Consider the following 114,229-nt stretch of genomic DNA (forward strand, 5'->3'; position numbering starts at 1 on the left):
GCGTCCTGCTCGGGGCGGCCGATGCCGCGCGTCGCGCAGCCGCGGTCGGTGAGCTCGCCCATGACCTCGCCGCTGAACGGGTCGTTCAGGCCGTCGTGCGTGAGCGAGTCGCCCATCGTCACGTCGCCGAACGCGAAGCCCGCGCGCGACCCCACGACGAGGTGCGGCGCGTTGGTCATGGACTCCTGGCCGCCCGCGACGACGACCGTCGCCTCGCCGGTACGGATGAGCCGTGCCGCGTCGATGATCGCCGTCAGCCCCGACAGGCACAGCTTGTTCACCGTCACGGTCGGCACGTCCCAGCCGATGCCCGCGTGGATCGCGGCCTGGCGGGCGGGTCCCTGCTTGGCGCCCGCCTGGACGACCTGACCGACGATCACCGTGTCGACCTGCTCGGGCGAGACCCCGGCCGCGGCGAGCGCACCGCGGATCGCGTGCGCGCCCAGGTCGGCGGCCGACAACGACGCGAGCGCGCCGCGGAACCGCGCGAACGGCGTGCGGGCCCCGTGCAGGAGGACGGGGGTGACCTCGTCCTCGGGGGTGACGGCTGCGCCGTCGGTCAGGGTGCTGGCGTCGTTGCTCATGGGATCCGTCCGGGAGTGCGGGGGAGGTGCCGAGGGAAGGGCCCGGCGCCGCGAGGAGGGGCGACGCGGCGCCGGGAGCGTGAGGGGCGCGCGCAGTGCGCGCGGCCCGGTCAGGCGAAGGCCGAGACGCCCGTGATGTCGCGACCGACGATGAGGGCCTGCACGGACTCCGTGCCCTCGTACGTGTGCAGGGCCTCGACGTCCGCGAAGTGCCGCGCGACGCGGTTGCGGAGCAGGATGCCGTTGCCGCCGAGCAGGTCCCGCGCGTTCGACGCGATCTCCCGGGCGCCGCGCGTGCACGTGTACTTCGCGAGCGACGCCTGCGGGCCCGTGAGCTCGCCCGCCTCGTCGAGCCGCGTCATCTGCGCGACGAGGAGCTGCATCTGCGTGAGCGTCGACAGCATCCGGGTGAGGCGCTCCTGGATCATCTGGTTCGCCGCGAGCGGGCGGCCGAACTGCACGCGCTGCGTCGCGTACGCGACAGCGGTCTCGTAGCACGCGACCGCGTGCCCGACGGCGGCCCACGCCACCCCGAGGCGCGTCGCGAACAGCACGCGCGAGGTGTCCTTGAAAGACCGCGCACCGGGAAGGGCGTTCTCGGCGGGGACGAAGACGTCGTCGAGCACGACGTGCGCCTGCCAGATCGCGCGCAGCGAGACCTTCCCGGTGATCGTCGTGCCGGTGTAGCCGGGGGAGTCCTGGGGGACGACGAAGCCGTGGACCTGGTTGTCGCCCTCCCCGCCCGCGCCGTCGACGAGCCGCGCCCACACGACCGTGATGTGCCCGGACGAGCCGTTGCCGATCCACTTCTTCTCGCCGTTCAGCACGTAGCCCTCGACACCGTCCCGGGTCTCGCGACGGGCGGTGGTCTCGAGCGAGACGGAGTCGGAGCCGTGGGTCGGCTCGGTGAGGGCGAACGCGCCGATGATCTCGCCGCGCGCCATGGGCTCCGCGTACCGCGCGCGCTGCTCGTCGGAGCCGAGCATCTGGATCGAGCGGAGCGCGAGCCCGCCCTGGACACCGCAGATCGTCGCGACCGATCCGTCGCCACGGGACATCTCCATCGCGGCGAGGCCGGCGCCCATGAGGCTGACGTGCTCGCGGCCCTCGACGTCGACGCCGTCGCGCAGGAGGTCGAGCTCACCGAGGCGCTTGACGAGGTCGAGCGGGACCTCGGCTCGCTCCCAGTACTCGTCGATGACGGGCAGCACCTCGTCCTGGACGAAGGCGCGCACGCGCTGCTGGTGCGCACGGTCGGCGTCGTCGGCGTCCGCGAACGCCCCGGCGTAGTCGACGTCGAGCGGCGTGGTGAGGTCGTAGGCGGGTTCGGTGACACCGGGCTTGATCGGCGTGGCGGGCATCGGTGCTCCTGGCTCGGACGGGCTGTCGGCCCGCCGGGAGGGTCCCCCTGCGCAGCCGCTCCCCTCCATCGTGCGCCGATACCCCGTCTCAGGTCAACCCGAGACGCAGTATCACGATGCTCCGGGCGCGGCAGCGCCCTTCGCGGCCGGCGCGGCGCTCTCGCGCAGTGCCGGGTCGCCGAGGAAGGCGCGGACGTCGGCGGCGACGTCGTCGGGCCGCTCCATCGCCGGGAAGTGCCCGCCGCGCGGTCGCTCGTTCCAGAACGGGAGCATGCCGTCGGGGTCGAGGATGCGCCGCATCAGCGGTTCGGTCCCGAACGCCGTCATGCCCTGCGGGCGGTCGTGGTGGCGTCCCCACGCGGCCGCCGAGTGCGCGGTCTCGTAGAGGAGGTTCGCGGCACCGTCGCCGGCCCGACCGAACCAGCTCACGCTCACGAGGGCGAGCAGGTCGTCGACGTCCACGGCCTCCTCGGGGAGGTCGTGCAACGGGTCGGTCCACTCGTGGAACTTCTCGACGATCCACGTGAGCTGCATCGCGGGTGAGTCCGTGAGCCCGTAGGCGACGCTCAGCGGGCGAGTCGCCTGGACCTGGAGGTTGCCGAAGTCCTCGGTGCGCGCCGCGACGAGGGCCTGGTGCCGCTCGGCCTCGGAGGGCGTCAGGTGGTCGGTCGGCGGCGTGTACGCCGTCGCGATCGCGCCGGGGTCGGTCGACACGAGGGACGCGACGACCCGGTCGCCCGCGTCGAGGCACAGCTGCTCGGCGACGCCCGCGCCGACGTCGCCGCCGAAGACCGCGTACCGCTCGTACCCGAGCGCCCGCACGACCCGGTCGAAGGCGTCCGCGGTGCGGACGATGTCCCAGCCGTGCGAGGTCAGCGGCGTCGAGAGGCCGTATCCCGGCATCGACGGCGCGACGACGTGGAAGGCGGGTGCGTCCCCGTCGGGCTCGGCGAGCAGCGGGGCGAGCCGCGCGAACTCCACGCACGACGTGGGATACCCGTGGCACAGGAGCAACGGGATCGCGTCCGCGCGGGTCGACCGCACGTGGAGCCCGTGGATCCGCTGGCCGTCCACGTCCGCGACGAACTGCGGCAGGCGGTTGAGCCGCGCCTCCTGCGCGCGCCAGTCGAACGTCGTGCGCCAGCGCTCCGCGAGCCGGCGCGCGTAGCCCACGGGCGTCCCGCGGTCCCACGTGTCCGTCAGCTCGGCGGGCCAGCGCGTGCGCGCCAGCCGCTCCCGGAGGTCGCCGACCTCCTCGGCGCTCACGGCGATCTCGTACGGTCGGACGTCCACGTCGGTACCCATGACAGGTCCTCCTCTGGGTGGTCGTGACCACCTCAGCGAACCGGGGGACAGGCGCGGTGTCTTGAACGGACGCGACACCCTGGCCGTCAGACCGGCTCGCCGCGCTCGCGCGACCGCCCCGGCGTGTGCCCGGTCAGACGCTTCAGGTCGCGCGTGAGGTGGGCCTGGTCCGCGTAGCCGAGCCGGTACGCGACGTCGGCGATCGAGCGGCCCTCCTGCAGCCTCGCGACCGCCTCGCGCGCCCGCTCGATCTGGCGCACGCGACGCGGGGCGATCCCGACGGCGCGCGCGAAGTGACGCTCGACCGTGCGGACCGAGCAGCGTGCCGCGCCGCCGTCGAGCGCCGCCTCGACGACGGCGTCGTGCCGCACGACGCCCGCGGCGCCCAGGGCGGCCACGAGGCGGTCGACGTCGGTCGCGCCGAGGCGGACCGACGGGAACGGCCACAGGTCCCCGGCGAGCAGGAAGGCGCCGGGCGACGGCATCGACAACCGGTCCGTGCGGTCCCGCCACGTCGCGACGGGCTCGTGGGCGAAGTACGTGCCGGACGAGAAGCGCACGCCGAGGTTGTGGTTCCCGGCGAGGTACGGGACGGGCGTCGGCTTCGAGGACGGTCCGGAGAGCAGGACGCGGCGGGTGTCCGCGTGGACGGTGAAGACGAGGTCCCACCGGGCGTCCGCGGACGCGACATAGGTCCCGTCGGTGAGGTCCACGGTGGCCCACACGACGTCGACGGCGGGGGAGGATGCGGCGCGCTCCTCGTAGAGGAAGCTCACGCCCGCAAGTCTAGGACGGGGGTGCGACGCCTCCCCGGCGTAGGGTCGCCGCATGGTGACGTGGGACGACGACGCCTCGGCGGGTGCCTGGATCGCGGAGCGGCTCGGGCCTTTCGGGCCGCGCGTCGACGGCACGGTCCCGAGGGGCTACGCGGCGTACGCGTGCGTCCCGTTCCCCGAGGCGCACGGGACTCTGCTGTACGCGACGGAGGACGGCAGCCCGGCGCCGCTCGACGTCCTGGTCGACGTGCTCGAACCGTTCACCGGCGTCCAGCCGGTGCACGCCGGGCTGTGGACGGGGTTCTCGTTCCTCTACGACCACGGCACCGACCCGCGCCACAGCTCGGGGATCGGGGTGCTCGTCGGCTGGGCGGAGGACGAGCCGCGGCCGAGCGAGGAGGAGATCGCCGCCGCGCAGGCCGAGGCGTGGGACCAGCTCGCCCCGACGCTCGTCGAACGACCGGTGGCGCCGATGCTCCTGCTCCCGCACCGCGAGCACCATCTGTGGACGGGCACGCTGGCCGACGTCGCGGCGTTCCGTCACCACGGCCAGGCACCGAGCCTGTGGTGGCCCGAGGACAGGTCCTGGTTCGTCGGGTCGGACGTCGATGCGTCCGCGGCCTACCTCGGCGGGAGCGACGCCCTCGTCGACGCGGTGTGCGCGGAGCCGACGCTCGGCGCGTACCGGGTCGCGCCGTCGGACACGATGCTGTTCGAGGACGACTGAGGCGTCGCTCGCGCCCGTGCGGTCAGGCGGGTGCGCCGGCGGCCAGCTGCTCGGCCGTCGCGCGCCGGTTGATCCGCCACCACACGAAGAACCCGACGAGCGTGAACGCGCCGTAGAACACGTACATGAACGCGGACGCGTAGTAGCCGGCGGACACGAGGAGCGGCACGCCGACGATGTCCACCGCGACCCAGATCAGCCAGAACTCGACCCAGCCCTTGGCCATGCCGTACGTCGCGAGGAGCGAGCCCATGAAGATCCAGGCGTCGGCCCACACCGGCTCGAACGAGCCGAGCGCGCGGAACACGGGAGTGAGCACGGCGGTGCCGACGAGGAGGGCGACCACGAGGGCGATCCGCTGCCGCGCCGTCGCCCACTGCGGGACGACGCTCACGCCGTGGCTGTCGGCGTCCGCGTCACCGAGACGCTGCTGCGTGCGGCGCCACTGCACCCACCCGTAGACGGAGACGATGACGAACATGACCTGGCGGCCGGCCTGGCCGAGCAGGTTCACGGGGTTGGGCGTCGCGAACACCGCGCCGAGGAACACCGTGAGCAGCAGCAGGTTGCCGACGATGCCCACCGGCCACGCCCACACCTTGCGCCGCATGCCGCCCAGCGCCGATGCCAGGCCGAACCCGTTGCCGACGATCTCGCGCCACAGCAGGTGCTGGTCGCCGATCGTGAGCTGCGCGTCGAACAGCGCCATCAGGTCCATCGCTCGTCCCTCGTCCTTCCCGGGCACGAGGCTCCGGGGTGAGGGCGGGCGGGGCGTCGTGGGACCCGTGCGGGCCGCCGACGCCGTCGCTCACCACGGCGAGGAGGACCTCCGCGGGTGCGGGCTCGTCGAGTGCTCGACGGACCCGTCCCCTCGGGGACGACCGCGCCGCACGTGCTTCCTCCCATCCGGACTGTCACCGTCGGTCCTGGAGTTCCACCAGGTCAACCGCGCATAGGGCGCGGGTCGCGGACTGTCACCGCCGGCTCGGAATTGCACCGACCCCGGAGCACGTTCGTGCGTACTGCGTTCTGCAACGGCCGATGCTACCCGGGCATTCCCCGCGCGCTCGTGCCCTGCGGGAAGACGGTCTCGAGATCGGCAGGTCGACGCGAGACCGGTCCGACGGCGCGAGATCGGTTCTCTGAACGACCGGTCTCGCGCCGTCCTACCGATCTCGCGATGGGGTCGGGATCAGGCGAGGGCGTCGCGGACCGCGCGGGCGACGTCGTCCGCGACGTCTGCTGCGCTCGCGCCGGCGTCCACGACCGTCACGACGACGCGGCGGCCGTCGGTCGTGCCGGTGCCGCGTGCCGGGGTGCCGGCGGTGTCGTCGGCGGTGAAGCGCCCGGCCGCGGCGCGGCGCAGCTCGGCGAACGCCTCCTCGAGCTGCGGGCGCAGGTCCTGCTCCGGGTTGCGGAGCCAGCGGCGCAGGAGCGCGTTGTGCACGGCGACCACGGACGCGGCGAACGCGATGGACGCGGTGGAGCGCCGCGCGTCGGGCGGCAGGGCGTCGCGCAGGTAGGCGGTGAACGCACGCTCGTAGCGGTGCGTGGTCACGAGCTCGCGGTCGCGGAGCGCGGGCACCTGCTGCAGCAGGCGGTGGCGCGCGAGCGACGTCTCGCGCTGGCCGACGTGGTGGTCGAACACGAGCCGGGCGGCGCGGCAGACCTCGAGGTACGGGTCGACGGCCGGGTCCGGGACGAGGTTCCCCGCGGCGTCGGGCACGGGCCGGGTCCCCGCGAGCATGACGACCACCTCGTCGAGGAGGAGCTCGTGATCCGCGAAGACCACGTCCTCCTTCGAGCGGAAACGGCGGAAGAAGGTGGCACGGCTGACCTGTGCGGCGTCGGCGATCTCCTCGACGGTGGTCTGCTCGTAGCCCTGGCGGGTGAAGAGCTCGATCGCTGCGTCGACGGCCTGGGCATGGGTGCGGCTGCGGACGTCGGTCATGGACGGGACGGTACACCGGTACCGGGTTCCCGCTCGGGGGAGCGTGCTGGTGGGGGACGCGGCCCGGTGGCACGCTGGCCCGGTGACCGAACCACCCCGCGTGCACTCGATCCACGTCGCGAAGGCCCGGCGGCTGCCCACCCGCACCGTCCCGGAGGTCGAGGCGGAGGAGGGACGCGGGCTCGTGGGCGACCGGTACCACGGCTCGAAGCACCGGCACGTGACCGTGCAGACGCTCGTGGACCTCGCTGCGGCGTCGGCGGAGCTCGGGCAGGAGATCGACCCCGGTCTCACGCGGCGCAACGTGACCCTCACGCACGGTGACCTGCCGACGAAGCCGGGGTCGTTCCTCACGCTGGGCGACGTCGAGCTGCAGGTCCTGCGCATCGCCGCGCCGTGCCGCCTGCTCGACGACTGGATCGCGCCCGGCGCCATGCGCTCGATGCATCGGCGAGGGGGCGTGGTGTGCCGGCTGCTGTCGTCCGGGACGATCCGCGTCGGCGACGAGGCCCGCTGGAGCGCCCCGGCCGACGCCGCGGGGTCGGGTCAGGGCACGAGGCGGTAGAACCGGAAGAACGCGAAGTCGTCGACGGGCAGCACCTCGACGTCCGAGTACCCCGCCTCGCGCGCGTACCGCCGCAGCGTCGCGGGCCGCATGACGGTCCCCGTCCCCGCCGACGGCTGCGTGGAGAGGCCGTCGGGCAGGCACACGAAGAGGCTGTAGCCGTACATGATCCGGTCGACGTCGTCGGCCGGGGCGCTGAACTCGTCGGCGACCGCCTCGTCCATGACGATCACGACGCCGTCGGGCCGTACCGCCCGGCGCACCGCGTCGAGCACCTCGACAGGGCGGGGCAGGTCGTGCACGCACTCGAACGCGAAGGCGGCGTCGAACGCCCGGTCGGCCGGCCCCTCGGACGTCGCGAGGAGGGCGAGCTCCGTCGCGTCGCCCAGGTGGAACGTGACGCGGTCACCGAGACCCGCTGCGTTCGCGGCAGCACGTGCCGCCGCGATCGACGGTCGGTCCACGTCGATCCCGTGCACGACGGCGCCCGGGTACGCCCGCGCGATCGCGAGCGTCGACCACCCGAACCCGCACCCGACGTCGACGACGCGCGCCCCCGGCCGCGACAGCACGTCGTCGACCTCCGGCAGGCTCGCGAGCACCGGTCCCAGCTCGCGCTCGAACCACGGCCGGTTGACGTCGGCCTGGGCCTCGCGCGCGTCGTCGCCGAGCTGGTCCCACGACACGCCGCCGCCCGAGCGGTAGGCGCCCAGCAGGTGCGGGAGCTGCGGCCCGATCGCCCCGAGGAACCGCGCGAGCGGCGCGGAGTACGCGAGCGACGTCGTGTCCGTGAGGACCTCGGCGTGCGCCTCGGGGAGGGCGTAGCGGCGCTCGCGGGCGACGTCCTGCGGGTCGGCGGTGAGCGCGGGCCCGGCGCCCGGGTCCTCGGCGGCGAGGATGCCGGACGCCGCCTGCTGCTCGAGCCACTCGCGTGCGTAGCGCTCGTGCGTGCCGGTCGCCTCGGCGAGGGCCGTGGAGGTCAGCGGGCCGGACGAGGCGAGCGCGCGGTACCAGCCGAGCCGGTCGCCGACGTGCACGGAGAGCACGTCGATCGCGCCGAGCGTCGCGGTGAACAGGCGCTCCGCGAAGGCGTCGACGGGCGACGCGTCGTCCGCCCCTCCGTCTGGATCCCCCTGCTGCACGCTCGTCCGCTCACCGGTCGTCACGACGGTCCCGTCCCACGTTGGCCGGGCGTACCGAGAGCGGCAGCGCCCGTCCCCCGACGGTAGACCCGTGAGAGGTCCCGCGTCGACGGGTCGAGCGGCTGAATCTCGACGGCCTTCCCGCCGAGTCTGCACGGACGCTGGTCCGCCCCTCGTCAGGCGGCTTAGGTTCGCCTATCCTGTGCTGCGTGACCCGGGACGAGACGCCGACCGGCGCGTCCCCGGACGTGCCGACGCTCGCCGTGCGCGACGTGAGCATCCGCCACCACGTCCACCACGACGACGTCGCGCCGGACCTGCCGGGCTCCGCCGACGACGCGCGGAACCACCCGGCGCCGACCCCGAGCGGCGTGACGTTCCAGGTCCGCGCGGGCGAGGCGGTCCTCCTCCTCGGGCCGTCGGGGTGCGGCAAGTCGACCCTTGCGCTCGCGACGAACGGGCTGGTGCCGCACGTGGTCGGCGCCGACCTGGAGGGTTCCGTCCGCGTGCGCGGCAGGTCGACCCAGGACCACGCCCCGCCCGAGCTGTCGCGCGACGTCGCGATGGTGTTCCAGGACCCCGACGCGCAGGTCGTGACGGGGACCGTGCTCGACGAGGTGTGCTTCGGCCCCGAGAACCTGCTGCTGGCGGTCGACGAGGTCCTCGCGCGGGCCGAGTCGGCGCTGCGCACCGTGGGCCTCTGGGACCGGCGCGCCCACGATCCGGCGACGCTCTCCGGCGGCGGCCGGCAGCGCCTCGCCGTCGCGTGCGCGCTCGCGCTCGGCTCTCCGCTCCTCGTGCTCGACGAGCCCACCGCGAACCTCGACCCGGTCGGCACCGAGGAGGTCTACGCCGTGCTGCGCGACGTCGTGGCGCGCGGAGACCGGGCCGTCCTGCTCGTGGAGCACGACCTCGACGCCGCGGTCTCGCTCGTCGACCGGGTCGTGGTGCTCGACGCCGCGGGGCGCCTCGTCCTCGACGGCCCGGCGCGCGACGTGCTCGCCGGCCACGCGGAGGAGCTCGCCGGGCTCGGTGTCTGGCTGCCCACCGCGACGCTCGTCGCACTGCGGCTGCGCGCGGCCGGCGTCCACCTCGACCCGGTCCCGCTCACGCCGGACGAGCTCGCGGCGGCGCTCGACGCGGTCCCCGTCCTGCCCGACCCGCGCCCGGCCGACCCTCGCCCGACCGGTACCGGGCCGACGGGCGCTGGGGACGGCGTCGGGCACGACCGCGACCGGACGGTGGAGGCACCCGGCGCCGCGGCCCCCGTGCTCGTCGTCGACGGCCTGACGTTCCGCCGCGGCCGCGGCCGCGGCCGCGCGGCGACGACCGTGCTCCGCGACGTGTCCCTGACCGTCGCGCCCGGCGAGCTCGTCGCCGTCGTGGGCGCGAACGGCGCGGGCAAGACGACGCTCGCCCAGCTCGCCGCGGGCGTGCTGCGGCCGCGTCGCGGCGCGCTCGACGGTCGCGTGACCGTCGCCGGACTCGACCCGACGTCCGCCGACCCCCGCGAGCTCGCGCAGCGTGTCGGGTTCGTCTTCCAGAACCCGGAGCACCAGATCGTCACGACCCGCGTCGACGACGAGCTCGCCCTGGGGCTGCGCGTGCGTGGCGTGCCGGAGGACGAGGTCACGCAGCGCGTCGACGACGTGCTGCGGCGCTTCGGCCTCGCCGACCTGCGCGACCGGCACCCCTTCCTCCTGTCCGGCGGGCAGAAGCGGCGGCTCTCCGTCGGGACCGCGATCGTGTGCCGTCCCGACGTCCTCGTGCTCGACGAGCCGACCTACGGGCAGGACCGCGAGCGGGCGGCCGAGCTGCTCGACCTGCTCACCGCGCTCCACCTCGACGGGACGGCGGTCGTCGTCGTGAGCCACGACATGCAGCTCGTCGCCGAGCACGCGACGCGCGTCGTCGCGCTCGCCGACGGTGCCGTGCTCGCCGACGGCCCGCCGTCCGACGTCCTCGCCGACGAGGACGTGCTGCGCGCCGCCGGTCTGCGCACACCGCCGCTCGCGCGCGCGACGCGGCACCTCGCGCACCCCGCGTGGCGGACCGTCACGCGCCTCGCGGACCTGCCTGCCGCGGACCTGACGGTCGCAGCCACGACCTCTGCGGGGGTCACGGCATGACGGCCGCCGCCGTGACGCGCCCGGCCGAGCCCGCGCGGCTCGGCACGTTCGCCGGTCCCGCGTGGGACCTGCGCTCGTACGACCCGCTCGTCACCGCCTTCGGCCCGCTGCCCGTCGTCGTCTACGTCTTCACGACGCGCGACGTGCTCACCCCGGCCCTCGTCGGGCTCGCCGCGCTCACGGTGATCCTCGTGATGGTCCGGCCGCCCGGCCGCGTCGTGGCGTCGCTCCTGGTCGGCCTCCCTGCGCTCGCCGCCGTCATGACGGTGTCGTTCGGCGTGCTCACCGACCCGCGCGACGTCGACGACACGACGCTGCTCCTGACGGTCGGTCCCTTCGAGCTGTGGTCTGGTGCGCTCGCCGTGGGGCTCGCAACGAGCCTGCGCACGTGCGCGCTGCTGCTCCTCGTGCTGATCGGCGGTCTGTCGACGACCGGGCAGGACGTCGTGCGCGCGATGGTCCAGCAGCTCCGCATGCCGTACCGCGTCGGCTACGCCGCGCTCGCGGCGCTGCGGTTCGTCCCGCGCTTCGGCCACGAGCTCGAGGTCATCCGCGCCGCCCACCGCGTGCGCGGCGTCGACCACGGCCGCGGGCCCCTCGCCGCCGCGCGGCGCCAGGTCGGCTACGCGGTGCCGCTGCTCGCGGGCGGGATCCGGCACGGCGAGCGCGTGTCGCTGGCCATGGAGGCGCGCGCCTTCGGGGCGCACCCCACGCGGACCGAGCGCGTCGTGGTGCCGTTCCGCGTGCGCGACGTCGTGTTCCTCCTCGCGACGTGGGGGCTCGCCGCCGCGGTCGCGCTCGTCGTCGTCCCCGCGCTCTCCGCCTGACCGCTCGACCGTCCGTCCACCACTCCTCGACACCCGGAGCCACGATGTCCTCCGCACCTCGCCGTCAGTCCCTGACCACGCGGTACCTCATGACCTGCGCCGCGATCGGCGCCGCGACGGGCGTGCTCCTCGTCCCGGCCAACTTCGTCGCGGCGGCGCTCTCCTCCACCGTCCCCGTGCTGTACTCCGCGATGCTCGGCCTGTGGATCGTCGGGCCCGTGCTCGCCCTCGCGCTCGTGCGCCGCCCGGGCGCGGTCGTGCTGACGATGCTCGTCGCCGGGGTGATCAGCTCGGCGTCGCCGCTCGGGGCGTCGTCGATCCTCACGTGCCTCATGGTCGGCGCGGCGCTCGAGGTCGCGTTCCTCGTGACGCTCTACCGCGTGTGGGCCCCGTGGCTCTTCTACGTGGCGACGTTCGTGTTCGCCGCGCTGTACACCTGGTCGGCGTTCGTCGCGTTCGACGCCGCGTCGATGGCGCCGGTCGTGCAGGTGCTCATCGTCGTGCTCATGATCGCGAGCTCGCTCGTCGGGACGTGGGCGGGCCTGCTGCTCGCGCGCCGTCTCGAGCGGGCGGGCGTGGCGCGCGGGCTCGCGCCGGCACGTCGTCCTGCGGCGACCGCGCCCGTCGTCGCGCCGGCCGAGGAGGGCTGACCGGAGCCGAGGAGGACGGGACCCGTCAGCCGCCGAGGAACGCGTTCATCGCGAGGACCGAGAACAGCACGGCCCCGGCGGCGACGGCGATCGCCACGACCCACCCGTTGGCGCGTTCGACGGGTGGCACGGCCGGCCGGGCGGGTTCGGGCGTGCGGCGGCCGCGGCGCGCGGTGAACCGCAGGCCGCGCGCGGCGGCGCGCGTGGGTGGGGTGGGCGGGGTCGTCGCGCGGGCTGGGGTCTGGCTCGTCACGGGTGCCTCCGGGATTCTCGGCGCCGCTACCCGACGCCGTACCCCAGTCTTCTCGGCCGGGCGCCCTCCGCGCGTCGCCCGTTCGGTGGATCCTGCCGGCCGCAGGTGTGCGACCTGCGGATGACCTCCCGGTCGGCTCGGTCAGCGCGGCGCGTTCTCCTGGTACCGCGGGCCGCGTCGGCCGCCGCGGGCCACACGCTGGAGGTAGCGCACCTCGCGCAGCGCGACCGCGGCGGCGAGGACGCACGGGATCCACGCCCACACCCGCCCCCGCAGGACGAGCCCCAGGCACAGGACGGCGACGACGACACCACCGAGCACCGTCGCGACGCTCGACCACCGGGTCCCGGTGCGGACCTGGTCGGCACGCTGCCACCAGCGGCGCAGCCGCTCACCGACGCCGCGGCTCCGCCCGTCCGCGGGCGGACGTCCGTCGGCCGCCGTCACGAGGGGTTCCGAGCGGGTCGGGCGAGGGCCACGCCCTCGATGCTGCGCAGGGCCATCCGGAGGGCGTCGGCCCGGGACACCTCGCCCTCGGCGGCCATCGACCAGGCGTTGAACAGGGTCCACCACAGGGTGCGCACGAGCCACGAGACGCTGAGCTGGTCGTCGACCACGCCGTCCGCCTGCCCCCGTCGCAAGAGCTCGCGGACCGGCTCCTCCGCCTCCTCGGCCTCGGCCCAGAACTCGGGCTCGCCGTCGGCCACCTCGTTGAACAGCACCATGTACCAGGGGCCGAGGTCGAAGTACTCGAACGCCAGCCGCCGCAGCGCCGCCGCAGGATCACCGACGTCGAGCCGTGCGGCGGTGATCGCCGCGCGCGTCCGCTCGACCGCCTCGGCGCCGATGGCCTCGACGAGGTCCGCGCGCTCGGGGAAGTAGCGGTGCAGCGTCGTCCGCCCGACGTGCGCCGCCTGGGCGACGTCGGCGAGCGAGGCCGACTTGTCTGCGCTGAGCACCGACGTGGCCGCCTCGAGGATCGCGCGTCGCGTGCGCGCGCGGGCGGCCGTCTCCGTGGTCTCCGGGACCGCGGAGCCCGTTCCGAGGGTGCCGCGGGTCCGGGTCCCGTCGCTCGTCCGTGCCGTCACGTGCCTCACCCTAGCGACCGAGCGGGTGGCACACACCTTGCCGACTGTGGAACATGCGTGTTCCACTGAGGATCACTCCGCTCCCGCACTCGTCCCCTCAATGCCGTCAACTACAGTTGACAGCAGATCGGATGTCAACCATGGTTGACGGTATGGCCACCACCGACACCGCCGGCCCCCTCGCGGGTCCCGGACGCGCCGCTCCCGAGACCGAGCCGAAGGGGCCTTTCCTCCCGCGCCTCAAGGTGCTCTGGGAGTTCGTCCGTCCGCACCGCCGGACCCTCGCGCTGGGCCTCGTCCTCGGGCTCGGGACCACCGCGGCGACCCTCGCCACACCGATGGTGACGAAGTGGGTGCTCGACACGCTCGGCACCGGGGCGTCGCTCACGCCGGCCGTCCTGACCCTCGTGGGGCTCCTCGTGGTGGGCCTCGTCCTCGGGCTCTGGCAGTGGGTGCTGCTCGGCACGCTCGCCGAGCGTGTCGTGCTCGACGCCCGGTCGTCGATGGTGCGCCGGTACTTCAGCGCGAAGATCGGCGCCCTCACCGGACGGCCCACCGGCGAGCTCGTCACCCGGGTCACCTCGGACACCGTGCTCCTGCGCGAGGCCGCGTCGTCGAGCCTCGTCAACCTCGTGAACTTCGCGGTGTCGCTCGTCGGGACGATCGTGCTCATGGGCGTCCTCGACATGGTCCTGCTCGGCACCACCCTCGCCGCGATCGTCGTCATCGGCGTGCTCGTCGGCGCGCTCATGCCGCGCATCGCCAAGGCCCAGGAGAAGGCGCAGGAGTCGCTCGGCAGCCTCGGCGGGACGCTCGAGGGTGGGCTCCGTGCCGTGCGGACCATCAAGGCGAGCCGCGCCGAGGGCCGCCAGGTCGACCGGGTGCTCGCCGACGCGCAGGAGTCCGCGCGGCACAGCGTCCGCGCCGTGCGGACCGAGGCCGTCGCGTGGACCATCGCGGGCGGCGGCATCCAGCTCGCGATCATCGTGGTCCTCGCCCTCGGTGCGTGGCGCGTCGACCAGGGACTCCTCGCCGTGTCGGGCCTCGTCGCGTTCCTGCTCTACGCGTTCCAGATCGTCGAGCCCGTCACCGGGCTGACGATGAACGTCACGCAGCTCCAGGCGGGCATCGCGGCTGCCGGCCGCATCCGCGAGGTCCAGGCGATCGAGGCCGAGGAGGACGAGCCGGGTGCGGCCGCGCACCGCGCGGCCACGCCGTCGCCCGTGCCCGCCGGCGCCGAGGCAGGCGAGGAGCGCGAGGCAGGCGCGGCGTCGGGCACGGAGGCGGTGCCCGACGACGTCCCGCGCCTCGCGCTGCGCGGCGTCACCGCGCGGTACCTGCCCGGCGGCGAGCCCGTCGTGCGCGACCTGGAGCTCGACGTGCCGCACCGCGGTCAGGTCGCGATCGTCGGGCCGTCGGGCGCGGGCAAGACGACGACGTTCTCGCTCCTGCTGCGGTTCCTCCAGCCCGAGTCGGGGCAGATCCTGCTCGACGGCGTCCCGTACGACGCGCTGACGTTCGACGACGTGCGCCGCCGGTTCGCGTACGTCGAGCAGGAGACGCCCGTGGTGCCGGGCACGATCCGCGAGAACCTGCAGCTCTCCGACCCGGAGGCGAGCGAGGACGCGATGTGGGACGCGCTCGAGAAGGTGCGGCTCGCCACGAAGGTCCGCTCGCTGGAGGACGGTCTCGACACGTCGCTCGTCGGCACGACCGTCTCCGGGGGCGAGCGCCAGCGCGTGGCCCTCGCACGCGCCGTCCTGCACGCGCCCGACGTCCTGCTCCTCGACGAGGCCACCGCCCAGGTCGACGGGCTCACCGAGGCCGCGGTGCACGCCGTGATCGAGGACCTCGCGCGCGACCGCGCCGTTGTGACCATCGCGCACCGGCTCTCGACCGTCATCGACGCGGACCTCATCCTCGTCATGGAGGCGGGTCGCGTCCGGGCGCGCGGCACGCACGCCGAGCTGCTCGCGACCGACGAGCTCTACCGCGAGCTCGTCGCCGCGCTGCGCATCGCGACCCAGGAGGCCCCCGCCGCCGCCTGAGCCCTGGTAGTACCTCGGTCCCGCGAGGTAGTACCCCGGTCCTGCGAGGTAGTACCCCGGTCATGGCTCCGGTCGTCGTCGGCGATGAGTTGGCCGGCCCGGCCCGGTCGGAGCAGCGTCAGGACGACGACGGCGGCCCGTGCGGGCCGCGGAGAGCGAGGGTGTGTCATGGGTCGTGTGACGTTCGACGTGGCGGTGTCGGTCGACGGGTTCTCGTCCCGCCCGGACCAGACCGCCGAGCACCCGTTCGGCGAGGGTGTGGACCTGCACGCGTGGATGTTCGAGACCGCGGACGAGAACGCCGAGGAGCTCGCGGCCATCCTGTCCGCCGGTGCCTACGTGATGGGTCGCAACATGTTCGGACCCGACCGTGGAGAGCCCGACCTCGACTGGTCGGGCTGGTGGGGGCCCGAGCCGCCGTACCACGCGCCGGTGTTCGTCCTGTCCCACCACGAGCGCGAGCCTCTCGTGATGGAGGGCGGCACGACGTTCACCTTCGTCACGGACGGCATCGAGTCGGCGCTGCGCCAGGCGCGCGAGGCAGCGGGGGAGAGGGACGTCTCGGTCACGGGCGGCGCTGCGACCATCAACCAGTTCCTCGCCGCCGGCCTCGTCGACGAGATCCGGCTGCACGTCGTGCCGCAGGTGCTCGGGCACGGCGACCGGGTGTTCGACGGCGTGCCGCCCCAGCAGCTCGAGATCGTGTCCGTGCGCGCCGCCTCGCGGGTCACGCACATGGTCTACCGGCCCGCCGGTCGGCTCGGCTGACCGCTCGCGGCGGCCGGACGACGTGCCGAACCCCGGGTCGTGGGGCACCACGGAGCCTGATCGACCCATCACCCGGGGTTCGGCGGGGCGGCCTCGTCACGCTGCGGCGAACGGCAGGAGGAGGGGTGCCGCGACGACCAGGGCGACGGCCGCACCGGCCGCCACCACCGCCCACCACGGGCTCGCGGCGCTGCGTCCCGCCTGCTCGCGCTGCCGCGTGAGGGTCGTCCACGACACGCCGTCGAACCACCGCTCGCTCGCCCCGCTCGTCGTGTCGGGGTACCAGCCGGCCGGTGGCTTGCGCACGTCGCCTCCTCGCGTCGCGATGCTCTCGGGACGTGTGTGTCCCGAAGGGGGCGGATCTTGCGGCGCGCCGACGCGTCGGAGTCGTCAGAGCGTGGCGACCTGCCGCGCGCCCTCGGTGGCGATGCGCTCGAAGACGGCCTGGTCGGCGGCGAACTGGGTTCCGGGGATCGGGCGGTGCAGCACGATCTCCGTGATGCCCGCCGCTGCGTACCCGGCCGCCGTCTCGACGAACGCGTCGACGGACTCCAGGGCGGGATCCGGGGTGAATCCCGTGAGCAGGATCCGCTCGACGTCGGACGGGTCTCGTCCGGCGTCGTCGCACACGGACTCGAGGCGCTCGACCTGCCCGCGGACCGCCGCCCGGGACTGTGCCGGCGTCGCGTCGTCACCGAGGCGCCCGTCGCCCGTCGTGACCCACGCCTGCCCGTACCGCGCCGTCAGCCGCAGCCCGCGCGGTCCGGTCGCGGCGATCGCGAACGGAACGCGCGGCGCCTGCACCGAGCCCGGGATCGTGCGTGCCTCGTGCGCGCGGTAGTGGCCCTCGCCGTGCGTCACCGCGGGCTCCGTGAGCAGCCGGTCCAGGAGCACGGTGAAGTCCCGCAGGCGGTCGGCCCGCTCGCGCGCCGACCACGGCTCACCACCCAGCACGCTCGCGTCGAAACCCGTGGTTCCCGCGCCGAGGCCGACCGTGATCCGGCCGTCCGACACGTCGTCGAGGGTCATGACGTCCTTCGCGAACGTCACCGGCTCGCGGAAGTTGGGCGAGGTCACGAGCGTCCCGAGGCGGACGCGTCCGGTCACTGCTGCCGCCGCAGAGAGCGTCGGCACGGTGCCGAACCACGGGCCGTCGCGAAACGTGCGCCACGACAGGTGGTCGTACGTGTACGCCGTGTGGAACCCCAGGTCGTCGGCCTCGCGCCACACCTCCCGGCCCTCGCGCCACGGGTACACGGGCAGGATCACGGTGCTCACGCGCATGGGACGACACTACGGGCGCGCATCGTCGTCGCGCGTGCGCGCCGTCGCGTCGGGACGGGTCGGCGCCCGTCTAGGGTGGCGGGTGTGATCCAGCACACCGTCGCCTTCCGCCTCGTCCACGCCGCAGACAGCCCCGAGGAGGCCGCGTTCCTCACGACGGGCCGCAGCACTCTCACGGCGATCCCCGGCGTCCGGGACTTCACCGTCTCGCGTCAGGTCAGCCCGAAGAGCCCGCTCGCGTTCCAGTTCTCCATGGTGTTCGACGACGACGCGGCGTACGCCGCGTACGACGCCCACCCCGCGCACCGGGCCTTCGTCGCGGAGCGCTGGGTGCCCGAGGTCGCGGAGTTCCAGGAGCTCGACCTCGTGCCTCTCGACGACTGAGCGGGCACCGAAGGGCGTGTGCCGCCTCAGGCGCGTGCCGCGTGCCTGCCCCGCCGCGCAGGGGCGGGGGCGCCGTCGTCCTCCGACGCCGCGCCGTCCTGCGGCTCGTCCCGGCGTCCGCTCGGGACGAACGCGATCGCGACGAGCGCCGCGACGGCCACCAGCCCGGGGATCGCCACGGACGGTCGTTGCACCGCAGCGACGAGCGGGCCGACCCCGGGGACGCGCACCACCGGGACGAGCGCCTCGTCCACGACGTACGGGACGGCGTCGGGCGCGTCGTTGGCGTCCCCCTGCATCACGACGCTCACGGCACCGGCAGACGCCGGTTCCGCGCTGACGACGCGGTGCGTGATGAGCCGGCCGGTCGCGTCCTCCAGGGTGGCGACGTCCCCGGTCGCGAGCCGCCCGGCGTCGACGCTCCGGCTGATCACGACGTCGCCCACGTCGTACGTCGGGCGCATCGACCCCGACGTCACGACGAGCGTCTGCACGACGCCCGCCTGGACGAGCACGAAGAGCACCAGGCCGAGCACTCCCGCCACGGCCGCGACCGTCAGCGCGACGTCGGCGAGACGCCTCACGACGCTCACGGAGCCGCCGCCCACGACTGCGTGACCGGCACGTCGGGGCGAGGCGCGAGCGTCTGACCGGCACCCGTGCCGAGCGTCCTCCCGGCCCCCCAGCAGTACACCTCGTCGTCGCTCGCGGTCGCGCACGCGTGCGACTCGCCGACGACGACGGACGTGAACGTCACGCCCTCGGGCAGCAGGGACCTGTCCACCGCGACGGGGGTGTCCGTCGACCCTCCGATGCCGACCGCGGTGCTGCCCAGCTGGCCGTCGGTGTTGCTCCCCCAGCAGTAGGCCGCGCCGTCGGTGGCCAGCGCGCACGCGGTTCCGCCTCCCGCCGCGACGTCGGTGACCACGACGCCCGCTGGCAGGGCGACCCGAGCCGGTGCGTCCTGCGTGCCCGTGATCCCGCCGCCGTCGCCGATCTGGCCGTTCGCCCGGATTCCCCAGCAGTACGCCGACCCGTCGGCGGCCGCGCACGTGTGGAACGTCCCGCCGTCGATGTCCGTGACAGGCCGCGCGGTCATCGCGCCCGGCACCACGGCGGTGGGAGCGAGGACGGCCGTCCCGTTCTCGCCGTCGCCGACCTGACCCTCCTGGTTGCGGCCCCAGCAGTACGGCTCACCGGCGGCCAGCACGCACGCGTTCTGGAAGTCCGTCGTGACGTGGTCGATCTGGACGCCTGGCGGGAGCTCGCTCGCGGGGTCGTCCGCGCTCGTCGGCAGGGCGATGGGGGCGTTGGCCCGGCTCTGCGGGTCGGACGGGTCGGTCGGGCGGGGGAACCCGACGTCGAGCCCCCAGCACGCGGCAGAGGCGTCGTCCGCGACCGCGCAGCTGGCGAACTCTCCCGCTCCGACGGTCGTGACCGTGCGACCGAACAGGGGGGACTCGTACTCGTTGGCGCCGGTTCCGGCCGGCTGGGCGTAGACGGCCACCGGGACCGGGGAGGGGGGTGCCTCCCAGGGCTGTGCCGTGTCGAAGTTGCCGAGCACGCCGACGCCCCAGCAGTACGCGGCACCCCCCGCGACCGCGCAGGCGCGTGCGTTGCCCGTGTCGATGTCGGTCATGACCGCACCGCCCGTCGCGCCCGGCGCGACCGCGACGGGGACGTCCGAGGTCGTCGACGTGCCGTCGCCCAGCTGTCCGCTGCCGCCCTCGCCCCAGCACCAGCCCGCACCCGCCACGAGCGCGCACGTGAAACCCTCTCCCGCCGCGAGCATCTCCGGTGCGACGGTCGCGTCGACCACGACGGTCGCGCGGGCGTGCACGGGGTCGGTCCACGCCGCCGACGTCGGTCGCACGACGGCCGGGCCGAGAAGTCCCACGACGAGCACCACCGCCAGCACGGCGAGCGCGGCGAGCAACGGGCGCGGCGCGGGCCGGGTCGTCCGGTCGCCCTCCGCAGGGATCAGGCGGACTCCGTCCGCTCGGGACACGCGGCCCCCTTCCGCCCGGGTCACGTCGTCTCGCCCCGGTCGGTGCGCCGTCGGCCTCGGTGCAGGACCGCGCCCAGCGCGACGAGCGCGAGCGCGGCGGCACCGATGGCGGCGACGTCCGCCCCGGTGGTCGCGAGCGGCGGTCCGCCGCTCCCTCCGCCACCCCCCGCGCCGTCGTCCGTCCCGCCGCCCTCCGCGTCGTCACCGACGAGATCGAGCCGGTAGACGACGGTCCCGCTCGTATCGGGGGGCGCGCCGTCGGACAACGTCATCCCGACGCGCACGTGCACGACGCCCGACGCCGGGACGGGCACCTGGAGCGCGGAGTCCGAGGAGGAGACCGGCCCCTCGACGAGCAGCGTCGCACCCGACGCGCAGCCGGCCGCCGTCCACGGCTCGTCGCAGGACTCGACGACCGTCGTCAGGTGCGGCACGAGCTCGCCCGTCGCGCCGACGTCGGCCCGCACGATCGTCGCGGCCGACGGCGCGTCCACCCGGAGCGTCGTGACCGCGGACGAGGTCTCGCCCGGGGCGAGCGCGTCGAACACGAGGAGCTCCGGGTCCACGACGGCGTCGGCACCGGACGCGGGCAGCGCCGGGCCGACGTGCACCACGACGGCGAGGAGGGCGCCGCCGAGCGCACGTCGCGCGTTCCGTCGCGAGCGGGAGGGCACGTCGTCTCGTCAGGTCACGGGGTGACGGGCGCGACGGACACGCCGTCGACGGTGACCGCGAGCTCACCCGACGCGTCCTGGACGACGGTGTCGTCGGCCGTGACGGTGACCTCGAACGCCACCGAGTCGCCCGGGGCGAGGTCCGCCGGGTCGTTGCCGCCGGTCGCGTACGCGACCGACGCCGTGACGCCGTCGGGCAGGAAGGGCGTGACCGTGATCGCGCTGACGTCGGCCGTCCACGTGCTCGTGGGGTCGTTGCGCACGTAGCCGGTCAGGACGGTGGTCTCCTCCGGGGCGACCTGCGCACCGCCGAGGTCCAGCTCGATCGTCGCGACGCCCTCCTCGGTGCCGTCCCACGTGTCCGACTCGGCCCAGGTGGTCGGTTCGACCGGTGCGCCCTGGTCCGCGGGCACGGCGCCCTGGATGTTGAACGTCCCCGTCGAGACGTCGGCCTGGAAGAAGACCTGGTCGGTCCACTGCGCGCTCGTGAGCGCGGCGCCCAGTCCGAGGACGGCCAGCCCGGCCAGCCCGATCTTGATCTTGCGCGCTCTCGTCGCCTGCATGGGTGCCTCCGTCGGTCGTGGGTCGGGCGGGTGAAACGTTTCGGGCCGCTTCCGCACGCTCTCCGATGCGAGGCGACCCTGCAACCGGAAGGCGTGCTCGACCGGCGGTCTCGGCCGACGAGCGGTGTGACAGGCTGAGCGCCATGACCCAGATCGACCTGCGCATCTTCACCGAGCCTCAGCAGGGCGCCTCCTACGAGGACGTCCTTGCCGTGGCGAAGGCGACCGAGGACCTCGGTTTCGACGCCTTCTTCCGCTCCGACCACTACCTCGTCATGGGCGACGGCGACGGCCTGCCCGGCCCCACCGACGCCTGGACGACGCTCGCCGGGCTGGCGCGCGAGACGAGCCGCATCCGCCTGGGCACGCTCGTGTCCTCGGCGACGTTCCGCCATCCCGGCGTCCTCGCGATCCAGGTGGCGCAGGTCGACCAGATGTCCGGCGGCCGGGTGGAGCTCGGCCTCGGCGCCGGCTGGTTCGCGCGCGAGCACGAGGCGTACGGCATCCCGTTCCCGGAGAAGCGGTTCGGGATCCTCGAGGAGCAGCTCGCGGTGATCACCGGCCTGTGGGAGACCCCCGTCGGTGAGACCTTCTCCTTCAGCGGCGAGCACTACACGCTCACCGACTCGCCGGCGCTGCCCAAGCCCGCGCAGGAGCGCATCCCCGTGATCGTGGGCGGCCACGGCCCCCGGCGCACCCCCGCCCTCGCGGCGCGGTACGCGAGCGAGTACAACGCGGCGTTCCCGGACCCCGGCGTGCTTCCCGAGCGGTTCGAGAACGTGCGCGCGGCGTGCCTCGACGCCGACCGCGACCCCGACTCGATCGCCTACTCGGCGGCGTTCGTCGTGGCCGTCGGCAAGGACGAGGCGGAGTACGCGCGTCGCGCCGCGGCGATCGGCCGCGACCCGGAGGAGCTGCGCCGCAACGGGATCGCCGGGACGGTCTCCGAGGCGGCGGACAAGCTCGCCGCAGCGGCCGAGCAGGGCGCGACGCGCTTCTACCTCCAGGTGCTCGACCTGCACGACCTGGACCACCTCCAGCTCGTCGCGGACGAGGTGCGCCCTCAGCTCGGCTGAGCACCACAGGCACGACCGCGGTGCCGCGTCGCGCGTCCGAGGGCTGGACACGCGACGCGGCGCCCCGGTGAATTCTCGGTTTCGGCCGGTGAACGGGTTGTTTCCGGCCTGTGGAGTCGCGACGTCCGCGCAGCCGGGTCGTGCGACGGCGAGCGACCTCCGGACGCGAGGGCGCACAACGACCCGTGGTCCGGTCGGGTGCTCCGGCGCCGGTCCGTTCGACGTCCGCGACCGGCACTGGCGTACCAGGACACGACCCGGCCCCGCCGAGCCTTCACCCGTGACACCACCCCGGGTGCCGGATACGTTCGCCGCAGACGACGAGGTGGCCCGCTCCCGAAGCGGGCCACCTCGACCCGTCTCCGGCCGCGTCCCGCGGGACGCGACCGGCAGGGGGCTCGACCGCACGCACGCAGGACCACTCACGACGCCGACGACGTCGCCGCACTCCGGGCGCAGAGAGCCCCGGCGTGGGCTCACGCCCGCGCCGACCCTCGGCACCCGTCTCTCGAGCCCACCGAGACCCGAGGACACGCGATGGCCGTCTCCGAGTTCGACCGTCTGGTCGTCACACCACGCCGCACCGAGTACGTGCGGCCCGAGCCCTTCGGTCCGCGCACCGAGCCCGAGCGCCCGACCGGCCCGCCCCGCGACGAGAACTCCGCGGCGCGCTCGCCGTCGCTCGTCATGATCATGCTGCTCGCGACGCTCGGGGTCGTCGCGTACGCGGTCTTCCTCCTCAACCCCGCCAACCGCGGCGACGCCCTCCCGTACGCCATGGTCATCACCGCCGAGACGGTGCTCGTCGCGCAGGCGCTCCTCGCCATGTGGACCGTGCTGTCCAGCGGCCACGACCCGCGCGGCTTCTCGTTCCACCACGCCAAGGACCGGCTCTTCGACGTCCCCGAGATCATCCGCGACGGCGCCGAGGACGACCCGACCCGCTGGAACCTGTACCTCCACGACCGGCCCGTCACGATCGACGTCCTCATCACCACGTACGGCGAGGACCTCGACACCATCGCGCGCACCGTGCGGGCCGCGGTCGCGATGCGCGGCACCCACCGCACGTGGGTGCTCGACGACGGCCGGTCCGACGACGTGCGCGACCTCGCCGCGCAGCTCGGCGCCCGCTACGTGCGGCGCCTGTCGAGCAACGGGGCGAAGGCCGGCAACGTCAACCACGCGCTCGCCATCGCGAAGGGCGACCTGTTCGTCATCCTCGACGCCGACTTCGTCGCGCGTCCCGAGTTCCTCGTCGAGACCGTGCCGTTCTTCGTCAAGGACGACGTCGCGTTCGTCCAGACGCCGCAGACCTACGGCAACCTCGACAACCTCATCTCGCGAGGCGCCGGGTACATGCAGGCCGTGTTCTACCGGTTCGTCCAGCCCGGGCGGAACCGGTTCAACGCCGCGTTCTGCGTCGGCACCAACGTCATCTTCCGCCGCGCCGCGATCGACGACATCGGCGGCATGCACACCGACTCCAAGTCGGAGGACGTGTGGACCTCGCTCATGCTCCACGAGCGCGGGTGGCGGACCGTGTACATCCCCACGACGCTCGCCGTCGGCGACACCCCCGAGACCGTCGAGGCCTACACCAAGCAGCAGCTGCGCTGGGCGACCGGTGGGTTCGAGATCATGCTCCAGCACAACCCGCTGAGCCCGCGCCGCAACCTCACGCTCGACCAGCGCCTGCAGTACACGGTGACGGCGACGCACTACCTGGCGGGCATCGCACCGCTCGTGCTGCTCCTCGTGCCGCCGCTGCAGATCTACCTGGACCTCACCCCGATGAACCTCACGATCTCGTGGGGCACCTGGCTGCTCTACTACGCCGGGTTCTACGTGCTGCAGATCGCCATCGCGTTCTTCACGCTCGGCTCGTTCCGGTGGGAGGTGCTCATGCTCGCGTCCGTGTCGTTCCCCATCTACACCCGGGCCCTGTGGAACGCGATGACGGGCAAGGAGCAGGCGTGGCACGTCACCGGGCAGAAGGGGAGGGCGTCCTCGCCGTTCAACTTCATGATGCCGCAGGTGCTGTTCTTCGCGTTCCTGCTCATCACGTCGGCGGTGGCGGTGTGGAAGGAGTGGGGCGATCCCCTGCCGAGCCTCGCGCTCGCGTGGAACGTCACCAACACGTTCATCCTCGGCGCGTTCGTCGTCACGGCGTTCCGCGAGTCGTCGGCGGCGAAGCGGACCGCTCGTGGCGCTCGGGGCGGCCGTGGCGTCCGGGGGCGGGGAGGTGCGGCCGTGCCGGGTCTACCATCCGGCGCCTCGTCCCTCGGCGCCTCCCGCCAGACCCGCCACGACCCGACACGGCCGCTCCTCCCCACCCCCTCGTCCGGGTCCGTCGCCTCGACCGCGGCACAGTCACCTCTCCCGGCTTCCTCGTCCGGGGACCTCGCCTCGTCCGCGGCGCGGCCGCTCGTCCTCACCTCGCGGGCGGCTCGTCGCCGTGCGTCGTCCGTGACCGACGGCGCGCCCGCGCCGATCGCCGCTCGTCCTGCCGGAGGTGTCGCATGACCTGGTCCAACCGATTGCGCCTCGTCGCGGGGCTGCTCGCCGTCGTGCTCGTGTGCGCCGCGCTGACGCTCGTCATGAACCGGCGCCTCAGCCAGGCCACGAGCGAGACCGCCACGATCCGGGCCGAGTCCCTCGGGATCGGTACCGACTACGCCGGGACGGTGACCGAGTCGCTGGTCGACGAGGGCGACGAGGTCACCGAGGGCGACCCGCTCTTCACGGTGAGCAGCCTGACGCTGCAGCACGACCTGGCGATCGGGCTCGTGAGCGCCGACACGAAGGCGTACCAGGTGAGCGAGGACGGGACGATCACGCTCGTCGCGCCCTACGACGCCGTCGTGACCGAGCTGTCCGCGCGCGAGGGCGCGTTCGTCGAAGCCGGGTCGACGATCGCGACGCTGGACCGTGCGGGCTCGCTGTTCGTCGACGCCGAGGTGTCGCTCGACCCGAGCGACTACGCGCGCGTGCGTCAGGGCGCCCCGGTGACCATCGTGCTGCCCGACCAGAGCGAGATCCCCGGAGAGGTCGCGTCCGTGTCCGTGACGAACGCGGACGACACGGCGGAGGCGACCGTCGAGATCACGAGCGACGCGCTCGTCGACGCCGGGCAGGACGGCGCCGCGCAGTCCGGCCTCCTGAGTCCCGGGACGCCCGTGACCGCGAGCATCGAGCTGTACGACGACGGCGTGCTCGCTGGCGTCAACGAGACCTTCGGCCAGTTCCTCCGGAAGGTCGGGCTGTGACGCCCCGCCGCGGTGCGTCGCGAGATCGACCCGTGCGTCGCGGCGTCGACCTGCGGAGGGTCGATCTCGCGCGCCCGGGTCGATCTGGTGGGCACCGCCCGCTGGTCGGGCGCGCGGCGGGCCTCGCCGCCCTGGCCGGCGCGCTCGCGCTCGGCGGCTGCGCGCTGTTCACGTCGGACGCCACGCCCGGTGACGCGGGTGAGGAGCGCGCAGCGGTTCCGGCTGCGGCGGACCTGACGGGGACCGCACCCGACGTGGACCCGGCGATCCTGCCGCAGGAGTCCGTCGCGCCCGAGCCCGCGATGCGCCTCGCCGACGGGCTCCTGCCCCCGACGAACCGCTGGTTCTCCGGGCTGGTGTTCGGCGAGGAGCCGCTTCCCGTCTTCCCGGTGCCCCTGGCGTTCGGGGTCACCGAGGGCGGGTTCGGGGTCGGGCTGCCGGAGGTCCAGATCACCGAGACGTCGATCCTCGGCCCGTTCGTGCCGCAGGTCGGGGTGGACGTCGGGGCGACGGCGTCGCGCGTGACGGCGTACGACACCGCCTCGGTGACGCTCGAGCTGCAGGACGCCTCGGGGGCGGCGGTGGGGACGGTGCTGCTCGTCGAGGGCTCGCCCGTGCTCCGCTACACCGCGGCGACGGACCAGACGGCGGGCCTCACGCAGGCGTTCGCCGCGTCGGACGGGCTCGTGACGGCCGACGTCGACGGGCGCGAGTGGCTGCTCGTGGGACCGGGCGGCCCCTCGGACGAGTCCGTGCTCGGCGAGGACGGTCGCTCGCTCGACCTCGCCGCGGGGGAGTCGGTCGCGTTCCTCCCTGTCCCGGACGACCTGCCTGACGGCTCGTCCGACGGTGCCGCCGACGACGCGCTGACGACGCTCGCCGAGGCGGCCGCCGCCACCGTCACGGGGACGACGCTCGCCTACGGCGTGGCGGACGACGCCGTGACCACCGCGATCACGTACGCGACCGACGGCGGGGCGGACGGCCCGGGGACCGTCGTCGTGCGCCTGCCGCACCAGCGCGAGAGCGACGGCGCGGAGTGCGGGCTGGGGACCTACGCGACCGTCCGCGGCACGGTCGAGGTGTGCACCGCGAGCACGCTCGCGTGGGCGAGCCCCGCCGTCGAACCCGCCGGGACGCTGGACGTCTCGGTCCTCGACGAGGACGCCCAGGCCGAGCTCGGGGACCAGGTGCGCGCCGACTGGGGCGCGCACGAGCCGCTGCCGTCGGACACGTACTTCGGCGGCAAGTCCCTCGCGCGCGACGCCAACCTGCTCTCGCTCGCCGACCAGCTCGGCGTCGACGAGGTGTCCGGGCCGCTCCGCGAGGAGCTGACCGCGGCGCTGCGCGAGTGGGCGGAACCGGACGGGTGCTCGGTGCGCGACGCGCGGTGCTTCGTCTACGACCCCGCGGTGCGCGGCGTGGTCGGGAAGACCCCGTCCTTCGGGTCGGAGGAGTTCAACGACCACCACTTCCACTACGGCTACTTCCTCTACGCGGCGGGCGTCGTGGCGGCGGAGGACCCGGCGCTCGCGGCCGACCTCGCGCCCGTCCTCGACCTCCTCGCGGCGGACGTCGCCGCGGGGGCCGGGAGCGACGACCTCCCGGCGCTGCGCGTGTTCGACGCCTACGCCGGGCACTCGTGGGCGTCGGGGTACTCACCGTTCGCCGACGGGAACAACCAGGAGTCGGCGTCCGAGGCGGTGTCGGCGTGGAACGGGCTCGCGCTCTGGGCGGCGGCGTCCGGGGACGACGAGCTCGAGGCGCAGGCGCGCTGGCTGCTGTCCGCCGAGGCGGCCTCCGCGAAGGCCTACTGGACCGACTTCGACCGCGACGACCCGGCGATCGACGGCTTCACGCCGAGCGTGACGTCGCTCGTGTGGGGCGGCAAGCGGGACTACGCGACGTGGTTCAGCGCCGAGCCGGGCGCCATGCTCGGCATCCTCGTGCTGCCCTCGCAGCCCGTCGCGGACTACCTCGCGGGCGATCCCGAGCGCATCCGGGCGAACCTCGACGCCGAGCTCGACGGCGCGCGCGACGCCGCGGCGTCGTGGGACGTGATGTTCGGCGACCAGCTCCTCATGTACGCGTCGCTCGCCGGGCCCGACGACGCGACGTCGGCCCTGGAGGTCGCGCGCTCGCTGCCGGAGGAACGCATCGACGACGGCAGCACCCGCTCGTACCTCCTGGCGTTCCTCCTCACGCACGCCGCGGGCTGAGTCGACCTGCCGAACCCCGGGTTGCGTGGCACCTGAAGCGTTCCGTGCCGCTCAACCCGGGGTTCGGCGTGCTGTCAGGCCTCTGCGCGGGGCCCGGAAACGGGTCGGTGACGTGCGGGCACTACCCTGCACCGGGGGTTTCCCACGAACGTCACGGACAGGAGAGTCATGAGCGCCATCGGGTGGCGGGTGCACGGGAACGGCAAGACGGTCGCGCCGGGGGACGTCGTCGACCCGGACGAGCGGCTGTCGTGGCCGCGGACCATCGGCATCGGCATGCAGCACGTCGTCGCCATGTTCGGCGCGACGTTCCTCGTGCCGCTCATCACCGGGTTCTCCCCGGCGACGACGCTCTTCTTCTCCGCGATCGGGACCGTCGGGTTCCTGCTCATCACGCGGAACCGGCTGCCGAGCTACCTGGGGTCGAGCTTCGCGTTCATCGCGCCGATCAGCGCCGCGACCGCGTCGCAGGGACAGTCGGTCGCGGTCGGCGGCATCCTCGTCACCGGTCTGGTGCTCGCGGTGATCGGGCTGGTGGTGCACCTCGCGGGTGCCCGCTGGATCGACGTCGTCATGCCGCCGATCGTCACCGGCACGATCGTCGCGCTCATCGGGCTCAACCTCGCACCGGTGGCGTGGGGCACGTGCACGCAGGAGGTGGTCGACGGCGAGATCGTCCAGTCGTGCACCAACGGATTCCGCGCGGCGCCCGTGACGGCGTTCATCACCCTCGCGTCGATCATCCTCGTCACGGTGCTCTTCAAGGGCATCCTCGGCCGCCTGTCGATCCTCGTCGGCGTCGTGATCGGGTACGTGGCCGCCATGATCCAGGGCCAGGTCGACTTCACGGCCGTGCGCGAGGCCGGCTGGTTCGGCCTGCCCGAGTTCGTCACGCCGACGTTCGACGTCGCGGTGCTCGGCCTGTTCGTCCCCGTCGTGCTCGTGCTCGTCGCGGAGAACGTCGGTCACGTGAAGTCCGTCGCCGCGATGACGGGAAGGAACCTCGACGACCTCACGGGCCGCGCGCTCTTCGCGGACGGGCTCGCGACGACGTTCGCCGGCGTCGGCGGCGGGTCGGGCACCACGACGTACGCCGAGAACATCGGGGTGATGGCCGCGACGCGCGTCTACTCGACCGCGGCGTACTGGGTCGCCGCGGCGACCGCCCTCGTGCTGTCGCTGTCGCCGAAGTTCGGCGCGCTCATCGCGACGATCCCCGCCGGGGTGCTCGGCGGCGCGACGACGATGCTCTACGGGATGATCGGCATCCTCGGCGCGCGGATCTGGGTGCAGAACCGGGTCGACTTCTCCGACCCCGTGAACCTCACGACCGCCGCCGTGCCGCTCGTCATCGGCATCGCGAACTTCACCTGGGTCCTCGGCGACCTGTCGTTCGAGGGCATCGCGCTCGGCACGGCCGCCGCGCTCGTGATCTACCACCTCATGCGGAACATCGCCCGGTGGCGCGGCACGAGCCAGGAGCCCGCCAGCCCGGCGTCGGCACCGGGCGGTGACGAACCGGCGGTCCACGACGCGCACTGACCCTGCCGAACCTCGGGTCGTGCGTCAGACGGAGTCCGTCCTGCCGCACGACCCCGGGTTCGCGGCCGACGCGTCGCGGGCAACCCCGGGTTCGGCGAGGCGACGTCAGAGGTGCAGGCCCAGCGTCATGCCGCCGTCGTCGCCGGAGAGCTCCGTGAAGCCGAGGTGCCGGTAGAACCCCACGGCGCCGACGTTCGCGTGCGCCACGCCCAGGTGGACCCCCGGCACGCCGTCGGCGCGCAGCGCGTCGAACAGGGTCCCGAGCAGTCGCCGACCGTTGCCGCCGCCCTGCGCAGCGGGCAGGAGGTCGACGTGCAGGTGCGCGGGGAACTCGTCGACCACGTCGGGTTCCGGGCGGTGCGGCGTGTGGATCTGCTGCACGAGCGCCTCGTCCGGCGAGCCGTCGGGGAACGAGCCCAGCGGGTACCGCTCGCGCAGCGGCGGCCACCAGTCGCGCTCGCACGCGGCGTCGAACGCGACGGTGTCCCGCGCGCCGACGACATAGCCGACGGCGTCGCCGCCGTCGTCGAGCACGAACGCGAGACGCGGCTCGAGCGCGAGGTACGCCCCGAGGTAGACCTCGCCGAGCAGACGCGGGTCGGCGTAGAGATCGCTCGCGTCGGTGCCCGACGCGCCGGTGCGCAGGCAGATGTCGTAGAGGCGGTCGACCTCCGCGGGGTCGTCGACGCGCGCGGGACGGAGGGGCAGGGGGTTCATGAGGCAGCCGTTCGGGTGTCGCAGGGGTTCCGCCAGGCGGCGGACCGTCAGCCCTCCGCGGGCGGGACGGGCAGCGGGCGCGGCGTGATCTGGTCGGCCGGCACGCAGCCCTCCGGGTTCTCCAGCGGGACGTCAGCGGCGATCCCGATGAGCTCGAGGTCCACGAGGTCCTCGAAGTCGGCGCCGACGTACAGCGTCACGCTGGCGTCCTGGCGGGTGTCGAGCACGTACCCGGGCTCGGGGTAGTGGGCACCGAGCGTGTAGGCGGGGGCGATGCCTCCGGCCCCGAAGTGGATCTGCGTCCTCGCGAGGGCGTCGGGCTCGCCGTCACCGTCCAGGTCCTCGGCGTTCCCCGTGCCGACGACGGTGAACCCGCGCTCCGTGAGCACGTCCTGGTTGATGCCCGCGAGGGGCTCGTCCCGGCCCGACGCGTTGACGATCGTGACGTGCACGTCGCCCGACGCCGCCGGGAGGGCGCCCTCGGGGAGGCAGGGCACGTCGACGTCCGCGAGGGCGTCGACCACCTCCGGCGTGGAGAACGGTCGCGAGAACGGCGCGTCGATCGCGCCCGTGTACACCGCGAGCGCACCGAGGCCGGTGACGGCCAGGGCGGCGATGAGCAGCCCGAACACGACGGCCTGGCGCTCGTGGATGCGCCGGCGGCGCACGGAGCGGGCGCGGTCGGGCTCGGTGGTCACGCCAGAAACCTACCCGACGGCGCGCTCATCGGAGCGTCAGGACGCGGGCGTGGAGGATCGCGCGCTGCTGGAGCGCTGCACGGACCGCCCGGTGCAGCCCGTCCTCGAGATAGAGGACGCCGTCGTACTCGACGACGTGCGCGAAGAGGTCGCCGTAGAACGTCGAGTCCTCGGCGAGCAGCGCGTCGAGGTCGAGGGTGCGCTTGGTCGTCACGAGCTCGTCGAGACGCACCTGCCGGGGCGGCACGTCCGTCCAGTCCTTGACGCTCACCTTGCCGTGGTCCGGGTAGGGGCGCCCGTCTCCGACGGCCTTGAAGATCATGCGGCACATCCTAGGTGGCCGACGGCGGCCCGCACCCCCCGCTTCCGCGGGCGGTCACGCGGTCGTCACGTTCTCCCCACGAAGCGTCCGGCGCCCCGGGCCGGATCCGCCGGTCAGGATGTCGTCAGGGACCGGAGGCCGAGCGTCAGGGTTCCGTCAGGACGGACCCGAGGCGCGTGCCGGCGGACGTAGAACGGCAGGGAGCGCGGACGTCGCGCTCCGGCCGTCGCGCCGAGCGCGACCGGCCGCCCGTCGTCGCGAAGGCGTCCTGCTCATGGCCGACCTGGCCTACCTCCTCCTCACCGTCGCGTTCTTCGCCGCGGTCGCGCTCGTCGCGCGCCGGCACGGATCGTCGGGAGGCACCCGGTGATGCTCCTCGACTGGGTCGCGCTCGCCGCGATCGTCGGCACGCTCGGCTACCTCTTCGTCGCGCTGCTGCGCAGCGACCGGGCACGGTGAGCGCGCCGTGCCCACGGACGTGACCACCGCACTGGACAGCGCACTGAGCACGGCGGCGAGCACCGGCACGGACCCCACGGTCGTGTGGGCCGCCGTCGGGCAGGTCGCGCTGCTCGTCGTCGCGCTCGCCGCCGTGCACGCCCCGCTCGGCGCGTACATGGCCCGCGTCTACACGTCGCCGCGCCACCTCCGGCTCGAGCGGGCGGGCTACCGCGCCGCGCGCGTCGACCCCGACGCCGAGCAGACCTGGAGCACCTACCTCTTCTCCCTGCTGGGCTTCTCCCTCGTCTCCGTGCTCGTGCTCTACGGGCTCGGACGCCTGCAGGAGCACCTCCCGCTCGACCTCGGGTTCACCGGGCTGGACCCGGCCGGCGCCTGGAACTCCGCCGTCTCGTTCGTGACCAACACGAACTGGCAGTGGTACTCCGGAGAGGCGGCCGCCGGGCACCTGCTGCAGATGGCCGGCTTCGCCGTGCAGAACTTCGTCTCCGCGGCGGTCGGGATGTCGGTGGCGATCGCGCTCGTCCGCGGGTTCGCGCGCTCCGGCACCGACGCCCGCATCGGCAACTTCTGGACCGACCTCACGCGCTCCGTCGTCCGGATCCTCCTGCCGATCGCGTTCGTCGCGGCCGTGGTCCTCGTCGCGAACGGCGTGATCCAGAACCTGAACCCCCACACCGCCGTCGAGACGCTCGCGGGCGGGACCCAGCACCTGCTCGGCGGGCCCGTGGCGTCCCAGGAGGCGATCAAGGAGCTCGGCACCAACGGCGGCGGGTTCTTCAACGCCAACTCGGCCCACCCGCTCGAGAACCCCCACCCCTTCACCAACCTGCTGGAGATCTTCCTGCTCCTCGTCATCCCCGTCACGCTGCCCCGCACGTTCGGGCTCATGGTCGGCGACCGCCGCCAGGGCTGGGCGATCCTCGGCGCGATGGGTGCCCTCTTCACGGTCGCGCTCGCCCTGGTCACGTGGGCCGAGATCGCCGGCCCGGGTGCCGCGCCCCAGGCTGCGGGAGCGGCCATGGAGGGCAAGGAGACCCGGTTCGGGCTCGCGGCGAGCGCGTTGTTCGCCACCGCCACGACCGGCACCTCGACCGGCGCGGTCAACGCCATGCACGACTCGCTCACCGCGCCGGGCGGGGGAGTGGTCCTCTTCACCATGCTCCTCGGCGAGATCGCGCCGGGCGGCGTGGGCGCCGGCCTCTACGGGATGCTCGTCTTCGCGATCGTCGCCGTGTTCGTCGCCGGGCTCATGGTCGGCCGCACGCCCGAGTACCTCGGCAAGAAGATCGGCCGCCCCGAGATCACGCTCGTCGCGCTGTACATCCTCACGACGCCCGCCGTCGTCCTCGTCGGCACCGCGCTGTCCGTCGTGCTGCCCGCCGGCCTCGCCGGCCAGCAGGAGACCGGCCCGCACGGCCTGTCCGAGATCCTCTACGCGTTCGCGTCCGCGGGGAACAACAACGGGTCCGCGTTCGGCGGGCTGACCACCGGCACGCCGTACTACGAGACGCTGCTCGGCCTCGCGATGCTCGTCGGCCGCTTCGTGCCCGTCGCGCTCGTCCTCGCGCTCGCCGGCCGGCTCGCGAGCCAGAAGGCCGTCCCCGCGTCGGCCGGAACGCTCCCGACCCACCAGCCGCTGTTCGTCGGCCTGCTCGGCACCGTCGCGCTCGTCGTCGTCGGCCTCACCTTCATCCCCGTCCTGTCCCTCGGTCCCGTCGTGGAGTCCTTGTCATGAGCACGTCGTCCTCTTCGTCCGAGCGTCCGGTGGTGGCGTCACCTCCGAGCGCCCGTGGTTCCGCGGAGGGCGGGGCGGGTCTACCATCCGCTCCGCTCGTTCCTCGCGGCGCTCCCGCCAGACCCGCCACGCCCCGCCCCGCCCTCCGCTCCACCACGGCCGCTCTCCCCGGTGGTTCCGTCCCCGACGGCGGCGGCTCGCCCTCCGGTGGTTCCGTGCCCGACGGCGGTGGGTCGGGTTCTGCAGGTCCCGTGCCCGACGGCCGTCGGTCGCGGCCGGCGCGGGCGCTCACCGGGGCGCAGGTGCGGGCGGCGCTGCCGGCCGCGGTGCGCAAGCTCGACCCGCGGGTGCTGTACCGGTCGCCCGTGCTGTTCGTCGTCGAGCTCGGGGCCGTCGCGACGACGGTGCTCGCGGTCGTCGAGCCGACGGCGTTCGCGTGGTGGATCACCGCGTGGCTGTGGGCGACCGTGCTGTTCGCGACGCTCGCCGAGTCGGTCGCGGAGGCGCGGGGGAAGGCGCAGGCGTCGAGCCTGCGCGCGACCCAGCGCGGCACGACGGCGCGGCGCGTCGTCTCGGCGAGCGCCGCCGGTCCGGTCACCGACGCGGCCGCCGCAGGGCGCCTGCACGCGCTGCCCGTGACCGAGGTCGCGTCGTCGGAGCTGCGCGTGGGCGACGTCGTCGTGGTCGAGGCGGGCGGGACGATCCCTGGCGACGGTGACGTCGTCGAGGGCGTCGCGTCGGTCGACGAGTCCGCGATCACCGGGGAGTCCGCGCCCGTGATCCGCGAGTCGGGCGGTGACCGGTCCGCCGTGACGGGAGGGACGGTCGTGCTGTCCGACCGGATCGTCGTGCGCATCACCGCGCCCGCGGGGCAGACGTTCGTCGACCGGATGATCGCGCTCGTCGAGGGCAGCGAGCGCCAGCGGACGCCCAACGAGATCGCGCTGAACATCCTCCTGACGTCGCTGACGATCGTCTTCGTGCTCGCGGTGGCGACGCTCCAGCCGTTCGCCGCGTACTCGGGGGCGAAGCAGTCGATGGTCGTGCTCGTCGCGCTCCTCGTGTGCCTCATCCCGACGACGATCGGCGCGCTGCTGTCGGCGATCGGCATCGCGGGCATGGACCGTCTCGTGCGGCGCAACGTGCTCGCGATGTCGGGCCGTGCCGTCGAGGCCGCGGGCGACGTCGACGTGCTCCTGCTCGACAAGACCGGCACCATCACCCACGGCAACAGGTTCGCGACCGAGGTCCTGCCCGTCGGCGACGTCTCGGTGGACGAGCTCGCGGCGGCGGCGCGGCTCGCGTCGCTCGCCGACGAGACGCCCGAGGGGCGCAGCATCGTCGACCTCGTGGAGCGCACGTTCCCGGGTGCCGGCCTGCACGACGACGCGGGCGACCTCGCCCGGACGGGCGCCCCCTCGTCGTCGGGCACCGACGACAGGCGCGACGAGCTGGCGGGCGCGACGCTCGTCGCGTTCACCGCGCAGACGCGCATGTCCGGGGTGGACCTTCCCGGTGCGGGCGGCCCCCGGCGCCTGCGCAAGGGGGCGGGCAGCGCCGTCGAGCGGTGGGTGCTGTCGACCGGCGGCACGCTCGCCGGCCGCGAGGCCGACGCGCTGGCCGCCCACGTGGACGCCGTGAGCTCGCAGGGCGGCACGCCGCTCGTCGTCGCGGAGCAGGTGGGCGACGGACCCGCCCGGGTGCTGGGCGTCGTCCGGCTCAAGGACGTCGTCAAGGACGGGCTGCGCGAGCGGTTCGACCAGCTGCGCGCGATGGGCATCCGCAGCGTCATGGTCACGGGCGACAACGCGGTGACCGCCCGCGCGATCGCCGCCGAGGCGGGCGTCGACGACGTCCTGGCCGAGGCGACGCCCGAGGACAAGCTCGCGCTCATCCGCCGCGAGCAGGAGGGCGGGCGGCTCGTCGCGATGGCCGGCGACGGGACGAACGACGCGCCCGCGCTCGCGCAGGCGGACGTCGGCGTCGCGATGAACACCGGGACGACCGCCGCCAAGGAGGCGGGGAACATGGTCGACCTCGACTCGAACCCGACGAAGCTCCTCGAGATCGTCGAGATCGGCAAGCAGCTGCTCATCACGCGCGGTGCGCTGACCACGTTCTCCGTGGCGAACGACGTCGCGAAGTACTTCGCGATCCTGCCCGCCATGTTCATGGGCGTGTTCCCCGCGCTCGGCGTGCTCAACGTCATGCGCCTGTCGAGCCCCGAGTCGGCGATCCTCTCCGCGGTGATCTTCAACGCGCTGATCATCGTCGCGCTCGTCCCGCTCGCGCTGCGCGGCGTGCGGTACCGCCCGGCGTCCGCGTCGTCGATGCTGCGACGCAACCTGCTGATCTACGGCGTCGGGGGGCTCGTCGCCCCGTTCGTCGGCATCAAGCTCGTCGACCTGCTGGTCTCCCTCCTCCCGGGCTTCTGACCGCGCCGCACGGCCGGTTCGGCCGCCGGTGCGGCCGGCACTCCCCACCACCCACCATCCACGACACGAGATCGAAGGACTCCTCATGCCCAGCACCTCGCCCACCCGTCCCGACGGCGGTCCCGCGGGAACGCCCCGCGCGTCGGTCGGCGGCGGCGTCGTCTCGCTCACCCGGCAGTCGTTCGCCGGGCTTCGCGTCCTCCTCCTCTTGACCCTGCTGCTCGGCGGCCTCTACCCGCTCGCGGTGCTCGGCGTCGGCCAGCTCGGGTTCGGCTGGCAGGCGAACGGCTCGCTCGTGCGCGCCGACGGGTCGCGCGCGACCGCCGTCGACGACGCGGGTCCCGACGGCGCGGCGGTCGTCGGGTCGGCCCTCGTCGGCCAGGACTTCGGCGTTCCGGGCGCCGACCCGCAGTGGTTCCACGGACGTCCCTCGGCGGCGGGCGACGGGTACGACACCCTCGCGTCGGCGGGCTCGAACCTCGGTCCGAACAACCCCGACCTCGTCGCCGCGATCGAGGAGCGCCGGGTCGCGGTCGCCGCGGAGGACGGCGTCGACCCGTCGGACGTCCCGCCGGACGCGCTCACGGCGTCGGCCTCGGGGCTCGACCCGCACGTCTCCCCGGCGTACGCCGAGCAGCAGGTCGAGCGTGTCGCGACGGCGCGCGGTCTGGACGTGGCGGAGGTCCGCGAGCTCGTCGAGGCCGAGGCGGCCGGGCGCGTGCTCGGGGTGCTCGGCGACCCGCGCGTGAACGTCCTGTCGCTCAACCTCGCGCTCGAGCAGCTCGACACGTCGGGCGCTGCGGGTACCCCGTGACTCCCGCACCCGTCCGCGCCGTGGTGGACTGCACGCATGGACGCTGAGCAGCCGCGCCGAGGTCGTCTCTCGGTCTACCTCGGCGCGGCGCCGGGCGTCGGCAAGACCTTCGCGATGCTCGACGAGGCCCACCGCCGTCGCGCGCGCGGCACGGACGTCGTCGTAGGGCTCGTCGAGACCCACGGACGGGACGCGACCGCCGCCAAGGTCGGCGACCTCGAGGTCGTGCCGCGCCGCGTCGTCGGTCACCGCGGCGTGGAGCTCACCGAGCTCGACGCCGACGCGGTCCTCCTGCGGCGCCCCGACGTCGTGCTCGTCGACGAGCTCGCCCACACCAACGCCCCCGGGTCCCGGCACCCCAAGCGGTGGCAGGACGTGGACGACCTGCTCGCCGCGGGGATCGACGTCGTGACGACCGTCAACGTCCAGCACCTCGAGTCGCTCACCGAGGACGTCGAGGCGATCACCGGCGTGCGGCAGCGCGAGACGGTGCCCGACCACGTGGTCCGCGAGGCCGACCAGATCCAGCTCGTCGACCTCTCGCCGCAGGCGCTGCGGCGCCGGCTCGCGCACGGCAACGTGTACCGGGCCGAGCAGATCGACGCGTCGCTGTCGTCGTACTTCCGGGAGGGCAACCTCACGGCCCTGCGCGAGCTCGCGCTGCTGTGGCTCGCCGACCGCGTCGACGACGCCCTCACGCGCTACCGGGCCGACCACGCGATCTCGGGCACGTGGCCCGCGCGCGAGCGGGTCGTCGTCGCCCTCACCGGCGGACCGGAGAGCGCGACGCTGCTGCGCCGCGGCGCCCGGATCGCCGAGCGGGCCGCCGGTTCGGAGCTGCTCGCCGTCCATGTCCTCGCGACCGACGGGCTGGCCGCGGCGTCCCCCGCGGCGCTCGCGGCCGACCGCGAGCTCGTCGAGTCCCTCGGCGGGACGTTCCACACGGTCGTGGGGGAGGACGTGCCGTCCGCGGTCGTCGACTTCGCGCGCGGGGTCAACGCGACGATGGTCGTGGTCGGGGTGTCGCGGCACTCCCGGTGGCGCGAGGCGCTGCTCGGCTCGACGAGCGCCGAGATCGCGCGGCTCGCGGGATCGCTCGACGTGCACCTCGTGACCCACGAGCGGGCGCGCGCGGGCAGGGTCTCGCGGCGCGCCCTCAGCCCGCTCTCGGCCCGACGGCGCGTGGCGGGCTGGGTGCTCGCCCCGACGGCGCCGGCGCTGCTCACCGCGCTGTTCGTCGGCACGGGGGAGCTCGTCGACCTGTCGACACAGGTGCTCGTGTTCCTGGCGCTCACCGTCGGGGTCGCGTTGGTCGGCGGGATGTGGCCGGCGCTCGCGTGCGCCGTGGTGTCGTTCCTGTGCATCAACTGGTTCTTCACGGCGCCCACCGGTCTGCTCACCGTCGCCGACCCGGAGAACCTTCTCTCGCTCCTGCTGTTCGTGCTCGTCGCGGTCGCCGTCGCGTCGGTCGTCGACCTGTCGGCGCGGCGGTCCGTCCAGGCGTCGCGCGCCCGGGCCGAGGCGTCGACGCTCGCGGGGCTGTCCCGCTCGGTGCTGTCGGGGGAGGACACCGCCGACGCCGTCGTCTCCCGCCTCGCCGAGACGTTCGCGCTGCGCCGGGTCGCGCTGGAGGAGCGCGCGGGCGGGGGCGGTGCGGCTGCCGGGTGGTCGACGATCGCCGAGGCGTCGCGCCCGGTCGACGAGCCGAGGCGCGACGTCGCGGGCCGCGCCCGTGCGAGCGGGCGCGACACCCACGGCGACGACGACCGGACGCTCGTCCGGGTCGACGACGACCGCCGCCTCGTGCTCGACGGTCGCCCCCTGCCGGCCGGTGACCGGCAGGTGCTCGACGCGTTCGGCGCCCAGGCGGGCATCGTCCTGGAGTACCGGCGCCTGCGCGAGCAGGCCGCGCGCGCCGCGGTGCTCGCCGAGGCGGACGCGACGCGCACGGCCCTGCTCGCGGCGGTGTCGCACGACCTGCGGACGCCGCTCGCCGCGATCCGCACGGCGGTGGACGGGCTACGCCTCCCGGACGTCGCGCTCGCGCCCGAGGACGAGGACGCGCTCGTCGAGACCGTCGCGACGGCGACCGGGCGGCTCGAGCAGCTCATCGACAACCTGCTCGACCTGTCACGGCTCCAGACGGGCGCCGTCGTGCCGGTCCTGCGAGCCGTGTCGCTCGACGAGGTCGTGCCGTTCGCCGTCGAGCCCGCGGCCGACCGCGTCGAGCTCGCCGTGCCGGACGACCTGCCCCTGGTGCGCACCGACCCGGGGCTGCTCGAGCGCGTGGTCGCGAACGTCGTCGGGAACGCGGTGCGCTTCTCGCCCGGCGACGTGCGGGTCACGGCGTCGGTCTCGCGGGACGGCGTCGAGCTGCGCGTCGTCGACCGCGGCCCGGGGCTGGACGACGCCGCGAAGGAGCGCATGTTCGAGCCGTTCCAGCGGCTCGGGGACACGAGCGGGAGCGGTGTCGGGCTCGGCCTCGCCGTGGCACAGGGCTTCGCGCGGGCCGTGGGTGCGACGATCCTCCCCGAGGACACCCCGGGCGGCGGCCTGACCATGGTCGTCACGGTCCCGGTGGCGGACCCCGGGCCGCGGACCGCCGACGCGTCCGGGGCGGCCGACAGGGACGAGGAGGAGCGATGAGCGCCGAGCGCGAGACGGCGGGGAACCGGGTGCTCGTCGTCGACGACGACCCGGGCCTGCTGCGGGCCATGGAGATCACGCTGCGCGTGCACGGCTGGGACGTCACGACGGCGGCGAGCGGGCGCGCGGGGATCGACGCCGCGGCGACGGCCCACCCCGACGTCGTGCTCCTCGACCTCGGTCTGCCGGACGTCAGCGGGATCGACGTCATCACCGCGGTCCGGGGCTGGAGCCGGGTCCCGATCATCGTGCTCTCGGCGCGCCAGCTCGGCGACGACAAGGTCGACGCGCTCGACGCGGGTGCCGACGACTACGTGACGAAGCCGTTCGCGATGCCCGAGCTCATGGCGCGGCTGCGGGCCGCGGTGCGTCGCGCGTCGAGCGAGCCGGTGCCCGACGACCCGGTCGTCGAGGCCGGCGACCTGCGCATCGACCTCGCGCGCCGCCAGGTGCAGCGCCGCGGCCACGAGGTGCGTCTCACGCCGACCGAGTGGGCGCTGCTGGAGCTGCTCGTGCAGCACCGGGGGCGCGTCGTCGGGCGCGAGCAGATGCTGCGCGAGGTGTGGGGACCCGCGGCGACGCGCGACACGCACTACCTGCGCGTGTACGTCGCGCAGCTCCGGCGCAAGCTCGAGGACGACCCGGCGTCGCCGCGGCACCTGCTCACGACGCCGGGCATGGGCTACCGGTTCGAGGTCTGAGCCGTCACCCGATCACCGCGGCGCTCTCCGGGTGTCGGAAGAGCCGTGGCCGGGACCGCAGCGCCAGGGCCGAGCCGAGCGTGATCGGGCCGAGCCGGCCGAGAAACATGAGGCCGACGAGGATCAGCTGGTGCGGGGCCGAGAGGTCTGCCGTGATGCCTGTCGACAGGCCTGTGGTGGAGAACGCCGACGTCACCTCGAAGAGGACGCGGTCGAGGCCGAGCGGTGACGTCGCGGTGATGACGAGCGTCGACAGCAGCACCGCGGCGACGCCGAGCAGCGCGACGCTGACGGCCTGGCGCTGCGTCGCGGCGGCGACGCGCCGGTCGAACGCCGTGACGTCGGGGTCGCCGCGCAGCTCCGACCAGATGACGAACGCGAGCACCGCGAACGTGACGACCTTGATGCCTCCCGCGGTGCTGGCGCTGCCTCCGCCGACGAACATGAGGATGTCCGTGCCGAGCCATGTCCCGCTGTTCATCGCGGAGGTGTCGAGGGAGTTGTAGCCGGCGGTCCGCGCCATGACGGACTGCGTGAACGCGGCGAGGACCCGGTCGCCCACGCCGAGGGCGCCGAGCGTGCGGGGGTTCGCCCACTCGGCGACGAGGAAGAAGAGGGTCCCGCCGGCGAGCAGCACACCGCTCGTGACGAGGGTCAGCTTCGTGTGCAGGCTCCAGCGCGACGCACCGGTCCGGCGACGGCGGGCACGGTAGAGCTCGAACAGCACGGGGAACCCGATGCCGCCGAGGACCACGGCGAGGCACAGCGGCACGCACGTCCACGGGTCGCCGACGAAGCCCACGAGCGAGTCGGAGTACAGCGCGAAGCCGGCGTTGTTGAAGGCCGAGACGGCGTGGAAGACGCCGTGCCACAGGGCCTCGCCGGGTGTCGCCCCGTACCCCACGACGAGTCGCGCGGCCACGAGGAGCGCGACGACGCCCTCGACGGCGACGGTGACCCGCAGGACGCCGATCAGCACCGAGCGCACGTCGCCGAGCCCGACGCTGCGGGTCGACGCCGCGGCCACCAGCCGCGTCCGCAGGTCCAGGCGCCGGGACACGAGCAGCCCGAGGAGCGAGGCCGCCGTCATGACGCCGAAGCCGCCGAGCTGGATGAGCACGAGGATCACGACCTGGCCGAACGGGGTCCAGAACGACCCGGTGTCGACCACCGCGAGCCCCGTGACGCACACCGCCGACGTCGCGGTGAACAGCGCCTCGAGCGGCGTCGCGAGCCGGCCGGTCGTGGAGACCGGGAGCAGGAGGAGGAGGGTCCCGACGGCGATCGCCGCGGCGAACCCGCCGACGACCAGGCGCCCGGGCCGGGCCCCCTCCGACCGGAGCGGCGCACCGCGCGGCGACGGTCGACGGAGGATCGGGAGCAGACGCACGACCCCGGTCTACCGGACGACAGCGGCCCTCACGGCGATCTTGACGGGATCATGACGCCGCGGGCGTCACCCGGCCTGCGCGACGAACCGCGCAGCGCCGGTCGGGGGCGCCCACCCGTCAGCGGCCGGTCAGCTCGGCCCGGTCCCACCACCACGCCGTCGCGATCCAGCCCGCGGCTGCGACGAGCGGTGCCGTCGCGAGCTGGAGGGCGGAGACGGTCGTGCCCGGCCCGCCCATCCCGAGCCACAGTCCCGGCACGGCCCAGGGGAACCACGGACCGGCGCCCGTGAGGGTCACCACCTGCGCCACGACGACGACGCCGAGGACCGCGCCGACGCCCGCGAGCGCGTCACGGCCCCAGGTCGCGACGAGGCCGAACGGCAGCGCGGTGAGCGCAGCCAGGACGCCGCCCAGCGCGGCGCGACCGGCACCGGGCCACGGCGTGCCGGCACCGGGACCGGTGGCGGCACCGACGAGCAGCGCGACGACGACCGACCCGAGGCTCGCGGCGACGGCCCACGCCAGGACCGCCAGAAGCTTGGCCGACGCGAGCTCCGCCCGGGAGGAGCGGCCGGTGAGCAGCGGCTCCACCGTGCCCTCCGTGAGCTCCCGCCCGAACGACCAGCTGACGACGAAGCCCGTCGCGAGGAGCGACGCCACCGCGAGCACCTGCCCGCTCAGTCCCGTCACGGCGTCCCAGCCGACGCCGGGCACCATCGGGCGCACCTTGAGGGCGAGCGTGCTGTCGCCGCCGTGCTCGGCCGCGGCGGCGAAGCCGACCGCCAGCAGGGGGACCACCAGCACGAGGGCGGACGTCGCGACGCGCACGACCGTCGACCGGACGAGCTTGAGGAGCTCCGCGCCGAGAGCCACGCCGAGACCCGCGGCGTGGGCCTCGGACCGCGTCGCGCTCACGGTGTCACCTCGGGCACGGCGCCGCCGGTCGACGCCGCGTGCACGGTGCGGAAGAACTGCCGCTCGAGGTCCACGCCGTCCGGCGCGAGGGTGCCGGCCACCCGTCCGTCGTGGACGACGGTGATCGTCGAGGCGGTGCGGGCCATCTCGTCCAGGTGGTGGCTCGACACGAGCACGGCCGTGCCGACCGCGGCCCGCCGCAGGAGCGTCTCGCGGACCTCGATGACACCGGCCGGGTCGAGCGCGCTCGTGGGTTCGTCGAGCACGAGGAGGTCCGGGTCGTGCACGAGCGCGGCCGCGAGGGCGAGTCGCTGGCGGTTGCCGTCGGAGAGCGTGCGGGCGCGCCGGTCTGCCCAGCGGTCGAGCGCGAGGGCGGCGAGGAGCTGGTCGGTGCGGCGGTCCGCGTCCTGGCGCGCGCAGCCGTGCAGCCGGGCCGCCGTGCGGAGGTTCTCCCGCACGGTCAGCTCGCCGTACGCGCGACCGCTGCCGACGTGACCGACCCTGGCCCGGACGCCCGCCGGGGCTCGCCAGGCCGGCACGCCCCAGAGCTCGGCCGCGCCGGCGCCTGGTCGCAGCAGCCCGACGAGCAGCCGCAGCAGCGTCGACTTGCCGGCGCCGTTGAGACCGACGAGCGCGTGCACCTCGCCGGGGCGCACCTCGAGGTCGACGCCCCGCAGCGCGGGCACGTCGCCGAACGCGCGCGCGAGCCCGACGGCGCGGACGGCCGGTCGGTCGTCCGTCGTCTCAGGCACGGTGCTCTCCGGCCTCGTGCGTCGTAGCGGCCGCGAGGGTCGTGCGGTCCTGGATCGCGTCGACCGGGGGCGTGCCGACCGGGGGTGGGTCGGTCCGGGGCGCGTCGGCGCGCGCCCGGACCAGCACGTCGAGCGCCCGGCCCACGACCGTGGACAGCTCCTCGTCGCCGGTGTCCGCCCAGTGGAGCAGCGCGGCGGTCAGCGCGGCGAGCGTCGCGCCGACGGCGGCGCGCGCCTCCAGCGGGTCGCACCCGTCGGCGACGAGCTGCTCCACGACCGACTCCTCCGTGCGCGCGTTGTTCTGCCAGACGGCGCCGCGCAGCGCCGGGGTGCGTGCCACGATCCGCGTGCGTCGGCGTACGACGTCGACCGCGCCGGGAGGGATGTCGCGCCACGCGGATCTCAGTCCTGCGACGGTGCGTCGCAGCGGACTCTCGGTGCGCGGCTGTTCGGCGACGGCCGCGACGAGGAGCGGGTCGTACGGGTCGTCGAGAACCACGCGCTCCTTCGCGCCGAAGTGGCGGAAGAACGTCATCTCGGTGACGCCGGCCGCGGCTGCGACCTGGGCCACGGAGGTCTCGTCGTATCCCTGGCGCTCGAAGAGCCCGAGCGCGTGGACGACGAGCGCGTCGCGCGTGCGCTCGCGTCGGCCGGGCTGGGAGCGGTCCGTCATGGCTCAATGTTAGTCACTAACATTGGGAGACGCGAGAGCAGGACGGCGCCTCCGTCGCTCGAGCAGTGACAGCCGGTGGCGCCAGGCTCCGGGTCTGGTGTTTCGCCGCGACGACGTGGAGGCTCTGTGGCAATGTCGTGACGACGGCGGCGCACGACGACGTGCGCCGAGGTGGGCTGTGTGGGGCGGAGGACAGCACTATGGGGGATCGTCGAACGGCGAGCGGCGGCACGACACGGCTCGGCCGGTCGCGGCAGGAACGGCGCGCGCGCCGGTTCCGTCGCGCCTGGGGAGCGGTCGGGACGGCGCTGCTCACGCTCCCGCTCGTCCTCGCGCCGGCGCTGCCGGCGGTGGCGGCGTCCTGGGCCATCGGCAAGTCGGAGACGAGCACCGGGCCGTACCAGCCCGGGCAGACCGTCACCTGGGTCGTGACGATCTCGTGCTCCGACCCGAACCAGGACCCCTGCACCCCGACCACCATGACGGACCCGATGCCGGAGTACGTCGACCTCGTCAGCGCGTCGATCCAGAGCGCCGGGACCGGCACCGTCAACCCGCAGATCGACGTCGACCAGGACACGGACACCGTGACCTACACGGCCGACAGCGTGAACAACGGTCAGCAGTCGCAGATCCTCATCACCGGGACTGTCTCCGACGACATCCCGTACAGCCAGGACGGCGTGCCGATCACCAACACGGCGACGGTGGACTCGGACAACGCCGAGCCCGCGTCGGCGAGCGACGACATCGTCCCCGAGGTCCCGCTGGTCCTCGACTCCGAGACGACGAAGTCCATCGACCCGCCAGGCGCGATCGCGAGCCCCGGCACCCCGGCGACGGTGACCATCGGCGGCACGAACACGTCGAACGACCCGGTGGACTCCCTGATCATCACCGAGCCCACGCCGGGGACCGACCCGAACCCGTTCACCTATCTCGGCTTCACCGGTTGGGGAGCCGTCACGTGGCCCGCGGGTGCGACGTCTGCGGACGTGACGTTCACCTGTGCCGACGGGTCGACCCCGACCGGCAGCAGCAGTGTCCCGAACACGCTGCCCGATCCGCCGGCCGGCTGCGAGGTCGAGGGGTTCACGGTCCAGTTCGACGGCGACATCGGGATCGACGCCTCCGCGTCGATCCCGTTCGGCGTCGAGCAGACCGACGCGGTCACCGGGCTCACCGACACCACCACGCTGACCAACACGACGTCGTCGAGCGTGGTCGACGGCGCCGGCGAGTCGGAGCCGACGGAAGCCAGCGACACGTACGTCATCACGCCGCCGAACAACTCCGTCACGCCGACCAAGTCGTTCGACCCCGCCGTGGTCAGCGCCGGGTCCCCGACGACGGTCACCCTCGGTGCGACCAACGACGGCGACCCGACGACGTCGATGACGATCACCGAGCCCTCGCCGGGCACGGACAGCCCGTTCGAGGGCGACGACCCGCTGACCTTCACGGGCTGGGGCACCGACGGTGCCGGGGCCGGTGTCGTGTGGCCGAACGACGCCGACGCCGCGAGCGTCACCTTCACGTGCGCCGACGGGACGACGACCGACCCGATCGCCGCGGAGGCGGAGGACACGCTCCCGGACCCGCCGGCCGGTTGCGTCGTCGTCGGGTTCTCGATCGAGTACACCGGGAGCATCGTCACCGGTGCCCAGGCGACCGTCCCGTTCACCGCGGACACCGACCCGGACCAGGTCGAGGACAACGTCCTGCACCCGAACGAGATCACGGTGGACATCCCCAACGCCTCGGGCACCGCGGACGCGACCCTCGAGACGCTGACCGACCGGCTCGCCACGGAGACGACCAAGTCCATCTCGCCGTCCACGATCCCTGCGCTGCCGGGCCAGACGGTCGTCGTCGGTCTCCCCACGCAGCTCCTGCCCTTCGGCGAGGACGGGTCCACGACGAACGCCGACCAGGTCGTCATCCAGGACCCGACCGAACCCGGCGCCTCGCCAGAGTTCTGGGGCACCTTCACCGCGTCGTCGGTGCGGTCCACCGACGTTCCGGCCGGCACCGAGCTGACGATCAGCTACTGGAACGGTTCCGAGTGGGTCGAGGCGCCCGACTGCGGCAGCCCGGTCGAGGGTGCGGCGACGGTGAACTGCGACCTGCCGGACGACGCCCAGGGCGTGCAGTTCGTCTACGACGACACGACGGGTGAGGGCATCCCGCCCGGCGAGAGCTTCGCCCCGAACTTCGTCGCCACGTACGACGGGCCGGAGGACCGCGAGGAGCCGATCGCCAACTGCGGCGCGTCGAGCGCGTCGAGCGACGCCGTCGCCCCGACCGACCCGGCCGAGGGCTGCGACACCGTGGACCCGTTCCCCGTGCCGGTGGGTCCGGGTGACCTCGACTTCGTCGACAAGACCTTCCTCGCGCCGGAGGGTCAGAGCGGAGAGCCCTACACCCTGCGCGCCCGCACGCAGGACGAGATCACCGCACAGATCACCTGGTCGACCAACGGGTTCGAAGGCGTGGACCCGATGGTGATCAGCGACATCGCGGACCCGGTCGCGGCGGACGACCCGGCGATCGCCGGGTCGTTCTACGACGCCTTCAACCTGGTGCAGATCGCCGTCGACGACCCCCTGATCCAGTACGACCAGATCGAGAGCGTCGAGCTGTTCGTCGACGGCGCCTGGGTCGAGGCCTCGGGCGACCCGTGCCCGGAGGCGTGCGACGGTACCTTCCCGGGCTACACGCTGACGGCCGACGAGCAGGAGAGCGCAACGTCGGCGCGCCTGACGTACACCGAGTCGCCGGGGCGTGCGGCGTTCCCCTCGGACCCGACGGTGCCGGCCGCAGGGTCAGGCGTGGCCCGGTCGACGCAGGCGGACGGGCGGCACCTCGACCTCACGTTCCAGCTCCGTGACGACCGCCGCAGCGGCGGCCCGGCGCTCGGCGAGCAGCAGGGCGAGATCTACAACAACCCTGACGACCCGGGCCTCGTCAACGACACCGCGCGCGGCACCGCGACGTTCCAGGGGACGGACCGGACCGACACGGACGACGACGACGTCCTCATCCTCGACCAGCCCATCAACGTCGGGATCACCAAGGACTGGACCGGTGGTCCGCTGTCGGTCCCGCCGGAGGGCACCCCGTACGAGGACTTCCCGACGACGGTCGCCACCATCACCGCCTCGAACAACTCCGTGGCCCGGGTGGACCAGCTGCGCATCGCCGAGCCGTCGTACGCCAACGACGACCTCGTGGTCGAGCCGCAGGTCGCAGCCGGCACCAACCCGTTCGACGCGTTCACGCTGACGGACATCGTCGACGTCGTCCCGCCGGACGGCACCGAGACGACCACCGTGACGCTGACGACGGTCGGCGGCACCACCACCGACTACACCGAGCCCGAGGCCGAGGCGTTGACCGCCGCGCAGCTCGAGGACGTCGTCGGCGTCGAGGTCACCTTCGACGGGCGCATCGCGTCCACCGAGTCCGGCGACAACCAGGGCGTGCTGGAGATGCAGCTCAAGCTGCGCGAGCTCGACCGGTACACCGGCGAGCGGGTCACCGTGGACCACGACCCCAACCCGGTGCCGAACGGCGCCGGCGCCGAGGTCTCCGACCCGGGCGGAACGACGGCCCAGACGCCGCAGGCCTGGGACACCGCGGAGATGGAGCTCCAGGACGCGTCGATCTCGATGGTGGAGACCAAGTCGTTCAGCCCGGCCACGATCGTCGAGCCCGGGACGGACGCCGAGGAGAACCCGACGTCGATCCTGACGATCACCGGCCAGCCGACCGGCCCCTCGCGCGCGGTCGAGATGACGCTCACCGACGTGGACGGGAGCTTCTGGAACCAGTACGACCTGGTCGGGTTCGACGGCTCGACCCTCACCGCGCCGATCGACCAGGTCCAGGTGGACGCCTACACGGGCGGCACGTACGACGAGGCGAGCGACACCTTCACCGGGGGCACGTGGGCCGACGGGGACCCGTCCGGCACCTTCGCGCTGCCCGCCGGCGTGGACGCGGCCGACGTCGTCGGTCTGCGGTTCACGTTCACCCGGGCCGACGGCGCGATCTGGGAGAACCCCGCCAACCCGACCCAGGCCGTGAACCTCGAGGTGCAGGTGCGCGACACGCTGCGTTCCGACCCGAGCACCACGGTGCCGAGCGACCTGGCCCTCAACGACCCGGCGCCGGGCGAGGCCGCGCCGGGCGTCGCCACCAACGACGTGACCGCCACGGTCACGGGCGCGGACCTGGTCTTCAACCCGGAGGACCCGGAGAACCCCGTCCCGGTGTCCAGCACCGCGGAGGCCTCGGGGACGATCACCTACCAGCACACCGAGAACGGCGTGAAGATCGTCAAGGACTTCGACACCGACATCACCGGCGGCACCAAGCCACCGAACACGCCGTTCCCCATGAACATCACGGTGACGAACGTCGGGAACCGGCCGATCTACGACCCGGTGATCGTCGACGACCCGATGCCGACGGACGCCGACGGGCCGCAGCTGCGGCTCGCCGACGTCGAGGAGCCCTTCTCGTACGCGCTCACGGAGCCCGGTACGCCACCTGTCGGCCAGCCCAACGGGCCGCAGATGCCCACCGACCCTGCGAACGTGGCCGTGGACCAGACCGGCAACATCGCGGGCCTGACCTTCACCTTCCCCGAGGGCACCGTGCTCGAGGTGGGGCAGGTCTACACGATCACCGTCCAGGTGCAGTTCCGCACGACCCTGGCCGCGAACACGGTGGTCGAGAACACCGCCGGGGTCACCGGCGACCGGCCGTGGGACGTCTGCCAGGCCCAGTCCGGCGAGGACGGCAGCACCATCGACGGCCGCCTGGACGAGGACACCGGGGCGTGCGAGGCAGACTCCGACGTGACGCCCGTCCCGTCCGGCGTCCTGTCCGAGTCGAAGCTCGTCAAGGCGACGAACGACGAGTACCCGCTCGGCATCATGGTCGATCCCGACCAGCCGGGGAGCGTCACCCCGGAGGACTGCCAGCCGAACGCGGCCGGGTTCTACGCCTACCCCTGCACGCCGATCATCCCGCCGGGTCAGAACGAGACGTGGCGGGTCCGGGTGGACAACGTGGGCAACCTTCCCATGGACAAGGTGGTGCTCTACGACCGTCTGCCGACCCCGGGCGACACCTCGTCCGACCCGACCAGCGCTTCGGAGCGCGGGTCGCAGTGGACGCCGATCCTCACGAACGACCCGCCGCCGCAGGTCGTCAACGCGCCGCCCGGCAGCACGACGACGTTCTACTACACGACCGTCGACGACTACTGCCCCGACGACCTGGTCGACCCGGTGAACGAGCCCGCCTGCCCGGACGACCCGGAGACGGGCTGGGCCGTGCTGACCGCGGACACCTCGGAGGAGACCTACGAGCAGATCACCGCGATCAAGACCGTGATCGAGATGGCGCCGGACAACCTGTTCCAGCCGGGCAGCTTCATCGCGCTGGAGGCGACGACGACCACCCCGCCCGAGGTCCCGGAGGCGGGTGACCGGTCGATCGCCTTCAACTCGGCCGCTGCGTCCGGCGTCGTCGTGACCCAGACGGGGGAGATCAACTCCCTGCGCGCGGAGGGGGTCAAGGTCGGCGTCGCCACAGCGTCCGGCCCGCTCGAGGTGACCAAGCTCGTCACGGGTGACGGCGCGGAGAACGCGCCGAGCTCGTTCGACCTGGAGGTGCAGTGCACGTCCGCCGTCGGGACGTGGGTCGAGACCGAGCTCGACCCGATCCCGGTCACGGTGACGCCGGGGACCCCGGTCGTCGTGCCGAACCTGCCGTACGGCGCGGAGTGCGTCATCACCGAGGGCGCGGACGCCGGGCAGACCCGCCTGGTGCTCGAGCCGAGCAGCGTCACGATCGACAGCGAGGACCCGGACGACCCGACGTCGATCACGGCGATCAACGTGTACGACCTGTCGAGCATCGTGATCGACAAGGAGGTCGTCACCGACGCGGTGGACCAGGACGGCGAGCCCGTCCCGTTCGGCCCGTTCGACGTCGAGGTCGACTGCACGTTCCTCGGCGAGGAGGTCTACGCCGAGGGCTACGGCCCGGGGCCCGGACCGATGGAGATCACTCTCGAGGACGGCGACTCGGTGACGCTCGCCGGGCTGCCCGTGGGTGCCGAGTGCACCGTCGACGAGACGGGTGCCGGGAACGCGTCGTCCACCACGATCACGGTCGACCAGGGCCTCCCGGGGCACCCGGTGACCACGGACGGCCCGTCGACGGACCTCACGCTCGTCGGTGACGTCCTGGGTGCGAGCACCAACGACGTCACCCTGACCAACACCTACGACGTCGGCGGTCTCGCGCTCCAGAAGGTGCTCGACGGCGAGGGCGCAGACGCATACGGCCAGGGACCGTTCACCATCCACGTGGAGTGCACCTTCGACGACGGTGACGGCACCGGGCCGCAGACGGTCTACGACGCCGACATCGTGCTCGGCGGCGCGGGCCCGCTCGAGGCGGACCTCGCGAACCTGCCCACGGGCGCGGTGTGCGACATCGAGGAGATCGACGACGCGGGCGCCACGGGTGCCGTCGTGGTGCCGGAGTCGGTCACCGTCGGCAGTGGCGAGGTCGCGGACGTCGTCATCACCAACACGTTCGACGTCGGCGCGATCGAGGTCGACAAGGAGCTCGCCGGGCTCGGTGCGCTCTACGGCCCCGGCCCGTTCGAGGTCGAGCTCGCGTGCACCTATGGCGACGAGGGCGAGGACGTCCCCCTGACGATCCCCGGCGGCGCGACACGCGTGCTCGTGCCGGGCGACCCCGTCGTCTACGACGGGCTGCCCGTCGGTGCGGAGTGTGTCCTGACGGAGACGGACGACTTCGGGGCGTCGTCGACGACGGTCACCGTCGACGGCGGCGAGCCGGTCGACGGCACGACGGTGGAGATCACGGTCCCGCCGGTGACCGACGGCGACCCGACGACCGTTGCGGTGACGTTCACCAACACCTTCGAGACCGCGCCGCTCGTGGTGGAGAAGGTCGTCGACGGCGAGGGGGCGGCGTTCGCGCCGCCGATGCCGGAGCTGCCGCCGTTCCCCGAGGTCCCCGACGGACCGATCGACCCCGAGACGCTCCTGCAGCTCCTGGAGGAGCTGGTGGAGTACCTCGAGGCCGTGCCGTACGAGGAGCTCCCGTACGCGGTCTCCCTGGAGTGCACCACCTCGCAGGGTGCACCGGTGGAGGTCATCCCCGGCGGTCCGGACCGGCGGTTCGGTCCGGGCTTCCCCGCGATCTACTTCGGGCTCCAGGACGGTGACACGTGCACCCTCACGGAGACCGAGGACGGCGGCGCGACGTCGACCTCGATCGACCCGAACCCGGTGACGATCGTCGGCGCGGAGCTCCCCGCGGAGCCCGTCCAGGCCGTCGTGACCAACACCTACGACGTGGGCTCGCTCGTGGTGGACAAGGTCGTGGACGGCGAGGGTGCCGAGGCGTTCGGCGCGGGACCGTTCGAGGTCACGCTCGAGTGCACCTTCGAGGGGGCGCCGATCGAGGTCCCGGGCGGACCGACCCGCGAGCTCGTCCCTGGCGAGCCGGCGACCTTCGACGGTCTGCCGATCGGCGCCGAGTGCGTCGTGACGGAGTCGGCGACGGGCGGCGCGACGTCGAGCACGGTCTCGGCCGTCGACGACGGCGAGCCCGGCGTCGTGACCATCGCGGCGGACCCGGCCGCGGTGACCGTGAGCAACACGTTCGACGTCGGTCAGGTCGTCGTGACCAAGGAGCTCGACGGTCCCGGGGCGACCGAGCACGAGGGCGACGAGTTCGTCGTCGCGCTCGCGTGCACGTGGGACGTCGACGGCGTCGAGACGGACGTGGTCCTGCCGGGCGGTGCGGAGCGCACGCTCTCCGCGGCGGACGACTGGACCGCCGTCTACGAGCAGGTCCCGCAGGGCGCGACGTGCACGGTCGCGGAGACGGACTCCGGTGACGCGGAGAGCGTCGCGATCGTCGTCGACGGCGTAGAGGTCACGACCGACCCCGCGGACGGCGTCCCGACGTCCGACCCGTTCGGCGTCCCCGTCGGGGACGACGCCCAGGTCGACGCGAGCGTGACGAACACGTTCCCGAGCTCGGGCGGCGACCTCCCGCGGACGGGTTCGACGGTGCTCGCCGTGACGGCCTTGGCGGTCCTGCTCCTCGCGACCGGCGCGATCCTCGTGGCCGCACGCAAGCGCGAGGACGCCTGACACGAGGGCTCGCAGGGGGCTCGTCGGGGCTCGTCGGCACCGTCCGGCGAGCCCCGACGGCGTCCTGCACGGGATGATCACGGACGGAAGCGGCCAGCCCCCTGCCGTTGCGACGCTCGGGGCCGTAGGCTGGGGGGAGCCGTCGGCGGCACCGCCGGCGCTCATGTCCCGGCGCGTCGGACCGTCGGGACGTCCGAGAGGCCCGTCGCACCCGTGCGACGGGCCTCTGCGGTACCTGCACCGGTTCGCCGAGACCATGGCACGACGAAGGGCCCGTCGCGAGGCGACGAGCCCTTCGGTCCTGCGGAGGATGGGGGATTCGAACCCCCGAGGGCTTTTAACCCAACACGCTTTCCAAGCGTGCGCCATAGGCCACTAGGCGAATCCTCCTGGTGCACCACCGATCCTGATCACAGACCGGGGTAGCGCAACGAGGATACCGGACCGCGGTCCCAGGGCCGAATCGCGCCCCCTCCCGTGCCGGCGTGCACGCCTGCACGGTGCCCGACGGCGGTCGCCCGGCCCGGTTTCTGGCGAGGCCCGGTCCTGGGCTAGGCTGGGTGCAGACCCCTCGTGCGGCATCATCTCGCCGAACTCCCCCAGGGCCGGAAGGCAGCAAGGGTAGGTGAGCTCTGGTGGGTGCGCGAGGGGTCCTTCATGTCCGCGGCCGGCACCACGGATCGACGTCGCTCCCATCATGTGACCAGAACGGCGTCCACATCTTGGACGATCCGGCTCGGGGATTGGCGCCCACGCGCCTCACGTGCCCATGATGAACGACATGAGCTCGCTCCCCGTCGCCGCACCGGTCCCGCACGCAGCGTCCTGCGTCGCGGTGCCGTGTTGTCGCCGCGCACGGGGCGCCGGGCGAATGTGCGGCTGCTGACACCCGCGCCGTCGTCCCCCGCAGGGTCTCCCTGCACCTGACCGACCTGCTCCGTCGCCCCGCGCGCCCGGACCGGTCCACCGCTCGCCACGTGGCTGATGGCCCGTCGGAAGCACCCCGCACCCGATCCCGCAGGCACCCCTGCACCCCGTCGTGCCGACCTCGCGCGACCCCGTCGAAGGGCATCCCATGTCGTTCTCCACCACATCGTCCTCCACCGCCCGCAAGCGTCTGACCTGGGCGGCGGTCGCCGTCGCGTCCACCCTGGCCCTGACGGCGTGCTCCTCCGGCGACGACTCCGCGAGCACCTCCACCGGCGGCTCGGACGACCCGATCCGTGTCGGCGTGGTCGGCGCGGCCGACGACAAGTGGGCGGTGTTCCAGGAGCAGGCCGAGGCCGAGGGCATCGAGATCGAGCTGGTCGACCTCCAGGACTACACGCAGGCGAACCCGGCGCTGTCCCAGGGCGAGCTCGACGTCAACCAGTTCCAGCACCTGCAGTTCCTCGCGGGCTACAACGTGGACGCCGGGGACGACCTCCAGCCGATCGGCGCGACGGCCGTCTACCCGCTCGCGCTCTACTCGACCAAGCACACGTCCCTCGAGGAGATCCCGGACGGCGGTCAGGTGGCCGTCCCGAACGACCCGACGAACCTCGCCCGTGCGCTCCTCGTGCTGCAGGAGGCGGGCCTGATCGAGCTCGAGGACGGCGGGAGCTCGATCTCCACCGAGGCGGACGTGCTGCCGAGCTCCAAGGTGACCGTCACCCCGGTGGACGCGGCGCAGACCCCGATCCAGCTCCAGTCCGTCGACGCGTCGATCATCAACAACGACTTCGTCGAGGACGCCGGCCTGACGCCCGAGGACGCGCTCTTCGAGGACGACCCCGACTCCGACGCCGCCAAGCCCTACATCAACGTGTGGGTCGCGCGCGCCGAGGACTCCGGCGACGAGACGCTGCTCAAGCTCGCCGAGATCTCCCACTCGGCGGAGGTCGTCGAGGCCGAGGACGCCGCGTCCGGCGGCACCGCCGTCATCAAGGAGAACTCGCCTGCCGAGCTGCAGGAGATCCTCGCCGGCATCGAGGACGACATCCGCAACGCCTCCTGACCCGAGCGACGCGGGGGTGGGCGGGCGACCGCCCGCCCTCGCGCGTCGTCGGGCCCGGGGGAGGACGATGGCAGACGGACCACGCACCCCGGCCAGGCGGCCCGGACCGATCCCCGCACCGGCACCCCGGAGGCCCGGCCTCCGACGAGAGGACCCGACCGTGACCGACGGCCCCCGCGACCCGGGTGGTGACGAGCAGCCCGCGATCGAGCTGCGCCACGTGAGCAAGACCTTCGGCGAGGGCGACGACGCCGTCCACGCCGTCGACAACGTCTCCCTGACCGTCCGGCGCGGAGAGATCTTCGGCGTCATCGGGTACTCGGGTGCCGGCAAGTCCACGCTCGTGCGGCTCGTCAACGCCCTCGAGACCGTGACGAGCGGCGAGGTCGTCGTCGACGGCCAGGTGATCACGGGCCTGCCCGAGCGGCGCGTGCGCGAGGTGCGCTCGCGCATCGGCATGGTCTTCCAGCAGTTCAACCTGCTGTCCTCGCGCACGGTCGCCGGGAACGTCGCCTACCCGCTCAAGGTGGCCGGGTGGTCGCGCGAGCAGCGGGCGGCGCGCGTCGCCGAGATGCTCGCCTTCGTCGGGCTCTCCGACAAGGCGAAGGCGTACCCGCGGCAGCTCTCCGGCGGCCAGAAGCAGCGCGTGGGCATCGCCCGCGCGCTCGCGGCGTCGCCCACGATCCTCCTGGCCGACGAGGCGACGTCCGCGCTCGACCCCGAGACGACGCGCGAGGTGCTCGCGCTCCTGCGGCGCGTCAACGCCGAGCTCGGGATCACCATCGTCGTCATCACCCACGAGATGGAGGTCGTGCGCTCGACGTGCCACCGCGTCGCGGTGATGGAGCACGGCAAGGTGGTCGAGACGGGCGACGTGTACGACGTCTTCTCCGCGCCCAGCGCCGACGCGGCCCAGCGGTTCGTCGGCACGGCCCTGCACGACCGGCCCTCTCGCGAGACGCTCGCGCGCCTGCGCGAGCGCCACCCCGGCCGCCTCGTCACGGTCGGCGTGCGCGAGGGGGCGAGCACGGGGACCGACCTGTTCCGCCTGCTGCGGGAGCACGACGTCGACGGTTCCGTCGTCTTCGGCGGCATCTCCGAGGTGGGGGAGCGGCCGTTCGGCTCGTTGACCGTGGAGCTCGACGCGCCGGAGGACCGGGTCGCGCCGTTCCTCACCGCGCTCGCGGAGCGTGCCGACGTCGTGGACCTCGGCACGGCGGCGCACCCGCTCGAGGACCCGCGCGTCGCGCGGCTCGCCGCCGGCCGCGGTGACGCCGGTGACGACGACGGACCGCCCGGAGACGGGGGCGACCTCGGCGACCCGTACGGCACCGGTCGCGACACCCTCTACCGCCACGGCAACCTCGGAGGCCGCTGATGAACCGCGACTGGTCCACCCTCTGGCCGATCCTGTGGGAGGCCTTCGGCCAGACGCTCCAGATGGTGTCCGTGGCGCTGCTCACGGGCGGTCTCGCCGGCCTCGCGCTCGGCATCGCGCTCTACGTGACGCGCCAGGGCAACGTGCTCGAGAACCGCTGGGTGTTCGGTGTCCTCAACGTCCTCGTCAACATCGTGCGGCCGATCCCCTTCATCATCTTCGTCACGCTCCTCGGGCCGGTGACGCTCCAGGTGGTCGGGACGACGCTCGGCACGGAGGCGTTCATCTTCCCGCTGTCGGTCATGACGGCGTTCGGCACGAGCCGCATCGTCGAGCAGAACCTCGTGGGCATCGACCCGGGCGTGATCGAGGCCGCGCGCGCGATGGGCGCGTCGTCGTGGCGCATCATCACGACGGTACTCGTCCCGGAGGCGCTCGCGCCGCTCATCCTCGGGTACACGTTCCTCTTCATCGCGGTGCTCGACATGTCGGCGGTCGCCGGGCTCATCGGGGGCGGCGGGCTCGGTGACTTCGCCCTGAGGTACGGGTACCAGCGCTACAACTGGGGCGTCGTCATCGTCACCGTGCTCGTGATGATCGGGATCGTCCAGGTCGCGCAGCTCCTCGGGAACTGGCTCGCGCGCAAGGCCCTGCACCGCTGACGAGCCCTCGAGATCGACCCCTGCGTCGCGAGATCGACCCTCTGAAGGTCGATCTCGCGACGTACAGGTCGATCTCGGGGCAGAGCGCCGGTAGCGGCCTCGTGCCTGTCGGCGCCGACGTCTAGAGTGACCGGGGTGAGCACCGCCCTGTACCGCCGCTACCGGCCCGAGACCTTCGCCGAGGTGATCGGTCAGGACCACGTGACCGCGCCGCTCATGCAGGCGCTGCGGAGCGGCAGGGTGAACCACGCGTACCTCTTCTCGGGGCCACGCGGCTGCGGCAAGACGACGAGCGCGCGCATCCTGGCGCGCACCCTCAACTGCGCGCAGAACACGCCCCAGACCCCGATCGACACCCCGTGCGGGGCGTGCCCGTCGTGCGTCGACCTCGCACGCGGCGGTCCGGGCAGCCTCGACGTCGTCGAGATCGACGCGGCCTCGCACGGCGGCGTCGACGACGCGCGCGACCTGCGCGAGCGCGCGACGTTCGCGCCCACGCGCGACCGGTACAAGATCTTCATCATCGACGAGGCCCACATGGTCTCGCCCGCCGGGTTCAACGCGCTGCTCAAGATCGTCGAGGAGCCGCCGGAGCACATCAAGTTCGTCTTCGCGACGACGGAGCCCGACAAGGTCATCGGCACCATCCGCTCGCGCACGCACCACTACCCCTTCCGTCTGGTCCCGCCGGACGTGCTCGGCCCGTACCTCGAGGAGCTCTGCACCGCGGAAGGCGTGGGCGTCGGGTCGGGCGTCTTCCCGCTCGTCACGCGCGCGGGCGGCGGCAGCGTCCGCGACTCGCTGTCCGTCATGGACCAGCTCATCGCCGGCGCGGAGAACGGCCAGGTCGACTACGAGCGCGCCGTCGCGCTGCTCGGCTACACGCACGCCACGCTGCTCGACGACGTCGTGGACGCCCTCGCGGCGCGCGACGGCGCGAGCATCTTCCGCGTCGTCGACCAGGTCATCGCGACGGGGCACGAACCGCGCCGCTTCGTCGAGGACGTCCTCGAGCGCCTGCGCGACCTCATCGTCATCGCCGTCTCCGGCGAGGAGGCGCAGGCCGTCCTGCGCGACCACCCCGCCGACCAGCTCGCGCGCATGCGCACCCAGGCCCAGAACCTCGGGATGTCCGAGCTCTCGCGCGCCGCCGACCTCGTCAACGCGGCGCTCACGGAGATGGCGGGCGCGACGTCCCCGCGGCTGCACCTCGAGCTGCTCGTCGCACGGCTCCTCCTGCCCGGCGCCGACGACGGCGCCGCGGGCTTCGCCGCCCGCCTCGACCGCCTCGAGCGCGGCGGCCTCGGTGCGGCACCCGCCGGCCCGGTCCCCGCCGCACCGGGCCCCGTCGTGTCCGGGCCGGTCGCCACCCCGCGTCCTGTGCCCGACGCCGCCGCGTCCGGGCCGGCGTTCTCCTCGCCGGAGCCCGGGCTCACCGGTGCCGCCGCCGTCCGCGCGGCGCTGCGCCCGGCCAGGGGAACCCTGCCTCCGCCTGCTGCGGCGGCGTCGGCCCCCGCCCCGGCCGGCCCGACACCGGCCGCTGCCGTCGAGCAGCCCGGCCCCGTCGAGCAGGCCACCCCCGTGGAGCAGACCGACGCCGTCGAGCAGGCCACCCCCGTCGAGCAGGCCACCGCGCCGTCGCAGCCGACGGGCGAGGGCACGGCGACGACGCAGGCGCCGGAGGGCGATGCCGAGAGCGTCCCGGCCGAGCGCGCACCAGGTCGCGGAGGCGCGCACATCCCGGCCGTCGAGGAGTCGGCGTCGGATGCGGAACCGACGGCGGAGCGGACGGACGAGCCCGCGGGTGCGCCGGCCGCCGAGCCGACGGAGGACCGGGCGAAAGGACGGACGGAGCCTCCCGCCGAGGAGCCGACCGGAGCCTCGCCGGGAGCGGGTCCGGGAGAGCCGGCGGAGTCGCCGAGCGCGGCGCAGTCGGCCACGACCGCCGGGGGGCGCGAGGAGACGACGACCGCGACCGCGGTCCCGTCGGGCGTGGCGTCCGGGGCACCGTCGATGACGACGGAGGAGCTGCGGCGGCGCTGGCCCGAGGTGCTCGAGACGCTGAGCTCGAGCCGCGCGACGTGGTCGCTCGTCAGCATGAACGCGCAGGTGGCGGAGCTGCACCCGGACGTGCTGTTCCTGGCGTTCCCGTCGCCGGGGCTCGCCCGGACGTTCTCGTCCTCGCGGCACACGGCGGCCGTCCAGGACGCCGTCTACCAGACGCTCGGTCTCCAGCTGCGGGTCGAGGCGCGCCTCGCCGAGGACGGTCATGGCCAGGGTCACGGAGGGGGCGGAGGCGGGGGCGGGGGCGGCTCGGCCCCCGTCGCCGGTCCCGGGGATCCGGGGGGTGCCGCGGTGCCGGACCCGGGCGCAGATGTCGAGCCCGCGTCGTGGCCCGCTGACGACGCGGTCCCTGCGAGCACCTCGCCGGGCGACGACGTCGCACCACCGGCCGGCGTGTCCTCTCCCGCGCGGGCGAGCGCCGCCCCGGTGCTCGCGAGCTCGCCGGTGGGCTCCAGCAGCGCGGTGCTGGACGCCTCGCGCGGCGGAGGCGTTGCGCTGCAGGATCGACCGGTCCAGCAGGAGTCGTCCCCGTCACCTCAGGCCACGGTGATCGACGCGGCCGACGCGGCATGGCTCGCGGGCGCACCGGCGACGATCGCCGTGACGGCGCCGTCGGATGCCGCTGGATCCGTCGACCCGTCCTCGCTCGGCGCAGCGCCGTCGCGCGGAGCCGCGCCCTCACCCGGTACGACGGCGCGCACCGCCGTCGCGGACGACGGGCCTGGTCCCTCGGGCGGAGCGGTCGATGCTGCCGACGAGGCGTGGCTGGCCGGTGCGTCGCTGTCCGAGCCGCCCGCGGACCTCGACGACGGCCCGGAGCCGGAGCCGGTCGTCGAGCAGGAACGCCAGCGGCCCGCACCGGCACCCGCGGCGGGGGAGACGCCCCGGCAGGCCGCGGAGCGCCGCGAGGCGGAGCGCCGTGCCTCCGTCCGGGCGACGACGCCCGTGCGCGTCGCACCGGAGGACGACGCGCCCTCCGCCGACGACCCGGACATCGTCTCCACGGGTCTGGTCGGCGCGCAGCTCGTCGTGCGGCTCCTCGACGGCAAGATCGTCGAGGAGATCCAGGACCCGGGCGCCTGACCGTGCCGCGCGGTGCGCTGCACCACGTCGAGCTGTGGGTTCCCGACCTCTCCCGCGCGGAGCGGTCCTGGGGATGGCTGTTGACCGCGCTCGGCTACGTGCCCCACCAGCGCTGGGACGGCGGCCGGAGCTGGCGGCTCGGTCCGACGTACGTGGTCGTCGAGCAGAGCCCCGCCCTGGCTGCGGACGAGCACGACCGCACGCTGCCCGGCCTCAACCATCTGGCCTTCGACACCGGCTCGCGCAGCGACGTCGACGCGCTCGTGGCAGCGGCGGGCGAGCACGGGTGGGCGCTGCTCTTCGGCGACCGGCATCCGTTCGCGGGCGGTCCCGACCACTACGCCGCCTATCTCGAGGACACGGACGGCTTCGAGGTCGAGCTCGTCGCGACGTCCGGAGCGGCGGCCGGGCACGTCGGCGACGCCCCGTAGGCTGGGGGAGTGTACGAAGGCGCTGTCCAGGACCTGATCGACGAGCTCGGCCGACTCCCCGGCGTCGGGCCCAAGAGCGCGCAGCGCATCGCGTTCCACCTCCTCGCGACCGACGCCGTGGACGTGCGGCGCCTCGTCGACGCGCTCACCGAGGTCAAGGCGCGCGTCCGGTTCTGCGACACGTGCGGGAACGTCGCCGAGTCCGAGCAGTGCCGCATCTGCGCCGACCCGCGGCGCTCGGTCGACGTGATCTGCGTCGTCGAGGAGCCCAAGGACGTCGTCGCGATCGAGCGCACGCGTGAGTTCCGCGGGAAGTACCACGTGCTCGGCGGCGCCATCAACCCGATCGAGAACGTCGGGCCGGGCGACCTGCGGATCGCGCAGCTCATGACGCGCCTCGCGGACGGGCAGGTCACGGAGGTCATCCTCGCGACCGACCCGAACGTCGAGGGCGAGGCCACCGCGACGTACCTCGCGCGCATGCTCGGCCCGATGGGTCTGCGCGTGACTCGCCTCGCCTCCGGACTACCTGTCGGGGGAGACTTGGAGTACGCCGACGAGGTGACCCTCGGGCGTGCGTTCGAGGGACGTCGCCTGATCGGCGGCTGACGGAAGGGACCGGCATGGGCGAGATCCAGCACGACCCGGAGCTGCGCGAGATCGCCGAGGAGACGGCCGCGGAGGCCCGCGCGTACCTCACGACGACGGCACAGGTCGCCGCCGGCGCGACCCCGGGGGCGGTGCTCCCGCTGCTGCTCCTCGCGCTGTCCGACGTCCTGGCCGTCGGCGCACGGCTCGGGGCGATGGGCGACGTCGTGCCCGTCGAGCGGTTCGAGCCGGACGCCGGCCCGGACACCGACCTCGACCCTCTGCGCACGGCGCTGTCCCGGCTGTTCGACGGCTTCGACGACTACGTCGAGATCACGGACCCGCTCGTCGGCGCCGACGTCGGGGCGGCGTCGTTGTCCGGCGACCTGGCGTGCGTCGCCGAGTGCCTCGCGAAGGGCCTGCAGCACTTCGAGGCGGGACGGGAGCTCGAAGGGCTGTGGTGGTGGCAGTTCTCCTACGTGTCGCTGTGGGGCGAGCGCGCCGCGAGCGGCCTGCGCGTCCTGCAGAGCGCCCTCGCCCACCTGCGGCTCGACGTCGAGGACGACGTCGCGGCAGAGGCGGAGTACGACGCCCTGCAGTCCTGACCGACCGGCTCAGGAGGCGTTCGCCTGGGCCTGCTCGTAGTGGTCGGCCAGACCGGCGAGGTAGGGCTCCCACTCGACGGTCGCGACGTCGCGCCCTTCGCGCACGGCGGTGAGCCGCTCGAGGTAGTACTCCCACCCCGGTCCGACGTTCCGGGCGTCGTCGGACGGGCCGAGCACCTGGCGGAACGTCAGCGTCGTGACGCCGTCCTCCTCGGCGAGGTCGAACGCGAGGTGCCAGGTCTGGTCCCCCATGGCGGTGTCCCCGGCGAACCGGTGCGGGGGCTCGCACCGCGTGATGCGGTACTCCTCCGGCTCAGGGTTGTCCCCCTCGGCGGTCATGAAGAACTGGACGCGACCCGTCGAGGGGTCGCCCTCCCAGTACCCGATCCACCGGGCGAGCCGCTCCGGCTCGGTGAGGCTCGCCCACACGTCGGCAGCGGGGGCGCGGAACGTGCGCGTAACGACGAGCTCGGGGCCTGCCGGCCCGTGCTCGACCGTCCCGTGCGGGACGGGGCCCGTGGGGGCGGAGGGGGTCGGGGTCGTCGGGTCGCTCATGCGATCTCCTCGTGTCGGCCCGCGCCCGGCTCGGCGCGGCGCTCTCGGGTGGTGCGGCGGACCTCGAGGTCGAGGCCGTCGAGGGCTCGGGCAGGGATGGGTGGCACGACCCCGGCGAGGGCCGCGACGATCTCGCTCACGGGGGCGAGGGCGTCGGGGCGCAGCGAGTAGACGCGACGCCTCCCGTCGGGCACGACGGCGACGAGCCCGGCCTCGCGCAGGACCCGCAGGTGCCGGCTCACCCCCGGCCGGGAGACACCGGGCTGCGAGGCCGCGAGGTCGCCGGCCGACAGGTCTCCGCGGCGCAGCGCGAGGAGGAGATCCCGGCGGACCGGGTCGGACAGGGCCTCGAACGCGTCCACCCATAAAGCGTAACCGATCGGTTACGCGTTGTCAGTGGACCCGGCGGACCCGGTGGACCCAGTGGACCCGGTGGACCCGGTGGACCCGGTGGACCCGGAGGACGCCGACGCCGTGGTACCACTAGTGGGTGCTGCCAGCCTTCGTCCTCCCGTCCACCGGCGGGCTCGAGATCGACGGCCTGACGATCGCCCTCCTCGTGCTCGCCGCGCTCACGGCGGGATGGATCGACGCCGTGGTCGGCGGCGGCGGGCTGATCCAGCTCCCCGCGCTGCTGCTCGTCCCGGGCATCAGCCCGGTCCAGGCGCTCGCGACGAACAAGCTCGCGAGCATCATGGGCACGTCGGTCAGCGCGGCGACGTTCTACCGGCGCGTGGGGCCCGACCTGCGCACCGCCGGCCCGATGGCGCTCGCCGCCCTGGTGGGCGCGATCGGGGGAGCGGCGCTCGCGTCCCGGATCCCGGCCGACCTGTTCACGCCGATCATCCTCGTCGTGCTCGTGGCCGTCGCCACCTACACGATCGCGAAGCCGAAGCTGGGCCACGCGACGAACCTGCGCTGGGAGGGCAACGGCCACCGGTGGGCCGCCGCGGGCATCGGGCTCGTCATCGGCACCTACGACGGCCTGCTCGGTCCTGGGACGGGCACCTTCTTCGTCATCTCGCTCGTGAGCATCCTGGGATACGCGTTCCTGCCGGCGTCCGCGCTCGCGAAGATCGCGAACTTCGCGACCAACGCGGGCGCGCTGATCTTCTTCATCCCGTACGGCGCGGTCCTGTGGGGGCTCGGCCTCCTGATGGGCGCGGCGAACCTGCTCGGCGCGTACGTCGGCGCGCGCATGGCGGTCGCGAAGGGGAGCGGGTTCGTCCGCGTCGTCTTCGTCGTCGTGGTCGGTGCGCTGATCCTCAAGCTCGGGTCCGACGTCGTGCGCGACCTGGTCTGAACGCTCGCCCTCAGCGGCGGGTCGACGCGAGCGGGACGACGCGGGCGGGACGACGCGGGCCCCGACCCGGCGGCCGTCGTGCAGCAGGGGCGTGCTGCACGTCAGGCGTGCCCGGGTCGGGGCCGTCGTCGGCGGGGTGCTGAGCGGCCCCCGCCTGCTCTCGCGCAGGGTGGTCACACCGAGCGGTGCGGCCATCCCGTCGCGATGGTCTCCTCGTCCTCCCCCTCGGTCGCGACCTGCGACGTGTCCGCGCCGTCCGGCGCCGGGGAGTCCGGCAGCGGTGGCGCCACGCTGCGGTCGAGGAGGTCGGGCCGGTCGCTCACGGTCGTCACGCCGCTCGTGACCTTGTAGCCCTTCTTGCGCGCCGCGCGGGCGCGCTCGCCCGCCGAGCGCAGGCGCGGGTTGACGTACTCGTCGATGCCGAAGTTGACGAGCGACAGCGCCATGCCGAGCAGCGCGATGCACAGGCCGGCGGGGACGTACCACCACCAGTAGTCGGGGAACGCGCCGTTCTGCTGCGCCCAGAAGAGGATCGTGCCCCAGTTGAGGTTGGTGATGGGGATGACGCCGATGAACGCGAGCGTCGTCAGGCCCAGCACCGCTGCAGTCACCGTGCCGACGAAGCTCGACGCGATGATGGCCGTGAGGTTCGGGAGCATCTCGACGGCGATGATCCGGTGGATCGGCTCGCCGTTGGCCCGCGCCGCCTGGATGAAGTCGCGGTTACGCAGCGACATGGTCTGGGCGCGCAGCACGCGACCGCCCCACGCCCAGCCCGTGATGGCGAGCACGGTCGAGATGAGGAGCAGGCTCGGGTTCTCGTACTGCGACGCGACGATGATCATCAGCGGCAGGCCGGGGAGCACGAGGAAGACGTTCGTCAGCGCGGACAGCGACTCGGAGCGCCAGCCGGCCACGTACCCGGCCGTGACGCCGACCACCACGGCGACCAGCGTCGCGATGATGCCGGACACGAACCCCACCACGAGCACGCCGCGCGTGCCGTAGATGATCTGGCTGAGCACGTCCTCGCCCATGTGCGTCGTGCCGAGCCAGTGCTGGCCCGACGGCGGCTGCTTGAGCGCCGTGAAGTCCTTGTCGAGCGGCCCGTACGGCGCGATGAGGTCGCCGAACACGGCCAGCACGGTGAAGAACCCGAGGATCGCGAGCCCGGTCAGCGACTTGCCGTTGCGGAACATCGCGAAGCCGCGCCCGAGGCGGGCTCTGCGCGAGCGGGCACGCGGGCTCGCCCCCGCGGGTGCCGGGGCGGACGACGTGGGACCGGTCGTCGTCCGGACGGGCGACGTCGGCCCGGAGGTCGGCGCGTCCGGCGCGGACGGCGTGCCGTTCGTGGAGGTCGAGGTGGACGTCATGGCTCAGGCCTCCGTCGCGCGGGTGCGCGGGTCGAGGGCGGCGTGCGCGACGTCCGCCAGGATGTTCGCCACGAGGACGGACAGCGTGATGACGAGGAACAGGCCCTGCATGAGCGGGTAGTCCTTCGCGTTCGTGGCGTCGAGGAGGAGCTTGCCGACACCCGGGTAGGAGAAGACGAGCTCCATGACGAGCGTGCCGCCGACGATGAACCCGAGGGACAGCGCGAAGCTCGACAGCTGCGGCAGGACGGCGTTGCGCGACGCGTAGCCGGACAGCACGCGGCGCGGGCTCAGGCCCTTGGCCTGCGCCACGGTCACGTAGTCCTCGTCGAGCACGGTGATGAGCATGTTGCGCATCCCGAGGACCCAGCCGCCGAGCGACGCGACGACGATCGTCAACGCGGGCAGCGTGCCGTGCTGGATCACGTCCCACGCGAACTCGAACGACCACTCCGGGCTCGCGCCCTTGCTGTACGCGTGGGACGCGGGGAACCAGCCGAGCGCGCTGGAGAAGACGGCGATCGCGATGAGGCCCATCCAGAAGTACGGGACGGTCGACATGAACGTCGCGACCGGGACGATCGCGTCCGCACGGCTGCCGCGGCGCCAGCCGACGACCGCGCCCAGCGCGCTGCCGAGGAAGAAGCTGATGATCGTCGCGATGCCGACCAGGCCGAGCGTCCAGGGCAGGGCGACCGCGATGACGTCCCCGACGGGAGCGAGGCCCTTGGAGAACGAGCGCCCGAGGTCGCCGGAGAGCATGAGCCCCCAGTAGTCGACGTACTGCTGGAACAGCGACCTGTCCTCGTCGAGACCGAAGAGCGTGCGCAGCGAGGCCGCGGCCTCCGGGCTGACCTTGCCCTGGTTCTTCGCCAGGTAGGCGGAGACCGGGTCGCCCTTCATCATGCGGGGCAGGAAGAAGTTGATGGTGATGGCCGCCCAGGCGGTGAACAGGTAGAAGGCGGTGCGGCGGGCGAAGAATCTCACGGTCGGCTCCTCGACGCGTCGGTCGCCGCCCGGGCACCGGAGAAGTGGACCTCCGGGTTCGGCGAGGCGTCGCGCAGCGCGCGGGTGTAGGGGTGCTGGGGGTCGAGGATCACGTCGTCGGCGGGGCCGTGCTCCACGACGACGCCGTGGTGCAGGACCATGATCTCGTCGCTGAAGTGCCGCGCCGTCGCGAGGTCGTGCGTGATGTAGAGGACCCCGAGGTTCGACGCGCGCTGCAGCTCGGCGAGCAGGTTGAGCACGCCGAGGCGGATCGAGACGTCGAGCATCGAGACGGGCTCGTCGGCGATGAGCAGCGACGGCCGCGACGCCAGGGCGCGCGCGATGGCGACGCGCTGGCGCTGACCGCCGGACAGCTCGTGCGGGCGGCGCTCGACCACCCCGGCGTCGAGGTGCACGCGCTCGAGGAGGCGGTGCACCTCGTCGTCGACCTCGTCCTTCGGGACCACGTGGTCGAGGAGCAGCGGCCGCTCGAGGTGGTGCCGGATCGTGTGCGACGGGTTGAGCGACGCGAACGGGTCCTGGAAGACCATGCGCACCTGCTGCCGGTAGCGGCGCAGCGCCCGGCCCCGCTGGGGGATCGGCGAGCCGTCGAGCAGGATGCTGCCCAACGTCGCGCACTCCAGCTGGGTGAGGATCTTCGCGATCGTCGACTTGCCGCTCCCGCTCTGCCCGACGAGCGCGACCGTGCGCCCGGAGGTGAGGGTGAAGCTGACGTCGTCGAGCGCGAGCATGTCGCCCGTGCCGCGGACGCGGTAGCGCTTGCTGACGTGGGAGAGCTCGAGCGTGGTCATGCGACCGCACCTCCTGCCGCGCCGGCGTGGTGCCCGCGCACGAACCCGCCGCGCTCGCCCGTGAGGCTGGGGAACGAGCCGAGGAGCGTGCGCGTGTACTCGTGCTGCGCGTGGTGGTAGATGTTCGACGCCGTGTCGAGCTCGACGATGCGGCCCTGTCGCATCACGGCGATGCGGTCGGAGATCTCGAGCAGCAGCGGCAGGTCGTGGGTGATGAAGATGACGGAGAACCCGAACTGCCTCCGCAGGTCCGAGATCTGCTGGAGGATCTCGCGCTGCACGAGCACGTCGAGCGCGGTAGTCGGCTCGTCCATGATCATGAGCTGCGGCTTGAGGGCGAGCGCCATCGCGATCATCACGCGCTGGCGCATGCCGCCCGACAGCTCGTGCGGGTACGAGCGCAGGCGCTCGCGGCCCACGCCGACGAGGTCGAGCAGGTCGCCGCACTCGCGCGTCCGCTCGGCGCGGCTCATCCCGGGGCGGTGGGTCTCGAAGACGTCGCCGAGCTGCTTGCCGATCTTCGTGACCGGGTTGAGCGCGTTCATCGCGCCCTGGAAGACCATCGACGCCTTGTCCCAGCGGAACCGGCGCAGCGCGGTCTCGGACAGCGCGGCGATGTCGACGTCCTCGCCGGACTCGTCGTGGAAGACCGCGTGGCCCGAGGGGATGACGGCGGGCGGCTTGAGGAGGCGCTGCACGCCGTACGCGAGCGAGGTCTTGCCGCAGCCGGACTCGCCGGCGAGACCGAGGATCTCGCCGCGGTGCAGCGTGAAGGAGACGTCGGACACGGCCTCGACCGGGGGGTCGACGTCGTAGACCACGCTGAAGTCCGTGACGGTCAGCAGGGGATCGGTGTTCACTCGTCCAACCTGTTCGTGGGGTGCGGGCGGTGCGGGGCGCGAGCACGGGTGCGCGGTGCTGCGCCGTGACGCGGCGGGTGCGCCGAGGACCGGGGCCCTGGGCGCGCCCGCCGCGCGATGGTCACGACGGGTCGTGCGTCACTCCACCGGCTCGAGCTCGGTGAGGATGAGCACGGCCGACGGCTGCGTCGGGTCCGCGTTGGTGTACGGGTCGGCGTCGCTCGGCCAGCCCGTGTAGTTCCGCGTGTTGAACTCGCTGATGAACGGGCGCGTGCCGATCGGCATCGCCGGGACGTCCTCGACGAAGATCTTCTGGACCTTCTCGATCGCGGCGGTGCGCGTGGCGTCGTCCGTCGCGTTGGCGAACTCGTCGAGCGCGGCGGTCGCCTCGGGGTTGTCGTAGCGGCCGAAGTTGTAGTCCGCGGCCTCCCCGACCGGCTTGAGCCAGCGGCCGTCCATCATGTCGCTGTACAGGTCGTACGGGGTCGCGCCCGTCTCGGTCCAGTGCAGGATCGCGTCGAAGTCGCCCGTGCCCTTCGCGGCCCACCAGGAGTCGGAGTCGGGCGTCGTGACGGTGGCCTCGACGCCGAGCGCCTTGACCGACTCGGCGATGAGGCTGATGCCCGTGACGTAGTCGTTCCAGCCCTGCGGGACGGTGAGCTCGAACGTGACGGGCTCGCCGTCCGGGTCGACGAGCGCCTCGCCGTCGAGGGTGTAGCCGGCGTCCTCGAGGACCTTCTTGGCGCCGTCCACGTCGACCGCGTACTCCTCGCCCTGGAACTCCTCGGCGATGTACGGGTCGCCCGCGGGCTGGGGGAGGCCGGTGACCGAGGTGAGCAGGGGCACGCCGTCCTCGCGCGCGATCTGCTGGTGCTGCGTGCGGTCGACCACCATGTTCACCGCCTGGCGGAACGCCACGTCGCTGAACGGCTTCTTCGTCGTGTTGACGAACATCGCGTCGACGCCGAGGCCGGCGGGGGCCCAGTAGACGTTGTGGTCCGGGTCCTTCTCGACGTAGGCCGACTGCACGTTGGGGAGGAACGCCTGCGCCCAGTCGGCGTCGCCGTTGGCGAGCGCGGTCGTCAGGGCGCTGTTGTCGTTGTACGACACGTAGTACAGCGTCGGGACCGCGAGCTCGCCGCCCCAGTAGTCGTCGCGCGCGGTGAGCTCGACGCTCTCCGTGCTGAAGCTCTCGAGCGTGTACGGGCCGGTGCCGACGGGCTCGGGGTTGACCTCCGTCGTCGGGTCGGCGACGCCCTCCCACACGTGCTTCGGCACGACGTAGCGGTGCAGCACCTTGTCCTGCTTCGCGTACATCGAGCTCGTGAACGTCAGCGTGACGACGTCGCCGTCGACCGTGACGCTCTCGAGCGGGAGCGCCGCGGTGTTGAGCTCGGGCGTGTCGAGGAGGATCTGGTACGAGAACGCGATGTCGTCGGCGGTGAGCGGCTCGCCGTCGTTCCACGTCACGTCGCTCTGCGTGGTGAGCTGGACGGACGTGTAGTCGTCGGACCACACGATCTCCGACGCGAGCCACGGCTTGATCGGGTCGCTCGGGCTCACGACGTTGACGAAGCCCACGGGCTCGTAGACCGCGTTGACGTAGCCGAGCTTGAGCGCCGACGAGTCCCCGATCCACGGGTTGTTCGACTCGGTCGCGATCGCGCCGTCGGGCTTGGCGATCGTGAGGGCGGCGCCGCCGGCGCCGGTGGTCGTGTCGGTGTCGCCGTCGCCGGACGACGCCGAGCAGCCGGTGAGCACGAGGGCAGTCGCGACGCCGAGCGCGATCGCGGAGGCCTTCAACCTCATGAGTCTCTCCTTCGAGAACGTCGGCCCGGCGGGTGCCGGGACGAAAGGGGGCGGTGCAGGGGTGGTGCCGCGGTCCGGTGGTGGTGCTACTCCCGTCCGGTGGTGCTCTCCAGCGCCCGGACCGCGGTGTCCAGGCGGAGGTCGTCGATCGAGCGCCCGACCCGGAGCCGGTACGTCCCGGCGGGCAGGTCCCAGCGCTCGCTGTCGGTGTCCCACACCTCGAACCTCCGGCGCGGGACGGTCACGGTGACGTGGGCCGACCCGCCCGCCGCGACGTCGACGGAGGCGAACCCGCCGAGCCAGCGCGACGGTCGGTCGCGGTGCGCGACCGGGGACGCCACGGGCGCGTCCGGGGCCTCGAGGTAGACCTGGACGGTCTCGCGACCGTCCCGGGTCCCGGTGTTGGTGACACGGACGACGACGGCGGCGTCGCCGTCGGGCGCCCAGGTCGCGGGTGCGACCTCGTCGTAGGACCAGGTGGTCCAGCCGAGACCGTGCCCGAAGGGCGCCGCGGGCACGCGGCCCGAGCGCACCCAGGCGCGGTGGCCGACATGCACGCCGTCGGTGTACTCGACCACGCCACCGGCGGGGACGGCGTGGGGGACCGGGACGTCGGCCGCGTCCGCGGGGAGCGTCCACGGCAGGCGTCCGGTCGGCTCGACGGCGCCCGCGAGGACGTCGGCGATCGAGTGCCCGGCCTCCTGGCCCGGGAACCAGACCCACAGCACGGTGCGCGCGCGGTCGAACCACGGGAGGAGGACGGGGGCGCCGGCGTTGACCACGACGACCGCGTCCGGGTCGGCGTCGAGCACGCGCTCGACGAGCTCGTCCTGACGGCCGGGCAGCGCGAGCGAGGTCCGGTCCCAGCCCTCCGACTCGACCTCCTCGTTCGTCCCGACGACGACGACGGTGAGGTCCGCCGCGCGGGCGGCGGCGACCGCCTCGGCGATCTCCTGCTCGACGGACGGGGCCGGGACGCGGTGCCGCAGCTCGGCGCGCACCATGTTGCCGTAGCCCTGTGCGCGGGTGACGAGGAGCGACGCGGTGACGCGGACGCGGCGCGGGGCGTCGACGTGCACGAGTGCCGGGACGCCGACCGGGTTGTTGATCGAGGAGTCGAGGATGACCTCGACGCCCGAGCGGTGCGGGTCGTGCGCGACGACGACGCCGTCGACCTCGATCGTGTGACCGGGCACGGTGCCGACCTCGAGCGTGTGGTCGCCCGGCTCGTCGAGCAGGACGTCCGCCTCGAGCACGACGGTGTCGACCGTGTCCGGCAGGTCGCGCAGGAAGCCGTCCCAGCGCGCGAGGACCTCCTTGCGCAACGTCGCGCCCTCGGCGTCGAGCCACGTGACCTGGAGGGCCTGGTCGGGGAGGGACCGTGCGGTCAGGTCGAGGCGCGGTGCCAGACGGCGCGCGTCGCCCCCGCGGGACACGGTGAGCGACGCGCCGGGCCAGCGGGCGGCGAGTCCCTCGGCCGGGGTGACGACGTGCGTCGGGACGACCGTCGAGCTGCCCCCGCCGAGCACGTGCGGTCGCACCGCGTTGGGGCCGACGAGCGCGATCGAGCGCGGCGCGGGTCGGTCCCAGACGGGGTTCTCGGCGTCGGACCGCAGGACGACCGTGCCGCGCGCGGCGGTGCGGCGCACGAGCTCGCGCAGGTCGCCGTCGTACGTCAGGGGACGGGCCGGCTCGTCGAGCGCGCCCACCCGGCGGGCGAGGAGGAGGAGGCGCGCGACCTTGTCGTCGATCTCCGCCTCGGGCACGAGGCCGTCCTCGACGGCGCGCACGAGCCGGTCCTCCCAGGGCCCGCCGGGACCCGGCATGACGAGGTCGAGCCCGCCGTTCGCCGACTCCGCGGTGGTGTGCGTCGCGACCCAGTCCGAGACGACCGCGCCGTCGAAGCCGAGCTCGCGCTTGAGGACGTCGGTGACGAGGTGCCGGTGGGCCGTCATCGGCGCCGTCTCGGTGTCGTCGTCCACCTGGTTGTACGCCGCCATGACCGACCACGCGCCGGCGTCGACCGCCGCCTCGAACGGGGCGAGGTAGACCTCGCGCAGCGTGCGCGGGTCGACGTGCGCGACGTAGCTCGTGCGGTCCGTCTCGGAGTCGTTGGCGACGTAGTGCTTGACGCACGCCGCGACGCCCTCGTCCTGGAGGCCGCGCACGACACCCGTGCCGATCTCCGCCGTGAGGAACGGGTCCTCGGCGTAGCACTCGAAGTGCCGGCCGCCCACGGGTGTGCGCTGGATGTTGACCTGGGGGGCGAGCACGACGTCGACGCCGTGGGTGCGCGCCTCGCGGGCGAAGGCCCGGCCGGTCTCGTGCGCGACGTCGCGGTCCCACGTCGCGCTGATCGCGCTGGGGGAGGGGAACAGGACCGAGGTCTCGCCCTCGACCTCGCTCGTGCCGCGGACGCCGACGGGGCCGTCGGACAGGACGATCGGGCGCAGCGCCAGTCCGTCGTGGCCGTGCGTGCGCCACATCGACTGCCCGGTGAGGAGCCGGACCTTCTCGCGGAGCGGCAGACGCTGCGCACGGGAGCGCAGGTCGTCGAGCTCCGGGGAGGCGTCGGCTCCCGGGCGGGACTGCGGTGTCACGAAGGCTCCTCGTCGTCGAGCGGGCTGTGGCGATGAACTTACCGTGCAGTTAGTAAGTTGGCAAGAATCTGCGTCGTCGCAGGTCAGGTGGCATTTGTTCGACGGACGTCGCCGCCAGCGTGCTGCAGGAGGTGTCCGGGCGTGCGTAGGATCACCCCGGCGCAGGCCCGTCGACGGCGGCCGGCCGGACGGGCTGCGACGGCAGACGGCAGCACCGTCAGCAGGGCGGACGACGGCGACAGCGGCGACGACGAACGGAGGCGACGATGCCCAGCAGCACGAGCGAGAGACGTCCCCGGATGCGCGCGGCGACCGTGCGCCGTCGTGAGGAGATCCTCCGCGCCGCGATGGTGACGTTCGGCAACCGCGGCTACCACAACGGGCCGCTCGCCGAGATCGCCGAGCAGGTCGGCATGACGCACGCCGGGATCCTCCACCACTTCGGGTCCAAGGACGACCTCCTGCTCGAGGTCCTGCGGTACCGCGACGAGACCGACGTCGCCGAGCTCGAGCCCCAGCACATCCCCGGCGGGCTGGAGATGTTCCGCCACCTCGTGCGGACCGCGTTCCTCAACGCCCAGCGCGCCGGCATCGTCCAGGCGTACGCCGTGCTGTCGGCCGAGTCCGTCACCGACGGGCACCCGGCGCGTGAGTTCTTCGAGATCCGCTACCGCACCCTGCGCGCCGAGGCCGTCGAGGCGTTCGAGGAGCTGTGCGCCGCGCGCGGCGTCGAGGCGCCGGCGACCGTGCGGCACGCGGCCGCCGCGATCCTCGCCGTCATGGACGGGCTCCAGGTCCAGTGGCTCCTCGACCCCACGCTCGTCGACCTCGGCGAGGTGAGCGAGTTCGCCATCGAGGCGATCGTCGCGGCCGTCGTCGAACCGAGGCCGTCGCCGCTCTGACCCGACCCCCGGCCCCGCGCGCGACCACGGTCCCGCGCGCGACCTCGGTCCCGCTCCCGACCGACCAGGGACCCTGTCGGGTGCCGCGGGCACCCGCGAGGATCGAGTCGTGCAGACCCTCGCCCAGGCGTTGACCCTCCAGTCCGACGCGGCCCGGGCCAAGGTCGCCGCCGCCCGGCACCCGGGTCGCTACCTCGTCGCGTCGGCGCTCGCGGGCGCCTACGTCGGGGTCGGCGTCGTGCTCATGGTGGCCACGGCCGGACCGTTCCTCGCCGCCGGCGCGCCGGCCGAGCGGCTCGTCGCAGGTTCCGTCTTCGCGGCGGCGCTGACCCTCGTCGTGCTCGCCGGCGCCGAGCTCGCGACGTCGGCGATGATGATCCTCGCGCAGGGCGTCGCGACGCGCACGGTCCGGCTCGGTCCCGCGATCGGGACGCTGACGTCCTGTCTCGCCGGGAACCTCGCCGGCTCGATGGCGTTCGCCTGGCTCGTGGTGCAGTCGGGCGTCCTGCGCACGAACGCCGCCGCGGGCGACATGGTCGCCACGATGCTCACCGCCAAGGCGCACGAGACCGGACCCGAGCTCCTCGCGCGCGGCATCCTGTGCAACGTCCTCGTGTGCGCCGCGATCTGGGCGTGCGGCCGGCTGGACTCCGAGGCGGGCAGGGCGATCGTGATCTTCTGGGCCGTCCTCGCGTTCATCGCGTCGGGCTTCGAGCACGTGGTGGCCAACATGACGACGTTCTCGCTCGGCCTCTTCACGGGCGAGGGCTGGACGACGTGGGCCGACTTCGGGCGCAACGTCGCCTGGGTGGGCGTCGGCAACCTCGTCGGCGGCGCGGTCGTCGTCGGCCTGGGGTACGCCGTCGTCGCGGGCGGCGACCGGGCCGGGAGAGCGGTTCCTCGCGGGCCGTCGCCCGGTGCGGTGCCGACCTCTCCGGTCCGTCCCGCGCGCAGCGCACGGGTGTAGTGTCGAGAACGTGGTTGATCGCCGGATCGGCCCACGCGAGGCCGATCGAACCAGTTCTCGCCCGCACCGCGACGACCCTGTCGCGGAGGACGACGGGTCGGACGCGCGGTGGGACGACGACGGTGGTTCCGAACCCGACCTGGAGGACGAGTCCCCGATCTCCTTGACTGGGACGCCTGGCGCCTCACCGCACGCTGAGTCAGCGGCGGATGCGAGCCGGCGAGCCGGCTCCGATGATCGGACGACGCCATGACCGCCACGACCGCCCTGTCCTTCGACCAGGTCGACGAGAGCACGCTGCACCTGCGCGGCGTCCTCGACACCATGCTGCCGCGCGAGCTCGGCACCGACGACGCGCCCGACGTCTACACCGTCTCGGCGGTCTTCTCGCGCCGGGTCTCGGGGCAGGAGCAGGGGCTCATCGAGCTGCCCGCCGTCACGGAGCTGCTGGCCGACCGGGGCTATCCCGGGATCCGGCTCACGGTCGAGGACCGCCGCCTCGTCATCGCGAACACGAACCTGGCGATGCTCGAGGCCGGGCTGGCGCGGGAGATCGCGGCCGTGCTCCGCGACGTCGCGACGACGATCGCGACCGAGCGCACCCGCCGGGCCGACGAGCTCGCCGGGTGGCGCGCCACCGAGGTCCAGCGCGCTGCCACGGTCAAGACCGAGTCCGATCGTGTCCGCTTCGAGTGACCGGCCGACGGCGACCGGACCCGCGCCGCGCACGAGCGCGGCGACCCGCTCCGTAGCGCGCGACTACTCGGTCCTCGCGAAGATCGTCCGCGAGTCCGGGCTGCTCCGCCGCCGGTACACGTACTACTGGGTGCGGATGATCCTCACGCTCGCCGCGCTCGTCGGCGTCTGGACCGCGATCGTGGTCGTGGGCGACTCGTGGTGGCAGCTCGCCCTCGCCGCCGCGCTCTCGCTCGTCCTCGCCCAGCTCGCGTTCCTCGGGCACGACAGCGCGCACCGGCAGATCTTCCGCTCCCGGGCGTGGAACGACTGGACGGCGCGCGTCCTGGCGAACGGGCTCGTCGGGCTGAGCCACGCGTGGTGGACGGCCAAGCACGACGCCCACCACGCAGCCCCCAACCAGGAGGGCCACGACCCGGACATCAAGCCGGGCGTCATCGCCTTCACGCCCGCCGTCCTCGCCGGCCGCCGCGGCTGGCGCGGGTGGCTCGCCCGCCGGCAGGGCTGGTACTTCTTCCCGCTGCTCGCCCTCGAAGGACTCCACCTGCACGTCTCGAGCGTGCGGTCCGTCCTCCGCCGTGGCCGCGTGCCGCACCGGGGCGTGGAGGTCCCGGTCCTGCTGGCCCGGCTCGTCCTGTACCTGGTGGCCCTCGGCCTGCTGCTGCCTCCGGCCGTCGCCGGCGCGTTCCTCGCGGTGCAGCTCGTCGTGTTCGGCATCCTCCTCGGCGGCGCGTTCGCACCGAACCACAAGGGGATGCCCATCGTCCCGGCCACCGCGGACGTCGACTTCCTGCGCCGGCAGGTGCTCATGTCGCGCAACATCCGCGGGAACGCGGTCGTGGACCTCCTCATGGGAGGGCTCAACCGGCAGGTCGAGCACCACCTGTTCCCCAGCATGCCGCGCCCCAACCTCAAGCGGGTCCAGCCCCTCGTCCGCGAGTACTGCTCCCAGCTCGGCGTGACGTACACGGAGGTGGGGTTCTTCGCGTCCTACCGGATCGTCGTCGGCTATCTCAACGACGTGCAGGGCCGCGCACGCGACCCGTTCACGTGCCCCCTCGCCGCCGACCTCGGCCGCTAGCGGTCCGGCGGACGTCCAGGCGATCCACGGCGGCTCCCAGGAGTCCTCCCAGGAAGCGCGCGTACGATCAGGACATCCGCGGCGAACGTGCCCCTCCTGAGGCGCGCGGGCCCGGAACCCCGGAGGAGGCCGTCATGGCCACCACCCCGCTCACCCCCGCGACCAACGGTCATCCCGGCGGCTACCGCCACGACCGCGCCGACCGGTCCCGCGAGACCGGGATCGAGAACGGGCAGGCGAAGGCCCCACGCAGCCGTGCCGGCGCCACCTGGGTCGGCATCTGCATCGCCGCCCTCGTCCTCGTCGCCCTCATCGTCTTCATGCTCCAGAACACCCAGCCCGTCGTCGTGTCGTTCCTCGGCATGCAGGGCTCCGTCCCGCTCGCGCTCGCCCTCCTCATCGCGGGGGTCGGCGTGGGCGTCGTCGCGCTGGTCGTCGGGACTGTGCGCATCAGCCAGCTCCGCCGACGGCTGTCGCGCACCACCGCCTGACCGTCGGCCGACCGGAGCCGTGTCCCGGCGGCCGCGCCGGGCGCGCCGGACCGGATGGCGGGACGGACTTGGCCCCGGCCCGGGCCGCGTGCCTATCATCGAGCGTCCCACAAGCACCCGGCGGGCCGTTGAGAGAGACGGAGGCCGGCGACAGACGGAGCAGCACGTGGCACTTGTCGTGCAAAAGTATGGCGGATCGTCGGTATCCGACGCCGAGAGCATCAAGCGGGTGGCCAAGCGCATCGCCGAGGCGAAGCGGGCCGGTAACGACGTCGTGGTCGTCGTCTCCGCCATGGGAGACACGACGGACGAGCTCATCGACCTCGCGCAGCAGGTCACCCCCCTCCCGCCGCAGCGCGAGATGGACATCCTCCTCACGGCGGGCGAGCGCATCTCGATGTCGCTGCTCGCGATGGCGATCACCAACCTCGGCGTCCGCGCCAAGTCGTTCACCGGCCAGCAGGCCGGCGTGATCACCGACGCCGTGCACGGCAAGGCGCGCATCGTCGACGTAGTGCCGCACCGCATCCGCGAGACGATCGAGAAGGGCCAGGTCGCGATCGTCGCGGGCTTCCAGGGCGTCACGGAGTCGACCAACGACGTCACGACGCTCGGCCGCGGCGGCTCGGACACGACCGCCGTCGCGCTGGCCGCGGGCCTCGACGCCGACGTGTGCGAGATCTACACCGACGTCGACGGCGTGTTCACGGCCGACCCGCGCATCGTCCCGAGCGCGCGCAAGATCGACCGCATCACGTACGAGGAGATGCTCGAGATGGCGGCGAGCGGGGCCAAGGTGCTCGCGCTGCGCTGCGTCGAGTACGGCCGTCGGTACGGCGTGCCGATCCACGTCCGCTCGTCGTTCTCCGGCAAGGAGGGCACGTTCGTCAGCGCCGACGCGTACACCGCCCGGCACCCCGCACCCACCCCCGGAACCAGCTCTGCCGACATCCCCGAGGAGACCGTCATGGAAGCCCCGATCATCTCCGGCGTCGCGCACGACCGCAGCGAGGCCAAGATCACGGTCGTCGGCGTGCCCGACGTCCCGGGCACGGCCGCCCGGATCTTCGAGGTCGTCGCGGGCTCGGGCGTGAACATCGACATGATCGTGCAGAACGTGTCGGCCGCGCGCACCGGGCTGACCGACATCTCGTTCTCGTTGCCCGAGGGGGACGGGCCGGCCGCGATGTCTGCGCTCAGCGCGCTGCAGGCGGAGATCGGCTTCGGCTCGCTCCAGTTCGACGACCAGATCGGCAAGCTCTCGCTCGTCGGCGCGGGCATGAAGTCGCACCCCGGCGTCTCGGCGAAGCTGTTCGGCGCGCTGCGCGACGCGGGCGTCAACATCGAGATGATCTCGACCTCGGAGATCCGGATCTCCGTCGTCACGCGCGAGGACTCGCTGGACGACGCCGTGCGCGCCGTGCACACCGCGTTCGAGCTCGACACCGCCGACGGCGAGGCCGTCGTCTACGCCGGCACCGGCCGCTGACCCGAGGGACGAGAGGAACCGATCATGAGCATCCAGAACGCCTCTGCCTCGGCAGGTCTGAACGTCGCCGTCGTCGGCGCGACCGGGCAGGTCGGCGCGGTCATGCGCCGCCTGCTCGACGAGCGCGACGTCCCCGTGGCGAGCGTCCGCTACTTCGCGTCCGCGCGCTCCGCGGGCTCGACCCTGCCGTGGCGCGGCTCCGACGTCGTGGTGGAGGACGTCGCCGCGACGTCGACCGACGACCTGCGCGGGATCGACGTCGCGCTGTTCTCCGCGGGCGGCGCGACGTCGAGGGCCCACGCCGAGCGCTTCGCCGCGGCGGGCGCCGTCGTCATCGACAACTCCTCCGCGTGGCGCATGGACCCCGACGTCCCGCTCGTCGTCTCCGAGGTCAACCCGGCGGCGCTGCGCGAGGCGCGCAAGGGCATCGTCGCGAACCCGAACTGCACGACGATGGCCGCGATGCCCGTCCTCAAGCCGCTCGCCGACGAGGCGGGGCTCGAGCGCCTGATCGTCGCGACCTACCAGGCCGTCTCCGGCGCCGGGCTCGCCGGTGCCGAGGAGCTCCGGGCGCAGGCCGTGGCGGGTGCCGCCGCGGACGGCGAGGGCGCGGGGCTCACCGGCCTCGTGCACGACGGCTCCGCCGTCGCCCTCCCGGCGCCGTCGGCCTTCCCCCGCAACGTCGCGTTCAACGTCGTCCCGCTCGCCGGGTCGATCGTCGACGACGGCCTCGAGGAGACGGACGAGGAGAAGAAGCTCCGCAACGAGTCGCGCAAGATCCTCGGCCTGCCCGAGCTCGCCGTCGCCGGGACCTGCGTGCGCGTGCCGGTGTTCACCGGCCACTCGCTCGCGATCCACGCCGAGTTCGGCACGGCGATCACTCCCGACCGGGCCCGCGAGATCCTCGCGGAGGCCCCCGGCGTCGCGCTGTCGGACGTGCCGAACCCGCTCGAGGCGGCCGGCAAGGACCCGTCGTTCGTGGGCCGCATCCGCACGGACCAGTCCGTCCCGGGCGGCCGCGGGCTCGTCCTGTTCGTGTCGAACGACAACCTGCGCAAGGGCGCGGCGCTCAACGCCGTGCAGCTCGCCGAGCTCGTCGCGGCGGACCTCGACGGCGTCCGCGCCGCCTTCGCCCCCGCCCTGGCGAGGTAGCACCGCAGTCCCCGCAGCAGGACCTCGGTCGGCCCAGGTGTTCGCTGGGCCGACCGAGCCGTACGGCAGCTCGCTAGGCAGGATCGGGTCGCCAGGCCGCGATGACGCCGAGTCGTGCTTCCGGTCGCCGGTGGACGTCGGGCCCAGGCCATCGAGCACCGCACGGTGGGCACGCCTGCTCTGCAGGTCGCGCCGCCCTTGTCCTACCGCAGTAGGATCAACGGTATGAAGGTGAGTGTGAGTCTGCCGGAGCGTGACATCGAGTTCCTGGACGAGTACGCCGCCGAGCAGGGCCTGGAATCCAGGTCTGCCGCGTTCCACGCCGCGATCAAGGCGCTTCGCGAACGTGACCTGCAGGACGAGTACGCGCTCGCGATCGATGAGTGGTACTCGTCGGGCGATGCCGAGGCCTGGGACGCCACCGTCGCCGACGGGCTCGAGCCCGATGCGCCGCGGTGAGGTCTGGTACGCGGATCTCGAGCCGGTGCGGGGTGCCGAGTCGAACAAGGTCCGGCCGGTCGTCATCGTCTCGACGGATGCGCACAACGCCGTGGCGCAACGGCTCGGCAGGGGCGTGCTCACCGTCGTCCCGCTCACGAGCAACGTCCGGCGCGTCCTGACGTTCCAGGTGCTCGTCGAGGCCGACTCGGCCGGGTTGGGGGTCGACTCGAAGGCTCAGGCGGAGCAGGTGCGTGCGCTGGACCTGTCTCGGCTCGTGAACCGTGCCGGTCGGCTCAGCGTGGAGCAGTCCGCGGCGCTCGACGAGGCTCTGCTCGTCCACCTCGGCCTCGCCTGACCGACTACGTCGGCCGACGCGTGCCGAGCGTCGGCGCAAGGACCCACAGCGCGACCGCCGCGAGCACGTGCCACACGGCGTGGCCCTGCAGCGTGACGCCCAGCGGTCCGTCGGTGTCGCACAGCGGCCAGCCGGCGCGGGTCAGCGTCCCGATCGTCCCGCCCAGGGCGAGGAGCACGAGGGCGGTGACCGTGCGCCGTCGGACGGCAGGTCGGCGCCTCGCCCGCACGACGCTCGCTGCCACCGCGAGCACCGCCACGACCACCTGCGCCGCGGTCGACGCCGGGACGCTCACCGCGGCGAGCGCGACGCCGGCGAGCGTCGGCGCGAGCCACCACCACGTGCGCATCCGGCGTCCGGTGAGGTCGGCGACGGCGTCCGCCGCGACGAGTGCGAGCGTGCCGAGCAGCGGCGGGTCGTGCGCCACGGGGTTCCACGACGGCGACGGCCCGTGCTGGACGACCGAGCCCACGCCGATCAGGACGACCAGCACGCCGAAGGTGAGCCGCACGCGTCGGGCGGCCGCGTCGTCGGGCACGGACGGCGTGGTGCTGCCCGACCGCGCGTGGCGGCGGGCGCGGACCGTCGCCTCGACGACCGCCGCTCCCGCGACGACGAACGCGAGGCTCGTCCACGTGCTGAGCGGCTCGGCCCACGGCGTCCCGCCGGCGAGCTCGCACGCTCTGTCCATGCTGCCTCCCCGCGAGCCTCGACTCCACACCAGCGCACCACCTCGCGCAACCGGGGTGCTACCTCGCGCAACCAGCGCACTACCTCGCGCAACCGGGTTATTACCTCACGCGACTGGGGTGCTGCTTCGCCGGAATCCGGTACTCCCTGGAAATGAGGGTTGCGCCGCGAGGTGGGTCTGTGGTTCATTAGTCAAGTAATGAACCACTGAACACGCGAACCAGGAGAGGATGGGCGCCATGTTCGACGGTCCGGAACCCATCTACCTCCAGATCGCCCAGATGATCCGGGCGCAGGTCCTCGCGGGCGAGACGGCAGAGGAGGAGCAGGTCATGTCGACGACGGAGTTCGCGACGACGTTCCGCATCAACCCTGCGACCGCGGCCAAGGCGTTCGCGCTGCTCGTCGACGAGGGCGTGCTCTACAAGCGGCGCGGTCTCGGCATGTTCGTCGCCCCCGGGGCGCGCGACCGTCTGCTGCAGAGCCACCGCGAGAGCTTCTTCGCCGAGGTCCTCGACCCGGCCCTGGTCCAGGCCGACCTGCTCGACATCCCCACGGCCGAGATCGTGGCCCACGTCCTCGGCCGCCAGCGCCGTGACGACGGCCCTTCCGACCACCCGACCCACGACACCCCGAGGTGACCCCGTGACCGCCCGGCCCAGCTCCACCCCGAGCGCCGCCCCGACCGTCCCCGAGCCCTTCGGCGTCGAGCTGCGCGACGTCGTCGTCCGCTACGGGCGGTCCGACGACCTCGCGCTCGACGGTGCCACCCTGACGATCCGGCCCGGGACGATCACCGGCCTGCTCGGCCGCAACGGCGCCGGCAAGACGACGCTCGCCGCGCTCCTCGCCGCGTTCCGCCGACCGACCTCGGGCAGCGTGCGCCTCGGGTCCGACGCCGAGCTCGAGGACCCGTTCGAGAACCCCTGGACCACCATGCACACCCAGCTCGTCCGCGAGAGCGGCGACGTGTGGGGCGACAGCAAGGCGAAGGACACGCTCGACTACTACGCCGCGCTCCGACCGCACTGGGACGCGGACCTCGCCGGCCGGCTCCTCGACGAGTTCGAGATCTCGCCCCGCAAGCACCCGGACCAGATGTCGCGGGGCAAGCGCTCGGCCCTCGGCGCGGTGATCGGCCTCGCGTCGCGCGCACCGCTGACGATCTTCGACGAGGTCTACCTCGGCATGGACGCCCCGAGCCGGTACGCGTTCTACGACGCGCTCCTCGCGGACTACGCCGAGCACCCGCGCACGATCGTCCTCTCGAGCCACCTGATCGACGAGGTCGAGCGGCTCTTCGAGGACGTCGTCGTCATCGACCGCGGGAAGGTGCTGCTCGCCGAGCCCGCCGAGGACGTCCGCGGGCGGGGCGTCAGCCTCACGGGGCCCACCGAGCTTGTCGACCGGTTCGTCGACGGGCGCGAGGTGCTCGCCCGGCAGCGCCTCGGCGGCACCGCCCAGGTCACCCTCTTCGGCACGTTCGGCGCCGACGAGCGGGCGGCGGCGACGGGGGCCGGCCTCGAGGTCGGGAGCGTGCCCGTGCAGGACCTGTTCGTCCACCTGACCCGACGACCCGGGTCCGACCGGGAGGAGGCACGATGAGCACCGAGACCCACCCGGCGCCCTCGGCGGACCGCGCGGCGCAGCGCGCCGCCCTGGTGGCCGCGGCGCACCGTCGCGGCGTCCGCGCGACGGCCGAGTACGCCGTCGGCGCGACGTGGGTCATCGGCCTGTGGTTCTGGGTGATCGCCCTCCTCATCGGCGGCATCATCCTGTTCGTCATGCAGCGCGCCGGCGACGTGGAGATCACGGCGGTCGGCGGCCCGGCGGAGTCGGCGCCCTACTTCCTGCTCGTCATGGGGATCGTCATGCCCCTGGCGATGATCGCGCTGCACGTCGCGGCGGGCGGGACCCGTCGGTCGTTCGTCCACGGCCTCGTCGTCTCCGGCGTCGTGATCGGCGCGACCTTCGGCCTCGCGGCCGCCGCGGTCGCGTGGGTCACGTGGTGGGCGGCGGACCGGTACGGCTGGCCGACCGAGCCGGAGATCGACCGTCTCTACGCCGACGGCTCGCAGCTCGGGCTGGTCTTCCTCGTGCAGTCCGTGTTCTGCGCGGTCTACTTCCTCGTGGGGGCCGTTGTGGCGCTGGGCTACTACCGGGCGGGGTTCTGGCGCGGCACCGGCGTCGCGCTCCTCTCGCTCGTCCCGCTCGCAGTCGCCGAGCTCACCCTGCAGTCGGGCTGGTTCGGCCGGGCGCTGGCCGGCGCGGTCGGCCTGCCCGTGCTCCCCGTGTGGGGTGCTGCGCTCGGCGGCCTCGCGGCCGTCGCGCTCGCTGCGCTCCTTCTCCGCGCCGTCCTGCGGGACGTCGCCATCCGGCCGGTCGAGTTCGCCCGGAGCGTCACGACGGGCTGAACCGCACTCCCGGCACACCCCGAGCACGACCTCGTCCGACGGCGCTCCCGCCGCTCGGCGGGTCCCGCACACCCTCCCGGAGGTTCGCATGACCACCGCACCACGCCCGGCGGCCGCTGCCGCCACGGCCGCCGCCACGAGCTCGCCCGACGCCGTCGCCCCCGTCATCGAGGTCCGGCACCTGCGCAAGACGTACCCGGGCCCGAAGGGCTCGGCAGCGCGCAAGGTCGCCGTCGAGGACGTGAGCTTCTCCGTCGCGCCGGGGGAGATCTTCGGCATCCTCGGCCCGAACGGGGCCGGCAAGACCACCACCGTCGAGTGCCTCGCCGGCCTGCGCGAGGCCGACGGCGGCTCCGTACGCGTCCTCGGCGTCGACCCGCAGACCCACCCGGAGCGGGTCCGCGACGCCCTCGGGATCCAGCTCCAGGAGTCGGCGCTCAACGAGAGGATCACCGTCGCCGAGGCGATGCGCCTCTTCGCGTCGTTCTACGAGGCGCCCGCCGACGCCGACGAGCTGCTCGAGCTGCTCGAGCTCGCGGAGCACCGCGGCGTCGCGTACGCGAAGCTGTCGGGCGGTCAGAAGCAGCGACTGTCGATCGCGCTCGCGCTCGTGGGGAACCCGCGCGTCGCGATCCTCGACGAGCTGACGACCGGTCTCGACCCGCAGGCCCGGCGCACCACCTGGGACCTCGTGGAGCGCGTGCGCGCCCGTGGCGTGACGGTTCTTCTCGTCACGCACTTCATGGACGAGGCGGAGCGCCTGTGCGACCGGCTCGTCGTCATCGACCGCGGACGCGTCGTCGCCTCGGGGAGCCCGGCCGAGCTGATCGACGCGCTCGACGACTCGCGGACGATGCGGCTCCGCGTCCCGGCCGTCGACCACGACGTCACGCTGCACACGCTCGCCGGTCTCGCCGACGTCGAGCGCATCGAGGTGATCGACGCCGTGCGCCCGGCTGACCGCGAGATCGAGGTGCGCGGATCGCGCCGGGTGCTGCCCGCCGTCGTCCTCGCGCTCGCCGAGCACGACATCGTGCCCGACGACGTCCGCACCGTCTCCCGGTCCCTCGAGGACGTCTTCGTGGCCGTGACCGGCCGCACGTACGACCCCACCGCGGCTGCCGCCCCCACCGCTGCTGCCCTCACCGCCGACCCCGCGGCCACGACCGCCGTCGGTGCCCACCGCGAAGGAGCCTCCCGATGACCACCGCGACCCTCTCCCCGTCGTTGCCGACGACCCGCGTCGCCGGGTGGCGCGGCTTCGGCACCCTCCTGACGACCGAGGCGCGGCTCTGGCTGCGCGACCCCGGGAGCGTGTTCTTCTCGCTCGCGTTCCCGACCGTCCTGCTCGTGGGCGTGGGCTTCGCGATCCCCGGCATGCGCGAGCCGATCGAGGGGATGGGCGCACCGTGGGACGGTCTCACCGCGATCGCCACGTACGTCCCGGTGGTGCTCGCCGCGGCGGTCGCGACGCCTGCCCTCACGACGATGCCCGTCTACTTCGCGACCTTCCGCGAGAAGGGCCTGCTGCGACGGCTGTCCACGACGCCGATGCGCCCGCAGGGCATCGTCGTCGCGCACCTCGTCATCAACCTCGTCGCGATCTTCGCCGCGGCCGCGGTCTCGCTCGTCGTCTGCCAGCTCGTGTTCGGCCTCGCCGCGCCCCGCCACCTCGGGACGGTCCTGCTGGCCTTCCTGCTCACCGTCCTGTCGATGCTCTCGCTCGGGACGCTCGTGGCGGCGCGGGCGCCCAAGGCGAGCACCGCCTCGGCGGTCGGCACGCTGATCTACTTCCCGATGCTGTTCCTGTCGGGGATGTGGACGCCGGGCCCGATCATGCCCGACGCCCTGCGCGAGGTCGGGCAGTACACGCCCCTCGGGGCGGCGTCCCAGGCGCTCACCGAGGGCTGGTTCGCGGACGGGTTCCCCACGCTGCAGATCGTAGTCATGGCGGTGTGGACCGCCGTCCTGCTCCCGCTGGCGATCAAGCTCTTCCGCTGGACGTGACGCTCGCGCAGCGTGCCGAACCCCGGGTCGTGTCCCGATCGACGAGCTGATCGGGACACAACCCGGGGTTCGGCACCGCGATCGGCCGCCCCTCGGGCGGCGAGCGCCGCCGGCCGTGCCTAGCGTGGCGGCATGCGGCCCTTCCTGCTCCTCGCGTCCCGGGCCGAGGACGTCGCGGCCGACGGCGAGCACGACGCCGTGCTCCGCTTCTCGGGCCTGCGCCCGGGCGAGCTGCACCGTGTGCGCATGGAGGCGGGGCCGCTCCCACCGCTCGACCTCGACGACTACTCGGGCGTGATCGTCGGCGGCAGCCCGTTCGACTCGTCGAGGCCGGAGACCGAGAAGTCCGCCGTCCAGCGCCGCGTCGAGCGCGAGCTCGCGCCGCTGCTCGACGAGATCGTCGACCGGGACGTCCCGTTCCTCGGCGCGTGCTACGGCGTCGGGACGCTCGGGATGCACCAGGGCGCGGTCCTCGACGACACGTACGCCGAGCCGATCTCGCCGGTGACGGTCCGGCTGACGCCCGAGGGCCGTGCCGACCCGTTGCTCGCCGACCTGCCGGACGCGTTCGAGGCGTACGTCGGGCACAAGGAGGCCGTGCGGGAGCTGCCGCCGCACGCGGTGCTGCTCGCGTCGTCGGACTCGTGCCCCGTGCAGATGTTCCGCATCAAGGAGAACCTCTACGCGACGCAGTTCCACCCCGAGCTCGACCTCGACGGCATCCTCACGCGCATCGGCGTGTACCAGGGCTACGGCTACTTCCCGCCGGGTGCCGCCGGAGAGGTCGAGGCGGTGGTGCGGCGCGGCGACGTCCGGTTCCCGGGGAGGATCCTCGCGTCCTTCGTGCGGCGGTACGCCCGGGACTGAGCCGGCGTCGAGCGGTGGTCGTGGCGTCCCGCGGTGGTCAGCGCCCGGTCGGCTGCTCCGCGCCCGCGAGCGCGCCGGTACCGACGGCGTCGTCGGCGAGCGCCTCGGCCTCCGCCGCGAGGGCCTTCGCGCGGCGGTGCTCGCGGACCGACCAGGCGACGGCCGCGGCCCAGACGACGGCGACGAGGCCGAGGACGACGCCCTGGACGGCGCCGCTCGCGTCCACCCAGTCGGAGCGCAGGAGCGTGCGGACGTTCGTCAGGACGATGACGCCGCCGACGGCCGACCCGAGGATGCGCGGCGGCAGGTGCCGCACGAGCCAGGCGGCGATCGGCGCGGCGACGAGACCGCCGAGCAGCAGGGCGAGCACCCACGTGGGGTCGATGCCCTGCGTGCCGAGCGAGAGGAGGAAGCCGAGCGACGCGGCGACGGCGACGAGGAACTCGCTCGTGTCGATCGAGCCGATGACCTTGCGGGGCTCGATGCGCCCCGAGGCGAGCAGCGCGGGCGTCCCGACCGGGCCCCAGCCACCGCCGCCCGTCGCGTCGACGAACCCGGCGACCAGCCCGAGCGGACCGAGGAAGCGCTTGCGCAGCGGCAGGCCCAGACGGCCCGTGGGCAGCCCGGCGACGGTGAACCGCGCGAGAACGTAGAGCCCGAGCGCGAGGAGGAGCAGCGACATCACCGGGGCGGCGACGTCGGTGGAGAGGCTCGAGAGGAACGTGGCCCCGGCGAACGCGCCGACCGCGCCCGGCACGCCGATGCGCAGCACGACCTTCCAGTCGACGTTCCCGAAGCGCCAGTGCGCGGCGCCCGAGGCGAGCGTCGTGCCGATCTCGGCGAGGTGGATCGTCGCCGAGGCGGCGGCCGGGTTGGTCCCGATGGCGAGGAGGAGGGTCGTGGACGTCACGCCGTAGGCCATGCCGAGGCTGCCGTCGACGAGCTGCGCGCCGAGGCCCACGAGGGCGAGCAGGATGAGGGTCCGCACCGCAGTCCTCCGTGGTCGGTCGGCCGGGCAGCGCCCGAGGTCTCCGACAAGGTTGACCGAGGAGGTCCAGTATGTGAAGCGCCGACCACATCGTGGTCGAGTGTTAACGGGTCGTCCGGGGCGGTGCCGTCGGTGCCGTCAGTGCCGTCAGCGCCGCGGGTGTCGTGTCACGGGTTCTCCCACGCGTCGGCGCGCGCCGCGAGAGCGTGGACGCCGTCGGGCAGGTCGCGGCGCACGACGTCCGCGATCGTGACGCGGTCGAGGACGTCGCGCACGCTCGCGCGCAGCGCCACCCAGACCTCCAGCAGCGCCGCCGCCGACCCCTCGTACTCGAGGCTCGGCGGACGCTCGTCGCGCACGGTGACGAGCGGGCCGTCGACGGCCCGGAATACGTCGGCGAGCGTGACCTCCGTCGCGGGCCGGGCGAGCCGGTGCCCGCCCGAACGACCACGGACGCTCGCGACGATGCCGGCGCGTCGCAGGTCGCCGAGGATCCGTTCGAGGAAGCTCACGGGCAGGCCCTGACCGGCCGCGAGGTCCTCCGCCCGCACGGGGTCGCCGTGCGGGGACGCCGCGAGCTCGGCGCACGCCCGCACCGCATAGTCTGCCTTCGCCGAGACACGCATGAGGCCATTGTGCCGTGGGTCGCACCGCTCCCGGGCGGGCGCGACGACGACCTGCCGGTCCGCCACGGTCCGCGATCCGATCTCACCCGGTCGGGCCGCTGCTCCGGGGCCCGTGGACGGCCTACGCTGTGACCCGTGGACGTGCGTGAACGCAACAACGTGCGGGTCGTGGGCACGCCGGGCGCGCCCACGATCGTGTTCGCGCACGGGTTCGGGTGCGACCAGTCGATGTGGCGCTTCGTCGCCCCGGTCTTCGCCGCGGACCACCGCGTGGTCCTCTTCGACCACTCGGGCTGCGGCGCGGCGCACCCGACCTCCTTCGACCCCGTGCGGCACGCCGACCTGAGGGGGTACGCGGCCGACGTCGTCGAGGTCGTCGAGGCCGTCGCGGACGAGCCGGTGATCTTCGTCGGCCACTCGGTGAGCTCGATCATCGGGCTGCTCGCCGCGGCCGACCGACCGGACCTGTTCGACCGTCTCGTGCTCGTCGGCCCGAGTCCTCGCTACATCGACGACGAGGGCTACCGCGGCGGTTTCAGCGCCGCCGAGATCGACGAGCTGCTCGAGACGATGGACGCGAACTACCTCGACTGGACCCAGGCGATGGCACCGGTCATCGTGGGCAACCCGGACCGTCCGGCGCTCGGCGACGAGCTCGCGGAGGTGTTCCGCCGCAACGACCCGGCCGTCGCACGCCAGTTCGCCCGCGTGACGTTCCTCGGCGACAACCGCGCGGACCTCGCGCGGGTGCGCACGCGCAGCCTCGTCGTGCAGAGCCGTGAGGACGCCATCGCGCCGCCGGAGGTCGGGCGCTACGTGCACGAGCACCTGCCGGGGAGCGACCTCGTCGTCATCGACGCCGTCGGCCACTGCCCGAACCTCTCGCACCCGACCGCGCTCGTGGGCGCGATGCGGGACTGGCTCGGGACACCCTGATGCCGAGGTCGCGGGCCGAGCGGTGGATGCTCGCGCCTGTCGCCTTGGCGCTCCTCGACGCCGACGCCCGGATCGTCGACGCGAACGACGAGCTGCTCCGCCTCCTCGACGTGCCCGACGTCGACGCGGTCGCGGGGCGACGCGTGGGCGACCTCCTCACCGTCGGCGGCCGCATCTACTGGGAGACGCATCTCGAGCCCCGGCTGCACGAGGCCGGCAGGGTGGACGAGGTCGCCGTCGAGCTGCGCACGCCGGGCGGACGGGAGCCCGTCCTGCTCACGGCGATCGAGCGCGACTGCCACGGCGAGCGCCTCGTCGACGTCGCGATGCTCGGCGCGCGCGAGCGCTCGCGCTTCGAGCACGAGCTCGTCGGTGCACGCCGCGCGGCCGAGGCGGCGGAGCGCCAGGTGCGGTTGCTGCACGGCACCGCCGCCGAGCTCGCGAGCGCCGCAGGGGTCGACGGCGTGGCGCGGGTCCTGCTGCGGGTCGCGGGGGCCCTGCTCGGCGCCCGGAGCGCGGCGCTGTGGGTCGCGCGCGACGGCGGTCCGTTGCGCCGCTGGGGGGAGGGCGACGAGGTCGAGCCGCCGACGGTCGACGAGATCGCCGAGACCACCACGCGCCCGGACGGGAAGGTCGTCGTGCCCCTGCGGACGGCCGGGGCGCTGCTCGGGGTGCTGGTCCTGACGCCCCGCGACGCGCCGGGGGCGGAACCCCTGGACCCCGCCACGCTCGCCGCCGCGGGCCAGGTCGCGGCGCTCGCGCTCGCACGGGCGCACATGCACGAGCAGAGCGTCTCGGTCGCGTCGGAGCTGCAGCGCGCGATGCTCGCGGACGGGATCGTGCACGACCCGCGCGTCCAGGTCCTCGCGCGCTACCGACCGGGCGTCGACGACCTCCAGGTCGGCGGCGACTGGTACGACACGTTCCGCGTCACGCCCGACACCCTGGCGCTCTCGGTGGGGGACGTCGTCGGTCGCGGCCTCGCCGCGGCGACGGCCATGGGCCAGCTCCGCACGGCCGCCCGCGCGGCCGCGGACGCGGAGCTGGGGCCGGTGCAGGTCGTCGAGCGGCTCGACCGGTTCGTCGACCGCACGGGCACCGGCTTCATGACGAGTCTCGTGTACGCGGAGCTGGACCTGGTCGAGGGGGTCCTGCGGTACTCGTGCGCCGGTCACCTGCCCCCGCTGCACGTGCGGCCCGACGGCGACGCGACCTACCTGTGGAACGCGCGGTCGACCCCGCTCGGGGTACGTGCCCCGACCCCACGGGCGGCGGACTCGCTGCGCCTGGCGCCCGGCGACCTCGTCGTGCTCTACACCGACGGCGTGGTCGAGCGGCGTGACCGCTCGCTCGAGAGCGGGCTGGACGAGCTCGCGGAGATCGTCACGAACGCGTTCGCCGCCGGTCTGACCGGCGAGGAGGTCCTGGCCGCCCTCGTCGCCCAGGCCCCCGAGCACGACGACGCGTGCCTTCTCGCGGTGCGCTGGCTCGGCCCCGGCACGGGCTCAGCGGACGAAGAACGGCCCGTCTGACGGCTTCGCGAGCCAGTCCGTCGCGTGTCCGAGGCGCTGGACCGACGAGCGGGCGACGTCGGCCGGGAGCGCGTCCGGGGCGAACCAGCCGACGGCGAGGGACTCGTCGTCGGCGACGTGCGCGGCCGCGGCCGCAGCCGGGGACGTCGGCCGGCACAGGAACGCGAGGTCCAGGTACTGCGACCGGTCCCCGTTCGGGTACTGCACCGGTTCGGTCACGGTCACCGCGACGAGCGCCTCGACGACGACCTCCACCCCTGTCTCCTCGAGCACCTCGCGCGCCAGGCCGACCGCCGGGTCCTCGCCCGGCTCGAGGATCCCGCTGATCACGGCCCACTGCCCGCTGTCCGCGCGCTGCCCCAGCAGCACCCGTCCGTCGTCGTCCACGACGACCGCCGACACCCCCGGCATCCACAGGAGGTCGGTCCCGACACGGGACCGGAGGGCGGTGACGAACTCGGGGATCGGCATGGCCCGAGCCTAGGACGTCCGCGTGCCGGTACCGCCACGCGAGACGGCCCGTCCGCCCCTCGGAGGCCCCGTGCTATCGTCCCCTCGTGACTTCTCAGTGGTATTGGCGCTTTACGCAGGCTCCCGGTGGGGCCGTGCGGGCGTTCGCCTGACCACAGATCACCACCCGGAGCCAGCACAGGGCCTTGGACGCGGACCGCGTCCGGGCCCTTCGTCGTCCAGACGGGCCGCTCCGGGGATCACGGGCGGCAGCAGGCCGGTACGCCTCCGTCTCGACGACGGTCCCGTCCTACCGCAGCACGACACCAGGAGCCCTCCCGTGACCAGCACGACCGCCCAGCCCGCGAACGTCGGCCTCGATGCCGATACCGTCGACCCCGTGGACAGCCCCGAGCTGCAGGCCCGCACGAGCGACCTGCGCGTCCGTGCGCTCGACGCGCTCCCCGCCCCGCGGGCGCTGCTCGCCGACCTGCCGCTCGGCGCGACGCGCAGCGACCTCGTCACGACGTCGCGCCGCGAGGTCCGCGACGTCCTCGCCGGCGACGACGACCGCCTCCTCGTGATCGTCGGGCCGTGCTCCGTGCACGACCCGCAGGCCGCGCTCGAGTACGCGGGGCGCCTCGCCGCCGTCGCGCACGAGCTGGCCGACGACCTCGCGGTCGTCATGCGCGTGTACTTCGAGAAGCCGCGCACGACGGTCGGGTGGAAGGGCCTCATCAACGACCCGCACCTCGACGGCTCGCACGACGTGCACCACGGCCTGCGCCTCGCGCGCGAGGTCCTGCTCGGCGTGCTCGACGCGGGCGTCCCCGCGGCGTGCGAGTTCCTCGAGCCGACGAGCCCGCAGTACATCGCCGACGCCGTCTCCTGGGGCGCGATCGGGGCGCGCAACGCGGAGTCGCAGGTGCACCGCCAGCTCGCGTCGGGCCTGTCGATGCCGGTCGGCTTCAAGAACGCGACGGACGGCGACGTGCAGATCGCCGTCGACGGCTGCATCACCGCCGCGAGCGAGCACACGTTCTTCGGCATGGACTCGCTCGGCCGTGCGGCCGCGGTCGAGACCGCGGGCAACCCGGACTGCCACGTCATCCTGCGCGGCGGTCGCTCGGGCCCCAACTACGGGGTCGACGACGTCGCGGCGGCCCTCGCGGTGGCCCGCACCTCGGGCCTCGGCGGGGTCGTGGAGCACGGGCTCGTCGTGGACGCGTCGCACGGCAACTCGGGCAAGAGCCACGTGCGGCAGGCGGAGGTCGTGCGCGAGGTCGCGGCGCGCCTCGCCGAGGGCGAGCAGGGCATCACCGGCCTGATGATGGAGAGCTTCCTCGTCGCGGGCGCGCAGAAGCCCGCACCCTCAGGGCTGGTGTACGGGCAGTCGGTCACCGACGCGTGCATCGACTGGGACACGACGGCGGACCTCCTGCGCGAGCTCGCCGGCGCGGTCCGGGCGCGTCGCGAGGCCTGACGCGCGGGACCTCGACCCATCCGGGAGCCGTTCCGCGCCGAACCCTGGTCGTCCCGGGAGGTCCGGGACCGTGCACGCGTGAGGGGACCAGTGCTGGGGCAGACTGTCCGGGTGCCACCCTCCGTGACGACGAGCTCGTCGGGTGCCGTCGACGCCGCGCTGTCCGCGTGCGCCGGCGGCGACCCGGACGCGTTCGCGCCCGTGTACGACGCGCTCGCGCCCGTCGCGTACGGCACCTGCCTGGGTGTCCTGCGCGACCCGGACCACGCGGCGGAGGTGATGCAGGAGGTGATGGTCGAGGTGTGGCAGACGGCGACGCGGTTCGACGCCTCGCGCGGCTCTGCGCGCACGTGGGTCGCGACCCTCGCGCGTCGCCGCGCCGTCGACCGGGTGCGGGCCGAGCAGTCGCGCCGCGACCGTGACCAGCGCGAGCTCGACGCCGCGATGGCGGCGGCGCCCCGGGACGTCGTCGCGGAGGACGTCGAACGCAGCCTGGAGGGCGCGGCCGTGCGGCGGTGCCTCGAGTCGCTCACCGCGACCCAGCGCGAGGCCGTGGTCGACGCCTACTACGGCGGGTACACCTACCGTGAGGTGGCCGAGCGTCTGGACGCGGCGCTGCCGACCGTGAAGTCCCGCATCCGCGACGGGCTGACCCGACTTCGTGACTGCCTGGGGGTGCGCCGTGGCTGACGAGACCTTCGGGCCGGGGGGCGCGGGGCCCGACGGCCGGCGCGAGGACGACGGCCGGGGCGACGCGTGGGACCTCCTGCCCGCGTACGCGCTGGACGCCGTCGACGACCTCGACCGCCGCGCGGTCGAGCGGCTGATCGCCGCGGACCCCGCCGCACAGCAGGCGCTCGACGAGTACCGCGACGTCGTCGCGGCGTTCGCCGTCGAGCACGCCCCGCCGGTGTCGGCGCGCGACGCCGTGCTCGCCCGGGTGGCGACGACGCCGCAGGTCCCGCTCCCCGGGCAGCCCGCGGCCGGGCAGCCTCTCGGGCAGCCCGTCACGGCGGAGACCCGGGCGAGCGGTGAGGCGCGCACCGGCGCAGCCTCGACCCGCGCGCGCCTGCGCTGGGGCCTCGTCGCGGCGGCTGCGGCGGCCGTCGTGGCGGTCGCCGTGCCGACGACCGTGGCCGTGCGTGCGACGCAGGAGCAGTCGCGCCTGCAGGCGCAGGCGGACGCGGTGACGCAGATGCTCGCGGACCCGACGGCCACGATCGTGCGCGGCGAGGTCGCGGGCGGTGGCGAGGCGTCGGTCCTCGTGGCGGGCGACGACTACCTCTTCCGCGCGTCGGAGCTGCCCGGAGCGGGCGACGACCAGGACTACCAGCTCTGGGTGGTCGGCGACGACGGGGGCGTGACCTCCGCCGGCGTGCTCGCCGAGCAGGACGGCACGGTCGAGCAGCTCGTGCAGGACGCGCCGGGGGTCGGCGTGGCCGTCACGGTCGAGCCGGAGGGCGGGTCGGAGCAGCCGACGACCGACCCGATCGTCGCGCTCGTCACGTGAGGCCGGCGAGCCGCTCCTCCAGGTCCCGGGCCTCGGCGTCGCGCGCGATCGCCGGCGTGAGCAAACCGCGCAGGACCACGACGACGAGCGCGACCCCACCGAGCACGAGCGCTGCGCCGCACACGAGCAGGACGACCCCGGGTGCGACGGTCGACGGAGCCAGCACCGCCGCGAGCGCGAGAGTCAGCGCTGCCATCGCGGCGACCGACCCGATCACGGCGTCGACGTAGGGGAACGCCGCCGGGGCGAGCACCGACCCGCGCCGGGCCATGGTGACGAGCCGCCACACGCAGACGGCGCCCACCTGCAGGGCCACGAGGCCGAGCACGACCACGGTGACGACGGACGTGCGCGCCCAGGTCGGCGCCCCGGCGAGGTCGGCCCAGACGAGCGGGGCCATGACGACCTGGACGAACAAGGACCCGGCGACCGCGAGCGCGATCACGATCCGCAGCGGGAGGACGGTCAGGGTGCTCATGAGAGCTCCTTCGGTGGCAGTGTGGTCGGTCCGTCGATTCATACCTAGTGCTGTGATGTATAAAGCCTAGCAGTGCAAGGTATCGACAGAGAGTCGACCGCGGTGGCGCCGCGACGACGAACGGCCCGGCCGCGAGGAGCGGGGCCGGGCCGTTCGTCGTGGTCGGAGGTCACATGGTCGGCATGAGCACCGAGTCGACGAGGTAGACGGTGGCGTTCTGCGTCATGACGCCGCCGCAGACGACCGTGGCGTCGTTGACCATGAGCTCGTCGCCCTCGCCCGTCACCTCGACGGTGCCGCCCTGGACGGTGGTCTGCTCGCCGACGACCTGGTCGGGGGTGAGCTGCCCGGGCACCACGTGGTAGGTGAGGATCGACGTGAGCATGTCGGAGTCGGTCTTCAGCGTCTCGAGGGTCGCGGCGTCGATCTTCGCGAAGGCGTCGTCGACGGGCGCGAACACCGTGAACTCGTCGCCGTTGAGCGTGTCGACGAGGTCGACCTCAGGGTTGAGCTCGCCCGACACGGCGGAGACGAGCGTCGTGAGCAGCGGGTTGTTCGACGCGGCGACCGCGACCGGGTCGGTCGACATGCCGGTGATCGAGCCGGCGCCGTCGGGCACCTGCTCGGCGTAGGCCTCGCAGCCCGCGCCGACGAGGTTCGCTGCGGGGTCCATCGCCATGTCGTCGGACGACTCCGTGTCCTCGGCCATGTCCTCGGACTCGGCGGAGTCGTCCGTCATGGCGTCCTCGCTCGCCTGCGACTCGGTGGTCTCCGCGCCGGAGCCGGTGTCCGAGCTGCAGGCGGACAGGCCGAGGACGGCGAGCGTGGCGATACCGGCCACGGCGTACGACGTGCGGGTTCGAGCGTTCATCGGTCTCTCCTCGGGTCGTGCCCCGCGGTCTGCGGGGCGTCTCGAGGGGTGTTCGGAGCCCTCGACCGACCGGATGGGTCCGGTTCCACGACCCATCCGGACGAGGCGGCGTGCCGAACCGTCGGCATGGAGACGCTGATCGTCATCGGACTGCTCGGGGGCCTCATCACGGGTATCTCGCCGTGCATCCTGCCCATGCTCCCCGTGATCTTCTTCGCGGGCGGCGTGCAGGGCGCCCGCCCACGGGACGACGGCGCGAGCTCGCCGCCGACCGTCTCGCCCGCGCTCTTCGCCGGGGCACCGAGGGCCGTCACCGTCGGCGGTGGTGCGCGACGCTCCGCCGGCGCGGGGACCGTCACGCTCGACGTCTCCCCGGACCCGGCGCGGGGCGAGCGGGTCGCCGCGTCGGGCGGCGCGTCGGTGGGCGACGCGTCAGGCAGCGAGGCTGCGGGAGGCCGCCGCCGGGCGCGGGAGCGGAAGCGCTCGTGGCGCCCGTACCTCGTCATCGCGGGCCTCGTGCTGAGCTTCAGCGTCTTCACGCTGCTGGGCTCCCTGATCCTCACCGCGCTCGGGCTCCCGCAGGACCTGCTCCGGTGGGCCGGCATCGTGCTGCTCGTCCTCATCGGCATCGGCATGATCGTCCCGCGCGTCGAGGAGGTGCTCGAGCGGCCGTTCCAGCGCATCGCCGCGCTCGGCGCGCGGCGCGGGGCGGCGCGGCAGGACCGCGGAGCGTTCGTGCTCGGCCTCGGGCTCGGCGTGCTCTACGTACCGTGCGCCGGTCCGGTGCTCGCGGCGATCACGGTCGCCGGGGCGACGGGCGACATCGGCCCGGGTACGGTCGCGCTGACGGTGTCCTTCGCCGTCGGCGCGGCGATCCCGCTCCTGGTCTTCGCGCTCGCCGGCCGCCGTGTCGCCGAGCGTGTCAAGGGCTTCCAGCGCCACACCCGGGGCATCCGCGTCACGGGCGGGGTCGTGATGATCGCGCTGGCCGGCGCGCTCGCGCTGAACCTGCCCGCAGCGCTGCAGCGCGCGCTGCCCGACTACACCGGTGCGCTCCAGCAGCGCGTCGACGAGAACGAGACGGTCCAGGAGGCGCTCGACCTCGGCGGCCTCGTCACGGACGAGAACCGCGAGCTGTCGAACTGCTCGAACGGCGCGTCCGAGCTCGAGGACTGCGGCCCGGCGCCCGAGATCCGCGGCATCGACACGTGGCTCAACACGCCGGGCGGCGAGGCGCTCGCGCTCGACGAGCTGCGCGGCAAGGTCGTGCTCGTCGACTTCTGGACGTACTCGTGCATCAACTGCCAGCGCGCGATCCCGCACGTCAACGCGTGGTACGAGCAGTACCGGGACGTGGGCAAGGGGTTCGAGGTCATCGGCGTGCACACTCCGGAGTTCGCGTTCGAGCGCGAGACGCGCAACGTCGTCGCGGGCGCGGAGGACCTGGGCGTCACCTACCCGGTGGCGCAGGACAACTCCTACGCGACGTGGACCGCGTACCGGAACCGCTACTGGCCCGCGCAGTACCTCGTCGACGCCGACGGGACCGTGCGGCACATCCGCTTCGGCGAGGGCGGCTACGAGGAGACGGAGAACCTCGTGCGCGAGCTCCTCGCCGACGCGAACCCGGGCGTCGACCTGCCCGAGCCGACCTCGGTGGGGGACTCCACACCGCAGGCCGCGACGACGCCCGAGACGTACTTCTCCATCAAGCGCGTCGTGAACTACTCCGGCGAGCCGCGGTACGCCGCGGGAGAGCAGGAGTTCGCGCTCACCGACGACCAGCCGCAGGACACGTTCTCGCTCGGCGGCACGTGGGACGTCGACTTCCAGGGCGCCACGGCGGTGTCCGACGGCGCGCAGGTCCGTCTTGCGTACCGGTCCACCGACGTGTTCGCCGTCCTGGGCGGCGAGGGGACCGTCACGGCGCGCGTCACGGCGGGCGGGCGGACGACGGAGCGGGAGATCGACGTGTCGGGGAACCCGACGCTCTATCCCGTGCTCGAGGGCGACGGCCCCACCGAGGGGACCGTCGAGCTCGACGTGCCGCCGGGGGTCCAGGTGTTCACCGCGACGTTCGGCTGAGCCGGCCGGTCCGCGGACCGGCCCCAGGACGGGCGCGCGGCGGCTGATGTCGAGAACAGGCGTACGGCCGCCGCGCGTCCTTGCTCGCTGCCCGACCGGCCGAGACCTCCGGGACGGCGCATCCCGTGTCCCGGACGAGGCTGTACAGTCCGCTCACCCGCTGTGACATCGCTGGAGATGCGCTGTGCCGGCGTCGCTGCCGCGGGCCCCGCGCCGAGCACGACGCGGGACGACGGTGTCTGACAGGAGAACGATGAGCGGACGGGTGTGGCGACGGGTGACGGCGGTGGTCGTCGGAGCGGCGTTGCTGGCGGGAGGGCTCGCCGGAACGGCCTCGGCGACGACGGCGGACCCGGGGTCCGAGGCGGACCAGGCTGGGGTGGACGTGGTGGACGTGGTGACCGTCGGGGGTGTGACGACCCCGAGGACCGTGATCCGGTCCGCGGCGCCGCGGACCACCGCAGGCTTCGCCTTCCGTGGGCCGCGCGTGATCGGCGGGTGCACCGCCGGTGCCCTGTGCCAGGCGCTGGGTGAGACCCGGGTCGCCTGGGACTTCTCGTCCGGACTGACGGAGGCCGCGGTCGAGGGCAACCGGATCGTGCGGGCGACGCTCGAGGGGACGGCGAGGCAGAGCGCGGCCTGCCGCACGGCGCCGGTCACGGTGCACGCGGTCGGTGGGATCGACGCGTCGACCAGCTGGTCCACGCACGCGCCGACCTGGGGCGACGTCGTCACGGGTGCCGTGGCCGAGGGCCGGTGCGACCGCTGGGGAGCGGTCACGTGGGACGTGACGGACGCGGTCCGGCAGGGGCTGGACGATCGGCGTGCCGTCGCGCTCGGGCTCTCGGTACCGGCCGGGAGCGGCTCGGCGCTGGTCGGGCCGCAGGCCTCGCTGCGGGTCGAGATCGGCCCGCCCCCGGGCCCGGCCGCGATCGCGCGAGGGACGAGCGATCCGCCCGGCCCGTGCGCGGTGGGCGACGACCGCCCGTCGATCCGCTCGGTGACGCCGTCCCTCGTGGCGGACGTCGAAGGCGTGGGGAACCTCCGTGCGCGTTTCGCGGTGTCGGACGTCGAGGACGGGGTCGAGCTCTGGTCCGCAGAGACCATGCCGCAGATGGCGGGCGGCGGCCCGGTCGTTGTCACTGTCCCGGCCGGTGTCATGGTCGAAGGTCGTGCCTACTCGTGGGACGTCCGCGCGGCGACCCCCACCGGGCCGTGGAGCGCTCCGACGTCGTGCGAGGTCGTCCCGGATCTCACACCGCCGGTCGTCACGCCCGTCGCCACGCCCGTCGAGGGCGAGCCGGCCGTCTACCGCGAGGGCCTCATCTCGGGCGGTGTGGGCATCCCGGGGGCCTTCGTCCTCTCGTCCGACGAGGCCGACGTGAGGATCGCGTACTCGTTCTCCAGCCCGGACGCCCTGGTGAACACCGTCGCTCCGGGGACGCGGGTCGACTTCGCCCCGTCCGCCAACGGTCCCCACACCCTGTACATGCGGGCCGTGGACGGCGCGGGTTGGGTCGGCCCGACCGGGGAGTACCGCTTCCAGGTCGCCAGGACCGCGCCGATGCGTTGGTCGTTCGACGAAGGAACGGGACTCGAGGCCCGGAACGCCGCAGGAACCGGCGCGCTCACGCTGAGCGGACCGGACCTGTGGGGCGACGGCCTGCACGCCGACTTCGCGGCCGATCCCACCGATCGCGCGCTCGTCCTCCGGGGCGGCGAGTCGGCAGCGTGGTCGCAGGTTCCTCTCGTCGCGACCGACAGGAGCTACTCGGTCAGCGCCACCGTCCGGGCGGACGACGCCGGGACGACCCGGGTCGCCGTGAGCCAGGCCGGTGCGCGCACCAGCGCCTTCGCGCTCGGTCAGCGCGAGGACGCCGCGTGCGGCACGCCGTCGGGCTCGTGCTGGGCGTTCTGGACCGCCGGGACCGACGTCGCGGACCCCGAGCTGGCGGTCGCGCTCTCGGGCGTCGAGGTCCGGCCCGGCTCGTGGGTCCGTCTCACCGGGATCCACGACGCGCGGACTCAGGAGAACCGGCTGTACGTGTGCGAGATCGGCACGGTCGACGAGCCCGCCTTCGGAGACGTCGTGCTCGCCGGGACCGCCTCGGGCGCGGGGACGGGATGGGCGTCGGGCGGGGCTCTCCAACTGGGCCGCGGCGGGGTCGCCGGCGCGTGGAGCGACCCGTGGGCAGGCACCGTCGACCGGCTCTCCGTCGCGGACGGGGTTCTGACGGAGAGCGACATGTTCCGCGAGTGCTACTCCTGAGCGCCAGGTATCCGCGGGAGGGTGGTCGGCCCTGACCGGCCGCGGCCGGCGGGCGCGCCGCTGACGAGGATCCCGCCCGGTGGGCTCACGGCTCACCGGGCGGGACCCACGCCGCCCACGGGGTGACGGTCGCGGTCGCGCCGTCGAGAAGGTCGAGGCCGGTCTCGGCGCCCGGGACGTCGGCGAACGGGACGACGCTCTCCGGCGTCCCGGGTACGGGTGCGACGAGCAGGCTCGTCACGAGCGCGGGTCCGTCGGCCGTGGGACCCCCGCGCCACGACAGCGTCGACTGCGCGAGGTCACCCGGCGCGAGCGTGACCGGTGACCCGACGGCGATCGCGTCGGGCTCGACCAGCACCTCCTGCTCGCTCCCGTCGGACGCGACGAACCGCAGCACCGGGCTGCCGGCGAGCACGCACGGGGCGTCGTCGTCGTTGCGCGCCGTGACGGCGAGGAAGCGGCGGCCGAGGGCGGCGTCGAACCACGCGGCGTCGAGCGTCAGGAGGCCGACCGCGCACGTCGTGCCGTCGGCCGGGACACCGGGGACGGACCCGCCGACGTACCCGGACCGGACGCTCGCGCCGCCGTCCTCCGCCGTGCCGTGGACCTGGTAGCCGAGCGGGTCCGCGCCGTACGTCGCCTCGTCGAGCCACCGGGCGACGGGAGCGGGGTCGCCCGAGCCGTACGCGGTCAGGAGGGGAGTGCCCGGCAGCACCGGCCGGCGCACCTCGTAGAGGACGGTGTCGACGCCCGGCCGGGCCGACGTGCCCGCGACGAGCGTCAGCAGCACGTCGTCGGGCACGGTGGTGCCGTCCGGCCCCAGGGCGAGGTTCACGGCGTACCCGGAGGTTCCCATCGCGGTCAGCCCACGGCCCTCGGCACGGACCGCCCCCGCCACGGGGACCAGGTCGGCGGCGTCGGCGACCTCGACGGACGCGCTCCCCGGTTCGAGCGCGACGCCGCGCACCCCGTCGACCGCGACGAGGCGGACCGCGTAGGCGACGGGGTCTTCGCCGAGGAGGTCCGGTGAGGGGTCTCCGGTGGCGGGGTCGGTCCCGCGCGTGCCGCGGGCGACCGTCCCGTCGACGACCTGGAGCGTCGCGCCCGAGGCCGTGGTCCCGGAGAGACGCAACGACCACTCCGCGCCGCCGCGTGAGGCGGCGAGGAGCTCGCGGGCGTCGTCGGCCGTGCGCTGCGCCGCCTCGGGGGCGGGGAGCGGGGTGTCGAGCGTGATCTCTGCCGAGGCGCCGCTGTACGCGTCCATCCGGGCGTCCGCGACGCCGGGCAGCGCGGCGAGCAGCGCCGTGGTGTCCTCGACCCAGCGCGTCGGGTCCTGCCCCTGCGGACCGGACCCCGTCGACGGCTCGGGCGAGGTCGTGGTCGGTGCGGCGTCGCCGGCGGTCGCCGTGGCGCGGAGCAGCCCGGGCGCGACGAGAGTGGCGGTGACGGCGAGACCGACGCCGACGAGTCCGGCGACGACGGCGACCGCGCCGCGGGTCCCGCGCGGGGGACGGCCTCCTGCGGCGTCGGCGTCACCGCTGGTCGGGGGAGGCGGTGTGCGCTCGTCGTCCACGGCGCCGACGGTACCGGCGACGGTCCGCCGCGGACGACCCTCTGGCAGGTCTGCGCAGGTCGCACGCCGACCCTTCACGGGAAGCGGTCCTGGGGGAGCTTCAGGGCACGGGCGGACCTCTCGGACACGACGACCAAAAATTCCCATACCAGGATTCACGCACCGCGGCAACACGTGGCATGATCCGGCCATGACAGTGCGGACGGCAGCGGAGCTCGCCGCGGTCGACGACCCCGCGTGGCCGACGCTCGCCCGGATGCTCGGGCGTGCCGGGGTGGACGTCGTCCCTGCGCCGGCGTGGTCGCTGGAGGTCCTCTACCGGCTCCAGGTCACCGTCCGTTCGACCTTGGGAGCGCTCGCACTGCACACCGGGGGGGTCCTGGTCGACGGCGGGTGGCTGCGCCTGCTCGGCGGCGGCGGCGCGGGTCTGCCCGACCTCGCGAGCGTCAACGGGCTGGGCGAGCCCGGTGAGGACACCGCCGTGCCGTCGGTGCTCGTCGTCGCGTACGACGTCCTGGGCGGGACGTTCGCCATCAACGGTGGCGGCCTGGCCGGTCCCCTGGGGAACGTGCACTGGTTCGCGCCCGACGTCCTCGACTGGGTCGATCTCGGCTTCGGCCAGGCGGCGTTCCTCGAGTGGGCCGTGAGCGGCGGCACGGCCGACCTCTACGACCGGCTGCGCTGGCCCGGCTGGTACGGCGAGATCGGCTCCGTCGGCCTGGACGAGGGGCTGAGCGTCTACCCGCCGCTGTGGTCGGAGGAGGGCCGCGACGTCGCGCGCGCCTCCCGGACGGCCGTGCCGCTCGGCGAGCTCGTGAACTGGCACTTCGAGATGGCCGAGCGCATGGCTCCCGTCGAGGACGGCGTCGACGACACCCCGCAGGGCGGCTACGCGGGCTGGACCACGGGCCCGTAGGTGGGCCGCCACGAGACCTCCGTGCTCGGAGCGCCGCGCATCTGTATACAAGTGCGCAGCCGTGTGCCACGATGGCGACGTGACGACGACGCCCGTGCCGGCCGCCCTCCTCCGGGCCGAGCCCCTCGGTGGCGCGCGACGGCAGTCCGGGGCGCGCGCGGTCTACGACCTGCTCCGGACGCGCATCATCGACGGGACCCTCGCCCCCGGCGAGCGGCTCACCGAACCCGTGCTCTCCGCGCAGCTCGGCGTCTCGAGGACGCCGGTCCGCGAGGCCCTGCGTCTGCTCCAGGCCGAGGCGCTCGTCGTCGAGCTCCCGACCGGAGGCGTGCGCGTCGCGCCGCTCGACCTCGCCGACGCGCGTCGCGTGTACGAGGTCCGCGCGCGGCTCGAGGGCCTGCTCGCGCGGGACGCGTGCGAACGGGCCCGGCCCGACGACGTCGCCCGCCTCGAGCGCCTCGTGACCCTCATGGACGCGGTCCGCGACCACGAGGACGAGGTGCTGCGTGTCGGCGCCCAGTTCCACGGCGAGATCGAGGCGCTCGCGGACAACCGCTGGTGCTCCGCGCTGCTGCGTCAGATCCGCGGGCACGTCGACCGGTACCGCACGCTCGCCGCCCGCGGGCGCGTCGGCACGACCGATCACGTGGACGAGCACCGCGCGGTCGCCGCCGCCTTCGCCGGTGGCGACGCCCCTGCGGCCGAAGCCGCGATGGTCGCCCATATCGACCGCAGCGCGGCCCTCGCGGAGCACGCGTTGCGTGCGACGACCGCCGACGTGTCCTCCGCGCCCGACGTGTCCCCGACCGCCCCTCCGACGACCGACTCCTCCACGACCGACGAGAGCTGAGCCAGCGATGCCGTACACCCACCACCTGCGCGTCTACCCCAGCGCCGAGCCGCTCGACCGCACGGACCAGCTCGCGTGGAAGCTCGCCGAGCTCGCGACCGACCCGGTCGAGGTCACCCCCGAGGTCGCGGACATGGTGATCAACCGCGTCATCGACAACGCCGCGGTCGCCGCCGCGAGCCTGACCCGCAGCCCCGCGGTGTCCGCGCGCGGCCAGGCGCTCGCCCACCCGTACACGCCCGGTGCCACCGTCCTCGGGTGCGACCTCGCGACCCGCACGAGCCCCGAGTGGGCGGCGTGGGCCAACGGCGTCGCGGTGCGCGAGCTCGACTTCCACGACACGTTCCTCGCCGCGGAGTACTCGCACCCGGGGGACAACATCCCGCCGGTCCTCGCGGTCGCACAGCACGCCGGGATCGACGGCGCGGCACTCGTCCGCGGCATCGTCGCCGCGTACGAGATCCAGGTCGACCTGGTCCGGGCGATCTCGCTGCACCGGCACAAGATCGACCACGTCGCGCACCTCGGCCCGTCGGCCGCGGCCGGCATCGGGACGATGCTCGGCCTCGACACGACCACGGTCTTCCAGGCGATCGGCCAGGCGCTGCACACGACGACGGCCACACGACAGTCCCGCAAGGGGCAGATCTCGACCTGGAAGGCGCACGCCCCCGCGTTCGCCGGCAAGGTCGCGGTCGAGGCCGTGGACCGCGCGATGCGCGGCCAGACGTCGCCGGAGCCGATCTACGAGGGGGAGGACGGCGTGGTCGCGTGGCTGCTCGACGGCCCCGACGCGGCGTACGACGTCGTGCTCCCGGAGCCCGGCGAGCCGCGGACCGCGATCCTCGACACGTACACCAAGGAGCACTCCGCGGAGTACCAGTCGCAGGCGCTCATCGACCTCGCGCGCGCCCTGCACGACGAGCACCCCTGGCTGGCTGACCCCGCGAACGTCGCGAGCGTCGTGATCCACACGAGCCACCACACGCACTTCGTCATCGGGTCGGGCGCGAACGACCCGCAGAAGTACGACCCGACGGCGTCGCGCGAGACGCTCGACCACTCGATCCCGTACATCTTCGCGGTCGCGCTGCAGGACGGCGGGTGGCACCACGTCGACTCCTACGCGCCCGAGCGGGCCGCACGCCCCGACACCGTCGAGCTGTGGGGCCGGATCACGACGGCCGAGGACCCGGAGTGGACCCGCCGGTACCACGCGACGGACCCTGCCGAGAAGGCGTTCGGCGGTCGTGTCGAGATCGAGCTGGCCGACGGCGGCCGCATCGTCCGGGAGATCGCCGTCGCCGACGCGCACCCGCTCGGAGCCCGGCCGTTCGGCCGCGCCCAGTACGTGAAGAAGTTCCGCACGCTCGCCGCGGGCGTCCTCGAGGAGGCCGAGATCGAGCGCTTCCTCGCCCTTGCCGAGCGGCTGCCGTCGCTGACCTCGGCCGAGGTCCGCGAGCTGACGATCGTCGGCCGGCCCGGCCTGCTCGACTCCGTGCCCACGCCGACCGGGCTCTTCGAGCTCGGTCGCGACACCCCGCCGGCCGACGTCGAGGGCGAGGGCTTCACGATGCACGAGCCGACCGAGGGAGAGGGCGCCTGATGCTGTACAGCCAGGTGACGCCGTCGGACAAGCGACGGACCTTCCGCGAGGCGCTCGCGACGGCCCGCAGCACGGGCGAGCCGCTGCGGCTCCCCGGCGCGTTCAACCCGCTCTCGGCGCGGCTGATCCAGGACAAGGGCTTCGAGGGGGTGTACGTGTCCGGGGCCGTGCTGTCCGCCGACCTGGGGCTGCCCGACATCGGCCTCACGACCCTCACCGAGGTCGCGGGGCGCTCGCAGCAGATCGCGCGCGTCACCGACCTGCCCGCGCTCGTCGACGCGGACACGGGCTTCGGCGAGCCGATGAACGTGGCCCGCACGGTCCAGACGCTCGAGGACGCCGGGGTCGCGGGCGCCCACGTCGAGGACCAGGTCAACCCCAAGCGGTGCGGCCACCTCGACGGCAAGGAGGTCGTCGGGCTCGACGAGGCCGCGAAGCGCGTGCGGGCCGCCGTCGACGCCCGTCGTGACCCGGGGTTCGTCGTCATGGCGCGCACCGACGTGCGCGGGACGGTGCCGGGTCCGGAGGGCCTGCGCGTCGCGATCGACCGCGCGAAGGCGCTCGTCGACGCCGGCGCGGACGCGATCTTCCCCGAGGCGATGAAGGATCTCGGAGAGTTCGAGGCCGTCGCCTCCGCCGTGGACGTGCCGGTGCTCGCCAACATGACCGAGTTCGGCAAGTCGGAGCTCTTCACGCGGCGTCAGCTCGGTGACGCGGGCGTCGCCCTGATCATCTACCCGGTGACGCTCCTGCGGGTCGCGATGGGCGCGGCCGAGCGCGCGCTCGACGAGATCGCAGAGAGCGGAGGCCAGGGCTCCCTCGTCGCTGGCATGCAGACCCGCGCGCGGCTCTACGAGCTCCTCGACTACGCCGCCTACAACCAGTTCGACGAGGGCATCTTCACCTACCGGCCATAGCGTGTCAGGGCCGCAGACCACCCCGGTGTCCTGCAGCCCTGACACCTGGGTCGGCTCCTGCTCGCGTCAGGTCCACGGATCACCCCGGTGACCCGTCGCCCTGACAACCCGACTGCCTCACGAAGGAGTGACTGCATGAGCACCCCCGCCAGCACCACCACCGCCGACGGGCCCGAGATCCGCAAGGGTCTCGCGGGCGTCGTCGTCGACGTCACGGCCGTCTCGAAGGTGAACCCCGAGACGAACTCGCTGCTGTACCGCGGCTACCCCGTGCAGGACCTCGCCGCGCGCCGCTCCTTCGAGGAGGTCGCGTACCTCCTGTGGCACGGCGACCTCCCGACCCCCGAGCAGCTCTCCGAGCAGACCGCCGCCGAGCGGGCGCACCGCGCGCTGCCGGGGAACGTGCGCAACGCGATCCTCGAGCTGCCGACGACGTGCCATCCCATGGACGTGTGCCGCACCGCGGTGTCGCAGCTCGGCGCGCACGACCCCGACGCCGAGGACTCCTCGCCCGAGGCCGAGCAGGCGAAAGCGCTGCGCCTGTGGGCGGCACTGCCCGCGGTCGTCGCGCTGGACCAGCGTCGCCGGCGCGGCCTGCAGCTCGTCGAGCCGCGCGACGACCTCGGCTACGCCGAGAACTTCTTGTGGACGACGTTCGGCGAAGAGCCCGACGCCGCCGTGGTGCGCGCGTTCGAGGTGTCGATGGTCCTGTACGCAGAGCACTCGTTCAACGCCTCGACGTTCACCGCACGCGTCATCACGTCGACGCTCTCCGACCTGCACTCCGCCGTCACCGGCGCGATCGGCGCGCTCAAGGGTCCGCTGCACGGCGGCGCCAACGAAGCCGTCATGGCGACGTTCGCCGAGATCGGATCGGCCGACAGGGCCGCGGCCTGGCTCGACGACGCGCTCGCGAACAAGCGCAAGATCATGGGCTTCGGCCACCGCGTCTACAAGCACGGCGACTCCCGCGTGCCGACCATGCGCGCGACGCTCGACGCCCTCGTCGAGCACTACGACCGGCCGGACCTCCTCGAGCTGTACACGGCTCTCGAGACCGCCATGACCGAGCGCAAGAACATCCTGCCGAACCTCGACTACCCCGCCGGTCCGGCCTACCACCTCATGGGCTTCGACACCCCGATGTTCACGCCGCTGTTCGTCGCGTCGCGCGTCGTCGGCTGGACCGCGCACGTCATGGAGCAGCGCGCCGCCAACGCGCTGATCCGGCCGCTCAGCGAGTACGTCGGCGAGGCGCAGCGCGACGTGCCCTGACTCGCCGAGCACGACCTGAGAGTCGCCAGAGCGTCGAGAGCGACCCTCAGATCGTGCTCGACCGCGTGCAGGGTCGTGCTCGGCAGCCGGACGTCAGCCGACGAAGGACTCCAGCTCGGCCCGGTCGACCGGGCCGTCGCGGTGGATGAGCGCCTTGACGTCGTCCATGCGCTCCCACACGTTCACCGCCATGCCGGCCTCGACGCGGCCGTCCTTGACCCAGAACGCGACGAGCTCGCGGTCGGCGACGGACCCGCTCACGACGACCTCGTCGTAGGCGTCCGGTCCGGCGACGAACCCGAGGTACTCCATCCCGACGTCGTACTGGTCGGAGAAGAAGTACGGCAGCTCGGGGTACGGGTCCGTCGCGCCGAGCATCGCGCGCGCGGCGTGCGGGCCCTGGTTGAGGGCCGTCGCCCAGTGCTCGACCCGGATCGACCGGCCGTACCGGGCGTAGGGCACGCTCGCGACGTCTCCCGCGACGAACACGTCCGGGTCGGTGGTCTGCAGCGTCGCGGAGGCGACGACCCCGCCCGTCCCGGAGTCGATCGCGAGGCCCGCGGCCTCCGCCAGGCCGACGTTGGGCACCGCGCCGACGGCGACGAGCACCACGTCGGCGTCGACGTGCGTCCCGTCCGCGAGCGCGACGCCGGTCACTGCCCCCTCGCTGCCCGTGATCGCCGCCGCCTGGGCGCGCCTGTGCAGGTGCACCCCGTGCTCGACGTGGAGCTGTCCGTAGAGCTCGCCCATCTCCGGGCCGAGCACGCGCTCGAGCGGGTGCGCGCCGAGACCGACGACGCTGACGTCCATCCCCGTCGAGCGCGCCGAGGCCGCGACCTCCAGCCCGATCCACCCGTCGCCGACGATCGCGAGCCGCCCCGCGCCCTCGCGCGCCGAGGCCTCGAACCTCGCGGCGAGCCTCTCGCTGTCCTCGAGCGTGCGCAGCTCGTGGACGCCGTCGAGGTCGATGCCGGGTACGGGCAGGCGCCGGGGCTCGGACCCCGTGGCGAGGAGCAGGGTGCCGTAGGGGATCGTGCGGCCGTCGGCGAGGGTCACGCTCCGCGCCGCCACGTCGACGGTCGCCGCGCTCGCACCGGTGAGCAGCTCGACGTCGTGCTCGGCGTACCAGGACTCGTCGAGCGGGAAGACGGAGTCGCGCTCGACCTCGCCGCGCAGGTAGTCCTTCGAGAGCGGCGGGCGCTCGTACGGTCGATGCGGCTCGCGCGCGACGATCCGCACGTCGCCGTCGAACCCCTCGTCGCGCAGCGTCTCGACGGCCTTGGCGGCGGCGAGACCGCCCCCGACGACGACGATCGTCCCTGCGGCCACGATGCCCTCCCTCTTCCGGGGTTCCTCCGACGCCCTCAGTCTCTCGCGCGGGTCGCCCCGCCGCCCGACGCGTTCCCGAGAGGTTTCGCGGCCAGGTCCGGCGGGTGAACTTTGTCGCTCCGGGCACCGGATATAGCGGGACACAGAGGGCAAACATCCTGCCGCCGCGGAATCTGAACAACCGTCCAAGATGTGCAGTCGTGCGCACGCGTTGCACCATGTGCACATGCTCTGGGTGACGGTCGGTTGGGTGATGGTCGTCGTCGGGGCAGCAGCGGCGATCCTCTTCGCGCGCCGGGCCGGTCGACGGCCCTCCTCGGGCGCAGACGGCCTCGCGGTCGGCTGCGGCGGTGGCGTGGCGTTGTGGGGCGGGATCGTCGTGATCGTCGCCACGGTCCTTCAGGGACCGTGACGACGCGCCGGCCTTCCTCCCGCGCAGGGGGCTGGGAGGAAGGCCGGCATCACCCGCGCAGGGCCGCCGTGAGACCCGTGACCTGCTCCCGGACGTGCGCGAACACCCGTGAGTGGACGTCCTCGGACCGGCCGTAGGGATCCTCCACGTCCGCTGCGCGGGCGCCGCCGAGCGTGGCCCGGGTACGACCCGCCGACGCGACGACCGCCCGCAGCAGCGCCGCGTCGTCGGCCTCCCGGGGGGACGGCGCCGGCGTGCGCTCGGCGAGCGCCACCAGCTCGGTGAGGAGGAAGGTCCTGCGCAGCGCGCCCGGTGCGAGCTCCAGCACGGCGGCCCGGTGGGCGGCCGTCATCGTCACCACGACGTCGCTCGCGTCGACGAGCGACCGCGTCAGCGCGCGCGCGGCGAACGGCACGGGCGCCACCCCGACGTCCGCGAGCCGGCGCGCGACCGGTTCGGCGACGGGCGCGCCGACGACGGCGCGCGTCCCGGCGCTCGACACCGCGACGGTGCCGTCGAGCGCGGCGGCCAGCATCAGGTGCGCTGCCGGGGACCGGCAGATGTTCCCGGTGCACACGACGAGCAGATCAAGCACGAGCGACCTTCCTCCGCCGACCGAGAGGGCGGGGTCTCGAGGGCGTGGTTAATGTAGCGCGAGCGGTCGCGCCCTGCCGGGCGCGGCTCAGGGGGCGAGTCGCAGGGGGCGGCATGGTGCACGACGGCTGGGGTCCACGATGGGCGGGCGCGACGCCCGCGGTCGACGTCGCGGAGCGTCCGCTCCCACCGGCCCGAGGAACCCGGCCCGCGGCGCGCGTCGCGCCGGCCGGGTCCCGGCGCCGCCGCACGCGGCGCGCGGTCGTCGCCGGGGTCCTCGTCCTCGTCGTGGTCGTCGTCGCCTGGCTGGCGTGGCTCGCCGCCGACGTGCTGCGCGCTCGCGACGCGCTCGAGCGCGCGGCAGACCGCCTGCCCGTGCTGCAGGAGCAGGTCGAGGGCGGCGAGGACGCGTCGGCGACGCTCGCCGAGGTCCAGGACGCCGCGTCGACCGCCGCGGCGTCGACCCGGGGGCCGCACTGGCGGGTCGCCCAGGCCCTGCCCGTGGTCGGGGACGACGCGCGTGCGGTCGGCCTGCTCGCCGCCGCCGTCGACCGCCTCGCCGCGGACGCGCTGCCCCGCCTCGCCGCCGCCGCGGAGGTCGCGGTCCCCGAACGTCTCGCCCCGCGGGGCGGTGCGGTCGACCTCGCCCCGATCCAGGAGGCGCAGGCAGACGTGCTCGCGGCCGACGCCGCCGTCTCGTCCGCGCTGGAGACCGTCACGGCCATCGACACCACCACGCTCGTCCCCCAGCTCGCCGGACCGGTGGGCGACCTGCGCGGCCAGCTGGCCGACGTCCGCGCGTCGACCGCGACGGCGGCTCGCGCCGTCGACCTGCTCCCGCCCATGCTCGGTGCCGACGGGCCGCGCGACTACCTCGTGCTGGTCCAGAACAACGCCGAGCCGCGCGCGGTCGGCGGCATCGCGGGGTCGGTGCTGCACCTGAGGGCCGAGGACGGCAGGGTCGGGCTCGTCGAGGTCCGGCCCGGCAACGAGCTCGGCGGGTACGAGGCGAGCGTCGTCGACCTCGCGGGCGCGGAGGAGGCGTTGTTCGGGGACGATCTCGGGCGCTTCATGCTCAACGCCACGTCCACGCCGGACTTCCCCCGCGTCGCGCAGGTCGCGCGGTCGATCTGGGCGGACCGCACCGGGCAGACCGTCGACGGCGTCCTCGCCGTCGACCCGGTCGCGCTGCAGGGCCTGCTGGCTGCCACGGGGCCGGTGAGCTTCGCCGATCCGGGCGGGGCCGAGGTGACGATCACGGGGGACGACGCCGCGTCGTTCCTGCTCAACGGCGTCTACCGGCGGTACGAGGACCCGACGGTGCAGGACGTCGTCCTCGCCGGTGCGGCCGACGCCGTGTTCCGCGCCCTGACCGACCCCACGTCGGCGGACCCCGCCCGGCTCGTCGGCGCGCTCGCGCAGTCGGCGCGCGAGGGGCGGCTGCTCGTCTGGTCGGCGGACGCGGACGAGCAGGAACGCCTCGCCGGTACCGTCCTGTCAGGAGCGCTCGAGGGCTCCACCCGCGCACCCACCGGTGAGGCGTCGCCCGTCGTCGGGGTCTACCTCAACGCGTCGTCCGCGGCGAAGGTGGGGTACTACCTCGACACGTCCGTCGCGATCGAGGACGTGACGTGCCGACCCGACGGGTCGCAGCAGTTCACGGCCGCCGTGACGCTCACGTCGACCCTCACGGCCGACGACGCGGCGACGCTGCCGGGCTACGTGACGGGGGCGCGTGACGGCGACGGCACGATCCGCACCAACCTGCTCGTGTACGCGCCGTCGTACGGCGCGATCCGCGGTACGGACGGTGGCGAGGGTGATCTTGGTCTCTTCTCCCAGGTGCACGACGGCCTCGTCGTCGGCGGGCGCAGCGTGACGCTGCCGCCCGGTGGATCGGCGACTTTCCGCTACGAGATCGTGAGCGGGAAGGACCAGCGCGGGGATGTTTCCGTGCGGAAAACTCCTGGTGTCCGTTCCACGTCGGACACCGTTCCGACTTCCGAGTGTGGAGAGAGTGTGTTCTCCTGATGTCGCACGGCAGGGGGCCGTCGACGGGACGCGAGCGTCCCACGACGGGGTGGCGTGTCCGCTGGTCCCTTGCACCGTTCACACAGCAGGGGGCCAAGACATGAACATCCGACGTACCGGAGCGACGCTCCTCCTCACCGCCGCGCTCGCCGCGGCACCCGCCGCAGCGGCCATCGCCTACGAGGCCGACGAGTTCGAGGTCGGCATCTCGACGACGACACCCGCGCCGGGCGAGTCGTTCACCGTCACGGTGGGCGGGCCCGCGGGCAACCCGACGATCACGCTCACCATCACCTCGCCGGACGTGCCCGACGGTGCGATCTCCATCGCCGGCACCAAGGCGCTGACGAAGAACACCACGGACGGTTTCGCGTCGTTCACGGTGACCCTCGCGGAGCCCGGGACGTTCTCCGTCGTCGCGACGGACGCCGACGGCACCGTCCTGTCCACGCAGCAGGTCGTCGTGGCGTCCGACGCCGCGGGCGGCGGCAGCGGGACCGGCGGCGACGGCGCGGGAGCCAGCGGCTCGACGGGCTCGGGCGGCTCCGGGCTCGCGGAGACCGGCTCCGACGACGTGCTGCTCCTGGGCGGGGCGGCGCTCCTCGTCGCCGGCGGTGCCACGGCGGTCGTCGTGGCGCGCAACCGCCGCGCCGCGAACCGGGCCTGACGGCGGGCGGCGCCCACCGACAGGTGGGCGCCGCCGCCACATCTCTCACGGACCGATCCGTCGGTCCGCTCCGGCCCGGGACGATGACGTCCAGATCCGGGTCATCATCATCTCGGTACGCGCAGGCGCGTGGTCCCAGCCGTTCGTGGCGGGCCCGCGTCCTTGTGGCGTTGCCGCAGCACGGACGTCGCGGGGGGCACCATGACGTTGGAGAAGGATCAGGAGATCGGTCCGGTCGACCTCGATCGCACCGCACCGGCGGACGACGCACCGCGCGCCGTCTCGCCGTTCGACACCGGACAGCTCGTCCGGATCGCGCTCGGCGCCTACCGGCGGCCGGGCTGGAAGACGCGGCTCGTGCGGCGGGTCGCGCTCGTCGACACCGTCGCGGTCCTCGTGGCGATCGCGACGGCGTACCTCGTCCGGTTCGACGGGATCGGCGGGACGACGCTCGACCTGCAGTACCTCGCCATCTCGCTCGGGCTGCTCGCCGCGTGGCTGACCGCGCTGCGCATGGCGTTCTCGCGCGAGGGCCGGCTCCTCGGGACCGGCGCGCCGGAGTACGCCCGGGTGGTCAACGCGACGGTGGCGGTGTTCGGCCTCGTGGCGATCGTCGCCTACCTCGTGAAGTACGACCTCGCCCGCGGCTACGTCGCGATCGCGCTCCCGGTCGGGCTCGTGCTGCTGCTCCTCGGGCGGTACGCCTCACGGCGGCGCCTCGTCAGGCTCCGGGAGCAGGGCCGCTGCCGCTCCAAGACCGTCGTCGTCGGCGGGCGCGAGGGTGCGGCACACCTCGTCGAGGAGCTGCGCAAGGCCAGCCACACCGGGTACGAGGTCGTGGGGGTGTGCGTGCCCGGCGGGCCGATCCAGCCCTCGGAGCGCGTGGCGGGCGTGCCCGTCGTCGGTGACGTGGGCGACGCCGCGCGGCTCGTCGAGCCCCTGCGCGCCGACACCGTCATGGTGACGGGCTCGGACCTCGTCACCCCGCGGACCGTCAAGCGGCTCGCGTGGGACCTCGAGCCCTGGGGCGCGGACCTCGTCCTCGCCCCCGCCCTCACCGACGTCGCCGGCCCGCGCATCCGGACGCGACCCGTCGCCGGGCTGCCGCTGCTCCACGTGGAGGCACCGGGGTACTCCGGCCCGCAGCACGTGCTCAAGCGGACGTTCGACGTCGTCGGGGCGCTCGTGCTCATCGCGCTCTTCTCGGTGCCGCTGGTCGCGACCGCGATCGCGATCACGGCGACCAGCCGCGGCCACGTCCTCTTCCGGCAGGAGCGCGTCGGCCTGCAGGGCGAGCCGTTCACCGTGCTGAAGTTCCGCTCCATGGTGGTCGACGCCGAGTCGCGACTCGAGGACGTCCTCGGGAAGGGGAACGTCGGCGTCTTCTACAAGCCGAAGGTCGACCCACGCGTCACGTCGGTCGGACGCTTCATCCGCCGGTACTCGATCGACGAGCTCCCGCAGCTGTTCAACGTGCTCGGCGGCTCGATGAGCCTCGTCGGGCCGCGGCCGCAGGTCGCGCTGGAGGTGGACCAGTACGACGACGAGATCGGCCGCCGGCTCCTCGTCAAGCCCGGCCTCACCGGGCTGTGGCAGGTGTCCGGGCGCAACGACCTCACGCTCGACGAGAGCGTGCGGCTCGACCTCTACTACGTGGAGAACTGGACGATGGCGGGGGACCTGCTCATCCTGCTGCGGACCCTGCGAGCGGTGGTGGGGCGTGACGGTGCGTACTGAGCGACCTGCCACGCACCACGGCCGATCGGCGGGGGACGGCGGAGGCCGTCGGGCGCCGGTCCTCCGTCCCGTGATCGGCATCGCCACGTACCGCCGGCCGGACCTGCTGCGGGACCTGCTTCGGTCGGTCGGCGAGTCGGTCGGCGAGGAGCGGCCGAGGATCGTGGTCGTCGACAACGACCCGGCCGGCTCCGCAGCCGAGGTGGGTCCCGAGGCCGGCTACGAGCACGAGTACCACCGGGAGGACACGCCCGGGATCGCTGCGGCGCGCAACCGCATCGTGTCGCTGCTCAGGAACGACGAGGACGCCCTGATCTTCGTCGACGACGACGAGGTCGTGCCCGTCCACTGGTTCTCGACGCTCGTCGACGCCGTCCGCGACGCCGACGTGATCTCCGGTCCGGTCATCGCCAGATACGGTCACGACGTCCCTCGATGGGTCGCCCGTGGGGGCTTCTTCGACCGCGATCGCCAGGCGTCGCGCACGCCGACCCGGCACCCGGCCACCAACAACGTGCTGATCCGCGTCGAGGCGCTGCGCGCCCTGCACGGGGAGTGGTTCCGGGAGGACTTCTCCAGCACGGGCGGGAGCGACACGGAGCTGTTCGACCGGCTGCGGCGACTCGGCGCACGCCTCGAGTGGTGCGACGAGGCGGAGGTGTACGAGGACGTCCCCCGAGAGCGCGCCACGCTGCGCTGGCTGTGGCGGCGCAACGTCCGCCTGGGCAACGTCACCTCGCGCGTCCGGCTCTCGGGGACCCCGCGACCGGTCCGTGTGCTGCTCGGCCTGGGCCGGATCGTCGTCGGTTGCGTCCTCAGCGCCGTGGACCTTGTGGGACGTGGACACCTGACGCGGGCCCGCGCCACGCACATCCCCAAGGGGTGGGGCATGGTCCGCGCGTCGTTCGGGGTCAACGTCGAGGAGTATCACCGCTGATGACCGACGTCGTGATGCTGTTCGCCGTCCTCATGGCGCCGATCGTGGTCCTGACGTATCGCCACGCGCCTCTGCTCGTCCTCGTCGTGGCTCTCGTCTCGCTGGCACTGCCGATCGTGGTGCTGGACGCCGATCCCTCCGCCAACGAGGTCCTGCACCCAGGACTGACCTCGTCGGCGCCCCGGATCCTGGCGCCGACGGTCGTCATGCTGGCGACGCTCCTGCCCCTCGCCGGCTGGCCCCGCTTCGCAGATCGTCGACCGCTCGTGGCGCTCCTCGCGGTACCGGTCCTCGTCGTGCTGGTGCTCGGTGTGTGGGACGGTACACCGGCGCAGTGGTCGGGGGCGGTCCACCTCTCGGCAGCCGCCGTCGCATGGGTGGCGGGTGCGCGGCTGTCCGCCTCCCTCGGCGTGAGCAGCCGACAGGACGGCGTGGTTCTCGCCACCGTTCTCGGCATCCTCGTGGCCCAGCTCCTGCTGTGCGCTCTGCAGGTCAGCGGGACGGCGTTCGCCGTCGAGGCGACCGACCAGGGACTCAGCCGTGCCCGTGGGTCGTTCGGGCATGCCGGCGATCTCGGGAAGGTCGTCGTCGCGCTCATGGCACTCGTCCTTCCCTGGACGGTCTCGGTCGTCTCGCGTCTTCGATGGACGGCGACGGCCGCGCTGGGCGTCGGATTCCTCGTGCTCGGCACGACGCTCTCCCGGGCGAACATCCTCGCGGGCGGAGTGCTCATCGTCGTGTGGGCCTTCGCCATCTCGCGGAGGCGGTTCAGCGGCCGGGCCTTCGGGATCGTCCTGCTGGCTGCCGCCGCCAGCATCCCGTTCCTCGGGACGCTCCTGCTCCGGTTCCGCCTCGACCCGGACGGGGGGTCGCGTCCTGAGCTGCTGCGTGCGGCCTTCGAGCAGCTCGGCCGGTCCCCGTGGTGGGGCACGGGTCCCAACTCCTACGTCGAGGTCGTCGGGCAGTACGACGCAGCCACCGCCTCGGGACTTCCGGTGCACAACGCCCTGATCCTCCTGCTGTGCGAGCTCGGGCTCGTCCTCTTCGTGCCGATCGCTGCGGCGGTCGGGGTGATGGCCGCTCGCGCCTTCGCAGCCCGCCGCACGGGTGATCCCCTTGCCTCGGCGTGCGCGGCCGCCTTGCTGGCCTGCCTGTTCGCGGGACTCCTCATCGCCGTCACCGGCTGGGGGATGCTCAAGGGCACGGTCCTCCTGACGTGGGTCCTGGTCCCCTCGCTGCTGTACCACCGGTTCGGACGAACCCGTCCGCAGCCGACCGTCGAGGCCGCACCGGCCATGGACCGTCATCCCCACGACCGTCACCACGTCGTGGGAGCAGGAGGTAGGGCATGACGAACGAGGTCAGGGAATCGCCGCTGGTGAGCGCCGTCATCCCGAGCGTCCTGCGGAGCGGGCTGCATCGCGTGGTGGCCTGCGCACGAGAGCAGCAGGTCGCCGGAGGCGTCGAGGTGGTGGTGGTGGTGGACACGGACGTGAGCGACGAGCAGCGGCGGGAGCTGGACGGCATCGCCGACGTGGTGATCCTGACGGGAGGTCGTCGAGGAGCCGGTGTGGCACGCAACCTCGGCGTGCGGTCGGCCACCGCACCGTACGTCGCCTTCCTCGACGACGACGACGAGTGGTGCGCCGGCCATCTCGCCTCGGCGATCGACGCGCTCGAGGACGCGGACGGCCGGGCCGACGTCGTGGGCGCCCGCGTCTGCCAGACCACGCCGGACGGGTCGACCTCCGGTCCGGTGCCCCGGCATCTCCTCCGTCCCGACCAGGACGTCCTCGAGTACCTCTTCCGGGGGCGTCGCCCAGACATCG

At 73.7% G+C, this 114,229-nt stretch carries 101 protein-coding genes, 1 tRNA gene, 1 other RNA gene, 1 pseudogene and 1 riboswitch (2 of these 105 cut by a window edge); of the genes and pseudogenes, 63 read left to right on the top strand and 41 right to left on the bottom strand.

Annotated features, from left to right (window positions below; translation table 11 throughout):
* The 4 genes from ACZCLJ_RS16150 to ACZCLJ_RS16165 form a co-directional block, all read right to left on the bottom strand.
* A protein-coding gene (locus ACZCLJ_RS16150) for an acetyl-CoA C-acyltransferase (protein WP_463104488.1) crosses the window boundary here: on the bottom strand, positions 1 to 584 show its start. 652 nt of this gene lie to the left of the window's left edge; the window shows 584 of its 1,236 coding nt (coding positions 1–584); its start codon is at positions 582 to 584; its stop codon lies off the left edge, out of view.
* A 110-nt stretch (positions 585 to 694) separates the two neighbouring features.
* A complete protein-coding gene (locus tag ACZCLJ_RS16155; RefSeq protein ID WP_463104489.1) occupies positions 695 to 1,945 on the bottom strand; it encodes an acyl-CoA dehydrogenase family protein in 1,251 nt (416 codons plus the stop codon).
* Positions 1,946 to 2,056: 111 nt separating this feature from the next.
* Positions 2,057 to 3,250 carry an epoxide hydrolase family protein gene (locus ACZCLJ_RS16160; protein ID WP_463104490.1) on the bottom strand — a complete coding sequence of 398 codons (1,194 nt, stop codon included), beginning with the start codon at positions 3,248 to 3,250 and terminating at the stop codon, positions 2,057 to 2,059.
* An 86-nt stretch (positions 3,251 to 3,336) separates the two neighbouring features.
* Positions 3,337 to 4,026, bottom strand: a complete 690-nt coding sequence (locus ACZCLJ_RS16165; RefSeq protein WP_463104491.1) for an AraC family transcriptional regulator — start codon at positions 4,024 to 4,026, stop codon at positions 3,337 to 3,339.
* Positions 4,027 to 4,078: 52 nt separating this feature from the next.
* On the opposite strand from ACZCLJ_RS16165, the gene ACZCLJ_RS16170 reads away from it, so the two are divergent.
* On the top strand, positions 4,079 to 4,753 hold the full coding sequence (locus ACZCLJ_RS16170; protein WP_463104492.1) for a hypothetical protein: 675 nt from the start codon (positions 4,079 to 4,081) through the stop codon (positions 4,751 to 4,753).
* A gap of 22 nt (positions 4,754 to 4,775) precedes the next feature.
* Here the strand turns inward: ACZCLJ_RS16170 and pnuC are convergent, their stop codons facing one another.
* Positions 4,776 to 5,471, bottom strand: coding sequence for a nicotinamide riboside transporter PnuC (gene pnuC / locus ACZCLJ_RS16175; RefSeq protein ID WP_251149966.1), 696 nt, complete (start codon positions 5,469 to 5,471; stop codon positions 4,776 to 4,778).
* Positions 5,472 to 5,641: 170 nt separating this feature from the next.
* A riboswitch (FMN riboswitch) is annotated at positions 5,642 to 5,768 on the bottom strand.
* Between the two features lie 177 nt (positions 5,769 to 5,945).
* Positions 5,946 to 6,704 carry a TetR/AcrR family transcriptional regulator gene (locus ACZCLJ_RS16180; RefSeq protein ID WP_463104493.1) on the bottom strand — a complete coding sequence of 253 codons (759 nt, stop codon included), beginning with the start codon at positions 6,702 to 6,704 and terminating at the stop codon, positions 5,946 to 5,948.
* 82 nt (positions 6,705 to 6,786) lie between these two features.
* On the opposite strand from ACZCLJ_RS16180, the gene ACZCLJ_RS16185 reads away from it, so the two are divergent.
* Positions 6,787 to 7,269, top strand: a complete 483-nt coding sequence (locus ACZCLJ_RS16185) for an MOSC domain-containing protein (RefSeq protein ID WP_463104494.1) — start codon at positions 6,787 to 6,789, stop codon at positions 7,267 to 7,269.
* Here the strand turns inward: ACZCLJ_RS16185 and ACZCLJ_RS16190 are convergent.
* Positions 7,251 to 8,435: a class I SAM-dependent methyltransferase gene (locus ACZCLJ_RS16190; protein WP_463104495.1), complete on the bottom strand. Its 1,185-nt coding sequence runs from the start codon at positions 8,433 to 8,435 to the stop codon at positions 7,251 to 7,253. The two genes, ACZCLJ_RS16185 and ACZCLJ_RS16190, sit on opposite strands and share 19 nt — an antisense overlap.
* Before the next feature lie 185 nt (positions 8,436 to 8,620).
* Between ACZCLJ_RS16190 and ACZCLJ_RS16195 the strand changes: the two genes are divergently transcribed.
* Genes ACZCLJ_RS16195 through ACZCLJ_RS16205 form a run of 3 tightly spaced genes read left to right on the top strand, consistent with a single transcriptional unit; the run spans position 8,621 to position 12,017 of the window.
* Positions 8,621 to 10,540: an ABC transporter ATP-binding protein gene (locus ACZCLJ_RS16195; RefSeq protein WP_463104496.1), complete on the top strand. Its 1,920-nt coding sequence runs from the start codon at positions 8,621 to 8,623 to the stop codon at positions 10,538 to 10,540.
* Positions 10,537 to 11,367, top strand: a complete 831-nt coding sequence (locus ACZCLJ_RS16200; protein ID WP_463104497.1) for an energy-coupling factor transporter transmembrane component T — start codon at positions 10,537 to 10,539, stop codon at positions 11,365 to 11,367. The genes ACZCLJ_RS16195 and ACZCLJ_RS16200 overlap by 4 nt, the downstream gene beginning before the upstream one ends.
* A 44-nt stretch (positions 11,368 to 11,411) precedes the next feature.
* Positions 11,412 to 12,017: an ECF transporter S component gene (locus ACZCLJ_RS16205; RefSeq protein ID WP_463104498.1), complete on the top strand. Its 606-nt coding sequence runs from the start codon at positions 11,412 to 11,414 to the stop codon at positions 12,015 to 12,017.
* Between the two features lie 25 nt (positions 12,018 to 12,042).
* Here ACZCLJ_RS16205 and ACZCLJ_RS16210 read toward each other — a convergent pair whose 3' ends face one another.
* The 3 genes from ACZCLJ_RS16210 to ACZCLJ_RS16220 form a co-directional block, all read right to left on the bottom strand.
* On the bottom strand, positions 12,043 to 12,270 hold the full coding sequence (locus ACZCLJ_RS16210; protein WP_463104499.1) for a hypothetical protein: 228 nt from the start codon (positions 12,268 to 12,270) through the stop codon (positions 12,043 to 12,045).
* A gap of 141 nt (positions 12,271 to 12,411) precedes the next feature.
* Positions 12,412 to 12,717, bottom strand: a complete 306-nt coding sequence (locus ACZCLJ_RS16215) for a hypothetical protein (protein WP_463104500.1) — start codon at positions 12,715 to 12,717, stop codon at positions 12,412 to 12,414.
* Complete coding sequence (locus tag ACZCLJ_RS16220; protein ID WP_463104501.1) at positions 12,714 to 13,358, bottom strand: TetR/AcrR family transcriptional regulator; 645 nt, start codon at positions 13,356 to 13,358, stop codon at positions 12,714 to 12,716. Before ACZCLJ_RS16220 ends, ACZCLJ_RS16215 begins: the two co-directional genes overlap by 4 nt.
* A gap of 152 nt (positions 13,359 to 13,510) precedes the next feature.
* On the opposite strand from ACZCLJ_RS16220, the gene ACZCLJ_RS16225 reads away from it, so the two are divergent.
* Together ACZCLJ_RS16225 and ACZCLJ_RS16230 are read left to right on the top strand one after the other, a co-directional pair.
* Positions 13,511 to 15,406, top strand: a complete 1,896-nt coding sequence (locus ACZCLJ_RS16225) for an ABC transporter ATP-binding protein (protein WP_463104502.1) — start codon at positions 13,511 to 13,513, stop codon at positions 15,404 to 15,406.
* A gap of 168 nt (positions 15,407 to 15,574) precedes the next feature.
* Positions 15,575 to 16,174: a dihydrofolate reductase family protein gene (locus ACZCLJ_RS16230; protein ID WP_463104503.1), complete on the top strand. Its 600-nt coding sequence runs from the start codon at positions 15,575 to 15,577 to the stop codon at positions 16,172 to 16,174.
* A 96-nt stretch (positions 16,175 to 16,270) separates the two neighbouring features.
* Here the strand turns inward: ACZCLJ_RS16230 and ACZCLJ_RS16235 are convergent, their stop codons facing one another.
* Together ACZCLJ_RS16235 and ACZCLJ_RS16240 are read right to left on the bottom strand one after the other, a co-directional pair.
* A complete protein-coding gene (locus ACZCLJ_RS16235) occupies positions 16,271 to 16,480 on the bottom strand; it encodes a DUF2510 domain-containing protein (RefSeq protein WP_463104504.1) in 210 nt (69 codons plus the stop codon).
* Between the two features lie 84 nt (positions 16,481 to 16,564).
* Entirely contained in the window at positions 16,565 to 17,458 is an 894-nt protein-coding gene (locus tag ACZCLJ_RS16240) for an LLM class flavin-dependent oxidoreductase (protein WP_251149979.1), read from the bottom strand.
* 84 nt (positions 17,459 to 17,542) lie between these two features.
* On the opposite strand from ACZCLJ_RS16240, the gene ACZCLJ_RS16245 reads away from it, so the two are divergent.
* Positions 17,543 to 17,842 (top strand): Dabb family protein, encoded by a 300-nt coding sequence (locus tag ACZCLJ_RS16245; RefSeq protein WP_463104505.1) that lies wholly within the window; start codon positions 17,543 to 17,545, stop codon positions 17,840 to 17,842.
* A 26-nt stretch (positions 17,843 to 17,868) separates the two neighbouring features.
* Here ACZCLJ_RS16245 and ACZCLJ_RS16250 read toward each other — a convergent pair whose 3' ends face one another.
* From ACZCLJ_RS16250 to ACZCLJ_RS16265, 4 genes are read right to left on the bottom strand one after another with little or no spacing between them, the layout of a single operon-like run.
* On the bottom strand, positions 17,869 to 18,435 hold the full coding sequence (locus tag ACZCLJ_RS16250) for a signal peptidase I (RefSeq protein WP_463104506.1): 567 nt from the start codon (positions 18,433 to 18,435) through the stop codon (positions 17,869 to 17,871).
* Positions 18,432 to 19,850, bottom strand: coding sequence for an RCC1 domain-containing protein (locus ACZCLJ_RS16255; RefSeq protein WP_463104507.1), 1,419 nt, complete (start codon positions 19,848 to 19,850; stop codon positions 18,432 to 18,434). Before ACZCLJ_RS16255 ends, ACZCLJ_RS16250 begins: the two co-directional genes overlap by 4 nt.
* Positions 19,851 to 19,870: 20 nt before the next feature.
* Complete coding sequence (locus ACZCLJ_RS16260; protein ID WP_463104508.1) at positions 19,871 to 20,524, bottom strand: hypothetical protein; 654 nt, start codon at positions 20,522 to 20,524, stop codon at positions 19,871 to 19,873.
* A gap of 14 nt (positions 20,525 to 20,538) precedes the next feature.
* The gene (locus ACZCLJ_RS16265) at positions 20,539 to 21,087 is read right to left on the bottom strand and encodes a hypothetical protein (protein ID WP_463104509.1); all 549 of its coding nucleotides are present in this window, start codon (positions 21,085 to 21,087) and stop codon (positions 20,539 to 20,541) included.
* Between the two features lie 152 nt (positions 21,088 to 21,239).
* Here ACZCLJ_RS16265 and ACZCLJ_RS16270 point away from each other — a divergent pair, with 152 nt between their 5' ends.
* The 5 genes from ACZCLJ_RS16270 (at position 21,240) to ACZCLJ_RS16290 (ending at position 29,193) form a co-directional block, all read left to right on the top strand.
* A complete protein-coding gene (locus ACZCLJ_RS16270) occupies positions 21,240 to 22,163 on the top strand; it encodes an LLM class F420-dependent oxidoreductase (protein WP_463106418.1) in 924 nt (307 codons plus the stop codon).
* A gap of 537 nt (positions 22,164 to 22,700) precedes the next feature.
* Entirely contained in the window at positions 22,701 to 24,689 is a 1,989-nt protein-coding gene (locus ACZCLJ_RS16275) for a glycosyltransferase family 2 protein (protein ID WP_463104510.1), read from the top strand.
* Positions 24,686 to 25,432: an HlyD family efflux transporter periplasmic adaptor subunit gene (locus ACZCLJ_RS16280; RefSeq protein WP_463104511.1), complete on the top strand. Its 747-nt coding sequence runs from the start codon at positions 24,686 to 24,688 to the stop codon at positions 25,430 to 25,432. Before ACZCLJ_RS16275 ends, ACZCLJ_RS16280 begins: the two co-directional genes overlap by 4 nt.
* 32 nt (positions 25,433 to 25,464) lie before the next feature.
* Positions 25,465 to 27,651 (top strand): glycosyl hydrolase, encoded by a 2,187-nt coding sequence (locus ACZCLJ_RS16285; RefSeq protein ID WP_463104512.1) that lies wholly within the window; start codon positions 25,465 to 25,467, stop codon positions 27,649 to 27,651.
* A gap of 168 nt (positions 27,652 to 27,819) precedes the next feature.
* A complete protein-coding gene (locus ACZCLJ_RS16290; RefSeq protein ID WP_463104513.1) occupies positions 27,820 to 29,193 on the top strand; it encodes a uracil-xanthine permease family protein in 1,374 nt (457 codons plus the stop codon).
* A gap of 105 nt (positions 29,194 to 29,298) precedes the next feature.
* Here ACZCLJ_RS16290 and ACZCLJ_RS16295 read toward each other — a convergent pair whose 3' ends face one another.
* Genes ACZCLJ_RS16295 through ACZCLJ_RS16305 form a run of 3 tightly spaced genes read right to left on the bottom strand, consistent with a single transcriptional unit; the run spans position 29,299 to position 30,930 of the window.
* Positions 29,299 to 29,910 (bottom strand): GNAT family N-acetyltransferase, encoded by a 612-nt coding sequence (locus ACZCLJ_RS16295; RefSeq protein WP_463104514.1) that lies wholly within the window; start codon positions 29,908 to 29,910, stop codon positions 29,299 to 29,301.
* Positions 29,911 to 29,957: 47 nt separating this feature from the next.
* Positions 29,958 to 30,608 carry a LytR C-terminal domain-containing protein gene (locus ACZCLJ_RS16300; protein WP_251149989.1) on the bottom strand — a complete coding sequence of 217 codons (651 nt, stop codon included), beginning with the start codon at positions 30,606 to 30,608 and terminating at the stop codon, positions 29,958 to 29,960.
* A gap of 25 nt (positions 30,609 to 30,633) precedes the next feature.
* The gene (locus ACZCLJ_RS16305; RefSeq protein WP_251149990.1) at positions 30,634 to 30,930 is read right to left on the bottom strand and encodes a type II toxin-antitoxin system VapB family antitoxin; all 297 of its coding nucleotides are present in this window, start codon (positions 30,928 to 30,930) and stop codon (positions 30,634 to 30,636) included.
* 369 nt (positions 30,931 to 31,299) lie between these two features.
* On the opposite strand from ACZCLJ_RS16305, the gene ACZCLJ_RS16310 reads away from it, so the two are divergent.
* The 6 genes from ACZCLJ_RS16310 to ACZCLJ_RS16335 all read left to right on the top strand — a co-directional run bounded on the left by ACZCLJ_RS16310 (position 31,300) and on the right by ACZCLJ_RS16335 (position 39,723).
* A complete protein-coding gene (locus ACZCLJ_RS16310; RefSeq protein WP_251149991.1) occupies positions 31,300 to 31,389 on the top strand; it encodes a potassium-transporting ATPase subunit F in 90 nt (29 codons plus the stop codon).
* A gap of 82 nt (positions 31,390 to 31,471) precedes the next feature.
* Positions 31,472 to 33,127 carry a potassium-transporting ATPase subunit KdpA gene (kdpA, locus tag ACZCLJ_RS16315; protein WP_463106419.1) on the top strand — a complete coding sequence of 552 codons (1,656 nt, stop codon included), beginning with the start codon at positions 31,472 to 31,474 and terminating at the stop codon, positions 33,125 to 33,127.
* Between the two features lie 251 nt (positions 33,128 to 33,378).
* Positions 33,379 to 35,562, top strand: coding sequence for a potassium-transporting ATPase subunit KdpB (kdpB, locus tag ACZCLJ_RS16320; RefSeq protein ID WP_463104515.1), 2,184 nt, complete (start codon positions 33,379 to 33,381; stop codon positions 35,560 to 35,562).
* An 85-nt stretch (positions 35,563 to 35,647) separates the two neighbouring features.
* Complete coding sequence (kdpC, locus tag ACZCLJ_RS16325) at positions 35,648 to 36,376, top strand: K(+)-transporting ATPase subunit C (RefSeq protein ID WP_463104516.1); 729 nt, start codon at positions 35,648 to 35,650, stop codon at positions 36,374 to 36,376.
* Positions 36,377 to 36,412: 36 nt separating this feature from the next.
* The gene (locus ACZCLJ_RS16330; RefSeq protein ID WP_463104517.1) at positions 36,413 to 39,022 is read left to right on the top strand and encodes a DUF4118 domain-containing protein; all 2,610 of its coding nucleotides are present in this window, start codon (positions 36,413 to 36,415) and stop codon (positions 39,020 to 39,022) included.
* The gene (locus ACZCLJ_RS16335) at positions 39,019 to 39,723 is read left to right on the top strand and encodes a response regulator (RefSeq protein WP_251149994.1); all 705 of its coding nucleotides are present in this window, start codon (positions 39,019 to 39,021) and stop codon (positions 39,721 to 39,723) included. The genes ACZCLJ_RS16330 and ACZCLJ_RS16335 overlap by 4 nt, the downstream gene beginning before the upstream one ends.
* Positions 39,724 to 39,727: 4 nt before the next feature.
* Here the strand turns inward: ACZCLJ_RS16335 and ACZCLJ_RS16340 are convergent, their stop codons facing one another.
* The 4 genes from ACZCLJ_RS16340 to ACZCLJ_RS16355 form a co-directional block, all read right to left on the bottom strand.
* Positions 39,728 to 41,113 carry a TrkH family potassium uptake protein gene (locus ACZCLJ_RS16340; RefSeq protein ID WP_463104518.1) on the bottom strand — a complete coding sequence of 462 codons (1,386 nt, stop codon included), beginning with the start codon at positions 41,111 to 41,113 and terminating at the stop codon, positions 39,728 to 39,730.
* A gap of 118 nt (positions 41,114 to 41,231) precedes the next feature.
* Positions 41,232 to 42,029, bottom strand: coding sequence for an ABC transporter permease (locus ACZCLJ_RS16345; protein ID WP_463104519.1), 798 nt, complete (start codon positions 42,027 to 42,029; stop codon positions 41,232 to 41,234).
* The gene (locus ACZCLJ_RS16350) at positions 42,026 to 42,781 is read right to left on the bottom strand and encodes an ABC transporter ATP-binding protein (RefSeq protein ID WP_463104520.1); all 756 of its coding nucleotides are present in this window, start codon (positions 42,779 to 42,781) and stop codon (positions 42,026 to 42,028) included. The genes ACZCLJ_RS16345 and ACZCLJ_RS16350 overlap by 4 nt, the downstream gene beginning before the upstream one ends.
* Positions 42,774 to 43,454, bottom strand: a complete 681-nt coding sequence (locus ACZCLJ_RS16355; protein ID WP_463104521.1) for a TetR family transcriptional regulator — start codon at positions 43,452 to 43,454, stop codon at positions 42,774 to 42,776. Before ACZCLJ_RS16355 ends, ACZCLJ_RS16350 begins: the two co-directional genes overlap by 8 nt.
* Positions 43,455 to 43,654: 200 nt before the next feature.
* On the opposite strand from ACZCLJ_RS16355, the gene ACZCLJ_RS16360 reads away from it, so the two are divergent.
* A complete protein-coding gene (locus tag ACZCLJ_RS16360; RefSeq protein WP_463104522.1) occupies positions 43,655 to 51,670 on the top strand; it encodes a DUF5979 domain-containing protein in 8,016 nt (2,671 codons plus the stop codon).
* A 304-nt stretch (positions 51,671 to 51,974) separates the two neighbouring features.
* Here ACZCLJ_RS16360 and ACZCLJ_RS16365 read toward each other — a convergent pair.
* Positions 51,975 to 52,060, bottom strand: a tRNA-Ser gene (locus ACZCLJ_RS16365).
* A 172-nt stretch (positions 52,061 to 52,232) separates the two neighbouring features.
* Here ACZCLJ_RS16365 and ffs point away from each other — a divergent pair.
* The 8 genes from ffs to ACZCLJ_RS16405 all read left to right on the top strand — a co-directional run bounded on the left by ffs (position 52,233) and on the right by ACZCLJ_RS16405 (position 60,477).
* An RNA gene (gene ffs / locus ACZCLJ_RS16370) (signal recognition particle sRNA small type) lies at positions 52,233 to 52,329 on the top strand.
* Positions 52,330 to 52,745: 416 nt separating this feature from the next.
* Entirely contained in the window at positions 52,746 to 53,666 is a 921-nt protein-coding gene (locus tag ACZCLJ_RS16375; protein WP_463104523.1) for a MetQ/NlpA family ABC transporter substrate-binding protein, read from the top strand.
* A 160-nt stretch (positions 53,667 to 53,826) separates the two neighbouring features.
* The gene (locus ACZCLJ_RS16380) at positions 53,827 to 55,044 is read left to right on the top strand and encodes a methionine ABC transporter ATP-binding protein (protein ID WP_463104524.1); all 1,218 of its coding nucleotides are present in this window, start codon (positions 53,827 to 53,829) and stop codon (positions 55,042 to 55,044) included.
* A complete protein-coding gene (locus ACZCLJ_RS16385) occupies positions 55,044 to 55,706 on the top strand; it encodes a methionine ABC transporter permease (RefSeq protein WP_463104525.1) in 663 nt (220 codons plus the stop codon). Before ACZCLJ_RS16380 ends, ACZCLJ_RS16385 begins: the two co-directional genes overlap by 1 nt.
* A 135-nt stretch (positions 55,707 to 55,841) precedes the next feature.
* Positions 55,842 to 58,853 carry a DNA polymerase III subunit gamma and tau gene (locus tag ACZCLJ_RS16390; protein ID WP_463104526.1) on the top strand — a complete coding sequence of 1,004 codons (3,012 nt, stop codon included), beginning with the start codon at positions 55,842 to 55,844 and terminating at the stop codon, positions 58,851 to 58,853.
* 2 nt (positions 58,854 to 58,855) lie between these two features.
* Entirely contained in the window at positions 58,856 to 59,284 is a 429-nt protein-coding gene (locus ACZCLJ_RS16395; protein ID WP_463104527.1) for a VOC family protein, read from the top strand.
* Positions 59,285 to 59,293: 9 nt separating this feature from the next.
* The gene (recR, locus tag ACZCLJ_RS16400) at positions 59,294 to 59,893 is read left to right on the top strand and encodes a recombination mediator RecR (protein ID WP_251150003.1); all 600 of its coding nucleotides are present in this window, start codon (positions 59,294 to 59,296) and stop codon (positions 59,891 to 59,893) included.
* A 14-nt stretch (positions 59,894 to 59,907) separates the two neighbouring features.
* Positions 59,908 to 60,477, top strand: a complete 570-nt coding sequence (locus ACZCLJ_RS16405) for a DUF5063 domain-containing protein (protein ID WP_251150004.1) — start codon at positions 59,908 to 59,910, stop codon at positions 60,475 to 60,477.
* Positions 60,478 to 60,486: 9 nt separating this feature from the next.
* On the opposite strand, the gene ACZCLJ_RS16410 is transcribed toward ACZCLJ_RS16405, so the two are convergent.
* On the bottom strand, positions 60,487 to 61,032 hold the full coding sequence (locus ACZCLJ_RS16410) for an SRPBCC family protein (RefSeq protein WP_463104528.1): 546 nt from the start codon (positions 61,030 to 61,032) through the stop codon (positions 60,487 to 60,489).
* Positions 61,029 to 61,394, bottom strand: coding sequence for an ArsR/SmtB family transcription factor (locus ACZCLJ_RS16415; protein ID WP_463104529.1), 366 nt, complete (start codon positions 61,392 to 61,394; stop codon positions 61,029 to 61,031). The genes ACZCLJ_RS16410 and ACZCLJ_RS16415 overlap by 4 nt, the downstream gene beginning before the upstream one ends.
* A gap of 128 nt (positions 61,395 to 61,522) precedes the next feature.
* Between ACZCLJ_RS16415 and ACZCLJ_RS16420 the strand changes: the two genes are divergently transcribed.
* Positions 61,523 to 62,335, top strand: coding sequence for a TSUP family transporter (locus ACZCLJ_RS16420; protein ID WP_463104530.1), 813 nt, complete (start codon positions 61,523 to 61,525; stop codon positions 62,333 to 62,335).
* A gap of 173 nt (positions 62,336 to 62,508) precedes the next feature.
* Here the strand turns inward: ACZCLJ_RS16420 and ACZCLJ_RS16425 are convergent, their stop codons facing one another.
* The 6 genes from ACZCLJ_RS16425 to ACZCLJ_RS16450 all read right to left on the bottom strand — a co-directional run bounded on the left by ACZCLJ_RS16425 (position 62,509) and on the right by ACZCLJ_RS16450 (position 70,776).
* Positions 62,509 to 63,534 carry an ABC transporter permease gene (locus ACZCLJ_RS16425; protein ID WP_463106420.1) on the bottom strand — a complete coding sequence of 342 codons (1,026 nt, stop codon included), beginning with the start codon at positions 63,532 to 63,534 and terminating at the stop codon, positions 62,509 to 62,511.
* Positions 63,535 to 63,711: 177 nt separating this feature from the next.
* Positions 63,712 to 64,695, bottom strand: a complete 984-nt coding sequence (locus ACZCLJ_RS16430) for an ABC transporter permease (protein ID WP_251150007.1) — start codon at positions 64,693 to 64,695, stop codon at positions 63,712 to 63,714.
* A complete protein-coding gene (locus tag ACZCLJ_RS16435; RefSeq protein WP_463104531.1) occupies positions 64,692 to 65,507 on the bottom strand; it encodes an ABC transporter ATP-binding protein in 816 nt (271 codons plus the stop codon). The genes ACZCLJ_RS16430 and ACZCLJ_RS16435 overlap by 4 nt, the downstream gene beginning before the upstream one ends.
* The gene (locus ACZCLJ_RS16440; RefSeq protein WP_251150009.1) at positions 65,504 to 66,367 is read right to left on the bottom strand and encodes an ABC transporter ATP-binding protein; all 864 of its coding nucleotides are present in this window, start codon (positions 66,365 to 66,367) and stop codon (positions 65,504 to 65,506) included. The genes ACZCLJ_RS16435 and ACZCLJ_RS16440 overlap by 4 nt, the downstream gene beginning before the upstream one ends.
* Before the next feature lie 138 nt (positions 66,368 to 66,505).
* Complete coding sequence (locus tag ACZCLJ_RS16445; protein ID WP_463104532.1) at positions 66,506 to 68,176, bottom strand: ABC transporter substrate-binding protein; 1,671 nt, start codon at positions 68,174 to 68,176, stop codon at positions 66,506 to 66,508.
* An 86-nt stretch (positions 68,177 to 68,262) separates the two neighbouring features.
* Positions 68,263 to 70,776 (bottom strand): beta-glucosidase, encoded by a 2,514-nt coding sequence (locus ACZCLJ_RS16450; protein WP_463104533.1) that lies wholly within the window; start codon positions 70,774 to 70,776, stop codon positions 68,263 to 68,265.
* Positions 70,777 to 71,042: 266 nt separating this feature from the next.
* Here ACZCLJ_RS16450 and ACZCLJ_RS16455 point away from each other — a divergent pair, with 266 nt between their 5' ends.
* The 9 genes from ACZCLJ_RS16455 (at position 71,043) to ACZCLJ_RS16495 (ending at position 78,350) form a co-directional block, all read left to right on the top strand.
* Entirely contained in the window at positions 71,043 to 71,678 is a 636-nt protein-coding gene (locus ACZCLJ_RS16455; protein ID WP_463104534.1) for a TetR/AcrR family transcriptional regulator, read from the top strand.
* 109 nt (positions 71,679 to 71,787) lie between these two features.
* Positions 71,788 to 72,645, top strand: coding sequence for a formate/nitrite transporter family protein (locus ACZCLJ_RS16460; RefSeq protein ID WP_463104535.1), 858 nt, complete (start codon positions 71,788 to 71,790; stop codon positions 72,643 to 72,645).
* Positions 72,646 to 72,894: 249 nt separating this feature from the next.
* Positions 72,895 to 73,341, top strand: coding sequence for a hypothetical protein (locus tag ACZCLJ_RS16465; protein WP_251150014.1), 447 nt, complete (start codon positions 72,895 to 72,897; stop codon positions 73,339 to 73,341).
* Positions 73,325 to 74,422, top strand: coding sequence for a fatty acid desaturase family protein (locus ACZCLJ_RS16470; protein WP_463104536.1), 1,098 nt, complete (start codon positions 73,325 to 73,327; stop codon positions 74,420 to 74,422). Before ACZCLJ_RS16465 ends, ACZCLJ_RS16470 begins: the two co-directional genes overlap by 17 nt.
* A 134-nt stretch (positions 74,423 to 74,556) precedes the next feature.
* The gene (locus tag ACZCLJ_RS16475; RefSeq protein WP_251150016.1) at positions 74,557 to 74,913 is read left to right on the top strand and encodes a LapA family protein; all 357 of its coding nucleotides are present in this window, start codon (positions 74,557 to 74,559) and stop codon (positions 74,911 to 74,913) included.
* Between the two features lie 166 nt (positions 74,914 to 75,079).
* On the top strand, positions 75,080 to 76,402 hold the full coding sequence (locus ACZCLJ_RS16480; protein WP_251150017.1) for an aspartate kinase: 1,323 nt from the start codon (positions 75,080 to 75,082) through the stop codon (positions 76,400 to 76,402).
* A 24-nt stretch (positions 76,403 to 76,426) separates the two neighbouring features.
* Positions 76,427 to 77,554 carry an aspartate-semialdehyde dehydrogenase gene (locus ACZCLJ_RS16485; protein ID WP_463104537.1) on the top strand — a complete coding sequence of 376 codons (1,128 nt, stop codon included), beginning with the start codon at positions 76,427 to 76,429 and terminating at the stop codon, positions 77,552 to 77,554.
* Between the two features lie 114 nt (positions 77,555 to 77,668).
* Positions 77,669 to 78,013 (top strand): ribbon-helix-helix domain-containing protein, encoded by a 345-nt coding sequence (locus ACZCLJ_RS16490; protein ID WP_463104538.1) that lies wholly within the window; start codon positions 77,669 to 77,671, stop codon positions 78,011 to 78,013.
* Entirely contained in the window at positions 78,000 to 78,350 is a 351-nt protein-coding gene (locus ACZCLJ_RS16495) for a type II toxin-antitoxin system PemK/MazF family toxin (RefSeq protein WP_463104539.1), read from the top strand. Before ACZCLJ_RS16490 ends, ACZCLJ_RS16495 begins: the two co-directional genes overlap by 14 nt.
* A 4-nt stretch (positions 78,351 to 78,354) precedes the next feature.
* Here the strand turns inward: ACZCLJ_RS16495 and ACZCLJ_RS16500 are convergent, their stop codons facing one another.
* Complete coding sequence (locus tag ACZCLJ_RS16500; protein ID WP_463104540.1) at positions 78,355 to 79,041, bottom strand: hypothetical protein; 687 nt, start codon at positions 79,039 to 79,041, stop codon at positions 78,355 to 78,357.
* A gap of 238 nt (positions 79,042 to 79,279) precedes the next feature.
* Here ACZCLJ_RS16500 and ACZCLJ_RS16505 point away from each other — a divergent pair, with 238 nt between their 5' ends.
* The 6 genes from ACZCLJ_RS16505 to ACZCLJ_RS16530 all read left to right on the top strand — a co-directional run bounded on the left by ACZCLJ_RS16505 (position 79,280) and on the right by ACZCLJ_RS16530 (position 84,328).
* Entirely contained in the window at positions 79,280 to 79,681 is a 402-nt protein-coding gene (locus ACZCLJ_RS16505; protein WP_463104541.1) for a GntR family transcriptional regulator, read from the top strand.
* Between the two features lie 4 nt (positions 79,682 to 79,685).
* A complete protein-coding gene (locus tag ACZCLJ_RS16510) occupies positions 79,686 to 80,645 on the top strand; it encodes an ATP-binding cassette domain-containing protein (protein ID WP_251150022.1) in 960 nt (319 codons plus the stop codon).
* Positions 80,642 to 81,454, top strand: coding sequence for a hypothetical protein (locus tag ACZCLJ_RS16515; protein ID WP_463104542.1), 813 nt, complete (start codon positions 80,642 to 80,644; stop codon positions 81,452 to 81,454). The genes ACZCLJ_RS16510 and ACZCLJ_RS16515 overlap by 4 nt, the downstream gene beginning before the upstream one ends.
* A gap of 88 nt (positions 81,455 to 81,542) precedes the next feature.
* Positions 81,543 to 82,658, top strand: a complete 1,116-nt coding sequence (locus ACZCLJ_RS16520; RefSeq protein WP_463104543.1) for an ABC transporter ATP-binding protein — start codon at positions 81,543 to 81,545, stop codon at positions 82,656 to 82,658.
* Complete coding sequence (locus ACZCLJ_RS16525; RefSeq protein WP_463104544.1) at positions 82,655 to 83,461, top strand: ABC transporter permease; 807 nt, start codon at positions 82,655 to 82,657, stop codon at positions 83,459 to 83,461. Before ACZCLJ_RS16520 ends, ACZCLJ_RS16525 begins: the two co-directional genes overlap by 4 nt.
* 132 nt (positions 83,462 to 83,593) lie before the next feature.
* Positions 83,594 to 84,328: a glutamine amidotransferase gene (locus tag ACZCLJ_RS16530; protein ID WP_463104545.1), complete on the top strand. Its 735-nt coding sequence runs from the start codon at positions 83,594 to 83,596 to the stop codon at positions 84,326 to 84,328.
* Between the two features lie 37 nt (positions 84,329 to 84,365).
* On the opposite strand, the gene ACZCLJ_RS16535 is transcribed toward ACZCLJ_RS16530, so the two are convergent.
* Positions 84,366 to 85,316 (bottom strand): sulfite exporter TauE/SafE family protein, encoded by a 951-nt coding sequence (locus ACZCLJ_RS16535; protein WP_463104546.1) that lies wholly within the window; start codon positions 85,314 to 85,316, stop codon positions 84,366 to 84,368.
* Between the two features lie 167 nt (positions 85,317 to 85,483).
* A complete protein-coding gene (locus ACZCLJ_RS16540; RefSeq protein ID WP_251150028.1) occupies positions 85,484 to 85,942 on the bottom strand; it encodes an RrF2 family transcriptional regulator in 459 nt (152 codons plus the stop codon).
* A gap of 135 nt (positions 85,943 to 86,077) precedes the next feature.
* Here ACZCLJ_RS16540 and ACZCLJ_RS16545 point away from each other — a divergent pair, with 135 nt between their 5' ends.
* Positions 86,078 to 86,878 carry an alpha/beta fold hydrolase gene (locus ACZCLJ_RS16545; RefSeq protein ID WP_251150029.1) on the top strand — a complete coding sequence of 267 codons (801 nt, stop codon included), beginning with the start codon at positions 86,078 to 86,080 and terminating at the stop codon, positions 86,876 to 86,878.
* Positions 86,878 to 88,410 carry a SpoIIE family protein phosphatase gene (locus ACZCLJ_RS16550; protein WP_463104547.1) on the top strand — a complete coding sequence of 511 codons (1,533 nt, stop codon included), beginning with the start codon at positions 86,878 to 86,880 and terminating at the stop codon, positions 88,408 to 88,410. Before ACZCLJ_RS16545 ends, ACZCLJ_RS16550 begins: the two co-directional genes overlap by 1 nt.
* On the opposite strand, the gene ACZCLJ_RS16555 is transcribed toward ACZCLJ_RS16550, so the two are convergent.
* Entirely contained in the window at positions 88,384 to 88,881 is a 498-nt protein-coding gene (locus tag ACZCLJ_RS16555; RefSeq protein WP_463104548.1) for an NUDIX domain-containing protein, read from the bottom strand. The two genes, ACZCLJ_RS16550 and ACZCLJ_RS16555, sit on opposite strands and share 27 nt — an antisense overlap.
* A gap of 379 nt (positions 88,882 to 89,260) precedes the next feature.
* Here ACZCLJ_RS16555 and ACZCLJ_RS16560 point away from each other — a divergent pair, with 379 nt between their 5' ends.
* The 3 genes from ACZCLJ_RS16560 (at position 89,261) to ACZCLJ_RS16570 (ending at position 91,853) form a co-directional block, all read left to right on the top strand.
* On the top strand, positions 89,261 to 90,343 hold the full coding sequence (locus ACZCLJ_RS16560; protein ID WP_463106421.1) for a 3-deoxy-7-phosphoheptulonate synthase: 1,083 nt from the start codon (positions 89,261 to 89,263) through the stop codon (positions 90,341 to 90,343).
* A gap of 111 nt (positions 90,344 to 90,454) precedes the next feature.
* Positions 90,455 to 91,033, top strand: a complete 579-nt coding sequence (sigK, locus tag ACZCLJ_RS16565; protein ID WP_251150032.1) for an ECF RNA polymerase sigma factor SigK — start codon at positions 90,455 to 90,457, stop codon at positions 91,031 to 91,033.
* Positions 91,026 to 91,853, top strand: coding sequence for an anti-sigma factor (locus tag ACZCLJ_RS16570; protein WP_463104549.1), 828 nt, complete (start codon positions 91,026 to 91,028; stop codon positions 91,851 to 91,853). Before sigK ends, ACZCLJ_RS16570 begins: the two co-directional genes overlap by 8 nt.
* Here ACZCLJ_RS16570 and ACZCLJ_RS16575 read toward each other — a convergent pair.
* Positions 91,846 to 92,331, bottom strand: a complete 486-nt coding sequence (locus ACZCLJ_RS16575; protein WP_463104550.1) for a DUF2975 domain-containing protein — start codon at positions 92,329 to 92,331, stop codon at positions 91,846 to 91,848. The genes ACZCLJ_RS16570 and ACZCLJ_RS16575 overlap by 8 nt on opposite strands.
* Positions 92,332 to 92,500: 169 nt before the next feature.
* Positions 92,501 to 93,202, bottom strand: coding sequence for a fasciclin domain-containing protein (locus ACZCLJ_RS16580; protein WP_463104551.1), 702 nt, complete (start codon positions 93,200 to 93,202; stop codon positions 92,501 to 92,503).
* Between the two features lie 126 nt (positions 93,203 to 93,328).
* On the opposite strand from ACZCLJ_RS16580, the gene ACZCLJ_RS16585 reads away from it, so the two are divergent.
* Positions 93,329 to 95,287 carry a cytochrome c biogenesis protein DipZ gene (locus ACZCLJ_RS16585; RefSeq protein ID WP_463104552.1) on the top strand — a complete coding sequence of 653 codons (1,959 nt, stop codon included), beginning with the start codon at positions 93,329 to 93,331 and terminating at the stop codon, positions 95,285 to 95,287.
* Between the two features lie 253 nt (positions 95,288 to 95,540).
* On the top strand, positions 95,541 to 97,556 hold the full coding sequence (locus ACZCLJ_RS16590; protein ID WP_251150036.1) for a LamG domain-containing protein: 2,016 nt from the start codon (positions 95,541 to 95,543) through the stop codon (positions 97,554 to 97,556).
* Positions 97,557 to 97,641: 85 nt separating this feature from the next.
* On the opposite strand, the gene ACZCLJ_RS16595 is transcribed toward ACZCLJ_RS16590, so the two are convergent.
* The gene (locus tag ACZCLJ_RS16595; RefSeq protein ID WP_463104553.1) at positions 97,642 to 99,129 is read right to left on the bottom strand and encodes a DUF4232 domain-containing protein; all 1,488 of its coding nucleotides are present in this window, start codon (positions 99,127 to 99,129) and stop codon (positions 97,642 to 97,644) included.
* 190 nt (positions 99,130 to 99,319) lie between these two features.
* On the opposite strand from ACZCLJ_RS16595, the gene ACZCLJ_RS16600 reads away from it, so the two are divergent.
* The 5 genes and pseudogenes from ACZCLJ_RS16600 (at position 99,320) to ACZCLJ_RS16620 (ending at position 104,693) form a co-directional block, all read left to right on the top strand.
* Positions 99,320 to 100,045: a DUF2625 family protein gene (locus ACZCLJ_RS16600; RefSeq protein WP_463104554.1), complete on the top strand. Its 726-nt coding sequence runs from the start codon at positions 99,320 to 99,322 to the stop codon at positions 100,043 to 100,045.
* Between the two features lie 79 nt (positions 100,046 to 100,124).
* A complete protein-coding gene (locus tag ACZCLJ_RS16605) occupies positions 100,125 to 100,895 on the top strand; it encodes a GntR family transcriptional regulator (RefSeq protein WP_463104555.1) in 771 nt (256 codons plus the stop codon).
* Positions 100,896 to 100,902: 7 nt separating this feature from the next.
* Positions 100,903 to 102,417 (top strand): annotated as a pseudogene (locus ACZCLJ_RS16610) (MmgE/PrpD family protein); the annotation flags it as partial.
* An 83-nt stretch (positions 102,418 to 102,500) separates the two neighbouring features.
* Positions 102,501 to 103,418, top strand: coding sequence for a methylisocitrate lyase (gene prpB / locus ACZCLJ_RS16615; protein WP_463104556.1), 918 nt, complete (start codon positions 102,501 to 102,503; stop codon positions 103,416 to 103,418).
* Between the two features lie 135 nt (positions 103,419 to 103,553).
* Complete coding sequence (locus ACZCLJ_RS16620; protein WP_463104557.1) at positions 103,554 to 104,693, top strand: bifunctional 2-methylcitrate synthase/citrate synthase; 1,140 nt, start codon at positions 103,554 to 103,556, stop codon at positions 104,691 to 104,693.
* A 93-nt stretch (positions 104,694 to 104,786) separates the two neighbouring features.
* On the opposite strand, the gene ACZCLJ_RS16625 is transcribed toward ACZCLJ_RS16620, so the two are convergent.
* Positions 104,787 to 106,022, bottom strand: coding sequence for an NAD(P)/FAD-dependent oxidoreductase (locus tag ACZCLJ_RS16625; RefSeq protein ID WP_463104558.1), 1,236 nt, complete (start codon positions 106,020 to 106,022; stop codon positions 104,787 to 104,789).
* Between the two features lie 226 nt (positions 106,023 to 106,248).
* On the opposite strand from ACZCLJ_RS16625, the gene ACZCLJ_RS16630 reads away from it, so the two are divergent.
* Complete coding sequence (locus tag ACZCLJ_RS16630; protein ID WP_251150044.1) at positions 106,249 to 106,434, top strand: hypothetical protein; 186 nt, start codon at positions 106,249 to 106,251, stop codon at positions 106,432 to 106,434.
* Positions 106,435 to 106,483: 49 nt separating this feature from the next.
* On the opposite strand, the gene ACZCLJ_RS16635 is transcribed toward ACZCLJ_RS16630, so the two are convergent.
* Positions 106,484 to 107,029 (bottom strand): arsenate reductase/protein-tyrosine-phosphatase family protein, encoded by a 546-nt coding sequence (locus ACZCLJ_RS16635; protein ID WP_463104559.1) that lies wholly within the window; start codon positions 107,027 to 107,029, stop codon positions 106,484 to 106,486.
* A gap of 113 nt (positions 107,030 to 107,142) precedes the next feature.
* On the opposite strand from ACZCLJ_RS16635, the gene ACZCLJ_RS16640 reads away from it, so the two are divergent.
* The 6 genes from ACZCLJ_RS16640 to ACZCLJ_RS16665 form a co-directional block, all read left to right on the top strand.
* Positions 107,143 to 109,059, top strand: a complete 1,917-nt coding sequence (locus tag ACZCLJ_RS16640; protein WP_463104560.1) for a DUF4012 domain-containing protein — start codon at positions 107,143 to 107,145, stop codon at positions 109,057 to 109,059.
* A gap of 100 nt (positions 109,060 to 109,159) precedes the next feature.
* Positions 109,160 to 109,726, top strand: coding sequence for a peptidase (locus tag ACZCLJ_RS16645; protein ID WP_251150047.1), 567 nt, complete (start codon positions 109,160 to 109,162; stop codon positions 109,724 to 109,726).
* 201 nt (positions 109,727 to 109,927) lie between these two features.
* A complete protein-coding gene (locus tag ACZCLJ_RS16650; RefSeq protein ID WP_463104561.1) occupies positions 109,928 to 111,463 on the top strand; it encodes a sugar transferase in 1,536 nt (511 codons plus the stop codon).
* Positions 111,464 to 111,533: 70 nt separating this feature from the next.
* Positions 111,534 to 112,400 carry a glycosyltransferase family 2 protein gene (locus tag ACZCLJ_RS16655; protein WP_251150049.1) on the top strand — a complete coding sequence of 289 codons (867 nt, stop codon included), beginning with the start codon at positions 111,534 to 111,536 and terminating at the stop codon, positions 112,398 to 112,400.
* Positions 112,400 to 113,752: an O-antigen ligase family protein gene (locus ACZCLJ_RS16660; protein WP_251150050.1), complete on the top strand. Its 1,353-nt coding sequence runs from the start codon at positions 112,400 to 112,402 to the stop codon at positions 113,750 to 113,752. Before ACZCLJ_RS16655 ends, ACZCLJ_RS16660 begins: the two co-directional genes overlap by 1 nt.
* A protein-coding gene (locus tag ACZCLJ_RS16665; RefSeq protein WP_251150051.1) for a glycosyltransferase family 2 protein crosses the window boundary here: on the top strand, positions 113,749 to 114,229 show its start. 512 nt of this gene lie beyond the right edge of the window; 481 of the gene's 993 nt are visible here — the first part of the coding sequence; it begins with the start codon at positions 113,749 to 113,751; its stop codon lies off the right edge, out of view. The genes ACZCLJ_RS16660 and ACZCLJ_RS16665 overlap by 4 nt, the downstream gene beginning before the upstream one ends.

It is taken from the genome of Cellulosimicrobium sp. So1_17 (assembly GCF_055181235.1).

Bases quoted from the DNA above. Each gene is read 5' to 3' on its own strand.
- ACZCLJ_RS16335 (WP_251149994.1), top strand. From the start codon at position 39,019: ATGAGCGCCGAGCGCGAGACGGCGGGGAACCGGGTGCTCGTCGTCGAC.
- ACZCLJ_RS16495 (WP_463104539.1), top strand. From the start codon at position 78,000: ATGCGCCGCGGTGAGGTCTGGTACGCGGATCTCGAGCCGGTGCGGGGT.
- ACZCLJ_RS16225 (WP_463104502.1), top strand. From the start codon at position 13,511: ATGGCCACCACCGACACCGCCGGCCCCCTCGCGGGTCCCGGACGCGCC.
- ACZCLJ_RS16275 (WP_463104510.1), top strand. From the start codon at position 22,701: ATGGCCGTCTCCGAGTTCGACCGTCTGGTCGTCACACCACGCCGCACC.
- ACZCLJ_RS16155 (WP_463104489.1), bottom strand. From the start codon at position 1,945: ATGCCCGCCACGCCGATCAAGCCCGGTGTCACCGAACCCGCCTACGAC.
- ACZCLJ_RS16200 (WP_463104497.1), top strand. From the start codon at position 10,537: ATGACGGCCGCCGCCGTGACGCGCCCGGCCGAGCCCGCGCGGCTCGGC.
- ACZCLJ_RS16180 (WP_463104493.1), bottom strand. From the start codon at position 6,704: ATGACCGACGTCCGCAGCCGCACCCATGCCCAGGCCGTCGACGCAGCG.
- ACZCLJ_RS16585 (WP_463104552.1), top strand. From the start codon at position 93,329: ATGGAGACGCTGATCGTCATCGGACTGCTCGGGGGCCTCATCACGGGT.
- ACZCLJ_RS16620 (WP_463104557.1), top strand. From the start codon at position 103,554: ATGAGCACCCCCGCCAGCACCACCACCGCCGACGGGCCCGAGATCCGC.
- ACZCLJ_RS16590 (WP_251150036.1), top strand. From the start codon at position 95,541: ATGAGCGGACGGGTGTGGCGACGGGTGACGGCGGTGGTCGTCGGAGCG.
- prpB (WP_463104556.1), top strand. From the start codon at position 102,501: ATGCTGTACAGCCAGGTGACGCCGTCGGACAAGCGACGGACCTTCCGC.
- ACZCLJ_RS16170 (WP_463104492.1), top strand. From the start codon at position 4,079: ATGGTGACGTGGGACGACGACGCCTCGGCGGGTGCCTGGATCGCGGAG.
- ACZCLJ_RS16375 (WP_463104523.1), top strand. From the start codon at position 52,746: ATGTCGTTCTCCACCACATCGTCCTCCACCGCCCGCAAGCGTCTGACC.
- ACZCLJ_RS16550 (WP_463104547.1), top strand. From the start codon at position 86,878: ATGCCGAGGTCGCGGGCCGAGCGGTGGATGCTCGCGCCTGTCGCCTTG.
- ACZCLJ_RS16290 (WP_463104513.1), top strand. From the start codon at position 27,820: ATGAGCGCCATCGGGTGGCGGGTGCACGGGAACGGCAAGACGGTCGCG.
- ACZCLJ_RS16425 (WP_463106420.1), bottom strand. From the start codon at position 63,534: ATGTTCCGCAACGGCAAGTCGCTGACCGGGCTCGCGATCCTCGGGTTC.
- ACZCLJ_RS16525 (WP_463104544.1), top strand. From the start codon at position 82,655: ATGACCACCGCGACCCTCTCCCCGTCGTTGCCGACGACCCGCGTCGCC.
- ACZCLJ_RS16280 (WP_463104511.1), top strand. From the start codon at position 24,686: ATGACCTGGTCCAACCGATTGCGCCTCGTCGCGGGGCTGCTCGCCGTC.
- ACZCLJ_RS16645 (WP_251150047.1), top strand. From the start codon at position 109,160: ATGAACATCCGACGTACCGGAGCGACGCTCCTCCTCACCGCCGCGCTC.
- ACZCLJ_RS16330 (WP_463104517.1), top strand. From the start codon at position 36,413: ATGGACGCTGAGCAGCCGCGCCGAGGTCGTCTCTCGGTCTACCTCGGC.
- ACZCLJ_RS16600 (WP_463104554.1), top strand. From the start codon at position 99,320: ATGACAGTGCGGACGGCAGCGGAGCTCGCCGCGGTCGACGACCCCGCG.
- ACZCLJ_RS16520 (WP_463104543.1), top strand. From the start codon at position 81,543: ATGACCACCGCACCACGCCCGGCGGCCGCTGCCGCCACGGCCGCCGCC.
- ACZCLJ_RS16435 (WP_463104531.1), bottom strand. From the start codon at position 65,507: ATGACCACGCTCGAGCTCTCCCACGTCAGCAAGCGCTACCGCGTCCGC.
- ACZCLJ_RS16650 (WP_463104561.1), top strand. From the start codon at position 109,928: ATGACGTTGGAGAAGGATCAGGAGATCGGTCCGGTCGACCTCGATCGC.
- kdpC (WP_463104516.1), top strand. From the start codon at position 35,648: ATGCCCAGCACCTCGCCCACCCGTCCCGACGGCGGTCCCGCGGGAACG.
- ACZCLJ_RS16205 (WP_463104498.1), top strand. From the start codon at position 11,412: ATGTCCTCCGCACCTCGCCGTCAGTCCCTGACCACGCGGTACCTCATG.
- ACZCLJ_RS16485 (WP_463104537.1), top strand. From the start codon at position 76,427: ATGAGCATCCAGAACGCCTCTGCCTCGGCAGGTCTGAACGTCGCCGTC.
- ACZCLJ_RS16540 (WP_251150028.1), bottom strand. From the start codon at position 85,942: ATGCGTGTCTCGGCGAAGGCAGACTATGCGGTGCGGGCGTGCGCCGAG.
- ACZCLJ_RS16295 (WP_463104514.1), bottom strand. From the start codon at position 29,910: ATGAACCCCCTGCCCCTCCGTCCCGCGCGCGTCGACGACCCCGCGGAG.
- ACZCLJ_RS16410 (WP_463104528.1), bottom strand. From the start codon at position 61,032: ATGAGCGACCCGACGACCCCGACCCCCTCCGCCCCCACGGGCCCCGTC.
- ACZCLJ_RS16455 (WP_463104534.1), top strand. From the start codon at position 71,043: ATGCCCAGCAGCACGAGCGAGAGACGTCCCCGGATGCGCGCGGCGACC.
- ACZCLJ_RS16580 (WP_463104551.1), bottom strand. From the start codon at position 93,202: ATGAACGCTCGAACCCGCACGTCGTACGCCGTGGCCGGTATCGCCACG.
- ACZCLJ_RS16160 (WP_463104490.1), bottom strand. From the start codon at position 3,250: ATGGGTACCGACGTGGACGTCCGACCGTACGAGATCGCCGTGAGCGCC.
- ACZCLJ_RS16465 (WP_251150014.1), top strand. From the start codon at position 72,895: ATGACCGCCACGACCGCCCTGTCCTTCGACCAGGTCGACGAGAGCACG.
- ACZCLJ_RS16265 (WP_463104509.1), bottom strand. From the start codon at position 21,087: ATGCAGGCGACGAGAGCGCGCAAGATCAAGATCGGGCTGGCCGGGCTG.
- ACZCLJ_RS16505 (WP_463104541.1), top strand. From the start codon at position 79,280: ATGTTCGACGGTCCGGAACCCATCTACCTCCAGATCGCCCAGATGATC.
- ACZCLJ_RS16360 (WP_463104522.1), top strand. From the start codon at position 43,655: ATGGGGGATCGTCGAACGGCGAGCGGCGGCACGACACGGCTCGGCCGG.
- ACZCLJ_RS16660 (WP_251150050.1), top strand. From the start codon at position 112,400: ATGACCGACGTCGTGATGCTGTTCGCCGTCCTCATGGCGCCGATCGTG.
- ACZCLJ_RS16515 (WP_463104542.1), top strand. From the start codon at position 80,642: ATGAGCACCGAGACCCACCCGGCGCCCTCGGCGGACCGCGCGGCGCAG.
- ACZCLJ_RS16475 (WP_251150016.1), top strand. From the start codon at position 74,557: ATGGCCACCACCCCGCTCACCCCCGCGACCAACGGTCATCCCGGCGGC.
- ACZCLJ_RS16640 (WP_463104560.1), top strand. From the start codon at position 107,143: ATGGTGCACGACGGCTGGGGTCCACGATGGGCGGGCGCGACGCCCGCG.
- ACZCLJ_RS16385 (WP_463104525.1), top strand. From the start codon at position 55,044: ATGAACCGCGACTGGTCCACCCTCTGGCCGATCCTGTGGGAGGCCTTC.
- pnuC (WP_251149966.1), bottom strand. From the start codon at position 5,471: ATGGACCTGATGGCGCTGTTCGACGCGCAGCTCACGATCGGCGACCAG.
- ACZCLJ_RS16405 (WP_251150004.1), top strand. From the start codon at position 59,908: ATGGGCGAGATCCAGCACGACCCGGAGCTGCGCGAGATCGCCGAGGAG.
- ACZCLJ_RS16355 (WP_463104521.1), bottom strand. From the start codon at position 43,454: ATGACGGACCGCTCCCAGCCCGGCCGACGCGAGCGCACGCGCGACGCG.
- ACZCLJ_RS16575 (WP_463104550.1), bottom strand. From the start codon at position 92,331: ATGAGCACCCTGACCGTCCTCCCGCTGCGGATCGTGATCGCGCTCGCG.
- ACZCLJ_RS16555 (WP_463104548.1), bottom strand. From the start codon at position 88,881: ATGCCGATCCCCGAGTTCGTCACCGCCCTCCGGTCCCGTGTCGGGACC.
- ACZCLJ_RS16630 (WP_251150044.1), top strand. From the start codon at position 106,249: ATGCTCTGGGTGACGGTCGGTTGGGTGATGGTCGTCGTCGGGGCAGCA.
- ACZCLJ_RS16240 (WP_251149979.1), bottom strand. From the start codon at position 17,458: ATGCGCGTGAGCACCGTGATCCTGCCCGTGTACCCGTGGCGCGAGGGC.
- ACZCLJ_RS16530 (WP_463104545.1), top strand. From the start codon at position 83,594: ATGCGGCCCTTCCTGCTCCTCGCGTCCCGGGCCGAGGACGTCGCGGCC.
- ACZCLJ_RS16445 (WP_463104532.1), bottom strand. From the start codon at position 68,176: ATGAGGTTGAAGGCCTCCGCGATCGCGCTCGGCGTCGCGACTGCCCTC.
- ACZCLJ_RS16305 (WP_251149990.1), bottom strand. From the start codon at position 30,930: ATGATCTTCAAGGCCGTCGGAGACGGGCGCCCCTACCCGGACCACGGC.
- ACZCLJ_RS16500 (WP_463104540.1), bottom strand. From the start codon at position 79,041: ATGGACAGAGCGTGCGAGCTCGCCGGCGGGACGCCGTGGGCCGAGCCG.
- ACZCLJ_RS16230 (WP_463104503.1), top strand. From the start codon at position 15,575: ATGGGTCGTGTGACGTTCGACGTGGCGGTGTCGGTCGACGGGTTCTCG.
- ACZCLJ_RS16310 (WP_251149991.1), top strand. From the start codon at position 31,300: ATGCTCCTCGACTGGGTCGCGCTCGCCGCGATCGTCGGCACGCTCGGC.